Origin of the sequence: Dickeya lacustris (genome assembly GCF_029635795.1) — a bacterium.
Classification (GTDB): domain Bacteria; phylum Pseudomonadota; class Gammaproteobacteria; order Enterobacterales; family Enterobacteriaceae; genus Dickeya; species Dickeya lacustris.
In genome coordinates this window covers 3398540-3513882 of record NZ_CP114280.1, presented here as the reverse complement: position 1 = coordinate 3513882, position 115343 = coordinate 3398540, and the positions used below count along the sequence as shown (strand labels likewise).

The 115343-nt window shown below is 53.6% G+C and carries 85 protein-coding genes, 1 tRNA gene, 3 rRNA genes and 4 pseudogenes; 38 read left to right on the top strand and 55 right to left on the bottom strand.

Annotated elements, in window-relative coordinates; all coding sequences use genetic code 11:
• Positions 1-213: 213 nt before the first annotated feature.
• From O1Q98_RS15830 to O1Q98_RS15795, 8 genes and pseudogenes are all read left to right on the top strand, one after another.
• Positions 214-960 carry an AzlC family ABC transporter permease gene (locus O1Q98_RS15830; protein WP_125260443.1) on the top strand — a complete coding sequence of 249 codons (747 nt, stop codon included), beginning with the start codon at positions 214-216 and terminating at the stop codon, positions 958-960.
• Positions 957-1310, top strand: a complete 354-nt coding sequence (gene ygaH, locus O1Q98_RS15825) for an L-valine transporter subunit YgaH (RefSeq protein ID WP_125260444.1) — start codon at positions 957-959, stop codon at positions 1308-1310. The genes O1Q98_RS15830 and ygaH overlap by 4 nt, the downstream gene beginning before the upstream one ends.
• Positions 1311-1461: 151 nt before the next feature.
• Positions 1462-1974, top strand: coding sequence for a transcriptional repressor MprA (mprA, locus tag O1Q98_RS15820; protein WP_125260445.1), 513 nt, complete (start codon positions 1462-1464; stop codon positions 1972-1974).
• 167 nt (positions 1975-2141) lie between these two features.
• A complete protein-coding gene (gene emrA / locus O1Q98_RS15815) occupies positions 2142-3317 on the top strand; it encodes a multidrug efflux MFS transporter periplasmic adaptor subunit EmrA (protein ID WP_125260446.1) in 1176 nt (391 codons plus the stop codon).
• Positions 3318-3334: 17 nt separating this feature from the next.
• The gene (gene emrB, locus O1Q98_RS15810; RefSeq protein ID WP_125260447.1) at positions 3335-4867 is read left to right on the top strand and encodes a multidrug efflux MFS transporter permease subunit EmrB; all 1533 of its coding nucleotides are present in this window, start codon (positions 3335-3337) and stop codon (positions 4865-4867) included.
• A gap of 147 nt (positions 4868-5014) precedes the next feature.
• A pseudogene (locus O1Q98_RS15805) lies at positions 5015-5416 on the top strand (transposase domain-containing protein); the annotation flags it as partial.
• Positions 5417-5971: 555 nt separating this feature from the next.
• A complete protein-coding gene (locus O1Q98_RS15800; protein WP_125260449.1) occupies positions 5972-8692 on the top strand; it encodes an ankyrin repeat domain-containing protein in 2721 nt (906 codons plus the stop codon).
• 243 nt (positions 8693-8935) lie between these two features.
• Positions 8936-10086, top strand: a pseudogene (locus O1Q98_RS15795) (IS256 family transposase).
• 113 nt (positions 10087-10199) lie between these two features.
• Here O1Q98_RS15795 and O1Q98_RS15790 read toward each other — a convergent pair.
• Positions 10200-11285 (bottom strand): tRNA/rRNA methyltransferase, encoded by a 1086-nt coding sequence (locus tag O1Q98_RS15790; RefSeq protein WP_125260450.1) that lies wholly within the window; start codon positions 11283-11285, stop codon positions 10200-10202.
• 240 nt (positions 11286-11525) lie between these two features.
• Between O1Q98_RS15790 and trxC the strand changes: the two genes are divergently transcribed.
• The 4 genes from trxC to pssA all read left to right on the top strand — a co-directional run bounded on the left by trxC (position 11526) and on the right by pssA (position 17006).
• Complete coding sequence (gene trxC / locus O1Q98_RS15785; RefSeq protein WP_125260451.1) at positions 11526-11951, top strand: thioredoxin TrxC; 426 nt, start codon at positions 11526-11528, stop codon at positions 11949-11951.
• A gap of 90 nt (positions 11952-12041) precedes the next feature.
• A complete protein-coding gene (locus tag O1Q98_RS15780; protein ID WP_125260452.1) occupies positions 12042-12758 on the top strand; it encodes a tRNA-uridine aminocarboxypropyltransferase in 717 nt (238 codons plus the stop codon).
• A gap of 71 nt (positions 12759-12829) precedes the next feature.
• Complete coding sequence (locus O1Q98_RS15775; RefSeq protein ID WP_125260453.1) at positions 12830-15487, top strand: bifunctional acetate--CoA ligase family protein/GNAT family N-acetyltransferase; 2658 nt, start codon at positions 12830-12832, stop codon at positions 15485-15487.
• A gap of 163 nt (positions 15488-15650) precedes the next feature.
• Positions 15651-17006 carry a CDP-diacylglycerol--serine O-phosphatidyltransferase gene (pssA, locus tag O1Q98_RS15770; RefSeq protein WP_125260460.1) on the top strand — a complete coding sequence of 452 codons (1356 nt, stop codon included), beginning with the start codon at positions 15651-15653 and terminating at the stop codon, positions 17004-17006.
• 657 nt (positions 17007-17663) lie between these two features.
• Here pssA and rrf read toward each other — a convergent pair.
• The 5 genes from rrf to gmhB form a co-directional block, all read right to left on the bottom strand.
• Positions 17664-17779: ribosomal RNA gene (rrf, locus tag O1Q98_RS15765) — 5S ribosomal RNA — on the bottom strand.
• Positions 17780-17899: 120 nt separating this feature from the next.
• Positions 17900-20808, bottom strand: a 23S ribosomal RNA gene (locus O1Q98_RS15760).
• Positions 20809-21011: 203 nt separating this feature from the next.
• A tRNA-Glu gene (locus tag O1Q98_RS15755) sits at positions 21012-21087 on the bottom strand.
• 85 nt (positions 21088-21172) lie between these two features.
• Positions 21173-22712, bottom strand: a 16S ribosomal RNA gene (locus tag O1Q98_RS15750).
• The 16S, 23S and 5S rRNA genes sit together here with 1 tRNA gene alongside, the layout of an rRNA operon.
• Before the next feature lie 360 nt (positions 22713-23072).
• On the bottom strand, positions 23073-23648 hold the full coding sequence (gmhB, locus tag O1Q98_RS15745; RefSeq protein WP_125260461.1) for a D-glycero-beta-D-manno-heptose 1,7-bisphosphate 7-phosphatase: 576 nt from the start codon (positions 23646-23648) through the stop codon (positions 23073-23075).
• Positions 23649-23827: 179 nt separating this feature from the next.
• On the opposite strand from gmhB, the gene metN reads away from it, so the two are divergent.
• The 6 genes from metN (at position 23828) to proS (ending at position 29445) form a co-directional block, all read left to right on the top strand.
• Complete coding sequence (metN, locus tag O1Q98_RS15740) at positions 23828-24859, top strand: methionine ABC transporter ATP-binding protein MetN (RefSeq protein WP_125260462.1); 1032 nt, start codon at positions 23828-23830, stop codon at positions 24857-24859.
• On the top strand, positions 24852-25505 hold the full coding sequence (locus O1Q98_RS15735; RefSeq protein ID WP_125260463.1) for a methionine ABC transporter permease MetI: 654 nt from the start codon (positions 24852-24854) through the stop codon (positions 25503-25505). The genes metN and O1Q98_RS15735 overlap by 8 nt, the downstream gene beginning before the upstream one ends.
• A 61-nt stretch (positions 25506-25566) precedes the next feature.
• Complete coding sequence (locus O1Q98_RS15730) at positions 25567-26382, top strand: MetQ/NlpA family lipoprotein (protein ID WP_125260464.1); 816 nt, start codon at positions 25567-25569, stop codon at positions 26380-26382.
• Between the two features lie 112 nt (positions 26383-26494).
• Positions 26495-26905 (top strand): Rcs stress response system protein RcsF, encoded by a 411-nt coding sequence (rcsF, locus tag O1Q98_RS15725; protein ID WP_125260465.1) that lies wholly within the window; start codon positions 26495-26497, stop codon positions 26903-26905.
• On the top strand, positions 26902-27609 hold the full coding sequence (tsaA, locus tag O1Q98_RS15720) for a tRNA (N6-threonylcarbamoyladenosine(37)-N6)-methyltransferase TrmO (RefSeq protein ID WP_125260466.1): 708 nt from the start codon (positions 26902-26904) through the stop codon (positions 27607-27609). Before rcsF ends, tsaA begins: the two co-directional genes overlap by 4 nt.
• Before the next feature lie 117 nt (positions 27610-27726).
• Positions 27727-29445: a proline--tRNA ligase gene (gene proS, locus O1Q98_RS15715; RefSeq protein WP_125260467.1), complete on the top strand. Its 1719-nt coding sequence runs from the start codon at positions 27727-27729 to the stop codon at positions 29443-29445.
• A 108-nt stretch (positions 29446-29553) separates the two neighbouring features.
• On the opposite strand, the gene rpoS is transcribed toward proS, so the two are convergent.
• From rpoS to cysJ, 15 genes and pseudogenes are all read right to left on the bottom strand, one after another.
• Entirely contained in the window at positions 29554-30546 is a 993-nt protein-coding gene (gene rpoS / locus O1Q98_RS15710) for an RNA polymerase sigma factor RpoS (protein ID WP_125260468.1), read from the bottom strand.
• A 53-nt stretch (positions 30547-30599) separates the two neighbouring features.
• On the bottom strand, positions 30600-31850 hold the full coding sequence (gene nlpD / locus O1Q98_RS15705; RefSeq protein ID WP_125260469.1) for a murein hydrolase activator NlpD: 1251 nt from the start codon (positions 31848-31850) through the stop codon (positions 30600-30602).
• Positions 31851-32152: 302 nt separating this feature from the next.
• Positions 32153-32779, bottom strand: a complete 627-nt coding sequence (locus O1Q98_RS15700) for a protein-L-isoaspartate(D-aspartate) O-methyltransferase (protein WP_125260802.1) — start codon at positions 32777-32779, stop codon at positions 32153-32155.
• Between the two features lie 147 nt (positions 32780-32926).
• Positions 32927-33973, bottom strand: coding sequence for a tRNA pseudouridine(13) synthase TruD (truD, locus tag O1Q98_RS15695; RefSeq protein WP_164513035.1), 1047 nt, complete (start codon positions 33971-33973; stop codon positions 32927-32929).
• Positions 33973-34470, bottom strand: coding sequence for a 2-C-methyl-D-erythritol 2,4-cyclodiphosphate synthase (gene ispF / locus O1Q98_RS15690; protein ID WP_125260471.1), 498 nt, complete (start codon positions 34468-34470; stop codon positions 33973-33975). Before ispF ends, truD begins: the two co-directional genes overlap by 1 nt.
• Positions 34471-34511: 41 nt before the next feature.
• A pseudogene (ispD, locus tag O1Q98_RS15685) lies at positions 34512-35204 on the bottom strand (2-C-methyl-D-erythritol 4-phosphate cytidylyltransferase); the annotation flags it as partial.
• Positions 35205-35206: 2 nt separating this feature from the next.
• The gene (gene ftsB, locus O1Q98_RS15680) at positions 35207-35560 is read right to left on the bottom strand and encodes a cell division protein FtsB (protein ID WP_125260473.1); all 354 of its coding nucleotides are present in this window, start codon (positions 35558-35560) and stop codon (positions 35207-35209) included.
• A gap of 171 nt (positions 35561-35731) precedes the next feature.
• Positions 35732-36073 (bottom strand): DUF3561 family protein, encoded by a 342-nt coding sequence (locus O1Q98_RS15675; RefSeq protein ID WP_333482125.1) that lies wholly within the window; start codon positions 36071-36073, stop codon positions 35732-35734.
• 38 nt (positions 36074-36111) lie between these two features.
• On the bottom strand, positions 36112-36735 hold the full coding sequence (cysC, locus tag O1Q98_RS15670) for an adenylyl-sulfate kinase (RefSeq protein WP_240632819.1): 624 nt from the start codon (positions 36733-36735) through the stop codon (positions 36112-36114).
• Between the two features lies 1 nt (position 36736).
• Positions 36737-38167, bottom strand: coding sequence for a sulfate adenylyltransferase subunit CysN (gene cysN / locus O1Q98_RS15665; protein WP_125260475.1), 1431 nt, complete (start codon positions 38165-38167; stop codon positions 36737-36739).
• A gap of 11 nt (positions 38168-38178) precedes the next feature.
• On the bottom strand, positions 38179-39087 hold the full coding sequence (cysD, locus tag O1Q98_RS15660; protein ID WP_125260476.1) for a sulfate adenylyltransferase subunit CysD: 909 nt from the start codon (positions 39085-39087) through the stop codon (positions 38179-38181).
• A 10-nt stretch (positions 39088-39097) separates the two neighbouring features.
• Positions 39098-40519 (bottom strand): siroheme synthase CysG, encoded by a 1422-nt coding sequence (cysG, locus tag O1Q98_RS15655; protein WP_125260477.1) that lies wholly within the window; start codon positions 40517-40519, stop codon positions 39098-39100.
• Between the two features lie 271 nt (positions 40520-40790).
• A complete protein-coding gene (locus tag O1Q98_RS15650) occupies positions 40791-41525 on the bottom strand; it encodes a phosphoadenylyl-sulfate reductase (protein WP_125260478.1) in 735 nt (244 codons plus the stop codon).
• Positions 41526-41553: 28 nt separating this feature from the next.
• A complete protein-coding gene (gene cysI, locus O1Q98_RS15645) occupies positions 41554-43269 on the bottom strand; it encodes an assimilatory sulfite reductase (NADPH) hemoprotein subunit (RefSeq protein ID WP_125260479.1) in 1716 nt (571 codons plus the stop codon).
• Positions 43269-45095, bottom strand: a complete 1827-nt coding sequence (gene cysJ, locus O1Q98_RS15640) for an NADPH-dependent assimilatory sulfite reductase flavoprotein subunit (protein WP_125260480.1) — start codon at positions 45093-45095, stop codon at positions 43269-43271. Before cysJ ends, cysI begins: the two co-directional genes overlap by 1 nt.
• Before the next feature lie 291 nt (positions 45096-45386).
• On the opposite strand from cysJ, the gene O1Q98_RS15635 reads away from it, so the two are divergent.
• Positions 45387-47063, top strand: coding sequence for a hypothetical protein (locus O1Q98_RS15635; RefSeq protein WP_125260481.1), 1677 nt, complete (start codon positions 45387-45389; stop codon positions 47061-47063).
• 137 nt (positions 47064-47200) lie between these two features.
• Here O1Q98_RS15635 and O1Q98_RS15630 read toward each other — a convergent pair whose 3' ends face one another.
• Positions 47201-48487 carry an ABC transporter substrate-binding protein gene (locus tag O1Q98_RS15630; protein WP_164513036.1) on the bottom strand — a complete coding sequence of 429 codons (1287 nt, stop codon included), beginning with the start codon at positions 48485-48487 and terminating at the stop codon, positions 47201-47203.
• A gap of 557 nt (positions 48488-49044) precedes the next feature.
• On the opposite strand from O1Q98_RS15630, the gene O1Q98_RS15625 reads away from it, so the two are divergent.
• Entirely contained in the window at positions 49045-50376 is a 1332-nt protein-coding gene (locus O1Q98_RS15625) for a glycoside hydrolase family 28 protein (protein ID WP_125260483.1), read from the top strand.
• A gap of 116 nt (positions 50377-50492) precedes the next feature.
• Positions 50493-50855, top strand: coding sequence for a 6-carboxytetrahydropterin synthase QueD (gene queD / locus O1Q98_RS15620; RefSeq protein ID WP_125260484.1), 363 nt, complete (start codon positions 50493-50495; stop codon positions 50853-50855).
• Between the two features lie 188 nt (positions 50856-51043).
• On the opposite strand, the gene queE is transcribed toward queD, so the two are convergent.
• The 3 genes from queE to O1Q98_RS15605 form a co-directional block, all read right to left on the bottom strand.
• Positions 51044-51715: a 7-carboxy-7-deazaguanine synthase QueE gene (gene queE, locus O1Q98_RS15615; protein WP_125260485.1), complete on the bottom strand. Its 672-nt coding sequence runs from the start codon at positions 51713-51715 to the stop codon at positions 51044-51046.
• Between the two features lie 220 nt (positions 51716-51935).
• On the bottom strand, positions 51936-53075 hold the full coding sequence (bglB, locus tag O1Q98_RS15610; protein WP_125260486.1) for a beta-galactosidase BglB: 1140 nt from the start codon (positions 53073-53075) through the stop codon (positions 51936-51938).
• Between the two features lie 76 nt (positions 53076-53151).
• On the bottom strand, positions 53152-54726 hold the full coding sequence (locus O1Q98_RS15605; protein WP_125260487.1) for an MFS transporter: 1575 nt from the start codon (positions 54724-54726) through the stop codon (positions 53152-53154).
• A 361-nt stretch (positions 54727-55087) separates the two neighbouring features.
• Between O1Q98_RS15605 and O1Q98_RS15600 the strand changes: the two genes are divergently transcribed.
• On the top strand, positions 55088-55243 hold the full coding sequence (locus tag O1Q98_RS15600; RefSeq protein WP_164513027.1) for a hypothetical protein: 156 nt from the start codon (positions 55088-55090) through the stop codon (positions 55241-55243).
• Here the strand turns inward: O1Q98_RS15600 and eno are convergent.
• The 5 genes from eno to rlmD form a co-directional block, all read right to left on the bottom strand.
• Positions 55240-56538, bottom strand: a complete 1299-nt coding sequence (gene eno, locus O1Q98_RS15595; RefSeq protein WP_125260488.1) for a phosphopyruvate hydratase — start codon at positions 56536-56538, stop codon at positions 55240-55242. The two genes, O1Q98_RS15600 and eno, sit on opposite strands and share 4 nt — an antisense overlap.
• Positions 56539-56636: 98 nt before the next feature.
• Positions 56637-58274, bottom strand: coding sequence for a glutamine hydrolyzing CTP synthase (gene pyrG / locus O1Q98_RS15590; protein WP_125260489.1), 1638 nt, complete (start codon positions 58272-58274; stop codon positions 56637-56639).
• A 226-nt stretch (positions 58275-58500) separates the two neighbouring features.
• Complete coding sequence (gene mazG / locus O1Q98_RS15585; RefSeq protein WP_125260490.1) at positions 58501-59298, bottom strand: nucleoside triphosphate pyrophosphohydrolase; 798 nt, start codon at positions 59296-59298, stop codon at positions 58501-58503.
• Between the two features lie 67 nt (positions 59299-59365).
• Positions 59366-61603: a GTP diphosphokinase gene (gene relA / locus O1Q98_RS15580; RefSeq protein ID WP_125260491.1), complete on the bottom strand. Its 2238-nt coding sequence runs from the start codon at positions 61601-61603 to the stop codon at positions 59366-59368.
• A gap of 9 nt (positions 61604-61612) precedes the next feature.
• Entirely contained in the window at positions 61613-62950 is a 1338-nt protein-coding gene (gene rlmD / locus O1Q98_RS15575) for a 23S rRNA (uracil(1939)-C(5))-methyltransferase RlmD (RefSeq protein WP_125260804.1), read from the bottom strand.
• A 77-nt stretch (positions 62951-63027) separates the two neighbouring features.
• Here rlmD and barA point away from each other — a divergent pair, with 77 nt between their 5' ends.
• Entirely contained in the window at positions 63028-65796 is a 2769-nt protein-coding gene (gene barA, locus O1Q98_RS15570) for a two-component sensor histidine kinase BarA (RefSeq protein ID WP_125260492.1), read from the top strand.
• 211 nt (positions 65797-66007) lie between these two features.
• Here barA and O1Q98_RS15565 read toward each other — a convergent pair whose 3' ends face one another.
• The 6 genes from O1Q98_RS15565 to O1Q98_RS15540 form a co-directional block, all read right to left on the bottom strand.
• The gene (locus O1Q98_RS15565; RefSeq protein WP_125260493.1) at positions 66008-67150 is read right to left on the bottom strand and encodes a glycerate kinase; all 1143 of its coding nucleotides are present in this window, start codon (positions 67148-67150) and stop codon (positions 66008-66010) included.
• A 181-nt stretch (positions 67151-67331) separates the two neighbouring features.
• Complete coding sequence (gene garR / locus O1Q98_RS15560) at positions 67332-68222, bottom strand: 2-hydroxy-3-oxopropionate reductase (RefSeq protein WP_125260494.1); 891 nt, start codon at positions 68220-68222, stop codon at positions 67332-67334.
• Positions 68223-68277: 55 nt separating this feature from the next.
• Positions 68278-69048, bottom strand: coding sequence for a 2-dehydro-3-deoxyglucarate aldolase (gene garL / locus O1Q98_RS15555; RefSeq protein WP_125260495.1), 771 nt, complete (start codon positions 69046-69048; stop codon positions 68278-68280).
• A gap of 66 nt (positions 69049-69114) precedes the next feature.
• Positions 69115-70455 carry a glucarate dehydratase gene (gene gudD / locus O1Q98_RS15550; RefSeq protein WP_125260496.1) on the bottom strand — a complete coding sequence of 447 codons (1341 nt, stop codon included), beginning with the start codon at positions 70453-70455 and terminating at the stop codon, positions 69115-69117.
• A gap of 15 nt (positions 70456-70470) precedes the next feature.
• A complete protein-coding gene (locus O1Q98_RS15545; protein WP_125260497.1) occupies positions 70471-71829 on the bottom strand; it encodes an enolase C-terminal domain-like protein in 1359 nt (452 codons plus the stop codon).
• A 19-nt stretch (positions 71830-71848) separates the two neighbouring features.
• Complete coding sequence (locus O1Q98_RS15540; protein ID WP_125260498.1) at positions 71849-73201, bottom strand: MFS transporter; 1353 nt, start codon at positions 73199-73201, stop codon at positions 71849-71851.
• Between the two features lie 514 nt (positions 73202-73715).
• On the opposite strand from O1Q98_RS15540, the gene O1Q98_RS15535 reads away from it, so the two are divergent.
• The 6 genes from O1Q98_RS15535 to O1Q98_RS15510 all read left to right on the top strand — a co-directional run bounded on the left by O1Q98_RS15535 (position 73716) and on the right by O1Q98_RS15510 (position 79566).
• Positions 73716-73877: a hypothetical protein gene (locus O1Q98_RS15535; RefSeq protein WP_164513029.1), complete on the top strand. Its 162-nt coding sequence runs from the start codon at positions 73716-73718 to the stop codon at positions 73875-73877.
• Positions 73878-73999: 122 nt separating this feature from the next.
• Positions 74000-75574: a galactarate dehydratase gene (garD, locus tag O1Q98_RS15530; RefSeq protein ID WP_125260499.1), complete on the top strand. Its 1575-nt coding sequence runs from the start codon at positions 74000-74002 to the stop codon at positions 75572-75574.
• Positions 75575-76348: 774 nt separating this feature from the next.
• Complete coding sequence (locus O1Q98_RS15525; RefSeq protein WP_125260500.1) at positions 76349-77884, top strand: methyl-accepting chemotaxis protein; 1536 nt, start codon at positions 76349-76351, stop codon at positions 77882-77884.
• Positions 77885-78042: 158 nt separating this feature from the next.
• A complete protein-coding gene (locus O1Q98_RS15520; protein ID WP_125260501.1) occupies positions 78043-78375 on the top strand; it encodes a hypothetical protein in 333 nt (110 codons plus the stop codon).
• 142 nt (positions 78376-78517) lie between these two features.
• Positions 78518-78883 carry a FlxA-like family protein gene (locus tag O1Q98_RS15515; RefSeq protein WP_125260502.1) on the top strand — a complete coding sequence of 122 codons (366 nt, stop codon included), beginning with the start codon at positions 78518-78520 and terminating at the stop codon, positions 78881-78883.
• Between the two features lie 266 nt (positions 78884-79149).
• Positions 79150-79566 (top strand): hypothetical protein, encoded by a 417-nt coding sequence (locus O1Q98_RS15510; protein ID WP_125260503.1) that lies wholly within the window; start codon positions 79150-79152, stop codon positions 79564-79566.
• A 59-nt stretch (positions 79567-79625) separates the two neighbouring features.
• On the opposite strand, the gene O1Q98_RS15505 is transcribed toward O1Q98_RS15510, so the two are convergent.
• The 5 genes and pseudogenes from O1Q98_RS15505 to O1Q98_RS15485 all read right to left on the bottom strand — a co-directional run bounded on the left by O1Q98_RS15505 (position 79626) and on the right by O1Q98_RS15485 (position 87937).
• The gene (locus O1Q98_RS15505) at positions 79626-79850 is read right to left on the bottom strand and encodes a DUF3820 family protein (protein WP_125260504.1); all 225 of its coding nucleotides are present in this window, start codon (positions 79848-79850) and stop codon (positions 79626-79628) included.
• 67 nt (positions 79851-79917) lie between these two features.
• Positions 79918-81976: pseudogene (ligA, locus tag O1Q98_RS15500) on the bottom strand (NAD-dependent DNA ligase LigA).
• Between the two features lie 11 nt (positions 81977-81987).
• On the bottom strand, positions 81988-83415 hold the full coding sequence (gene hldE / locus O1Q98_RS15495; protein ID WP_125260506.1) for a bifunctional D-glycero-beta-D-manno-heptose-7-phosphate kinase/D-glycero-beta-D-manno-heptose 1-phosphate adenylyltransferase HldE: 1428 nt from the start codon (positions 83413-83415) through the stop codon (positions 81988-81990).
• 59 nt (positions 83416-83474) lie between these two features.
• Positions 83475-86339, bottom strand: coding sequence for a bifunctional [glutamate--ammonia ligase]-adenylyl-L-tyrosine phosphorylase/[glutamate--ammonia-ligase] adenylyltransferase (gene glnE / locus O1Q98_RS15490; RefSeq protein WP_125260507.1), 2865 nt, complete (start codon positions 86337-86339; stop codon positions 83475-83477).
• Positions 86340-86605: 266 nt separating this feature from the next.
• Complete coding sequence (locus tag O1Q98_RS15485) at positions 86606-87937, bottom strand: CYTH domain-containing protein (RefSeq protein ID WP_125260508.1); 1332 nt, start codon at positions 87935-87937, stop codon at positions 86606-86608.
• Between the two features lie 236 nt (positions 87938-88173).
• On the opposite strand from O1Q98_RS15485, the gene O1Q98_RS15480 reads away from it, so the two are divergent.
• Positions 88174-88794, top strand: a complete 621-nt coding sequence (locus tag O1Q98_RS15480; RefSeq protein ID WP_125260805.1) for a TIGR04211 family SH3 domain-containing protein — start codon at positions 88174-88176, stop codon at positions 88792-88794.
• A 193-nt stretch (positions 88795-88987) separates the two neighbouring features.
• The gene (locus O1Q98_RS15475) at positions 88988-90229 is read left to right on the top strand and encodes a multifunctional CCA addition/repair protein (protein ID WP_125260509.1); all 1242 of its coding nucleotides are present in this window, start codon (positions 88988-88990) and stop codon (positions 90227-90229) included.
• Between the two features lie 121 nt (positions 90230-90350).
• Here the strand turns inward: O1Q98_RS15475 and bacA are convergent, their stop codons facing one another.
• Together bacA and folB are read right to left on the bottom strand one after the other, a co-directional pair.
• Complete coding sequence (gene bacA, locus O1Q98_RS15470) at positions 90351-91172, bottom strand: undecaprenyl-diphosphate phosphatase (protein ID WP_125260510.1); 822 nt, start codon at positions 91170-91172, stop codon at positions 90351-90353.
• Positions 91173-91464: 292 nt separating this feature from the next.
• On the bottom strand, positions 91465-91827 hold the full coding sequence (gene folB / locus O1Q98_RS15465) for a bifunctional dihydroneopterin aldolase/7,8-dihydroneopterin epimerase (RefSeq protein ID WP_125260806.1): 363 nt from the start codon (positions 91825-91827) through the stop codon (positions 91465-91467).
• Positions 91828-91933: 106 nt separating this feature from the next.
• Here folB and plsY point away from each other — a divergent pair, with 106 nt between their 5' ends.
• Positions 91934-92569, top strand: coding sequence for a glycerol-3-phosphate 1-O-acyltransferase PlsY (gene plsY, locus O1Q98_RS15460; protein ID WP_125260511.1), 636 nt, complete (start codon positions 91934-91936; stop codon positions 92567-92569).
• Between the two features lie 74 nt (positions 92570-92643).
• On the opposite strand, the gene O1Q98_RS15455 is transcribed toward plsY, so the two are convergent.
• Positions 92644-94236, bottom strand: coding sequence for a methyl-accepting chemotaxis protein (locus tag O1Q98_RS15455; RefSeq protein ID WP_125260512.1), 1593 nt, complete (start codon positions 94234-94236; stop codon positions 92644-92646).
• Between the two features lie 310 nt (positions 94237-94546).
• Between O1Q98_RS15455 and ppa the strand changes: the two genes are divergently transcribed.
• Positions 94547-95077, top strand: a complete 531-nt coding sequence (ppa, locus tag O1Q98_RS15450) for an inorganic diphosphatase (RefSeq protein WP_125260513.1) — start codon at positions 94547-94549, stop codon at positions 95075-95077.
• A 187-nt stretch (positions 95078-95264) separates the two neighbouring features.
• Here ppa and O1Q98_RS15445 read toward each other — a convergent pair whose 3' ends face one another.
• The 7 genes from O1Q98_RS15445 to tamA form a co-directional block, all read right to left on the bottom strand.
• Positions 95265-95687, bottom strand: a complete 423-nt coding sequence (locus tag O1Q98_RS15445; protein ID WP_125260514.1) for a nuclear transport factor 2 family protein — start codon at positions 95685-95687, stop codon at positions 95265-95267.
• A 2-nt stretch (positions 95688-95689) separates the two neighbouring features.
• The gene (locus O1Q98_RS15440; protein WP_125260515.1) at positions 95690-97177 is read right to left on the bottom strand and encodes a tRNA ligase subunit PheS family protein; all 1488 of its coding nucleotides are present in this window, start codon (positions 97175-97177) and stop codon (positions 95690-95692) included.
• On the bottom strand, positions 97174-98235 hold the full coding sequence (locus tag O1Q98_RS15435; protein WP_125260516.1) for a cupin domain-containing protein: 1062 nt from the start codon (positions 98233-98235) through the stop codon (positions 97174-97176). Before O1Q98_RS15435 ends, O1Q98_RS15440 begins: the two co-directional genes overlap by 4 nt.
• Positions 98236-98387: 152 nt before the next feature.
• A complete protein-coding gene (locus O1Q98_RS15430) occupies positions 98388-99428 on the bottom strand; it encodes an aminotransferase class I/II-fold pyridoxal phosphate-dependent enzyme (protein WP_240632820.1) in 1041 nt (346 codons plus the stop codon).
• A gap of 510 nt (positions 99429-99938) precedes the next feature.
• Positions 99939-100292, bottom strand: a complete 354-nt coding sequence (locus tag O1Q98_RS15425) for a gamma-glutamylcyclotransferase family protein (RefSeq protein WP_125260517.1) — start codon at positions 100290-100292, stop codon at positions 99939-99941.
• Between the two features lie 2 nt (positions 100293-100294).
• Positions 100295-104035 carry an autotransporter assembly complex protein TamB gene (gene tamB / locus O1Q98_RS15420; protein WP_125260518.1) on the bottom strand — a complete coding sequence of 1247 codons (3741 nt, stop codon included), beginning with the start codon at positions 104033-104035 and terminating at the stop codon, positions 100295-100297.
• On the bottom strand, positions 104032-105789 hold the full coding sequence (gene tamA, locus O1Q98_RS15415) for an autotransporter assembly complex protein TamA (protein ID WP_125260808.1): 1758 nt from the start codon (positions 105787-105789) through the stop codon (positions 104032-104034). The genes tamB and tamA overlap by 4 nt, the downstream gene beginning before the upstream one ends.
• Before the next feature lie 389 nt (positions 105790-106178).
• Between tamA and msrA the strand changes: the two genes are divergently transcribed.
• A complete protein-coding gene (gene msrA, locus O1Q98_RS15410) occupies positions 106179-106820 on the top strand; it encodes a peptide-methionine (S)-S-oxide reductase MsrA (protein ID WP_125260809.1) in 642 nt (213 codons plus the stop codon).
• A gap of 200 nt (positions 106821-107020) precedes the next feature.
• The gene (gene paeA / locus O1Q98_RS15405; protein WP_125260519.1) at positions 107021-108343 is read left to right on the top strand and encodes a polyamine export protein PaeA; all 1323 of its coding nucleotides are present in this window, start codon (positions 107021-107023) and stop codon (positions 108341-108343) included.
• Between the two features lie 66 nt (positions 108344-108409).
• Here paeA and O1Q98_RS15400 read toward each other — a convergent pair whose 3' ends face one another.
• Complete coding sequence (locus O1Q98_RS15400) at positions 108410-108616, bottom strand: DUF1107 domain-containing protein (protein ID WP_125260520.1); 207 nt, start codon at positions 108614-108616, stop codon at positions 108410-108412.
• A gap of 438 nt (positions 108617-109054) precedes the next feature.
• Positions 109055-109795: a 3'(2'),5'-bisphosphate nucleotidase CysQ gene (gene cysQ, locus O1Q98_RS15395; RefSeq protein WP_164513038.1), complete on the bottom strand. Its 741-nt coding sequence runs from the start codon at positions 109793-109795 to the stop codon at positions 109055-109057.
• 237 nt (positions 109796-110032) lie between these two features.
• Here cysQ and O1Q98_RS15390 point away from each other — a divergent pair, with 237 nt between their 5' ends.
• Together O1Q98_RS15390 and ytfE are read left to right on the top strand one after the other, a co-directional pair.
• Entirely contained in the window at positions 110033-111982 is a 1950-nt protein-coding gene (locus O1Q98_RS15390) for a bifunctional 2',3'-cyclic-nucleotide 2'-phosphodiesterase/3'-nucleotidase (RefSeq protein ID WP_125260522.1), read from the top strand.
• Between the two features lie 161 nt (positions 111983-112143).
• On the top strand, positions 112144-112809 hold the full coding sequence (gene ytfE / locus O1Q98_RS15385; protein WP_125260523.1) for an iron-sulfur cluster repair protein YtfE: 666 nt from the start codon (positions 112144-112146) through the stop codon (positions 112807-112809).
• Between the two features lie 268 nt (positions 112810-113077).
• On the opposite strand, the gene O1Q98_RS15380 is transcribed toward ytfE, so the two are convergent.
• Together O1Q98_RS15380 and bamJ are read right to left on the bottom strand one after the other, a co-directional pair.
• On the bottom strand, positions 113078-113413 hold the full coding sequence (locus O1Q98_RS15380) for a DUF2502 domain-containing protein (protein WP_125260524.1): 336 nt from the start codon (positions 113411-113413) through the stop codon (positions 113078-113080).
• 299 nt (positions 113414-113712) lie between these two features.
• Positions 113713-114333 carry a BamJ family beta-barrel-assembly machinery protein gene (gene bamJ, locus O1Q98_RS15375; protein ID WP_125260525.1) on the bottom strand — a complete coding sequence of 207 codons (621 nt, stop codon included), beginning with the start codon at positions 114331-114333 and terminating at the stop codon, positions 113713-113715.
• A 246-nt stretch (positions 114334-114579) separates the two neighbouring features.
• Between bamJ and O1Q98_RS15370 the strand changes: the two genes are divergently transcribed.
• Positions 114580-115314, top strand: coding sequence for a LysM-like peptidoglycan-binding domain-containing protein (locus O1Q98_RS15370; RefSeq protein WP_125260526.1), 735 nt, complete (start codon positions 114580-114582; stop codon positions 115312-115314).
• Positions 115315-115343 lie beyond the last annotated feature (29 nt).

Here is a 115343-nt window from a genome sequence, read left to right as displayed (position 1 = left end):
CCGATACATTTTTCAGATGGACTGATAAAATAACTGATTATTTTTAAGTGAATTTATAAGATAAATTGCTGGATTCTGTGGCGTGACTGTTCAATACTAAACTACTTAGCCAGCTTTAACAGTAAGTTAACACTGTCATCATGCCGTTTCGCCCTCATCGCCCGCGAAACAGGTCATGATGATGTTTTCATGTGAAGGACAGACCCAGATACCGTGAAATCGCCCTCTTCCAACCCGGCATCCCCAGCGTCAGCGACTGAAGCCTCATTTGCCGGTGGTGTGTTTGACAGTCTCCCCATCGTCATTGGCTACGTTCCCGTTGCCTTTGCGTTCGGGCTCAATGCGGTGAAGCTCGGTTTCACACCGCTGGAGGCGATTTTTCTTTCCTGCATTATTTATGCCGGAGCCAGCCAGTTCGTCATTACCGCGCTTCTGAGCGCCGGTGCTTCGCTGTGGGTTGCTGCGCTTACGGTTATGGCGATGGATATACGTCACGTACTCTACGGCCCCTCGCTGCGCCAGCGCATCACCCAGCGTCTGCCAACCGGCAAAACGCCGTGGTGGGCCTTCGGTTTGACGGATGAAGTTTTTGCCGCCGCCACCGCTAAACTCTCACGCCGTCACTCTGGCTGGAGCGAAGCGTGGATGCTGGGCGTGGCCCTTTGCGCCTGGCTATCCTGGGTGGTGGGAACCGTACTGGGCGCACACTTCGGTAATGGCCCGCTGGCCGCGTTTCCCGCCGTCGAGTCGGCGCTGGCATTTATGTTGCCCGCCCTGTTTCTGAGCTTTCTGCTGTCCTCCTTTCGTCGTCACCAACGCCTGGTTGTTGCCGCCGCACTCGGCGGAGCTTTGCTGGGATTGCTGGCATCATCCATTCCGGCAGCCATCCTGACAGGTATTGGCTGCGGTTGTTTGGCGTCATTAATGCCGCAACGCACAGAAAGGGAAGCGTCATCATGAATACTTCAGTGATATTGATTGGTTTGCTGGTAGGTGCCGCTAATTTTTTATTTCGCTACCTGCCGCTGCACGTCGCTGGCCATCGGGCATCGGGCCGACTGCGCCGAGGGAAAACCGCCTTATTACTCGACAGCATCGGTATTGCCTCTATTTGCGCCTTGCTGGTTGTATCAACCGTGCCGGAAGTATTACGTCATGCAGAACGATTACTGCCAACGCTTGCGGGCTTTGTTCTGCTGACACTGTGTTTTTATAAAACCCGCAGCATCGTGCTCTCAACTCTGTTGGGGGCGTTGTGCTATGGGTTGGTATTCAAGGTGCTGCACATGCTGCTTGCCACAGGCGTTTAAACGGCAAGAGGTTAACGTCACGCTGACGAAAACCAGAGCCGGAGGCGTTTTTTGCCAGCAGTAAATTAAGCACTAATCGACAAGTTTCTCGCATTTACCTAATTAGTAACATTCGTTACTATACTGGTCGTGATTAATGAGGTTGACATCTATGGAAAGTTCCTTCGCCCCAATTGAAGATATGCTACGTATGCGGGCTTCACGCCGCCCTGACTTCCCACTCAAGGAAGTGATGCTGCTGCGTTTGTTTTTACATATGCAAACCAAAATTCTGGAACACCGTAACCAGATGCTCAAAGAACAGGATATTAATGAAACGCTGTTCATGGCACTGATTACGCTTGAGTCACAGGAAAACTATTGTATCCAACCATCAGAATTGAGCGCCGCGTTAGGGTCTTCACGTACCAATGCCACCCGTATTGCCGATGAGCTGGAAAAACGCGGCTGGATTGAGCGGCGGGAAAGCGACAGTGACCGCCGCTGCCTGTATCTGTACATGACCGATAAAGGTAAGGCGTTTCTCGATGAGCTGTTGCCGCCTCAACACCGCAGCCTGCATATTCTTTGCTCGGCGCTTGAAGACAGCGAGCGCGAACAACTGGACGGACTGATGCGTAAACTGTTACTGCGTCTTGACGAAATGGAGCAAAACGGCGTGTAACGCCTGTAGCCGTACCGACAGAAAGCGCTTTATTCACTAACCTGCAAGCCATCATGGTTTGCAGGTTTCGTTGTGTTGGTCACTCGTACCCTCACAACGATTTCGCCATGAACGGCAATCAAAGGCTAAGAAAGGCCGCAAAAAAGAAATGTAATCAGGAGAGTATTATGAGTGCCAACGTGGAAAGTCAGACGCCTTCCGCCACGCCGACGAAAGCCAAAAAGTCGCGTAAAGGGATGCTAACGCTATTAATGATCGTATTTATTTTTATCGGCTGTATCTGGTTTGCGTATTGGTATTTGGTGTTGCAGCACCATCAGGAAACCGACGATGCCTACGTCGCCGGCAATCAGGTGCAGATTATGTCGCAGGTCAGCGGCAGCGTGATTCGCGTCAATGTCGATAACACCGATGTGGTTAAAAAAGGCGATGTGTTGGTCGAACTTGACCCAACTGATGCCGAGCAAGCCTTCGCCCGCGCTCAAACCACGCTCGCCAATAGCGTGCGTCAGGTACATCAACAGATGATCAACGTGCGCCAGTACAAGGCGAATATCGAGCTACAACAAATTGCGCTCGATAAAGCGGTCAATGACCTGAATCGTCGTGAAGTGCTGGGCCGTGCCAATGCGATAGGCCGTGAAGACCTGCAACACGCCCGCGATCAGGTTGCCAGCGCCAGAGCCTCGCTGGAGGCCGCCAAACAGCAATACGCCGCAACACAGGCGTTAGTGTTAAACACGCCGCTGGAACAACAACCGGCTATCGCTCAGGCGGCAACGGATTTACGTAATGCCTGGCTGGCGCTCAAACGCACGCATATCGTCAGCCCGGTCGATGGTTATGTCTCACGTCGCAGCGTGCAGGTGGGTGCCAGAATTGGCAGCACTTCCGCACTGATGGCGGTGGTGCCCGCTGCCCCGTTGTGGGTGGACGCCAATTTTAAAGAAACCCAGTTAGCGAATATGCGTATCGGCCAACCTGTCAGCGTCACCAGCGATTTATATGGCGACACCGTCGTGTATAAAGGCAAAGTGGTCGGGCTCGACATGGGAACCGGCAGTGCGTTCTCTCTGCTTCCGGCACAAAACGCCACGGGCAACTGGATTAAGGTGGTACAGCGCCTGCCGGTGCGCATTGAGCTTGATGCGCGACAATTGGCTGATAACCCGCTGCGTATCGGCTTATCAATGCTGGTTAAGGTTGATACCGCCAACCGTGAAGGCAAAGTGCTGGCCGATACCCCGCGCAATGCGCCTGCTTATCAAAGCGACGCGCTGGAGCTGGATATGACGCCGGTTGATCGGTTGATTAGCAACATCATCAGTGACAATGCGGGCTGAATGCCAGGGAGAGCTGTGTGATAAGAAAACCGCTCGAAGGCATGACGCTGGCGCTGATGACCATCGCGCTATCGTTGGCCACGTTTATGCAGGTGCTAGACTCCACCATCGCTAACGTGGCAATCCCCACAATTGCCGGGAATCTGGGGGCCTCCAACTCACAGGGCACCTGGGTCATCACCTCATTTGGCGTCGCGAATGCCATTTCCATTCCGATAACTGGCTGGCTGGCGAAGCGTTTTGGCGAGATACGGCTGTTTGTCTGGGCTACGGCGCTTTTTACCCTCACCTCCTGGCTGTGCGGTATGTCTACCAGCCTGGAAATGCTTATCGTCTCAAGGATGCTGCAAGGGCTGGTCGCCGGGCCCATCATCCCGTTGTCGCAAAGTTTACTGCTCAACAACTATCCGCCCGCCAAACGCGGCATCGCGCTGGCGCTCTGGTCAATGACAGTGGTTGTCGCGCCGATTTTCGGCCCGATCCTGGGTGGTTTTATCAGCGACAACTATCACTGGGGATGGATTTTCTTCATCAACGTGCCGCTCGGCATTCTGGTGGTGTTGGTCACGCTGCAAACCTTGCGAGGGCGCGAAACGAAAACCGAAATCCGCCCGATTGATAGCATGGGACTGGTGTTGCTGGCCGCCGGTATCGGCAGCCTGCAAATGATGCTGGATAGGGGCAAAGAGCTGGACTGGTTCAACTCCACCGAAATCACGGTGCTGGCTGCCGTGGCGGTGGTGTCGCTGTCGGTGCTGGTGGTGTGGGAGTTGACGGATGACCACCCGGTGGTGGATTTGTCGCTGTTTAAGCTGCGCAATTTCACCATTGGCTGCCTTTGTACCAGTCTCGCGTTCATGCTCTACTTTGGCGCGATAGTCTTGTTGCCGCAGTTGCTTCAGGTGGTGTTTGGCTACACCGCGACCTGGGCGGGCCTCGCCTCCGCTCCCGTCGGCCTGATGCCGGTAATCCTCTCGCCCATCATCGGCAAATTCATGCATAAACTGGATATGCGCCGTCTGGTGACATTCAGCTTTATCATGTATGCCGTCTGTTTCTACTGGCGCGCGTATACCTTTGAACCGGCAATGCATTTCGGCGCATCGGCCTGGCCGCAATTCGTTCAGGGATTTGCTGTCGCCTGCTTCTTTATGCCGCTGACCACCATTACCCTCTCCGGCCTGCCGCCTGAGCGCATGGCCGCAGCGTCAAGCTTGTTTAATTTCGCCCGAACATTAGCCGGTTCGATTGGGACATCAATCACCACCACGCTATGGGAAAGGCGAGAGGCGCTGCATCATGAGCATTTAAGCGAGGTTATCAACCCGTATAATCCGGCAGCCCAGCAAACCTATCAGCAACTTGAAGCGATGGGGATGAGCCAGCAACAGGTGTCCGGCTATCTGGCGCAGCAGGTAACGGCACAGGGGCTGATTATTGGCGCAAATGAGATATTCTGGCTCTCTGCCGGAGTTTTTGTGGTGCTTATCGTGTTGGTCTGGTTTGCCAAACCACCTTTTGGCAGCCATTCTGCCGGTGGCGCACACTGAGTATTTGCCGGGGTTAAGGTGAGTCAACGCTGACAAAAAAATAAGATGGCATACGCCTAATGCCGATCAGTTAAGACAAAAATGATCGGTTGAACGATCCGGCAGCTCTGCAAGAATCCGTAATCTCTCAAGGATTACGGATTTTTTATGCTTCTCAGCCAGGCTTTGGACACCATTCACCAATTTACTCCTCAGGAGTTCGCTGCCCTTTCAGACCTCTTGTCTCCTGAACTTATTGATGAGTGCCTTGCCGATACCGGCGTGGTCACATTACGTAAACGTCGACTTTCTATGGAAATGATGGTCTGGGCAGTGATGGGAATGTCACTTTTTCGTTCCCATTCAATGAACCAGCTCGTGTCTCATCTGGATATTCTGCTGCCGGGGAAGCGACCCTTTGTCGCGCCCAGTGCTGTTGTTCAAGCTCGCTAGCAACTCGGTGAAGACGCCGTCCGGTTAATGTTTGAGAAAACTCAGCGTCTGTGGTTTGAGAAAACGCCCCTGTCTCACTGGAACGAGCTGACGCAGATAGCGGTGGATAGCACGCTATAGCGAACGCCCAGCACCCCATATGAAGAAAGGGCGGAAAGCGTCTCTGCTACGGCCTTCACCCACCCACAGCATCTGCTCTGTGTACATCCGCCACGACAGTGGCGTAACGGTGCTCTTAAACAGGGCAAATTCACCCACTATTAGACAGTACAGTGTATGCCGTTGCGGTTCACGAACATCCCTACGAAGCCAAGGGCTGGGGGATAAGGGGGTATCGTGCGCAATTTTAGTGCTGGAAGAGACACGGGATCCTTTCCAGAAAAGGGAAATCAGGTTTATTAGACCACTACAGGTCAGCATTTTATGCCGAGGAAGTGATCAATACATTTCACACTTATCGGCCACGTAGCGTTTTGATCCGGTTCAGTTGCATGATGCGACCTACACGATTTTTACCGCAGGCTTCATCGATTTCGCTCAGGTCACTATGAACCCGACGACACGCCTCCTTTACAGTCGGACAGCGGGGGGATACGAGCGTTTTCAGAGACTCAATTACTCGATATAGCCAGAATAACCGTGATATCAAACCACTATGGGGATAAGCACAACATGAGCACCTTGCCACGAACCGAAGCACTCTTGCTGGAAATTCATCAAAGCCTTGGCTGTCGGGGTTATCAGACAACCAGGAAAACTAAATTCGCGACCGGACAGATGAGCCTTAAAGCTTATGAGGAAATGGGTAAAGAAATCCTTCACGACATTTTAGACGCGCTGAATCTGGATCCACTGGCGCAGAAAGATGCCATTAACAACCTGATGGAATTTGCGAACGCCCACAAGTACCTCCAGCAGAACACATGGACCTTCGCCGCCGACCAACGCCAGATTCTCTGGATGATGCTGACACATTTCTACGTGCCAAGCCTGGCACGCCGTGTCGGCTTCTGGAGCCTTGAAGAAGTGCTTGATACAGGCATGCCGGGTGGGCATTTCTGGTATTTGCCGGAGCCTTGCGAAATGGATGGCAAGACATGCGTGTCTATGCCGGTAACTCAGGTTATAGATTGGTTGTTGGATCTGCTGGGTATGCCGCTAGAGACGTTTGCGGATCAGCAAAGTGAAGCAAGAGTGAACAGCGATGACAGTCTGCGTCGCTCCTTATATTACTGGCGTAGTGGAACCACCATTCGCCCTGAAACCATCAACAAGCACTTCTCTGACGAGGCAAACCTGCGTTTTGACGGAGCAATATCGCTCTGCCACAATTCTCCACCTTCTGAGCAGTTCCTCAAAGTTCGGGATTTTGTCGAAAAGAAGGGACTGACTGCTGATAAATTGCGACTGGAAATCCCAATGACTCACCCCGGAAGGATAGAGGCCATTTTGGCCGGGCAGGCAGATGAGGACGAGCAGATGACCTTCGTCAAGCACATCGCAGCTCGTTATGCGCCACCGCAAGCCAAAACTATCCGCCAGCGCTTGTTACTCGCCCGGATGGTACAGGATGGTTATGTCCGTCTACTCAAGTTTCTCTGCCCCGGGGTTGACCGGCTGAGTGCAGACCCTCAGCAAAACAAATTACTGCAACTGTGCGCCCTCTATAAGTCTGTTTACAACTTGACGATCGCTGCATGGCGAAACTGTGCAGAACAGGGGGAAAACGCTGAAAATGCCTGGTTTGAGGCACATCTGCCAGCATTGGGGAACCTTGACGTCTTCCTTTCAATCCTTCCTTCTCGTCGTGAAATTGCAAACCATGTACTGGCGGAGTTACTGACCGATCACTTCTGCCGTCTAGAACCTGAAGCGATGCTTGAAGATCACTGGGGAGTCGATGAGACGTCCACTGCTTCTATTCTTCAAAGAGAAATGGAGCGCACCAAAACCGAGGTTGACGAGATAAAAGCCATCGGCTTTCTGATTGATAGGATGAGCACTTCATCCCCCTGGCGCATCTTGCAAACTGAGCATCGGTATTCGGTCGTCAATAAGGTCGTGCAGCGTTCAACCCTTAGCCTGCCTGCCAGAGAAGCAGCCATCAAACGTTTACGGGAACTGGCGACGACTCCCTCTGAAATGGTTCAGGCTATTTTGTGGGAAATTGACAGTTATCTGAATGGTGAGAACAAACAAAGGCCAAAAGACACGATGGCCAGAGTTAACGCTTTACTCAATGAAGCACAGAGCAACTCAGGTTATGCGTTATGGCAAGCGCCTCTTTTGCAATACAAAGCCAAGCACCTGTTGGCCAGTAATGATTTTGACGGTGCGGCCAGGCTGTTCAGAGAGGCGATGAATGCAACTATGGTGCGGAATTATGGCCCTTTGCGGGGTGAAATTGCACGGGATATTCTGGCCGTAGAGCTTGCCAACCAGAAATTAATTCCTAATAACCATGAAACATACTATCGGGCGATGATGAACGCAGGAATGATGGCCAAGTGCGATGTAATACCCTCTATCGAGGAAACCGCACGCTGGGCATCAAATTACTTTTGGCATGACCTGTACAAACCCTACCCCGGCATTAAGGCTGAAGTACCGCGTGTGAAAAGTACGATAGCGCAGTTGTTTAAACAGCTATGGCCCCTGTTTCAGGCTGGCGATCACCTCGGTTTGCAACAGTGGATCAAAGCCAATCGTCCATTACTAAAATCTAACCTACCAGATGTAGACGGGAATTCGGTCTTGATGATGCTTATCAAAATACATTCTCAGTTTGTGCAGAATATCCCCATGATGAAGGAAAGGGTTTCGCGCGAGCAGCAAAGCGAAATAGACCGGTTCGAAGCCATGCTGGAGAATTGGCGAGTATTTATTGGGCAACTGGCCAAGGAGAGCCCTAAGCAACTCAACATCCCTGATATTAAAGGGCAAACCCCGTTGATGCTGATAGCAGAAGAAGGAAATACCAGGCTGGTCGCCCTCATGCTGGAAGCAGGAGCCAATCCAGAAATACAAAGTAATAAAGGCATGACTGCGCTACATTCGGCTATCAAATCAGGGGTCGATAGTTGTGTCGATGCACTCCTTGATAACCCCTGTCGCCTCGACCATGTTACCGATGATGGGCGTTCACCACTGCATACCGCAGGCTGGTCTGCCAATTTACATGCGGTCAAACGCTTGTTACAGCTCGCCCCAGGCCTTGTATGGCTACGAGATGCAAAAGGAATGACCCCGCTGGAATTGGTTGAGAACATGATAGAAAAGCCGGAGGTGATACGTCAGCTCAATAATAAGCAGACTCAACATGGACGACGCGGTGTAACCCGGCAAGCGTTGGTGGTGATAGCGAATTTACTTGCACAAGCAGCACTGCTATAGAAACAGAGCAAACCCCACATAGATCGCAGGTCAATCCGCCAATAAAAGCATTTCTTGTCTGATTATGCCTACGACATGAAAATATAAATCAATAAGAAACTACAGCGACCCCTTGATGTGCTTTGCCAGCCAAGGGGCTGCGCCCGCTAGGTTGATAATAAGGTGGCCTTACGAGACTGTAATTAAAATTATGTAATTGCCTATTTTTGATATGTTCACTCCAACAACGGAGACAGGCAAATGATGGGCGAACAGAAACTCAAAGCACTAGCTGCTGAACTGGCTAAAGATCTTAAAAACGAAGCCAACTTCAATACGTTTTGCCGCATGCTGCCGAAGTTAACCATAGAAACCGCGCTCAATGCAGAACTGATCGAGTATCTCGGGTACGAGAAAAATGCCCCGAAATCAGGCTCTAATACCCGAAATGGTTACTCGTCTAAAACCATGTTATGCGACGATGGTGAAATTGAACTGAGCACACCACGTGACCGTGAAAACACCTTCGAACCGCAACGGATAAAGAAACATCAGACCCGCATCACGCAGATGGGTAGCCAGATTTTATCCCTGTACGCCAAAGGCATGACCACGCGGGAAATCGTTGCTACATTCAAAGAAATGTACGATGCCGATGTGTCGCCCACGCTGATATCTAAAGTCACCGATGTGGTTAAAAGCAGGTGACAGAATGGCAAAACCGTCCGTTAGACTCACTGTATCCCATTGTTTATCTTGATTGTATCGTGGTAAAAGTCCGTCATGGCGGCAACATCATCAACAAAGCGGTGTTCCTCGCTCTGGGTATTAACACCGAAGGCCAGAAAGCGCTGCTGGGTATGTGGCTGGCCGAAAACGAAGGTGCGAAGTTCTGGCTAACTGTACTGACGAAGCTTAAAATCGGGGACTTCAGGACATCCTGATTGCCTGCATGGACGGATTGAAGGGCTTCCCGGAGACTATCAACAGCGTCTATCCACAGACACATATCCAGCAGTTCATCATCCACATGGTGTACAACAGCCTGAAATATGTTTCGTGGAAGGATTACAAGGGCGTCACCAGCGTGCTGAAAGCCGTGTATCAGGCCACAACCTAGGAAGCAGCGCTGATGACGCTGGACACGTTCGCGAGCATTACGTTCTTTGGCTACCCGCCGGATATCCGCAAGGCTATCTACACCACCAATACAATCCATCGAGTTGCTGAACAGTGTGATTCGCCAGGCGATAAAGAAACGTAAGGTGTTCCCGATAGATGATTCGGTACGTAAAGTGATTTATCTGACAATATAGTCGGCCTCGACAAAATAAAGTATGCCGATCCAGAATTGGCGGCTGGCAATGAGCCATTTTATTATCGAGTTCGGTGATCGCCTGAGCGATCACCTTTGATGCGGTGACAATTACACAGAATTATGGAGAGGCTCTGTTCAACCGATCATTTTTGTCTTAACTGATCGGTATTAGGCTTATGCCACCTTATTTTTTGATGCAGACATTCACACTTAATCGTGATTCTGTCGCCACCACTGCGCCAGCAGAATACCGGTCGCAACCGAAATGTTCAGGCTTTCCACCTTGCCGGTGCCGTCAATCGAGATCTTCATATCGCCCTGTTGCCAGGCGCTATCTGACAAGCCATCCCCTTCCTGACCAAGCACTATCACCGTTTTGGCCGGTAAGTCAGCTTGAGATAAAGACGTTCCTTTATGGCTGGACGTAGTCACAATGGTGTAACCGGCAGCACGAAACTGCGCCAGCGCTTCAATCAGATTATCTGAATTGATGGCTTTAACATGTTCCGCCCCGCCTTCCGCCGTGCGCACCGCTGCACCGGACTCCAGCATCGCGGCATCACGCACCATCACGCCATTGACGCCAAAATGTGCGCAGCTACGCACAATGCCGCCGAGATTATGCGGGTTGCCAACATCTTCCAGCGCCAGCACGCAATCTGTCTCGCCAGCCGTTTTCAGGTATGTCGCGACATCCAGACCACGGCGTTTTTTGATGATAAAACAGACGCCGCCATGATGCTCCGTCCCAGAGGCTTTCGTCAGTTCAGCATCATCAACCACATGGTATGCTTTGCGATTCGCCGCCATCCAACGCAGCGTTTCACGAAAACGGGGGGTCACTTCCTGTAAAAACCAGCCGCGCACGATCGACTCCGGGCGGCTTAAAAACAGCGCCTGACACGCATTCTCGCCGTACACGCGGGTTTCTTCCGTGCGCTGACGGCGCAACTGCTCAGGGTCTATCTGGCTTTTACCGCTGATGCCGCCGTGATCCGGGATGTCATCCACGGTGCGGGATACGGTCTTCCACGGCGAGTCCATGCGTTCAGACGTCTCACGACGCGCCGGACGCTCACGCCGCTCAGATTCACCGCGCCATTTCGCGCCGCCGCCGCTATTGTCTCGCCCGCCACGTGCGCCGCCATCGCGCCCTTTATGGTGGGAACGGTTATCGCCATCACCTCGGCGTTTATCCGCAGGCCGCTTTGATTTACTGCTTTTATCGTCCCCATCATCACTGCGGACATACATAACACGGACCTTGCCGCCTTTCCCACCTAATGTATCGCTCATCTCGTTCTCCCCCTGGACGCAGGGCGCGAAGATTACCCTATGTCCACTCGGTTAGCTACCGGCCCGATCATAAAAGTTCCACACTATTATAACCATTGGGTAAAACACGTTGTCGCAAGAGCCTGGCCTCACCATACTGACGCTGATTCGCAGCCTGCATTGCTGCTGATGGCTCTATTTGCAGCGCTCAGGCATTCACTGTACCGGTTTTGTTCCGCTTTTGTTATTCGAGGTTTGTTTATGAATACGGTATGTTCGTCTTGCCATGCCACTAACCGCCTGCCGGAAAACGCCGCGCCAAACTATTCACATGCCAAATGCGGGCGCTGTGGCGAGGCGCTCTTTAGCGGCGAAGTCATCAACGCGACAGAAAAAACATTGGATAAACTGCTGCAAGACTCCTTGCCGGTGGTGGTCGATTTTTGGGCGCCCTGGTGCGGGCCCTGCGTAAATTTCGCACCGATTTTTGAAGACGTCGCCCTCGATAACGGCGAAAAAATCCGTTTTATCAAAGTCAATACAGAAGATGAGCCGGAACTCAGCGCGCGCTTTCGGATTCGTAGCATTCCAACCATTATGCTGTTCCGCCAGGGGCAACTTGTCGATATGCTCAGTGGCGCATTACCTAAACCGCAGTTTGAAAGCTGGCTGGCCGAATCACTGTAACGCCGTCAGTAATAAGAAGGGTCGCCGCATCACACGGGGCTTCTGCCGGGCAGTGCTGTCGTTTAGAATACCGCTTTTTGGCGGAATATCATGACCGGTAACGCTGTCCTGCGTCTGCGCCAGCAGCGCCTTGCTCTCTCTACCCGACCCTTTCGCGCCCGAGGCAGCCGCGTTATCCGCTGCCAGCGCTGCCTGCTTCCGCATGTTCATTGCCTGTGCGAAACACTCTCGCCAAGCGCCGCTCGCAGCCGTTTTTGTCTGGTGATGTTTGATACCGAGCCGATGAAACCGAGCAACACCGGCAGGCTGATTGCCGATATCCTGCCGGATACCGATGCGTTTTTATGGTCACGCACCGCGCCCGATGCCGCGTTATTGCAGCTATTACAAAACGAAGATTATCAGCCCTGGCTGGTTTTTCTGGCCGATGGCGATGAACCGGGCCGAGAGGTTCATCACCATCTGCCCGCAGGCGGCAAACCACCACTATTTGTCATGCTGGATGGCACCTGGCCGGAAGCCCGCAAAATGTTTCGCAAAAGCCCCTATCTTGATGCGCTTCCTATTCTGTCTCTGAGCGTTGAGGCGCTCTCTTGCTACCAGTTGCGTGAAGCGAGCATGGCCGGGCAGCACTGTACTGCCGAAATCGCCATCGCACTGCTGCAACAAGCCGGGGATGAAAACGCCGCCAGTGCACTGGCCGGTCATTTTGACCGCTTTCGTCAACACTATCTGGCAGGCAAGGCCCATCACGCAAAAAAGAAAATTTCACCGACGGTCACAGCGCAAACGCCAACAGACGTCTAACATCCATCTGATCTCTTTTTTCAGTATCAGATAACGACAGGGCATAAAGCGCCGCCCAACAGGAGTCGCGGATGAGTCAGCGTGGATTAGAAGCATTGTTACGCCCCCGTACTATTGCCGTTGTCGGCGCGTCGGAAAAACCGGGGCGCGCAGGATTCCTGATGATGCGTAACCTGCTTGATGGCGGTTTCAACGGCCCGGTGCTGCCCGTCACGCCCAAGTATCGCGCGGTGTGCGGCGTACTGGCTTATGCCAATGTCGCCAGCCTGCCGATGACACCGGATCTCGCCGTCATTTGTACTCGCGCTGAACGCAATCTGGTGCTGCTTGAAGAGTTGGGCAAGCGCGGCTGCAAAACCGTCATCGTGCTCTCTGCACCACCGTCGCAATTTCAGGCGTTAAAAACCTGTGCCGCCGGTTATGCAATGCGACTGCTCGGGCCAAACAGTCTCGGCCTGCTGGCTCCCTGGCAGGGGCTGAACGCCAGTTTTTCACCGGTGCCGATTCTCAAAGGCAAGCTGGCCTTTATCTCCCAGTCGGCTGCGGTGTCAAATACCGTACTGGACTGGGCACAGCAGCGCGGTATCGGTTTTTCCTATTTTATTGCCCTTGGCGACAGCATCGATATCGATGTCGATGACCTGCTCGACTTTCTGGCGCGCGATGGTAAAACCAGCGCGATTTTGCTGCATCTTGAACACATCAGCGATGCAAGACGCTTTTTATCGTCCTCACGTAGCGCATCACGCAATAAACCGATACTGGTTATCAAAAGCGGTCGCAGCCAACAGGCGCAACAACTGCTGCACGGCGGAGAGCATGGGATGGATGCCGCTTACGATGCGGCCATTCAGCGCGCCGGGCTACTGCGTGTGCAGGATACCCACGAACTGTTCTCTGCGGTAGAGACCCTAAGCCACCTGCGTCCATTACGCGGAGAACGGCTGCTGATAGTCAGTAATGGCGCATCGCCAGCCGCACAGTCACTTGACCAGCTCATCGCCAGACAAGGCAAACTTGCCACCTTGAGCGAAGAGACCCGTCAGGCGCTTCGCGCGGTATTACCCGAGACCGTCACTATCAGTAACCCGCTGGATTTATGCGATGATGCAACGCCCGCACGCTATCAGGCCGCATTTTCTGCCCTGCTCGACAGCGACGATTATGATGCGCTGCTGCTGATTCACGCCCCCAGCGCCGCTGCACCCGGCACAGAGAGCGCACAGAGCATCATTCAACTTCTGCACCAGCACCCGCGTGGTAAGCGCATCACGTTGCTGACGAACTGGTGCGGCGAATTCTCCTCGCTTGAGGCGAGGCGGCTATTTAACGACGCAGGCATCCCGACCTACCGCACTCCAGAAGGCGCGGTAACGGCGTTTATGCACATCGTCGAGTATCGTCGTAACCAGAAACAGCTCAAAGAAACCCCTGCGCTGCCGCCAGATTTGAGCGCCAATGCCACACAGGCTCATCAGTTAATCAGCCTGGCATTGCAAGAAGGCGCAACCCAGCTCGACACCCATGAAGTACAGCCTATTTTGCACGCCTATGGCTTGAATACCTTGCCCACCTGGATTGCCAGCGACAGCACGGAGGCGGTGTATATTGCAGAAAAAATTGGCTACCCCGTCGCGCTGAAGCTGCGTTCACCGGATATTGCGCATAAATCGGAAATTCAAGGGGTGATGCTTTATCTGCAAAACGCCAAGGAGGTGCAACTGGCGGCGGAGGCGATTCTCGAACGAGTACGACAGAGCCACCCGCAGGCACGCATTGATGGGTTATTAGTGCAAGGTATGGCAAACCGAACCGGCGCACTGGAACTGCGCATTGCCGTCGAGCAAGATGCCATTTTCGGCCCCATCATCTTACTCGGAGAAGGGGGGACACAGTGGCACCGGGAAACACAGGCCGCAGTAGCGCTGCCACCGCTCAATATGGCGCTCGCGCGTTACCTGATAGTCCAGGCGCTGAAAAGCGGCAAGATACGCAGCCGCAACGCGCTAAAGCCACTCGATATAGCCGCATTCAGTCGCCTGCTGGTACAGGTTTCCAACCTGATTCTGGATTGCCCGGAAATTACGCGATTGGATATTCACCCACTGCTGGCAAATGGGGCTGAGTTCACGCTGCTGGACGTCACACTGCATCTGGCCGCCTTTCAGGGCGACCCGCAATCTCGCCTCTCCATTCGTCCTTACCCGCAAGAGCTTGAAGAACGCGTGCAGTTAAAAGACGAAACAACCTGCCTGTTTCGCCCCATCCTGCCTGAAGACGAACCATTGCTGGAGCGCTTTATCAGCAAAGTCACCCGAGAAGATCTCTACTATCGTTATTTCAGCGAAATCAGTGAATTTACCCACGAAGATTTGGCAAATATGACGCAGATTGACTATGACCGCGAAATGGCGTTTATCGCCCTGCGGCCAGATGCCGAAGGCAACCATGAAATCCTCGGCGTGACTCGTGCCATTGCCGACCCGGATAACACCAGCGCAGAATTCGCCGTATTGGTTCGCTCGGACTTAAAAGGGTTAGGGCTTGGTAGAAAATTACTCACCAAGCTGATTGATTACGCCCGGACACACGGGCTTCATCGGCTCAACGGCATCACCATGCCGCACAATCAGGGCATGATTACACTGGCGAAAAAGTTGGGGTTTCATGTAGATGTTCAACTGGAAGACGGAATTGTCACTCTGGAATTGCCGCTCTTCACACCATAAAACACCAAATAAAAGCGTCTGGATGCGGGCAAGATCTCGTCACAAGCAGCAAAACCTGCTCACAACGCCCGCCAAGTAATGGTATTATCACCCGATTCGGCTATGCCTTAACGTTTATCATGACCCGTTGGTCATCCTACGATGAGAGAAGAATCGCACTGTGATGTTGTCAAAACTCAAGCGAATCAAATATCAACAACACCTTGCACAACTGCCTAAGATCCCTCAGTCTGCCGATGACGTACAGACGTTGCACAGCCCGGCGCTTTTCCGTACCACGCTGACAGAACGGATTCTTCAGGCCAAAAAACGTGTCTACGTGGTGGCGTTGTATTTAGAACATGATGATGGCGGCGAAGCTATCTTATCTGCACTGTATCAGGCTAAACGTCTGTGCCCATCGCTGGACATTGCGGTGCTGGTTGACTGGCATCGCGCGCAGCGCGGGCGTATCGGAGCCGCCGCCGCGAGCACGAATGCAGACTGGTATCATGAAATGGCCCAACGGCATAATGACGCGGTGGTGCCGGTCTATGGCATTCCGGTCAATACCCGTGAAGCTCTCGGTGTGCTGCACCTGAAAGGGTTCATCATTGACGATACCGTGCTCTATAGTGGTGCCAGCCTGAATGATGTTTATCTACATCAACATGATAAATACCGTTATGACCGCTATCAGCTCATCACCAATGCGACGCTGACTGATGTGATGGCGCGCTATGTACAAGACTTATTAACCGCACCCGCCGTACAGCGACTGGATAACCCACACCGCCCTAAAACGGTGGAAATTAAAAATGCTATCCGCCAGTTTCGCCATGCACTGAGGACAACAACCTATTTACCGCCAGACCTCGGTAATAATAATCATCAACTGACGGTCACACCGCTGGTTGGGTTGGGTAAACAGAGCCCGCTTAATCAAACAATTCATCATCTGATGTATTGCACAGAGCAGCGTCTGGTGATGTGTACGCCGTATTTCAATCTCCCCGCGTTGCTGGTGCGTAACGTGATTCGCCTGCTGAGAAACGGCAAACAGATTGAAATTATTATTGGCGATAAAACGGCAAATGACTTTTTTATTCCAGAAGATCAACCTTTTAGAATTATTGGTGTATTACCTTATCTGTATGAAACCAATTTACGCCGCTTCATGAGTCGGTTGCAAAAATATATTGATAGCGACCAACTAACGATACGTTTATGGAAAGATGGCGATAATAGCTTCCATTTAAAAGGGATATGGATTGATGAAGAGTGGCAACTGCTGACGGGTAATAACCTTAATCCGCGAGCCTGGCGTCTCGATCTGGAAAATGCCATTCTGATTCACGATCCAGAACAAAAATTGCATAGCCAGCGCCAGCAAGAACTCGAATATATTCGCACTCATACGCAAGTGATGTCACATTATCAGCAATTGCAAAGTATTGCTGATTATCCGATAAAAGTCAGAAAACTGATTCGCCGGTTACGCCGCATTCGTATAGATCGCCTCATCAGCCGAATACTGTAATCATTCGCTGAGAATATATAGCCGGTGTATTAACCGGCTATATTGTTCAACGGCACTAATCGGCTGAAAATAGAGAATAGTCAGATTGATTGCCCCCAACATGCCGCTTTATCACATCCTCAGATACATCACAGAAATACCCATTTCCGCCGTCTGAGCCTGCACAGAATTATTGAAACTCCGCGTATCCATACGCTGATAACCGATGATGCTTTACCGACAGAGATTCTCAATGGTTTGAGGCACGCAGGTATTGAGGTTTTACTGGTTCCCGCTGACGCCGACTGAAGGGCATTCAGCCCAACGCAAACTGACGTATTGATAAGGTTTCTGCAAGGGTGACACAAAAGCCGGTCTGAAACCCAATAGACCGGCTTTAACAAACGGTAGATGGTTCAGGCACAGGTCAGGGGCGGCTCTGGCAAGCTTTGCGTCCCCCAACCATCTGCTTCTGAGCAATGATGGGTTGGTGTTTCGATAGCACCGGGCGAGACAAGCGAGCGGGGTGTCAGCACAGGGCGCGTGGTTTCATGCCTGACCGTGTGTTACGGTGCAGCATACATACAGCGTGCCGGGCCCCCATTGCCCCACCCCCGCATAAACCGCACCCAAAACAAAAGGCCCGGTCTTTCGACCGGGCCCTTCGCCTTATTTAATGCCTGGCAGTTCCCTACTCTCGCATGGGGAGACCCCACACTACCATCGGCGCTACGGCGTTTCACTTCTGAGTTCGGCATGGGGTCAGGTGGGACCACCGCGCTGTCGCCGCCAGGCAAATTCTTTTTATTCCGGCCGTTATGCTCCGCTCTCACTTCCACATAACCACCCGAACCAATCTCTGAACAAGCTGAATCTATTCTCTGCGTCTCTCACCAAAACACCTTCGGTGTTGTAAGGTTAAGCCTCTCGGGTCATTAGTACTGGTTAGCTCAACGCATCGCTGCGCTTACACACCCAGCCTATCAACGTCTTCGTCTTAAACGTCCCTTCAGGGGCCTCAAGGGCCCAGGGAAGACTCATCTCGGGGCAAGTTTCCCGCTTAGATGCTTTCAGCGGTTATCTCTTCCGCACGTAGCTACCGGGCAATGCCATTGGCATGACAACCCGAACACCAGTGGTGCGTTCACTCCGGTCCTCTCGTACTAGGAGCAACCCCCCTCAATCTTCCAACGCCCACGGCAGATAGGGACCGAACTGTCTCACGACGTTCTAAACCCAGCTCGCGTACCACTTTAAATGGCGAACAGCCATACCCTTGGGACCTACTTCAGCCCCAGGATGTGATGAGCCGACATCGAGGTGCCAAACACCGCCGTCGATATGAACTCTTGGGCGGTATCAGCCTGTTATCCCCGGAGTACCTTTATCCGTTGAGCGATGGCCCCTTCCATTCAGAACCACCGGATCACTAAGACCTGCTTTCGCACCTGCTCGAGCCGTCACTCTCGCAGTCAAGCTAGCTTATGCCTTTGCACTAACCTCCTGATGTCCGACCAGGATTAGCTAACCTTCGTGCTCCTCCGTTACTCTTTGGGAGGAGACCGCCCCAGTCAAACTACCCACCAGACACTGTCCGCAACCCCGATTAGGGGCCCACGTTAGAACATCAAACATTAAAGGGTGGTATTTCAAGGTTGGCTCCATGCAGACTGGCGTCCACACTTCAAAGCCTCCCACCTATCCTACACATCAAGGCTCAAGGTTCAGTGTCAAGCTATAGTAAAGGTTCACGGGGTCTTTCCGTCTTGCCGCGGGTACACTGCATCTTCACAGCGAGTTCAATTTCACTGAGTCTCGGGTGGAGACAGCCTGGCCATCATTACGCCATTCGTGCAGGTCGGAACTTACCCGACAAGGAATTTCGCTACCTTAGGACCGTTATAGTTACGGCCGCCGTTTACCGGGGCTTCGATCAAGAGCTTCGCCTTGCGGCTGACCCCATCAATTAACCTTCCGGCACCGGGCAGGCGTCACACCGTATACGTCCACTTTCGTGTTTGCACAGTGCTGTGTTTTTATTAAACAGTTGCAGCCAGCTGGTATCTGCGACTCCCGTCAGCTCCGTCCGCAAGGGACTTCACCAACAGGAGCGTGCCTTCTCCCGAAGTTACGGCACCATTTTGCCTAGTTCCTTCACCCGAGTTCTCTCAAGCGCCTGAGTATTCTCTACCTGACCACCTGTGTCGGTTTGGGGTACGATTCAATGTTACCTGATGCTTAGAGGCTTTTCCTGGAAGCAGGGCATCTGTCACTTCAGTACCGTAGTACCTCGTCATTACGCCTCAGTGTTAACAGCAGACCGGATTTGCCTGGTCCACCCACCTGCACGCTTAAACCGGGACAACCGTCGCCCGGATGACATAGCCTTCTCCGTCCCCCCTTCGCAGTAACACCAAGTACAGGAATATTAACCTGTTTCCCATCGACTACGCTTTTCAGCCTCGCCTTAGGGGTCGACTCACCCTGCCCCGATTAACGTTGGAACAGGAACCCTTGGTCTTCCGGCGTGCGGGTTTTTCACCCGCATTATCGTTACTTATGTCAGCATTCGCACTTCTGATACCTCCAGCAGCCCTTACAGGCCACCTTCACAGGCTTACAGAACGCTCCCCTACCCAACAACACATAGTGTCGCTGCCGCAGCTTCGGTGCATGGTTTTAGCCCCGTTACATCTTCCGCGCAGGCCGACTCGACCAGTGAGCTATTACGCTTTCTTTAAATGATGGCTGCTTCTAAGCCAACATCCTGGCTGTCTGGGCCTTCCCACATCGTTTCCCACTTAACCATGACTTTGGGACCTTAGCTGGCGGTCTGGGTTGTTTCCCTCTTCACGACGGACGTTAGCACCCGCCGTGTGTCTCCCGTGATAACATTCTTCGGTATTCGCAGTTTGCATCGGGTTGGTAAGCCGGGATGGCCCCCTAGCCGAAACAGTGCTCTACCCCCGAAGATGAATTCACGAGGCGCTACCTAAATAGCTTTCGGGGAGAACCAGCTATCTCCCGGTTTGATTGGCCTTTCACCCCCAGCCACAAGTCATCCGCTAATTTTTCAACATTAGTCGGTTCGGTCCTCCAGTTAGTGTTACCCAACCTTCAACCTGCCCATGGCTAGATCACCGGGTTTCGGGTCTATACCCTGCAACTTAACGCCCAGTTAAGACTCGGTTTCCCTGCGGCTCCCCTATTCGGTTAACCTTGCTACAGAATATAAGTCGCTGACCCATTATACAAAAGGTACGCAGTCACCCTGATAAATCAAGGCTCCCACTGCTTGTACGTACACGGTTTCAGGTTCTATTTCACTCCCCTCGCCGGGGTTCTTTTCGCCTTTCCCTCACGGTACTGGTTCACTATCGGTCAGTCAGGAGTATTTAGCCTTGGAGGATGGTCCCCCCCCATATTCAGACAGGATACCACGTGTCCCGCCCTACTCATCGAACTCACGACCTGTGCATCTTCGTGTACGGGACTGTCACCCTGTATCGTGCGCCTTTCCAGACGCTTCCACTGACACACAAGCCGATTCAGGTTCTGGGCTCTTCCCCGTTCGCTCGCCGCTACTGGGGGACTCGGTTGATTTCTTTTCCTCGGGGTACTGAGATGTTTCAGTTCCCCGGTTCGCCTCACACACCTATGAATTCAGTGTGTGATAGTGTGTCGAAACACACTGGGTTTCCCCATTCGGGTATCGTCGGGTATAACGGTTCATATCACCTTGCCGACGCTTATCGCAGATTAGCACGCCCTTCATCGCCTCTGACTGCCTAGGCATCCACCGTGTACGCTTAGTCGCTTAACCTCACAACCCGAAAGTGTTTCGGGGTGCAAGTTTTTGAGAGACTCGAACAACACATGCATTCGCATACACATGCTGTCGTTTCAATTTTAAGCTTGTTCCCGATTGTTAAAGAGCAAGATAACGTAAACCTGACTATCTCTAATCAGCTTTAGGTTATCTTCGGGATATCCCTGACCGTGACTTTCACTCACCTGTCTTGTCATTGGCGTCCCCTAGGGGATTCGAACCCCTGTTACCGCCGTGAAAGGGCGGTGTCCTGGGCCTCTAGACGAAGGGGACATCTCTTGTCAGCTTCGCAAGACGCTTTTGACTCTTTTACTTCATCAGACAATCTGTGTGGACACCACGCAGGCTCTTCACTCGGTAAGGAGGTGATCCAACCGCAGGTTCCCCTACGGTTACCTTGTTACGACTTCACCCCAGTCATGAATCACAAAGTGGTAAGCGCCCTCCCGAAGGTTAAGCTACCTACTTCTTTTGCAACCCACTCCCATGGTGTGACGGGCGGTGTGTACAAGGCCCGGGAACGTATTCACCGTAGCATTCTGATCTACGATTACTAGCGATTCCGACTTCATGGAGTCGAGTTGCAGACTCCAATCCGGACTACGACGTACTTTATGAGGTCCGCTTGCTCTCGCGAGGTTGCTTCTCTTTGTATACGCCATTGTAGCACGTGTGTAGCCCTACTCGTAAGGGCCATGATGACTTGACGTCATCCCCACCTTCCTCCGGTTTATCACCGGCAGTCTCCCCTGAGTTCCCACCCGAAGTGCTGGCAACAGAGGATAAGGGTTGCGCTCGTTGCGGGACTTAACCCAACATTTCACAACACGAGCTGACGACAGCCATGCAGCACCTGTCTCAGAGCTCCCGAAGGCACACCCGCATCTCTGCAGGTTTCTCTGGATGTCAAGAGTAGGTAAGGTTCTTCGCGTTGCATCGAATTAAACCACATGCTCCACCGCTTGTGCGGGCCCCCGTCAATTCATTTGAGTTTTAACCTTGCGGCCGTACTCCCCAGGCGGTCGATTTAACGCGTTAGCTCCGGAAGCCACGCCTCAAGGGCACAACCTCCAAATCGACATCGTTTACAGCGTGGACTACCAGGGTATCTAATCCTGTTCGCTCCCCATGCTTTCGCTCCTCAGCGTCAGTTACGGCCCAGAGATCTGCCTTCGCCATCGGTGTTCCTCCTGATCTCTACGCATTTCACCGCTACACCTGGAATTCTACCCCCCTCTACGAGACTCTAGCCTGTCAGTTTTGAATGCAGTTCCCAGGTTAAGCCCGGGGATTTCACATCCAACTTAACAGACCGCCTGCGTGCGCTTTACGCCCAGTCATTCCGATTAACGCTTGCACCCTCCGTATTACCGCGGCTGCTGGCACGGAGTTAGCCGGTGCTTCTTCTGCGGGTAACGTCAATCGACAAGGTTATTAGCCTTATCGCCTTCCTCCCCGCTGAAAGTGCTTTACAACCCGAAGGCCTTCTTCACACACGCGGCATGGCTGCATCAGGCTTGCGCCCATTGTGCAATATTCCCCACTGCTGCCTCCCGTAGGAGTCTGGACCGTGTCTCAGTTCCAGTGTGGCTGGTCATCCTCTCAGACCAGCTAGGGATCGTCGCCTAGGTGAGCCATTACCTCACCTACTAGCTAATCCCATCTGGGCACATCTGATGGCAAGAGGCCGAAGGTCCCCCTCTTGGTCCGAAGACGTTATGCGGTATTAGCTACCGTTTCCAGTAGTTATCCCCCTCCATCAGGCAGTTTCCCAGACATTACTCACCCGTCCGCCGCTCGTCACCCAAGGAGCAAGCTCCTTTGTGCTACCGCTCGACTTGCATGTGTTAGGCCTGCCGCCAGCGTTCAATCTGAGCCATGATCAAACTCTTCAATTTAAGTTTGATTGTGTTTTCCGAAGAAAACGTGCTCAAAGAATTTACTGTTTATTCGTAATGAATTAACTGTTGTCACACTCTTCAAGACTTTCACAAAAGTTTTTGCGAAGTGTCCTGCGAGTGCCCACACAGATTGTCTGATTAATTGTTAAAGAGCAGTGCGACCGGCCTGAGCCTGCTGTCGCGAGGTGGCGTATACTACGCTTTCCTCATGAAGAGTCAACGTTTATTTTCGTTTCTTCTTCGCTGACACCGCATTGCGTTGCCGCTGTTGCCGTGTCAGTGGAGGCGCATTATAGGGACTTCCTGCGGCCTGACAAGCCCTAATTGCAAAAAAATTACCGACCGCACATTTTTGCATCACATTGATTGCTTATCACGCTTTTTTATCAGTTCTGGTAGCATTGTCAGGCTATCAATCACCCAGTCAGCCACTTTCTCACCCTCTTCTGTCACCGGTTTTCCAGTTCTGACCAATACTTTCGTGCCCACTCCCGCAGCTTTTGCAGCCTGCATATCTTCGGCTTTATCACCCACCATATAAGATGAAGCCATATCTATATGTAGATAACGTTCAGCATCGAGTAGCATGCCAGGCTCGGGTTTACGGCAATTGCACTGCTGGCGATAGTCATCATTAACCGCTTCAGGGTGATGTGGACAATAATAGATACCGTCTAAATCCACACCCCGGTCAGCCAGCGACCAGTCCATCCACTCAGTCAAGGTTTCGAACTGCGCCTCGCTAAACTTACCGCGCGCAATACCAGACTGGTTCGTTACCACCACTAAGGCATAGCCCATTTTCTTTAATTCGATCAGTGCATCAATAACGCCATCAATAAACTGAAAACGATCGATTTCATGGACATAACCATGATCGACATTAATTGTACCGTCACGGTCGAGAAATACTGCTGGAACAAGACTTGTCACAACCTTCTACTCCTGATGCCTAAATTTGCCCTAGTATCGCATGTTTTATTTCACAGAGAGAATGTTACACCCGACGGGTTCTTGATTGACTTAGACGTCTAGACGCCTTAACATCCCTACATAATCAGGCCTAAGTATCATACTTTCTTATACGGCCACGGCTATTTTCGATAAAACTTATGATTGAACTCATTAATATTACAAAGATTTTTCAACAAAAAGGGCGCATTGTCACCGCTCTGGATGATGTCACCCTTCGTGTTCCCGCAGGCCAAATCTATGGTGTGATTGGCGCATCGGGCGCAGGTAAAAGCACACTGATTCGCTGTGTGAACCTGCTGGAAAGGCCGACGAAAGGTAAAGTGCTGATTGATGGGCAAGACCTGATGAGCTTATCTGAAAGGCAACTCACTCGGACACGCCGTCAAATGGGTATGATTTTCCAGCACTTCAACTTACTTGCTTCACGCACGGTTTTTGGCAATGTGGCGCTGCCACTGGAGCTTGACAATACGCCGCGCGAGGAGTTGACCAGACGTGTTCAGGAATTGCTGGCGCTGGTCGGGCTGTCAGAAAAACATGATGCTTATCCGGCAAATTTGTCCGGTGGGCAAAAACAGCGCGTTGCAATAGCACGTGCTCTGGCGAGTAATCCGAAAGTGTTGCTGTGTGATGAGGCCACCAGCGCGCTTGACCCTGCCACAACCCGCTCGATTCTGGAGTTGTTAAAGGACATCAACCGCCGCCTTGGGTTGACTATCCTACTCATCACCCATGAAATGGATGTGGTAAAGCGCATTTGCGATCAGGTAGCGGTTATCAGTGATGGCAAATTGATTGAGCAAGACACGGTCAGCGAAGTGTTCTCTCACCCGAAAACGCCATTAGCACAAAAATTTATTCAATCTACGCTGCATTTGGATATTCCTGACGACTACCAGCAACGCCTGTCCGCCACGCGACGCGACGGCAGCGTACCGCTGTTACGTCTGGAATTTACCGGTCAGTCAGTCGATGCGCCGCTATTATCTGAGGTGGCCAGAAACTTTAACGTCAATAACAACATTATCAGTGCGCAGATGGATTACGCAGGTGGCGTAAAATTCGGCATCATGCTGGCGGAGATGCACGGTCAGGAGCCAGACATTCAAGCTGCGATCGCGTTTTTGCAGCAACATCATGTGAATATTGAGGTACTAGGTTATGTCTGAAGCCATGATGTGGTTAATGGCACGCGGCGTTTGGGAAACCGTTGTGATGACGTTAGTGTCCGGCTTTTTTGGTTTTGTACTGGGTTTGCCGATTGGCGTGATGCTCTACGTTACCCGTCCAGGGCAGATTATCGAGAACCCGAAGCTTTATCGCAGCATCTCTGCGCTGGTGAATATTTTCCGGTCGATACCGTTCATTATCTTATTGGTATGGATGATTCCATTTACCCGCATCATCGTCGGTACTGCAATTGGCTTGCAGGCTGCCATTGTGCCGTTAACCGTAGGCGCTGCACCGTTTATTGCGCGCATGGTAGAAAATGCCCTGCTGGAAATTCCATCTGGCCTGATAGAAGCCGCACGCGCGATGGGCGCGACCCCGCTGCAAATCGTTCTCAAAATCCTTCTGCCAGAAGCGCTCCCCGGGCTGATTAATGCCGCCACCATCACATTGATTACGCTGGTCGGTTATTCCGCGATGGGGGGAGCCGTCGGTGCTGGTGGCCTTGGCCAAATTGGTTATCAGTACGGGTATGTTGGCTATAACGCGGTAGTTATGAATACCGTGTTGATTTTACTGGTTTTATTGGTTTATCTGATTCAATTGATTGGTGACAGAGCGGTACGTGCCGTCACGCATAAATGATGTCGTGATAACGTATCTATTTTCTCAGTGCAGGTTAAAACGTTTAAAAAGAGGTAGGAAAATGGCAATTAAACTGAAATCTCTTGCGGCAGTAGGTGCGCTGATTGGTGCACTGGCATTGGCTGGCTGCGGTCAGGAACAGAAGAACCCGAATCACATCAAAGTTGGTGTGATTGTCGGCGCAGAACAGCAGGTCGCCGAAGCAGCCCAGAAAGTGGCTAAAGAGAAATATGGTCTGGATGTTGAACTGGTGACGTTTAATGACTACGTTCTGCCCAACGAAGCGTTGAGCAAAGGCGATATCGACCTGAACGCCTTCCAGCATAAACCTTATCTTGATCAGCAAATTAAAGATCGTGGCTATAAACTGGTCTCTGTTGGCAACACTTTTGTCTACCCTATCGCGGGCTATTCAAAAAAAATCAAATCCCTTGATGCCTTGCAAAATGGCGCTCAGATAGCGTTACCGAACGATCCGACCAACCTGGGCCGTTCGCTGTTACTGCTGCAAAAAGTAGGGCTGATTAAACTGAAAGACAATGTTGGCCTGCTGCCTACTGCACTGGATATCACCGAAAACCCGAAAGGCCTGAAGCTGGTTGAGCTGGAAGCACCGCAGTTGCCGCGCTCACTGGATGATGACCAGATAGCACTGGCGATTATCAACACCACCTATGCCAGCCAGATTAACCTCACGCCTGCCAAAGACGGCCTGTTTGTTGAAAATAAAGAATCGCCGTATGTGAACCTGCTGGTTGCTCGCGAAGATAATAAAGATGCGGAAAACGTGAAGAAATTCGTGAAAGCGTATCAATCCGACGAAGTGAACCAGGCTGCACAGAAAGTGTTTAATGGCGGTGCAGTCAAAGGCTGGTAAAGCCACTGGCTGGTGTTGCAAAAACAACGACAAGACGGGTATCTGCCCGTCTTGTTATTTTTTGTATTGCTTGATTCAATAACCGCACTTTATCCAAGCCAGAGGAAAATTTATGCGTGCTGTACCTGTTCTGCTATTGGCTGCATCACTAACAGGATGTTCTTTGATGCATAAACCCGTCGAGCCCGTACCGCAACCACAGCCACCGATAACCGTGGAACCTGCGCCAAAACCGGTAAAACCGGTTACGCATCCGGCACCGGCTGTTTTGTATAAAAGTGCAGAAGAGTTGGTGGGTAAACCGTTTCGCGATTTAGGGGAAGTGTCCGGCTCATCATGCCAGTCCAGTGCACAAGATACGCCGCCCAGTATTCCGTCTGCCCGTCGGAAAATGCAAACCCGCGCCACAACGATGAAAGCCAATGCGGTGTTATTACACGATTGCCAGATTGTCAGTAACGTTGCCGGATGCTATCGCCAGGCGGTTTGCCAAGGCACTGCGCTAAAAGTTTCAGCACAATGACCTCTTTTTGTTTTCAGCAGATAGGCATTATTCGATCACCCTACAAAGAAAAATTTGCCGTTCCTCGGCAACCTGGGTTGATTCAGGATGGCGGTGGTGAGCTACACCTTCTCCCGCCATTCAACCAGCCAGATGCGTTGCGCGGTATTGAGGCATTCAGCCACCTTTGGCTGCTGTTTATTTTCCACCAAACCGCAGACGGTGGATGGCGGCCAACCGTCAGGCCCCCACGGTTAGGTGGTAACGCCCGTATGGGTGTGTTTGCTACCCGTTCGACATTTCGCCCCAACCCGATTGGCATGTCGCTGGTCGAGTTGCACGCCGTTGAGATAACCCGAGAAAGCGTCATCCTGAAGCTGGGCAGTCTGGATTTGGTTGACGGCACCCCTGTGGTTGATATCAAACCCTATCTTCCCTTCGCCGAAAGTCACCCACAGGCGAGCGCCGGTTTCGCACAACACGCACCCGATGCGGATATGCCGGTTATGTTCTCCCCACTGGCAGAACAGCAATTAGCGCAGTACCAGCACCACTACCCGAATTTACGGCGTTTTATTACCCAGGTGTTAGCCCAAGACCCGCGTCCGGCTTATCGTAAAAATAACGATGACGACAAAATTTATGCCGCGCGCCTGCTGGAATTCAATGTGCGCTGGCAAGTGATAGCAGGGTGTACGAACGTCATCAGCCTGAATCCGGGCTAAAAAATGTGGCGGCAGCTTTTGAGGAGCCGCCAGCACTGGTAAACTAAACCACTTTTTTCTGCCTTAGCCACTGACGTGGCAAATGCGATTTCTTTGTTCTGACGGAACTCAATCACCATGCGTACAAGTCAATATATGCTCTCCACGCTCAAGGAGACGCCTGCCGATGCCGAAGTCATCAGTCATCAACTGATGTTACGCGCCGGGATGATTCGTAAACTGGCCTCCGGCCTTTATACCTGGCTCCCTACCGGATTACGGGTACTGAAGAAAGTCGAAAACATCGTGCGTGAAGAAATGAATAACGCCGGTGCCATCGAAATTTCGATGCCGGTTGTCCAGCCTGCTGATCTGTGGCAGGAAAGCGGCCGCTGGGAGCAGTACGGCCCGGAGTTGCTGCGCTTTGTTGACCGTGGCGAACGTCCGTTCGTGCTCGGCCCAACGCATGAAGAAGTCATCACCGACCTTATCCGTAATGAAATCAGCTCTTATAAACAGCTGCCGCTGAATTTCTACCAGATTCAAACCAAATTCCGTGATGAAGTACGCCCGCGTTTCGGCGTCATGCGCGCCCGTGAATTCCTGATGAAAGATGCTTATTCATTCCATACCTCTCAGGAATCGTTGCAGGTGACGTACGAGGCCATGTATGCCGCCTACAGCAAAATCTTCAGCCGAATGGATCTCGATTTCCGCCCGGTACAGGCAGATACCGGCTCTATCGGCGGCAATGCGTCACACGAATTCCAGGTACTGGCAAGCAGTGGTGAAGATGATATCGTTTTCTCTACCGAGTCAGATTACGCCGCCAACATTGAGCTGGCCGAAGCTGTCGCTCCGGCGCATGAACGAGCGCCAGCCACACAGGCGATGACGCTGGTGGATACACCGAATGCCAAAACCATCGCCGAGTTGGTTGAGCAATTCAACGTGCCGGTGGAAAAAACCGTCAAGACACTGCTGGTTAAAGCCACCGAAGAGAGCGGCCATGCGCTGGTTGCTCTGCTGGTACGCGGCGATCATGAACTGAACGAAGTGAAAGCAGAAAAACTGGAACAGGTTGCCAGCCCGCTCACGTTCGCCAGCGAAGAAGACATTCGCGCCGTGGTAAACGCAGGCCCTGGCTCTCTGGGGCCGGTCAACCTGCCGATTCCCGTTATCATTGACCGTACTGTCGCAGTAATGAGCGATTTCAGCGCCGGTGCTAATATCGATGGTAAGCATTACTTTGGTATTAACTGGGAGCGTGATGTCGCGCTGCCGCAGGTGGCAGATATTCGCAATGTGGTCGAAGGCGACCGCAGCCCGGATGGCAAAGGCACCTTGCTGATTAAACGCGGCATTGAAGTGGGTCATATCTTCCAGTTGGGTAAGAAATACTCCGAAGCGCTGAAAGCCACCGTTCAGGGCGAAGATGGCCGCAATCAGGTGATCACCATGGGATGTTACGGCATTGGGGTGACGCGTGTCATTGCCGCTGCGATTGAACAAAACTATGACGATCGCGGCATTATCTGGCCTGACGCTATCGCACCATTCCAGGTCGCCATTCTGCCGATGAATATGCACAAGTCATTCCGCGTGCAGGAAGCCGCTGAAAACATTTATCAGCAGTTAAGAGCCAAAGGGATTGATGTGCTGTTGGATGACCGTAAAGAGCGCCCTGGCGTGATGTTTGCCGACATGGAACTTATCGGTATTCCGCATACCATCGTGATTGGCGACAGAAACCTTGATAACGATGAAATTGAATATAAACATCGTCGCAAAGGTGAAAAAGAGATGATTAAGGCAAGCGAGATCATCGAGTTTTTATCATCTCAGTGCGTACGCTAAACTCGCCTTCTGAATAAAGCGTTAGACATAAAAAATGGTGGGATATCCCACCATTTTTACGCTTGTGCTACCCGACATCAGAAACCGGGTTTGGTTTACACTCACGCATTATTCACGGAACAACTCTTCGATATCCAGGCCCTGCATTTGTAATATCTCGCGCAGGCGGCGCAATCCTTCTACCTGAATCTGACGTACCCGCTCACGGGTCAAACCAATTTCACGCCCCACATCCTCAAGCGTTGCCGCTTCATAACCTAACAGACCGAACCGACGCGCCAGCACTTCCCGCTGCTTGGCATTTAACTCAAACAGCCATTTCACGATATTCTGCTTCATATCGTTATTTTGCGTGGTGTCTTCCGGGCCGTTATCCTTTTCGTCGGCCAGAATATCCAGTAGCGCTTTTTCCGAATCGCCACCCAGCGGTGTATCTACCGAGGTGATGCGCTCATTCAGGCGCAGCATACGGTTCACATCATCGACCGGTTTATCCAGCCTTTCCGCTATCTCTTCCGCACTCGGCTCGTGGTCAAGCTTATGCGACAGCTCACGAGCGGTACGCAGATAGACATTGAGCTCTTTTACAATATGGATAGGCAAACGGATGGTGCGAGTCTGATTCATGATGGCCCGTTCAATGGTCTGACGAATCCACCAGGTCGCATACGTCGAGAAGCGAAACCCACGCTCAGGGTCAAACTTCTCAACCGCGCGGATAAGACCGAGATTCCCTTCCTCAATCAAGTCCAGCAATGCCAGACCGCGATTGTTGTAGCGGCGGGCAATTTTAACCACCAGCCGCAGGTTACTCTCGATCATGCGGCGACGAGAGGAAACGTCACCGCGCAGTGCTCGACGGGCGAAATAAACTTCTTCTTCAGCAGTCAGTAGAGGCGAATAACCGATTTCTCCCAGATAGAGCTGAGTAGCATCCAGCACTCGCTGGGCAGTTCCTTGCGACAGTAGCTCATCATCGAGTAAGTCACCTTCGTTGGTTTCTTCCTCTGCTAGCGCTTTGTCGTCAAAAACCTCAACTCCATTCTCATCGAATTCAGCATCTTCATGTAACTCGTTAACTTTCAGCGTATTTTGGCTCATAAGCGGCTCCTACCCGTGATCCCTTGGCAGAATACCGAAATACTCTGCCCGATTTATCGCTGCGGAAGAAAACGCAGCGGGTTTACGGATTTCCCCTTGTAACGAATTTCAAAATGCAAGCGTACTGAACTGGTTCCGGTGCTACCCATGGTAGCGATTTGTTGACCCGCCTTTACCTCTTGTTGTTCCCGGACCAGCATGGTTTCGTTATGGGCATAGGCGCTCAGGTAATCATCATTATGTTTGATGATAATCAGATTCCCGTAACCGCGTAACGCGTTACCCGAATACACAACACGCCCTGAGGCCGTAGCGATAACGGATTGCCCACGTGAGCCGGCGATATCAATCCCTTTATTTCCCCCCTCTGAGGCTGAGAAACTATCTATGACTTTCCCGTCTGTAGGCCAACGCCAACCGGCAATCGCCGTGTTTGTCTGCGTCGGTTCGGTAGCAGAAGCCGCTGTCGCCGCGCCTGCCGCAGGTAGCATTTTGCCACCCGAATTCTGTTTACCCGAATCTCCAGAATACGCATTAGTTGGTTGAGAATCAACCTGCGCCGTCTGCATTTGTGTGGTGCCCGACGCGGTGGCCGCTGCTGCATTGGCAGGCAACATATGACCGCTGCCTGAACTGGTATTAGCCGACAACATACGCCCATTTGCTGACGCTTTCGCGGCATTTTCCGGCAACATATGTCCGCTAGAGGCACTGGTATCCGTGGTGGGCGCAGGCGTAATCACAGGGGTTGACGGCGTGATAATCGGTGTTGAAGGCGTAGAGGCTATCGCCATACCTTGCGTTGCGCCACTACCATTAGCGTTCATGTTATTGCCAAGCGCCAGCGTCTGCCCGACATTCAAACTGTAAGGTTCCGCAATGTTATTGCGCTGGGCCAATTCGCGGTAATCATTACCCGAAATCCAGGCAATATAGAACAGCGTGTCGCCGCGTTTTACCGTATAGCTATTACCGGTATAACTGCCTTTGGGAATGCTGTTGTAGCTGCGATTGTAAACTATCTTGCCTTCATGGCTGGTGATCGAGGCATCCGTAGCGGGAGAGCTGGTCACAGTTGAAGGCATGGGTAATGGCGCGCTACGGCTAACGCCGCTGCTGACATTATTCGTCGAGGAAATACGCGGTGGCGGTGAATAGGCACCGGTATTGGCAGTACGTTTTGTTCCGCCGTTATCACCAATGCTGCTGATCGGAGCATTATTATCATTTGCACAACCGGCCAGACTCAATGTCACAACCGAACACACAGCGATTTGACGCCAGTTCACAATTTGGCTTCCCATGCGCCAAACTCCCCCTATTACTCAAAATGACGAAAAACTACCCGGCCTCAGACCTGTCTCAGAAAAAGCAGGTTCATTGCAGACCACGATACGAAGCGAGGAAATGACGCGGCTATTTATTATCTTTAATGATAGTGATTCATTAGCGACAACTTATAGCGCCTCGCAAATGCGTATACGACACGGATAATGACGAATACAGCCTATCAATATCAATCCGTTACCACCATAAGACAGTTGTATTGAAATTTTAAAGGCAGACGTTTACCGATAAATCCGAATGAATCGGCGACGAGACGGTATCAGGCTAATTCGCCTTTGACCAGCGGAACAAACCGAACTGTTTCTACCGTTTGAATGACAAACTCGCCATGACGGCGTAATACCAGTTGTAAAAGTTGTTGTTGCTCTCCCACAGGCAGCACCATGATGCCGCCTTCATCGAGTTGAGCCATCAACGCAGGCGGAATTTCCGGTGGCGCAGCCGTTACGATAATCGCGTCAAACGGCCCTTTTGAAGCCCACCCTTGCCAGCCATCGCCATGACGGGTAGAGACATTGTGCAAATCGAGTTGCTTGAGACGACGTTTCGCCTGCCACTGTAACCCCTTAATGCGCTCCACCGAAAAAACATGCTGTACCAGATGCGCCAGAATCGCCGTTTGATAACCGGAGCCTGTGCCTATTTCCAACACGCGTGATTGTGGGGTCAGGCGCAGTAATTCCGTCATCCGGGCCACGGTATAAGGCTGAGAGATGGTTTGGCTGGAGCCTATCGGTAACGCCACGTTGTCGTAGGCTTTGTGCTCGAAAGCCTCGTCAACAAAACGCTCGCGGGGGACAGCAGCCATCGCCTGTAGCAGGCGTTCATCCTGAATGCCTAATTGGCGAAGCAATGCCAACAATGTCTGCACACGTTTGCTCACCATCGCCTGCCAACTCCGGCCTTCATCAACCCCATCCATTCACTCCGCTCTCTGAAAATAAAGAAAACGCCGTTAACCGCCCAAAGGCTATCAATCTTATTACCGTGTTTTTGCAACAGTAGCAGAAATATTCCTGATTCAGGTGCCAGTTTACTCCGCCGTCATCGCATCTGGCTCGCTGGCGACGAGCAATTCACGTACCACGCTGGTGGCGAAGCTGCCAGACGGCAACCAAAAATTCAGCTCAAGCGTTGCCTCATCCAGCCATGCACTGCGCATATCACGCGGATACAGCATCATAGCGCGACGCGCGCTTTCTACCCGCTCACGCGCCAGTAACGACAATAACAGCGCCTGATCGCCCAGACAGTGCTGCTCAAAAGCCAGCGCATCCGCCTGCGCCCCGGCATCATTCTGGCCAGGCAAGGGCCCGGTAATCAGCAACTCCCTCGCACTGACTCGCGCTTGTAGCTCGGCTAACTCTTCAGAAGTGGCGACAAACCAGCTCCCTCGCCCAGCCAGTTGCAACGCATCTCCGATTAATACCTGAGTCGTACCATAGTTTTCAAGACGCGTACTGGTAACACGATTAAACAATTCGCTACGCGCCGCAGATAAATAAAAGCTGCGCTTGCTGCGCTCTTTCACGCGGATTTCATTATTGGCCCAGCGCCTGGCCTGTTCGAGATTGTTACCCGCTCGCCCAAAACGCTGGCTGCCAAAATAGTTAGGAACGCCACCGTGGGTTATCTTTTCCAGACGTTCACAGACATCGGCCCGGTCACTGATGTCGCGTAGCACCACGCGAAAGGAATTACCCCGCAGCGCGCCAATCCGCAGCTTACGACGATGGCGTCGGGCTTCAAGAATCTCACATCCTTCCAGCGCAAACTCAGACCATACCGGATCGGTTTTGCCCGGCAGATGCAGACAAAACCACTGTTCGCTAACCGCATGACGATCTTTCAGGCCCGCATAACTCACCGCCCGCACAGGGATACCCGCAAATTTAGCCAAGGCTTCTGCGACAAACAGCGTATTACAACCGCGTTTGCGCAAACGGACTAACACATGCTCGCCATCGCCGTCTGGCGCGAAGCCCAGATCTTCGATAACGACAAAATCATCGTCAGACGCGCGTAATACCCCGGTTGACTGCGGCTTACCATACAACCAAAACAGCGAATCTACTGCTATCACCATGCCACCACTTCCGTCATATCACTTTTTACCAGCAACACCACCGTCTCACAGGCAATGCCTTCTCCTCGCCCCGTGAACCCAAGTTGCTCGGTGGTGGTCGCTTTCACATTCACATCATCCATATGGGATTGCAGATCTTCAGCAATATTGACGCGCATCTGCGGGATATGTGGCGCCATTTTCGGAGCCTGAGCGATGATGGTGACATCCAGATTACCAAGCTGATACCCTTTGGCGCGGATGCGGCGCCAGGCTTCGCGCAGTAACTCACGGCTATCAATGCCGCGATATGCCGGGTCTGTATCGGGAAACAGCTTCCCAATATCACCCAATGCCGCCGCCCCCAACAGAGCGTCCGTCACTGCGTGCAGCACCACATCGCCATCGGAATGGGCCAGCAACCCACGCTCATAGGGGATTCGTACCCCACCGATGACCAGCGGGCCTTCTCCGCCAAATTTGTGTACATCAAAACCGTGGCCGATACGCATCGATAGCGCTCCTTCATTGTTATATTGATGACATATTCAGGCAATTGTGTCAGATAAAATTCAGCCAACGCCAAATCTTCCGGGCGAGTGACTTTAATGTTATCCGCGCGCCCAGGCACAAGCTGTGGCTGATAACCGGCATATTCCAGCGCTGAAGCTTCATCTGTGATGTTCGCCCCTTCTCTCAGCGCACGTTCGAGACTTTCACGTAACAACATCAGGGGAAACAGTTGCGGCGTTAAAGCATGCCACAGCGCCTCGCGCTCTACCGTATGGTCAATACGTCCGTTGTAGCCGCGCTTCATGGTATCACGCACGGGTGCGGCCAAAATGCCGCCGACTTCACTCTCACCGGTTAACGCCAGCAAGCGCGATAAATCATCCGGGTGCAGGCAAGGGCGAGCGGCATCATGCACCAGTACCCAGCACGCACGCTGGATATGACGCAAGCCCGCCAGTACCGAATCCGCACGCTGCGCGCCGCCTATCACCACATCAATACGCGGGTCATTTGCCAGAGGCAGCGTGGCAAAATAGCGATCATCGGCGCTGATGGCGATAACAAGCCGCTGAATACGCGGGTGGCGCAACAGCGCGGCGACGGTATGTTCCAGAATGGTTTTATTGCCAATAGAAAGGTACTGCTTAGGGCGATCGCTGTGCATACGACTGCCGTTACCGGCGGCGGGCAAAATAGCGACCACTTCACTGAGAGAAGCGTATTGATTAGACATACCTAGCGAGACAGTGATGAGGTTGATGACGGGGCAGAAGAGACGGATTTAGCTGATGATGACGCAGCGTTGCGATTTTGTGACTGATCCACCACCAGGCGATAAAAACTTTCGCCGGGCCTGGTCATGCCGAGCTCATTACGCGCCCGTTCCTCAATCGCTTCCTGACCACCATTCAGATCGTCAATTTCAGCAAACAGCTGTTCGTTACGGGATTTCAGTTTGACGTTATTGGCCTGTTGCACCGCCACGTCATCCTTCACCCGCACATAATCATGAATACCGTTTTTACCCAGCCAGAGCGAATATTGCAGCCAACCGAGCAGAATTAACAATAACAGTGAAAGTTTTCCCATCCAGCCCCCTGAAAAGCCGCCTAATCATCCCATAACTTTTGTCAGGACTCCACCTTCGCCAGACAGCCAGTATCACTGGTGATGAAAAACAATACGTCGGCAATGGGAGACGGCCTTCACTTCACTGCTATCTAAGCTGTCAAAACGCCGTTGAAGATTCTCGCGAACGGATTACCACGTGGTAATCAATAACAGCATCAGCCAGAACACGCCTGACACGCTAACAGCGCAGCACAATACCATCAATGCGGTACTGCGCTGGCAAAAAACGCGTAGCAGCATACCGATTAATAACGACAGCGGCATCAGGGCCAGAAAGAAAGGCCATGTGTATAACATCAGAAAGACGGTGGAGTTAAAGCCCCAACAGGCGAAAGGCAGGGCAAAGGCGAGCCAGTAACAGCAAAAACCCACCACAGCACCAGAAAATGTGCCCGATGACGAGGAGGCAGGTTCCTCGTCATCAGAACATGATGATTCACTGTCAGGCAAGGACGTTGCGCGTTGCATCATGGTTTCTGCATTACCCATTGTCAGGGACTGGCTAAGGGTTAGATGATAGCGCGACCATGCAGCATATCTAATAATTCAGTGACTAAATTTGTTACCAATTGTTGGCCGTCAAGGTGCAGTTCTGGCTGCTCTGGCGCTTCATAAACGGCATCAATACCGGTGAAATTCGGTAGTTGTCCTGCGCGGGCTTTTTTATACAACCCTTTCGGGTCGCGGGCTTCGCACACCGCCAATGGCGTATCGACAAACACCTCAATAAATTGCCCATTATCAAGCCGCTCTCTAACCATCTGGCGCTCTGCGCGATGGGGAGAAATAAAAGCCGTTAACACCACCAGCCCGGCATCCACCATCAGACGCGCGACTTCCCCGACGCGGCGAATGTTCTCACGCCGGTCATCGTCGCTAAACCCCAGGTCGCGGCACAGCCCATGGCGGACATTATCGCCATCGAGCAAATAGGTGCTAATGCCGCGCGCAGACAACGCCTGTTCGAGCGCACCGGCAAGCGTTGATTTGCCGGAGCCGGATAATCCGGTAAACCAGATAACCGCGCCACGATGCCCATGCTGCCGCTCGCGATCCTCTCGTGTGATGGCATGATCGTGCCATATCACATTCTCATCGCGCTCATCGCGAACATGATTCTGATGCGACGTCACGTTATTTGTCCCCCAGCAAGTCTCGCGCACCCCAGTGTGGAAAGTGGCGGCGGATCAACGCGTTCAATTCCAGCTCAAATGCACTATAGGGCCCAGCCTGCAACGAATCCGATACACCAAGCGCCTCTTTCACTAACCCGGCACCCACCGTCACGTTACTCAGGCGATCGATAAAGATCATGCCGCCGGTGACATGATTCTGCGCATACGCATCCAGCACCAGCGGTTCATCAAATGTCAGTTCCACCAGGCCAATACCATTCAGCGGCAGGCTTTGCGCCTCATGCTGCGCGAGCGTATTGACATCGACCTGATAGTCGATGCGCTCGACAAGGGCGCGGGTTTTCTTACCGGCGACCTTAATATCGTAGCGCTGTCCGGCCAGCAACGGCTGTTCCGCCATCCAGACCACATCGACCTTCGCGCTGCGCACCGCTGCCAGATTTTCATCGCCATCAACCAGCAAATCGCCCCGGCTGATATCGATTTCGCTCGACAGTACCAGCGTCACCGCTTCACCCGCCTGAGCCTGCGGCAGGTCGCCATCGAACGTGACAATACGGCTAATGGTTGAGGTCACGCCGGAAGGCAGCACTTTCACCCGCTGGCCAACCTGTACCACGCCGGATGAAAGCGTCCCCGCATAGCTGCGAAAATCGAGATTCGGGCGGTTAACGTACTGCACAGGAAAGCGCATTGGCTGGTGGATAGTGTGTGACGCAACATTCACGTTCTCTAAGACGTCGAGCAACGAAGGCCCCTGATACCAAGGCATATTGCCGCCCGCTGTCACCACATTATCGCCGTCCAGTGCAGAAATCGGCACAAACGTAATATGCAGATCGACCGGTAACTGGCGGGCAAAATCCAGATAATCCTGCTTAAACTGCTCGAAGACCGATTGCTGGTACTCCACCAAGTCCATTTTATTCACGGCCACCACCAGATGGCGAATGCCAAGCAGCGTCGTGATAAAACTGTGGCGACGGGTTTGGTCAAGTACGCCTTTACGGGCGTCGATCAACAAAATAGCCAACTCGCAGGTGGATGCGCCGGTCGCCATGTTACGCGTGTACTGCTCATGCCCCGGTGTATCGGCAATAATAAACTTGCGCTTCTCGGTAGAAAAATAGCGGTAGGCCACATCAATGGTAATGCCCTGCTCGCGTTCGGCCTGCAAGCCATCAACCAGTAACGCCAAATCGAGCTTTTCCCCCTGAGTCCCGAGACGCTTGCTGTCATTGTGCAGCGTAGAGAGCTGATCTTCGTAAATCTGGCGAGTATCGTGCAGCAATCGGCCAATCAGGGTACTCTTGCCGTCGTCAACGCTGCCGCAGGTGAGAAAACGCAGCAGACTTTTGTTCTGCTGTGCATGGAGATACGCTTCAACCCCGCCCTGCTCGGCAATCTGTTTTGCAATGCTATGATTCATTTGACGATTCCTCAGAAATACCCTTGACGCTTTTTCAGCTCCATTGAGCCTGCCTGATCGCGGTCAATCACCCGTCCCTGACGCTCGCTGGTGGTCGAAACCAACATCTCTTCGATGATTTCCGGCAACGTGCTGGCGTGCGAGTCAACCGCACCGGTCAACGGCCAGCAACCGAGCGTACGAAAGCGCACCATCCGCTGCGTGATGACTTCACCGGGCTGCAAATCAATACGGTCGTCATCCACCATCAGCAACATGCCATCACGCTCTAACACCGGACGTTCAGCCGCCAGATAGAGCGGCACAATATCGATATTTTCCAGATAGATATATTGCCAGATATCCAGCTCAGTCCAGTTAGACAGCGGGAACACGCGAATACTCTCGCCTTTGTTGATTTGACCGTTGTAGTTATTCCACAGCTCAGGCCGCTGATTTTTCGGGTCCCAACGGTGAGCGCGATCGCGGAAAGAGTAGATACGCTCTTTCGCACGGGATTTTTCCTCGTCACGGCGAGCACCGCCAAACGCGGCGTCAAAACCGTATTTATCCAGCGCCTGTTTTAGCCCTTCGGTTTTCATGATGTCGGTGTGCTTGGCGCTGCCATGTACAAAGGGGTTCATCCCCATCGCCACCCCTTCCGGGTTGCGGTGTACCAACAGTTCACAACCGTAAGCCTTGGCGGTGCGATCGCGAAATTCGTACATTTCACGGAATTTCCAGCCGGTATCGACATGCAATAACGGAAATGGCAGCGTACCGGGAAAGAACGCTTTGCGGGCCAAATGCAGCATCACCGAAGAGTCTTTACCAATCGAGTACAACATCACCGGGTTGCTAAATTCCGCCGCCACTTCACGAATGATATGAATACTTTCCGCTTCAAGCTGTTTTAAATGCGTGAGTCTTTTCTCGTCCATACCTTTAACCTTAAGCCAGATTTACCACGGCCGGACGCCCGTCAGTCGGCGTCATCCGCGCTTGTTCGCCAAACCAGGCAAGATGCTGGTGTAAATTCACGACTTCGCCAATAACCAGCAAGGCTGGCGAGGGCGCCTGTTGTGCCAATTGTTCGAGCTCGGCTAGCGCCCCTGTCAGCACGGATTGATCCTGGCGCGTGCCGCGTCCTATCACCGCAACCGGAGTCTCGGGCGCACGCCCATGTGCAATCAATTGCTGGCTGATGTGTGCCGCCTTGACTGACCCCATATAAATCGCCAGCGTCTGGCGGCCACGCGCCAGCGTTGACCAATCCAGCTCATCGCCCTGCGCCCGGCAATGCCCGGTAATAAACGTGACGCTCTGGGCATAGTCGCGGTGAGTCAGCGGGATACCGGCATACGCCGTGGCACCGGCGGCGGCGGTAATGCCCGGCACCACCTGAAAAGAAATGCCGGCCTGCGCCAGTTGTTGTAACTCCTCACCGCCCCTGCCAAACATAAATGGGTCGCCGCCTTTCAGACGCACCACTTTTTTTCCTTCCTGCGCCAGTTTCACTAACAACGCGTTGATTTCGTCTTGCGGTAAGAGATGCGCGCTGGCGCGTTTACCAACGCAGATTCGCTCGGCATCACGGCGCACCAGCTCCAGCACCTCATCGCTGACCAGATGGTCATACAGCACCACATCAGCCTGCTGGATAACCTGTAAACCGCGCAGCGTCAGCAAGCCTGCATCACCGGGCCCGGCACCGACCAGCGCCACTTCCCCTTGTGCGATATCAGGCTGTGCCAATTGCGCGGCCAGCTCCTGTTCAGCCTGCGTCAGTTGCCCTGCGGCAACCAGACTGGCAAAACGCCCGCCAAAAGCGCGCTCCCAGAAGCGGCGACGTTCCGTAACCGATGCGAGCCGCTGTTTAATGCGACCACGCCAACGCCCGGCAATCTCAGCCATGGTGCCCAAACGTGCCGGTAGCAGGGCTTCGAGCTTTTCACGCAACAGACGCGCTAATACCGGAGCCTGACCACCGGATGACACCGCCACAACCAGCGGAGAGCGGTCGATAAGCGAGGGAAAAATAAAAGAGCACAGCGGCTGATCGTCCACCACATTCACCAGCCGCTGGCGGCGGTTTGCCTCGGTAAAAACCCGCGCATTTAGCGCAGCGTCATCCGTTGCGGCAATCACCAGAAAAACATCATCCAGCAGTTCTGGGGTAAATTCGTGCGCCACCCACTCAAGCGCCTGCGCCTGATGCTGGGCGGCCAGCGCTTCACTCAGCGTATGCGCGGCCACGCGCACGCTGGCACCGGCTCGTTGCAACAGTGCTATCTTGCGGCTTGCCACCTCACCGCCGCCAACCACCAACACCGTGCGCTGCCGGAGATCGGCAAATATAGGGAGATAGTTCACAGATGCCTTTACTAAGTGAATAAATTGATAAGCGACTATAAAACGTGAACAGAAGGGTTATGAAATGCCGAATTGGTATGATTAGTTCCGTAATGGAATAACAAACTCTTCGTTAAAGAATAAAAACGTTTAATAGCCGTGCGTTCCTTTCTTCTAAGGCGATAAAATTTCTAAGGCGATAAAAAAGCGGCCGCCTGTCACACAACAGGAAGCCGCCATCATACGAGGCGAACCGCCGGGATGCCAGCAATGCCGGTGCCAGCGCTAAGGCTTATTCTTCATGCAAGCCGCATTCGCGCTTCAGGCCAAAAAAGCGGGTCTCTTCTTCGCTCATGCCCGGCTCCCATTTACGGGTGGTGTGCGTATCGCCAACGGACAAATAGCCCTGCTCCCATAGCGGGTGATAGCTCAGGCCATTGGCTTTCAAATACTGGTATACAGTCCGGTTATCCCAGTCGATGATCGGCAGAAATTTAAACACGCCGCGCTGAAGCGACAAGACCGGTAAATGCTCACGACTATCAGACTGCTCACGGCGCAGACCGGCAAACCAGGTGCCTGCGCCCAGCTCGTCCAGCGCCCGGTTCATCGGCTCGACTTTATTGAGCTGATTGTACTGCTCAATCCCTTCCAGGCCCTGCTCCCACAGTTTGCCGTAACGCGCTTCCTGCCAGGCAGGCGACAGCGCGCTGCGGTATACCTGCAAATTAAGCGACAGCTGTTCGGTTAACTGGTCGATGAATTGATAGGTTTGCGCAAACAGATACCCGGTATCCGTCAGCACCACCGGAATAGCCGGATACTGCCGCGTGACCAGATGTAGACACACGGCGGCCTGAATACCAAAACTGGAGGACAACACAAACTCGCCCGGCAGATTCTCCAGCGCCCAGGCGACTCGCGCTTGCGCACTTAGCGCTTCCAATTGAGCATTGACCTCTGCCAACGCAGCGCCCTGCTCCGGTTTAGATAAGGCGCGTAGCGCCTCCAGATTCAGCATGGACATCAGGCTCTCCTGTTAACCATAAAATCAATTAGTCATAAAAATCAATCGCCGGATCAAGCACCGGTTTGATAATGCCGGTACGAACGGTGAAGTCACCGAAGCCTTCATCCTGCTGGCGTTCTGCCGCCCAACGCGCCACCAGATTATCTATCTCGGCGATAATCTCTTTTTCGGTAATATTTTCCCGATACATACGGGGAATGCGTGTTCCCTCACGATTACCGCCCAAATGCAGGTTGTAACGCCCGATAGCCTTACCAACCAGGCCGATTTCCGCCAGCATCGCGCGGCCACAACCATTGGGACAACCGGTGACACGCAACACAATATGCTCATGCCCAACGCCATGCTTTTGCATCACGCCTTCGACCTGAGTGACAAACTCCGGCAGAAAACGCTCGGCTTCTGCCATCGCCAGCGGGCAGGTCGGCAGCGACACGCACGCCATTGAGTTATGGCGCTGCTCGGTCACGCTGTCATCTATCAGGCCATGCTGACGCGCCAGCGCGTCGATTTTGGCTTTATCCCGGCTTGAAACCCCGGCCACAATCAGGTTCTGATTCGCGGTCAGCCGGAAATCACCTTTGTGGATTTTGGCAATTTCCGCCATCCCGGTTTTTAACGGTTTCCCCGGATAATCCAGCAGGCGGCCATTTTCAATAAACAGCGTCAGGTGCCATTTGTTGTCCACCCCTTTCACCCAGCCGATACGATCGCCGCGACTGGTAAAAACATAAGGGCGCACCGACTCAAAGGCGATACCGGCACGGTTTTCCACTTCCTGCTTAAAGCGCTCAACGCCAACCCGCTCCAGCGTATATTTGGTTTTGGCGTTTTTACGGTTGGTGCGATTGCCCCAGTCGCGCTGTGTGGTGACAACCGCTTCGGCCACCGCCAGCGTATGTGACAACGGCACAAACCCAAGCTCACTGGCGGTACGTGGATAAGTTGTCTTATCACCGTGGGCGATAGACAGACCGCCGCCGACCAGTACGTTAAAGCCAACCAGTTGTCCCGCTTCGGCGATAGCGACGAAATTCAGATCGTTGGCATGCAAATCGACATCATTCTGCGGCGGAATCACTACCGTCGTTTTGAATTTACGCGGCAGGTAAGTCGGCCCGAGGATCGGCTCTTCATCCGTGGTCGCCACCTTCTCTTTATCCAGCCATACCTCGGCATAAGCACGGGTACGCGGCAGCAAGTGTTCGGAGATTTTCTTCGCCCACTCATACGCCTGCTGATGTAACACGGATTCGACCGGGTTTGAGGTACACAACACGTTGCGGTTAACGTCATTGGCGGTCGCCAGCGCATCCAGCCCTACCTCGTGCAGCAACTGATGAGCCGATTTCAAATCCGATTTCAAAATGCCGTGGAACTGAAACGTCTGCCGATTGGTGATACGAATGCTGCCATAAAGCGTTTTCTCCTCGGCAAACTTGTCAATAGCCAGCCATTGCTGTGGCGTCATCACCCCACCGGGCAAACGACAGCGCAGCATCATGGCGTGGCGCGGCTCCAGTTTTTGTTCCGCGCGTTCGGCACGAATGTCGCGGTCATCCTGCTGGTACATGCCGTGAAAGCGGATTAGCAGAAAGTTGTCGCCATTAAAACCGCCGGTCAAACCGTCGCTTAAATCTTCCGTAATCGTACCGCGCAGATAGTTGCTCTCAAGCTTCAGGCGTTCAGCATCAGCAAGCTTGCCTTCAACCACCAGCGGGCCAGAATATCTTTCGCTCATTAGTACACATCTCTCTGATAACGCCGCTCAAGACGCAGCTCGCTTAAAAACTCATCGGCCTGTTCGCCATCCATGCCGCCATATTGCGACACCACATCGATCAACGCTTTTTCGACATCTTTCGCCATACGGTTGGCATCGCCGCAGACATAAATGTGTGCGCCTTCCTGAAGCCAGCGCCAGACTTCCGCACCGTTTTCGCGGATTTTGTCTTGCACGTAGACTTTGTGCACCTGATCGCGTGACCAGGCGAGATCGATTTTGGTCAGCAGGCCATCTTTGACGTAACGCTGCCACTCCACCTGATAGAGAAAATCTTCGGTAAAATGCGGGTTGCCGAAAAACAGCCAGTTTTTCCCTTCTGCGCTCTGCGCTTCACGCTGCTGCATGAAGGCGCGGAAAGGCGCAATGCCGGTGCCGGGGCCAATCATGATGACCGGTGTCTGCGGGTTGGCAGGCAGGCGGAAATTATCGTTATGTTCAATGAACACCCGCACAGCGCCCTCTTCTTGCAGCCTGTCGGCCAGATAGCCGGATGCGCCGCCGCTACGGGCGCGGCCATCATAGTCATAACGCACCACGCCCACCGTAATGTGTACTTCGCTACCCACATCATCTTGTGACGACGCAATCGAGTACAGGCGAGGTGTGAGCGGGCGCAGCAGGCCAAGTAGCTGTTCCGGCGTTAACTCCACCGGCGCTTCACGCACCATATCAACCAGCGGGGTGCGCTGGGCGTATTGCAACAGCGCCGTTTTGTCGGCCAGCAGCGCCAGCAGCGGTTCATGACGAGACAAACCGGCATACTGTTCCACAATCGGGGCGGTGTTTTGCGTCAGCTCAAAACGGTGCGCTAACGCCTGAGCCAGCGGCAGCGACTCACCGGCTACCGTTACCGGCTCATCGCCTTTCAACCACAGCAGCGACAGCAGTTCCTGCACTAATGCCGGATCATTTTCATACCAGACGCCGAGCGCATCGCCCGGCTGATACTGCAAACCGGAGTCGCCCAGGTCGATTTCGATATGACGAACATCTTTCTCGGAATCACGACCGGTAATTTTCTGATTGGTCAATAACGACGCGGTATAGGGCGCATCTTTATGGTACGACGACGAGGCGGCGGCATTCGCCTGAACACCCGCCGTAGAAGGCACTACCGCCGTGCGCTGGCTGGTCACTCGCGCTGCCAATGCCGCCACCACCTCGCTACGCCATTGTTCGGCCAGCGGCTGGAAGTTGACATCAGCATCGACGCGCGCCAACAGGCGTTGTGCGCCTAACTCAGCCAGACGGCTGTCAAAGTCCTTACCGGCTTTGCTAAAGAATTCATAAGACGTATCGCCCAGGCCAAATACAGCGAAGGACACCCCTGCCAGCGATGGCGCTTTCTTTGAGAACAGGAATTTGTGTAACGCTACCGCCTCTTCCGGCGGCTCGCCTTCGCCCTGCGTCGAGGTGACAATCAACAGCAGCTTTTCCTGCGCTATCTGTTTGAATTTGTAGTCACCGGCATTCACCAGCGTCACCGACAAACCGGCTGCCTGTAAATCATCACGCACCTGCTCGGCCACGCGGCGGGCATTGCCGGTCTGCGAGGCGCTAATCAGGGTAATCGACGGCGGCGGGATGACCTCGGCGGCAGGCGACAGCTCCGCTGCGACAGGTGGCGCAACCGCAAGAGGCTGCTGCTGAATTACCCCCCAAAAATAGCCGGACAACCAGGCAAGTTGCGTCGGTGAAAGATCACCGGTCGCGGCCTGAAGACGCGAAAGTTGCTCCGCGCTCAACGGAAGCAGCGGAGTCGGAGAAACCGAAGTTGTCATTATGGTGTCTATATCCTTGTACTGGTCGCGGGCGCTAATGCCGGTTGCGTGCAATAGCCAAATTTATGAAATAAAAAGTCAGATGAGACATAAGGTACTCATCCTCATCTTAACAATTAAAGACATGATGGAAATATTTAATAACCAAAACGACTAAATGGTTTTTTTGATAATACTTATTGCTTTAAGTGTTATTGATCACAAGTTAGCGGGACAGCGGCGGTTAATACTGCCATCCCGATTTCATGCAACGTTATACTCGCCGTTCGATCATCAACAGAGTGGACCGGTATGTGGCAACATCGTGCCCTGGAGCTAAACACACGGGATATCTGGCACTGGCCGCAGATTCGCGTACTGGTGGATTATGCGCGCAGTCACGGGTTCGACACCCTGGTGCTGGGGCAGGCGGATCTGCTGGATATTCTGGTGACGCCACCGGCTTACCAGACCACCCATTTTGACGACCTCATCAGTAACCAAAAGCGCTCACGCTGCATCTATCTCAATCGTGTGGCGACGTATTGCCGTGAATGCGGCATCACGCTGTATTTACAATGCAAAGCCCTCTCTTTTCCCACTGATTTATTGCTGGCCCACCCACATTTGCTGGACGATGCCCAAGAGCGCCATATCGACATCCCTTTCTGGCGAGATTATCTCGCCGCGAAAGTTGAACAGTTGATGCAGCATATTCCTCGTCTTGGCGGTTTGATGTTGGCTATCTCCAACAGTGACAGCCTGGTGCGCTTCGCCCCCTCGCCTGACGAGACGTGTTTTGGCAAAGAGCCGGTCAAAACGCCGGATAGCACCCCCATCTATCGCGAGTTATTTGCCGCTATCGCACGGGTGATGCAGGCTCATCAGCGGCAATTGGTGCTGCGGGTTTTTCCTGCCAACCACCACGATATTCCCTATGTCCTTGATGCGATTCGCTCGCTCCCTGCCTCGGTCGCCGCTGCCATTAAAATAACCCCCGAGCGTTTCTGGCCTGAGTTTCCGAACAATCCGGCGCTGCTGGAGCTCACCGACCGGGACATCTGGGTGGAGCTGGATTTGGCGGGCGAAGAAGTGGGCTGGGGGAATTTGCCCTTCTTGCGTTATACCGAAGTACAAGGGCGCTTACTGTGGTGCCAGGAGAAAAACCCCCGCATCGTGAATGCGCTTTGTCGCCTGAGCTGGGACGGTGTGGATAATCACACGGTGCTGGGTTCACTGAGCGAATTCACGCTGTTCGCCAGTAGCCGATTACTGAATGCCCGCACGCCGCCCGACACCGAGCAGGTGTTATTTCGCCAATGGCTCACCGAGCGCTGGCAGTGGCAGGCCGATGAATGGGTATGCAAGGACATGCGCGCCCAATTAGAGCAGGCGCAACAGGCGCTCTCACTGTCACTCTACGCACGCCAGCACGTGTTTCACCGCCACAGCCTGCTACCGGCCAGTTACGCTCAGGCCGTCTGGAGCCTCTACGGGCAACTTAACCGTAACCACTGGCTGCCGGGCTCCGGGCGTGACCTCACCTTTTCACGCGATAACATCGAGCTTTCCTCCCACAATCTCTATCAATTGGTGCGAGAAAAGGACTCCGCCTTGCAACTGGCCGAACAGAGCCAACAGGCTGCCAACCAGTTCGTGCGCGATCACTCGCTACCAGAACCATTACGTCAGCGCTGGCAACAAGAGTGGCGAGGGTTAACGCTCTACTGCCGCACATTTGTCCATGCGCAAAAGGCGTTTTTTACCCTGCATTACTGCCAGCAGGTAGAAAACAACTGGACTCTTCGGGAAATTGCCAAAACCAATATTCAGGCATTACAAGGGATCGCACAGGAAATGGATGATTTCTGCCTGCAACACCGCGATTATCCATTCGGCATCCACGTGATGTTTGATGCAGAGCGCGTGCGCAGCTTTGCCAGCAGCCTGCAACAACAGTTAACGCAGTTAAGCCAGCCCGCCGCGTAGTTTAGCGATATTTGTATAGCAGAAGGCCACACCGTTATGGCGTGGCCTTCTCTTCTTCATCTCGCACTCTTATCTCACACGCTACACCCGCCTGCCGCCAGTGACGGAATCAACGGCATCAGCAGGCTTGTTCGCGATTAGCGAATGACGCGTTTCAGGATACGGTTGCCCATGTCACTAAAGCCTTTGGCTGACATTTCTACCGTTCTATTGCCGTAGTCCAACTGTTCAATGGTTTGCAGCATCAGGCTTGAGAGCTGCGGGTCTTCAATATAGGTGGAGACCGGCGTTTGCATTGGGTATTGCAGCGCCAGCATCAGGCCTTTTACCGACAGGTCTTTCTCATCGAGTTTCTGATTATCCTGCAATGCCTGACGAGCAACGCGACTCAACGGTACGCCACGCTCTGTTCCCATCAGCAGGCTGCCTTGCGCGTCATTCATCAAGAAGTTGAGTAACATGGCCGCTTCTTTCGGGTGTTTGCTGTTTTTGCTGATGGCAATCAGCATTGACGGCTTGAAGAACTGCCCAGGGTTGTCTGAACCGGGGGTCATAATATAAGGCCCTAATTCCAGTTTGGCGGGCGGAGCCAGCGGGTCTGCGTATTTTTTCACAATGGAAGCCCACAGCATCGCGCCACCGTACTCGCCGTTTATCCACGGGCGAGTTTCAAACACGCCTGACTTACCGAAGGCGTTGTAATACTTGGCTGACGGCATGACATGTTCATCCACCAGTCGTTTGTAGAATCGGAACGCCTCCAGCCATTGTTCATCGGTGTAATTAAAGCTCTTGGTTTGCTCGTTAATCATGCCCACTTTAAATTTCTGGGTCATGTAAGTATTGATAAGCTCCAGCACCCCTTCGCCGTTATCCTGTGCCGGTGAAGCCAGAGGGAAATAGTTGTCCCCCAGTTTTTCTTTAAATACCTTGCCGGCCTGAAATAACTCATCCCAGGTTTTGGGGTACGCTATCCCGGCTTTTTTCCAGGTATCGACGTTGTAGTACATCACCAGGCCATTGAGCGAAGCCGAAATCGCATTCACTTTGCCATTCACGGTTGTCAGCGCGTCTATCGGGAAATCCTGTAATTTCAGCGCTTCTTTTTGATTATTCAGATCATAGAAGCCCGTCCCCTCACGGGAGAAAATAGGGATCCAGTTCCAGTTTAACTGCATGACATCCGGCTCTTCGCCACTGGCCATTTGGGTCGTCAGGCGCGAAAGATAGCCTTCCCAACCGGTATATTCCGCTTTAACTGTTATCTCTGGGTATTTTTTCTGAAATGCATCAATTGCTGCAAGTGTCGCCTGATGACGACTATTTCCGCCCCACCAGGACATCCGTAGCGTCACCTGTTCTGCGGCCTGAACCTGGCTTACCAGTGTCGCAGCCAATAACACGCCTCCAACCAGTCCTTTCATCATTCCCCGATCCTCTTAATGTTGTTATTTCAGGTTTATTTCCAGCGGAAAATCATTAAGCAGGTATGAATACATTCAGATAAATCAGACTTTCCGCCATGACAAAATAGACTGATTGCATTTCGCTTCACCAGAGTAACCATACCGCAGGTTGCGCATTATGCGGCGCAGGCTAGAAAAATAGCGTTACGTAGCCAAGAGATGCTCCGTTTTATTGCGCTCCCGGTCGCACGCTGGCCATTCTGCTACGTTTGACTCACACCCGACGGCGACCGCACAGCCAATCACGTGATAGCCATCACATTTATTCAGCCTAACGTCGCCGTCACACGCTGAATCGGCATCAAGACGCCGCCGATGCATCCATAAACATGATGATTATCACAGTTAGAAATTTCCCTTATTCAATGGATGCGAGCTACCTCACATTGCATTCTGGCCCGACACTCAGGCTGTGAAGAGGCTCTAACCCCGCGCGTTTTTCCAGGCGTCATGGCTGCCTGCGGCAAAAAAGCGTGCTGAAATAGCACCATATTGAACTGACGGGTTCATTCATCATGCAATGTACTATTCGATCCTACGGCCCCACGGCAGATGGCATCACGCCGGATACGGCTATCTTTCAACACGCGATTGATGAAATTGCGGCACAAGGCGGCGGTACTCTGGTCGTAGAGGCGGGGCGCTACCTGCTGGGCGGCTTAATGCTGCCTTCCAATTTTTGTCTGCAACTGGATGCCGGTGCCGAACTGATTGCCAGTGCGAACTATCACGACTTCGCGCAGGCCACCACCCTCAGCCAGGCTGAACTGTCCGATAGGGCTTTTCTGTACGCCCGTGGGCAGCGCAATATTACGCTGTGCGGTACGGGGAAAATTATCGGCAATGCCAATGCCTATTTTTGTGCCGAGCCGGATGCACAGGGATATCGACTGCCTGCACAGCATCGTCCGCGCATCATTGTTCTGGAGGGCTGCGAACAGCTTTGCCTGCAAGACATCACCCTTGAACACGCGCCGATGTGGACGGTGCATCTGGTCAGTTGCCGACACGTCAATATCGAGCGTCTGACGGTAGACAACGACATGACGATGGCCAACACCGATGGCCTGAATATCGACAGCTGTCAGGATGTACGCATATCCCACTGCCACCTGAGTGCCGCCGATGATGCCCTTTGCATCAAAACCACAGCGAAACCGGCCACCATACAATACCCGGTACAACGCATCACCATTAGCCACTGCACATTGCGCTCACGCAGTTGTGCGCTAAAAATCGGCACGGAAACGTTTGCCGATATCGAGGACGTACAGGTCAGCCACTGTACTGTTTATGATTCGAATCGGGCTATCGGGCTCCTGTCGCGCGATGGCGGCGTGTTTCGCCGTTTGCGCTTTAGCGATATTACCTTTGAGTGCGTTGCCGCACCGCCTTGTCACTGGGGAAAAGCCGACCCGGTATGTATATCGGTTCGCCACCGCGACCCGGCAATAACGCCGGGCGTGATTGACGATGTGCAGTTTATCCGCCTCAGCGGTATCAGTGAGGGGGCCATCAATCTGCACAGTACGCCTGCCGGTTACGTGCGCCATGTGCATTTTGATCAACTGACCCTCGAACAGCGCGACAGCGGTTCACCGGAACAAGGCGTTTATGATATTCGCCCGCCCTGCAATCCGCAGCGCCCAACCGGGATGGGGCTGGACAATGCTTATCTGGTGAACCCTGAGACTGGCCGTGCTTACGGTGTGGAAACTTATCCCGATGGGCTACCCGCCTTATTTGCACAAGGCGTCAGCGGGTTGACGCTGCACAACATCACCATACGACGCCCGCAACCGCTTCCTGCGGGCTGGAACCCTGAGGCGATTATCGAGCGCGGCTGATGGTTATCGCGCGCAGCGCAACCGGATTAGCCACACAGTGCGGTGTCAGGAAACGTGCGTCATAGTGCAGTTTCCGGTAGTATGCGACGGTTTTTGAATCATACGAGAGCATCACCATGTCAACCACACTGTTTAAAGACTTCCAGTTTGAAGCCGCGCATCGTCTGCCGCATGTACCGGCCGGTCATAAGTGTGGCCGTTTGCACGGCCACTCTTTCACGGTGCGCCTGGAAATTACGGGTGAGGTCGATCCGCATACAGGCTGGGTGATGGATTTCGCCGAACTGAAAGCCAGATTCAAACCCATCTGGGAACAGTTAGATCACTACTACCTTAACGACATTCCCGGGCTGGAAAACCCGACCAGCGAAGTGCTGGCCCACTGGATTTGGCAGCAGTTGAAACCCACCTTGCCGCTATTAAGCGCAGTGACGGTGAAAGAAACCTGTACGGCGGGCTGTGTCTACCGGGGAGAATAAGCGCGCCAGCCCGGTCTCGTGTTTATGCTCCCATTAGCCAGCCCCCGGCCCTTCGCCCGCTGCGCTATCACCTGTGAACCGCCTCTGCCACAACGCCCGTAGCCAAACCAACCTCCCGGCTGCGGCAGGCAACTGTCATGGATAACAACATCAGGCATGAGGTTAGGCGATGAAGTTAGGCGATAAGGTTAGGCGATATTGAGGTATTTGTGTGTTTGCATCGACAAACGCCAATTGCGAGCAATACAGGTTTCGATGCAGAGCCGGGTCGCCTCTTCTTTTTGGCTTATCGGCTGTAGTGCCACCACCCGCGTTTTATCATCCGTCAGGCGCGCTAATAGCGCGTCCAGCGCCTCAATATCCCGCTCACGCGCTACCGGATGTTTGATTTCATCAGCGCGTTGCAAGGCTTGATCCAGCACCGACAGGCCGCCGCGCATATTGACCTTGGGCGACACCGTCACCCAGCAATCAGCGGCACAGCGCACCTCATGTGTGCCACTGGTCTCAATTTGGGTGCTGAACCCCTGAGCGGCCAACGCCTGTGTCAACGGCGTCAAATCATACAAGCAGGGTTCACCGCCTGTTATCACCACATGTCTGGCCCGATAACCTTGTTGCGCTATCTGCTGTAGCAGCGCGTCCACATCAGAGGCGCTCCAGGCATCGCTTTCCCCGCGTTTTGCCAGCACCTCATCCAGCGAGACCTGCCGCGCCGGGAGTTTATCCCAGGTATGTTTGGTGTCGCACCAGCTACATCCCACCGGGCAGCCTTGCAGACGGATAAACACTGCGGGCACGCCGGTGAAAAAACCTTCACCTTGCAGGGTCTGGAACATTTCGTTTATCGGGTAAAGCATCGTGTTTACGGATTCCTTCGAACTAAACCGCCATTATCGCCGATAGCCCATGCCGTGCCAAACGGTCATCCGGTTTTCTCTTTCGCACAAGATGTCTGGCCTGATGAGAAGCCTTCAACACAAGGAATGAGGGGGGTGAAAAAACGCGAAGCGGGGGCCTGTTACATAGTAAATCGGGCCCGCAAAGGCCCGATTTACCACTCAGACACAGGATTGAGTATTACAGATACACGCGCAAATATTCAGACAAACATAAAATGGCCATGGCCTGGCCGTATGGCATCGAGGTCAGCGGGATCTGGCGATAGTAATCCAGATCTTTGCCCATCGCCGTACCAAAGGACACATTCAACAATTCCCCCTGATCGTTGATGTTGGCGATGACGCCACGCATCGCTTTTTCTGCCACATCCGCATAACGGCGATCGATATAACGTTTACGAACGGCTTTCAAAATACCGTAAGCAAAACCGGCGGTGGCTGAACTTTCCAGATAAGAGTTCGGGTCATCCAGCAGCGTATGCCATAAGCCGCTGTCATCCTGATATTTCGCCAACGCTTCTACCTGACTTTCCAGCACCTGAATCAGGAAACGGCGGGTCGCGTTCTGTTCAGGTAAATCTAACAGCTCGATAAACTCAGGGATCACAATCGTCAGCCAGCTGTTGCCACGCGCCCAACGCGCCTGAGCAAAGCTGTGGTTGCCATCAAATGTCCAGCCGTGGAACCATAACCCGCTTTGACGATCCATCAGGTACTGCACATGCAGCAGGAACTGGTAAGTGGCTTCTTCAACGAATTCCGGGCGGTTTAGCAGTTTGCCGATTTTCGCCAGCGGCAACACGCTCATCATCAGGGTATCGTCCCACAGTTGATCGGTGTTTTCGCTGTTATAAACAATATGCTGCAACCCGTTTTTATGGGTACGCGGCATGTCATACATCACCCACTCAGCCCAGCGTTCCAGATACGGCACCCAGCGGCTGTCGCCGGTTTCTTCATAACGGTAGGCAAGCGTCAGGAACGGACAAACCGTATTGACGTTTTTCGTCGGCGTCCCTTCGGCAAGGCGGGCGGTAAACCAGTCATCAATGATGGCGCGCATTTGCTCATCACCCGTCTGACGGTAGTACTGATAGATACCGTAAAGGCCGATGCCATGCGTCCATTCCCAGCCAGCCCAGCCTTTCGTATCGATGACCCTTCCATCATCCAGTCGCAGCAGAAACTCGCCGGTTTTATCCTCGATATTGACAAGATTGTCAGTCACCCGGCAGATCAAGGCTTTCAGTTCATCACGGGAGATGAAGTATTCGGGCTGACGCAGCAGCGCGCTATGTTTTACAGGAAAAATGGTCATAACAGATATCCGGTTTCAGTTTTATTACACATCAATCAGTGGCATCGCAAACGCCATGACAACCAGCCAGCACGGTTTAATGCACGCCGTGGTGAGGCGTAGTACCGTGTACCGCTTTAGGCGGCGCTTTGTGGCGATTAAGGTAGCCGATATTATTGTTCCCCCACAGTGACTCGTAAGGCATACCCGCCAGCATCTCCACCGTGGCACGCGCTTGCGGCGTAATTTTCTCTGGCACGATACGGCCCGCCTCACGCATTTTCGCCGTTTCCTGACGCAGCACCTCATGGGTTTGCAGGTTCAGTTTAAAGCGCAGAGACACCAGGAAACCTAACGTCAGCACGCAGACCGTCCCCAAACACAACACCGTCAGGATGGTATGGCTTACCCCAGGGGCCTGCACACTCTGACCCGAAACAAAGCCCGATAATTGCAGCACCACGCCAACCAACATCACCGCGCCAGCCTGAGACGCTTTACGCGTCAGTGTCATGATGCCAGCGAAAATCCCTTCGCGACGCTGGGCGGTTATCACCTCATCCACATCAGCGATATAGGTATAGGTGTTCCAGGGAACATAGTTGATACCACCACGTCCCAGTCCCGCCAGGCCAGAGACCAACAGCATCAGCGAGAACACCGAATGCATGCCGCTGTAGTAGAGGAAGCCATAAGAGAGTGCGCTAACACCAAACAGGCACACCACCATACGGTAAGAAGGAGCCGGGCCAAATTTGATACACAGCGGAATCATCGCAATCACAGCAATAAACTGGAGTATTGCCATGGTACCCATCAGGTTAGAAGCAACCGTCGGGCTCTGCATCAACACAAATACGACGTAGTAAGTAAAGACGGCGTTAAACACATCCTGTGCGATATAACCGCCCAGATACATTCCCAGGTGTTGGCGAAAAATACGAATGCGTAATGTAGACAGCAGTTCCACATTCAGGCGTTTGAGGCTCTGCCCCAGCGTCAGTGACTGACGTTCTTTTTCAGCCCGTAAAGAGGCTTCAGACATCTGATCACGTGGCCGTTCCCAGGTAAAGAGATAGACAAATGTCAGCACACAGGCACAAATTACCGAGAACACCAGGCTTGCATAGAAGAACGATACCGCATTATCTTTGCCGAAATGCCCCAACAGAATACCGGGTAAGAAGGCCGCCAGAATCGCTGATAACTGCGCCAGCGCGATACGAGCACCCGAGAACTTGGTTTTCTGTTTAAAATCATCCGTCATTTCCGGCACCAGCGTTTCATACGGCACCAGTACCATGGTGTAGATGACATCAAAAATCAGATACGTCACCAGATAGTACCAGTAGCTCATATGGCCAACCCACATCAGGCTGTAGCTGAACACACAGGGAATGCCGAGCAGAATAAAGAATTTACGACGCCCGAAACGTTTTCCGAGCCAGGTCGAGCCGAAGTTATCGGTCAAGAAGCCCATCAATGGGCTGACTACCGCATCCAGAACCCTGGCCATCGCAAAAATAAAGGTCGCCTCGATAGGCGTCAGACCGCAAAACGTGGTGTAGAAATACAGTAACCAGCCAGCGGTGAGCGCCGTGGTCCCCGCGCCAAGAAAATCGCCAGAACCGTAGGCCAGATAGTTAGCCAGCCCAATCTTACGTGTTTTCATCGCCATCCTTCCTCGTGATTGTATTTATGAAGGTGTTGCGGCGGACAAAAAAAATCGCTGCCGCCGTAGCGTTAAGGTAACGGGGCGGCAAGGTAAAAACCTTTGCGCGTTTGCCACCCCATCGTCGCTACTGGCATCTGCGGGAAGAACCAACCGATCGGCTTCAAATTTCTGCCCGAAAGTCATTTTCAGGGTCAAAATGCCATTTTGAATCAGTAGAACCCGTAGTCCGAAGTTACTGTAACGACAGGAAAAGCAGAGCGCATGCGGGAAGAGAAGAATTTGGGAGCAGGCTCATTATTTGTCGGCATATCACCGTGTTAAGGGCGGTGGAGAGCGGAACAATGAGCGTAAGAAGTTGATGAATCACAGCCTCATGAGCCGCGAGTCGAGAGGGCACACCCTCACCGCGCGCGTGCGCACCGGTTATTTGACAAAAAAAATCCAGAAGCGTTTTCGCTTCTGGATGGCAGAGGTGATTTCCGGCGAGTTAACTCGCCGGATGGCAGGCGATTAAGCCTGGCCTTTCACTTCTTTCAGGCCGTTGAACGGTGCAGCGTCGCCCAGCGCTTCTTCGATACGAATCAGCTGGTTGTACTTAGCAACACGATCAGAACGGCTCATAGAACCGGTTTTGATCTGGCCTGCAGCAGTACCTACCGCCAGGTCAGCGATGGTCGCATCTTCGGTTTCGCCAGAACGGTGAGAGATAACGGCAGTGTAGCCCGCATCTTTCGCCATTTTGATAGCTGCCAGCGTTTCGGTCAGAGAACCGATCTGGTTGAATTTGATAAGGATAGAGTTGGCGATGCCTTTCTCGATACCTTCTTTCAGGATCTTGGTGTTGGTTACGAACAGGTCGTCGCCCACCAGCTGAATTTTGTCGCCCAGCACTTTGGTCTGGTAAGCGAAGCCCGCCCAGTCAGACTCATCCAGACCGTCTTCGATGGAAACGATCGGGTACTGTTTGGTCAGCTCTTCCAGGAAGTGAGTGAATTCTTCAGAGGTGAACGCTTTGTTGCCTTCGCCAGCCAGAACGTATTTACCGTCTTTGTAGAATTCAGATGCCGCACAGTCCATCGCCAGGGTGATGTCTTTGCCCAGCACGTAACCGGCTGCTTTTACCGCTTCAGCGATAACAGCCAGCGCTTCGGCGTTGGAACCCAGGTTCGGTGCATAGCCGCCTTCGTCGCCCACAGCGGTGTTCATGCCTTTGGATTTCAGCACTTTCGCCAGGTTGTGGAAGACTTCAGAACCCATACGGATAGCTTCTTTGATGCTTGAAGCGCCAACCGGCTGAATCATGAATTCCTGGATATCGACGTTGTTGTCGGCGTGCTCACCACCATTGATGATGTTCATCATCGGCAGCGGCATGGAGTATTTGCCCGGGGTGCCGTTCAGTTCAGCGATGTGCGCATACAGCGGCAGGCCTTTAGAGGCAGCGGCAGCTTTAGCGGCAGCCAGAGAAACCGCCAGAATGGCGTTAGCACCAAAGTTGGATTTGTTCTCAGTACCGTCCAGATCGATCATGATCTTGTCGATAGCAGCCTGATCTTTCGCGTCTTTACCCAGGATAGCCTGAGCGATCGGGCCATTTACCGCGCCAACCGCTTTGGTGACGCCTTTGCCCAGAAAACGGGATTTATCGCCGTCACGCAGTTCCAGCGCTTCACGAGAACCGGTAGATGCGCCTGACGGTGCCGCAGCCAGACCAACGAAACCACCTTCCAAATGCACTTCCGCTTCAACAGTCGGGTTTCCGCGAGAGTCGATGATTTCACGGCCAATGACTTTAACGATTTTGGACATCAGATTTTCCTCTAGTCACAAGTTTAACTAAAACCTCAGACAGCATCGCACGCTCAAAAGACCGTGCGCCGCTGCAAAACTCCTGTACCAGCAAAACCTTACTTCACCTGACTCTTCTGGTATGCACCGGCGGCTTTGACAAAGCCGGCAAACAGCGGGTGCCCGTCACGCGGTGTGGAGGTAAATTCCGGGTGGAACTGACACGCCACAAACCATGGATGCTCAGGGAGCTCAATAATTTCTACCAGTTTGCGATCGGCAGACAGCCCTGCTACACGTAACCCTGCCGCTTCAATTTGTTTCAACAACATGTTGTTGACTTCATAGCGATGACGATGACGTTCAATGATCGTCGGCTCGCCGTACATCTGGCGTACCAGGCTGCCTTCGGTCAGATGGCACTGCTGACCACCAACGCGCATAGTACCGCCGAGATCGCCATCTTCGCTGCGCACTTCCAGGTTGCCATCGGCATCGCGCCATTCGGTAATCAACGCCACGACCGGGTATTTACACTCCGGCATAAATTCGGTGGAGTTGGCGCCTTCCATACCCGCTACATTACGGGCGAACTCCATCAGTGCAACCTGCATCCCCAGACAAATGCCCAGATAAGGGATTTTGTTCTCGCGGGCATAGCGGACGGCCATGATTTTGCCTTCGACACCGCGATAGCCAAAACCGCCAGGCACCAGAATCGCATCCAGCCCTTTGAGCATATCGACGCCACGGGTTTCCACATCCTGCGAATCAATCAGCTTGATGTTCACCGTTAACCGGTTTTTCAGCCCACCGTGTTTGAGCGCCTCGATAACCGATTTGTAGGCATCCGGCAATTCGACGTACTTGCCCACCATACCGATGGTGACTTCACCACCCGGATTGGCTTCTTCGTAAACCACCTGTTCCCATTCTGACAGATCGGCCGGCGCACAGTTCAAGCTGAATCGTTTACAAATATAATCGTCCAGACCCTGAGATTTCAATAGCGCTGGGATTTTATAAATGGAATCAATATCCTTCAGCGAGATGACCGCTTTTTCCGGCACATTACAGAAGAGTGCAATTTTTGCACGCTCGTTAGCCGGTACGGTGCGATCGGAACGGCAGATCAACACATCAGGCTGAATACCAATCGACAGCAGCTCTTTTACCGAGTGCTGAGTCGGTTTGGTTTTCACTTCACCCGCCGCTGCCATATACGGCACCAGCGTCAGGTGCATAAACAGAGTATGTTCACGGCCGACTTCAACCGCCATCTGGCGAATCGCTTCAAGGAACGGCAGAGATTCAATATCGCCGACCGTACCGCCGATTTCTACCAGCACCACATCGTGGCCTTCACCGCCCTCGATGATGCGCTCTTTAATCGCGTTGGTGATATGCGGGATGACCTGAATGGTCGCGCCCAGATAGTCGCCACGGCGCTCTTTACGCAGAACGTCAGAATAAATGCGTCCGGTGGTGAAGTTATTGCGGCGCGTCATCTTTGTGCGAATAAAACGCTCATAGTGACCCAGGTCAAGATCGGTTTCAGCCCCATCTTCGGTGACAAACACTTCGCCGTGCTGTGTCGGGCTCATCGTGCCCGGATCCACATTGATATACGGGTCCAGTTTCATGATGGTCACGTTGAGGCCACGGGCTTCAAGAATAGCCGCGAGGGAGGCTGCGGCAATGCCTTTACCCAGAGAGGATACGACCCCGCCGGTCACAAAAATATAATTAGTTGTCATGCTGAACCTGAGTGTTTAGGTTTAAGGACGATGGAAAGACCAAGACGGGAAAGTAGTATACCCGAACCTGTGAGACGCCACAAATGATCGTTTTCAACGCTGTGGCATAGACTGGCTCCGGCTGGCACGGCGTTAACCGTGAAAATGCATGGGCAATACCGTTTTTCTAATCAGCCGGATAGCATCAAAAATGATGTAAAATCCGGCTTTTATACAAAAAATAGCGTTAAGCTTTTTTTTCTGTGGCTTTTACCTGCTGCCAGGCCGCTTCCATTTCGGTGAGCGTCGCCTCAGAGAGCGTTTTCCCTTGGGCGCTAATGCGTTGTTCCACTTCCTGGAAACGGCGCGTAAATTTACGATTCGCCTGTTGCAGCACACTTTCGGCCTTATGCCCAAGATGGCGCGACAGATTCACCGCAGCAAACAGCATGTCACCAAGCTCTTCGGCCAGTTTTTCCTGGTCGATAACCGCTTGTTTCGCCTCAAACATCACCTCGTCGATTTCTTCATACAGCTTATCGACAACCGGCCCGAGCGTGTCCCAGTCAAAACCGACCGCCGCACAGCGTTGCTGAATTTTATGCGCCTGCATCAGCGCAGGCAGCGCCTGTGGAATGTCATCCAACTGCGAATGACGTGACTTTTCCGCCCGCTCTTGTGCTTTGGTTTGCTCCCAGTTAGCCAGCACGGCGGCGCTGTCGGTCAGTTCGGCATCACCGAAAATGTGCGGATGACGCCGCTCAAGCTTATCGCTGATGGCGTTACACACGTCAGAAAAATCAAATAACCCCTGCTCCTGCGCCATGCGCGCATAGAACACCACCTGAAACAGCAAGTCACCCAGCTCACTGCGCAGATCATCGAAATCCTTGCGGCTGATGGCATCAAGCACCTCATAGGTTTCTTCCAGCGTGTACGGGGCGATGGTGTCAAACGTCTGCTCGCAATCCCATGGGCAACCGTTTTCCGGGTCACGCAGTTGCTGCATGATGCGCAGTAAGCGTTCAATGGCAGATGAATTCATGGTAATCCTGATAATAAAATGGCAAAGGCGGGACCGGCCCGCCTTACGGTAGTAAAAACAGTATCAATCAATTGCCCTGTAAACGACGGGCGTCAATCACATCCGGCAGTTGATTGAGTTTGGCCAGCACCCGACCCAGCACCTGAAGGTTGTAGATTTCCATATCCATATCAATGGTTGCCAGTTGCTGTTTCACATCGCTGCGGCTCGATACCCCCAGCACGTTGACCTTCTCATTGGCCAAAATGGTCGTGATATCGCGCAGCAGGCCGCTGCGATCGTTGGCCGTTACCCGCACCACCAGCGAATAGCCGCTGGAGTAGCTCTCACCCCAGACCGCTTCGACAATGCGCTCCGGCGCGTGGCCGCGCAGGTCGTCGAGTTGCTCGCAGTCGGCCCGGTGGATGGAAATCCCGCGCCCTCGGGTAATAAAGCCAATGATGTCATCGCCCGGAATGGGCTGGCAGCAGCGGGCAATGTGATGCATCAGATTGCCGACCCCTTCGACCACCACCCGGCCATTGTCTTTGGCGCTGGCACGCGAGGCCGGTTGCTGGGATTTCTGGGTCAGCTGACGCAGCGCTTCGCGGTCTTGCTCCTCGGCGCTCGGCTGATTCACCTTCGATTGCAGGAAATTCACCATCTGATTCAGGCGAACATCACCGCCGCCGATGCCAGCCAGCAACTCATCCATCGAGTTCATGTTATAGCGCGGCAGTAACAGCTTTTCTGCCATTTTCAGGCTGATGCCCAGATGTTCGAGCTCATCATCCAGAATCTGTTTACCCGCCAGAATGTTTTTGTCCCTGTCTTGCTTGCGGAACCAGTTATGGATTTTGGAACGGCCACGGCTGGTGGTGATATAGCCAAGGTTCGGGTTCAGCCAGTCGCGGCTCGGGTTAGGCTGTTTTTGCGTGATAACTTCAATTTGGTCGCCCATCTGCAACTGGTAGGTAAACGGCACGATACGCCCGCCCACCTTGGCACCGATGCAACGATGGCCGATGTCGCTGTGAATGTGATAGGCAAAATCGAGCGGCGTTGAACCCGCCGGTAAATCCACCACATCCCCTTTTGGCGTAAACACATAGACGCGGTCATCAAACACCTGGCTGCGCACTTCGTCGAGCATTTCGTCCGAGTCGGCCATCTCTTCTTGCCAGGCCAGCAGTTTACGCAGCCAGGCAATGCGCTCTTCATAACCAGAACGCACGCCGGTGGCGGTGCCTTCTTTGTACTTCCAGTGCGCCGCGACGCCGAGTTCAGCATCCTCATGCATTTGTCGGGTGCGGATTTGAATCTCCAGCGTTTTGCCGCCCGGCCCCAACACCACGGTATGAATCGACTGATAGCCGTTCGGTTTGGGGTTGGCAACATAGTCATCGAACTCATCCGGCAGATGGCGATAGTGGGTGTGTACAATCCCGAGCGCGGCATAGCAATCTTGCAAACGCTCAACCACGATACGCACCGCGCGCACATCGAATAACTCATCAAATGACAGCGCTTTTTTCTGCATTTTGCGCCAAATGCTGTAGATGTGCTTGGGGCGACCGTAGACTTCCGCCTTTACGCCCTCCTGCACCATCGACGTGCGCAGATTTTTAACAAAATCATCAATGTATTGCTCACGGTCGATACGCCGCTCGTGCAGCAGTTTGGCAATACGCTTGTATTCATCCGGGTGCAGATAGCGGAAACAGAAATCCTCCAGTTCCCACTTAAGCTGGCCGATACCCAGCCGGTTCGCCAGCGGGGCATAGATATTGGTACACTCTTTGGCCGCCAGTACGCGCTCTTCTTCCGGCGCATCCTTGACTTCACGCAGGTGGGCGATACGTTCCGCCAGCTTTATCACCACGCAACGGAAATCTTCCACCATGGCCAGCAACATGCGGCGAATATTATCCACCTGCTCAGAGGCCATCGAATCATGCTGGGTGGCTTTAAGCTGGCGGATCGCATCCATATCGCGCACACCGTGCACCAGATTGACAATATTCTTGCCAAAGGTTTCCCGCAGCGTCTCTTCATCCACCACATTGGCGTTCGCCAACGGAAACAGCATCGCCGCGCGCATGCTGTCGTTATCCATGCTCAGTGTTGAGAGAATTTCCACCATTTCGATACCCCGCCACAGCAGTAGCATCGCATCCGGGTGTCCCTCTGTTTTCTCTTCACAATAGCGCCAGGTTTCCGCCAGGCGCTCACAGGCCAGCTTACTGGCGATGCCCAGCGAGGCAATCCACGCATCCGGTACGAACTTGCCTTCGGTATTTAAATGCGCACTTCTTACCGCAACCATAATTTCTCCCTACTTTACCGAGCTATCGGAATCAAGCAAAAACAGTGCCATAGACTCAAGATGCCCTGTATGTGGAAACATATCCAGCATGGCCAACCGGGCCAGACGATAACCTGCGGCCATGAGCACCTTGCTGTCCCGCGCGAGCGTAGTGGGGTTACAGGATATATACACGACCCGGCGTGGCGCGAGCTTCACAAGCTGCGGCATCACCGCCGACGCACCTGCGCGAGCCGGGTCAAGCAATACTTTATCAAATCCCATCGATGCCCACGGCTGGCGTGTCACATCCTCTTCCAGATTATGCAGATAAAATGTGGTGTGCGACGCCACTCCATTACGGCTGGCATTCTCACGCCCTTTCTCAACCAGCGCCGCCACGCCTTCAACCCCGACGACGCTACCTGCGCGTTGGGCGAGCGGCAGCGTAAAATTGCCCATCCCACAGAACAGATCCAGCACCCGGTCTTGCGCCTGAGGGTCAAGCCAGGTCAACGCCTGCTCCACCATTCGCTGGTTAATCTCATCATTAACCTGAATAAAATCGCGCGGGCTAAATGTCAGCGACAGGCCATGAATACGATAAGACGGCGGTTCACCGTGCAGGCACGTTAAAGTATCGGCTTGCGCGGCGCTAAACATCCCCACGGCGTGGTGCTGTGCAAATGCGCTTAACGCAAGCTGGTCTGCGTCACATAACGGGTCAAGATGGCGCAAAATCACCAACGGGCTCTGCTCTGCCAGCACCAGCTCAACATGCCCCAGCCGACGCACGGCTTTTAAGCCTGCCAGACACGCTCGTAACGGTGCGAGCAGCGCCTCCAGCTCCGGGCGCAGTATCGGACAGGCGGCAATATCCACCAACTCATGCGATCCCGCCTGCCGATAGCCCATCAACAGACGTTGGCTTTTGGCGTGATAGTATATCGCAAGGCGTGCGCGACGGCGGTAGGCGTATGAGGCTCCCGAAATCACCTCGGGTTCAGGCACATCGCTGGCCGTTTCACGCATCATCAAATGGCGCAGCGCCGCCGCTTTACTACGCTGCTGTAGCGATGCGCTGGCATGTTGTTGTTGGCAACCGCCGCAAACCGCCGCATGAGCGCACCGGGGAGCGACGCGCTCATCGCTGGTGGTCAACAATCGGCAGAGCCGGGCATGGGCGTATTGGCGTTTGTCCTGAGTGATTTGGACTTCCGCCTGCTCGCCCGGTAATACGCCAGGGATAAATAGCGTCTTCCCTTGATGGCGAGCTACCCCCTGTCCGAAAGAGTCCAGATCATTCACCGTCACGGTAAGTGTTTGCCGGGTCGTCACGCGCCGGTTTGGAGAGTAGAATTGCGCCATAAGTGTGCTGTCAGTGATGTAATGAAATTGTCGATTGAATGGAATAGTCGTCTTTAATTGTCCCACATTGGAACCCCATGACCAAATACAGTCTTCGCGCACGCATGATGATTCTGATACTGGCACCGACAATGCTTATCGGACTGTTGCTCAGTAGCTTCTTTGTCATTCATCGCTACAACCAGTTACAGGATCAACTGGCTGACGCCGGGGCCAGCATTATCAAGCCACTGGCGGTGAACAGCGCCTATGCATTAAGCCAGCGTCAACCCGAATCGCTGCGTGAACTGGTGAGTATGTTGCACCGCCATCACTCCGATATGGTGCGGGCGATTAGCGTGTTTGATGCACGTAACCAATTGATCGTCACCAGTAACGCCAGCAACCCACACAGTCAGTGGTTACAGGTGCCAGCGGGGAATCCCTTACCAACCGTCATGCGCGTGCAGAACGAAGAAGGCTGCCTGATCCTGCAAATGCCTATCGACAATGAAAACGGCATCAGCACTAGCACGCCGGTCAGCCGTCAGGCTCCGATGGGGTATGTCGCCGTCGAGCTGGATCTCAACTCCATCCGACTCCAGCAATATCGCGAAATGTTCATGGCGGCCATGTTACTCCTGTTCTGCATGGGCATTGCGATGTTGCTGGCGTATCGGTTAATGCGCGATGTGACGATTCCCATCCGCAACATGGTCGAAACGGTTGATCGTATTCGCCGAGGCCAGTTGGACAGCCGGGTGGAAGGGCACATGCTGGGCGAGCTGGATATGCTGAAAAACGGCATCAACTCCATGGCTATGTCGTTGACCGCTTACCATGAGGAAATGCAGCAGAATATCGACCAGGCGACTTATGATTTGCGTGAAACCCTTGAGCAGATGGAGATCCAGAACGTGGAACTGGATCTGGCGAAAAAACGGGCTCAGGAGGCAGCGCGGATCAAATCCGAATTCCTCGCCAATATGTCACATGAATTACGCACGCCGCTCAATGGCGTTATCGGCTTTACCCGCCAGACGCTGAAAACCCAGCTCACCGCCACGCAGAAAGATTATCTGCAAACCATTGAGCGCTCGGCCAACAACTTGCTCAATATCATCAATGACGTGCTGGATTTCTCAAAGCTGGAAGCCGGTAAACTGGTGCTGGAAAATATTCCCTTCTCGCTGCATAACACCCTTGATGAGGTGATTATTCTGCTAACGCATACCGCTCATGAAAAGGGGCTGGAGCTAACGCTAAACATTCAGCACGATGTGCCTGAACAATTCGTCGGCGACCCGCTGCGCTTACAGCAAATCATCACCAACCTGCTGGGTAATGCGATTAAATTTACCGAGCACGGCAACATTGATATCCGTATCGAAAAACGTCGTCAGGAAAACCAGCAGGTATTGCTGGAAGTGCAAATCAAAGATACCGGCATTGGCATTGCTGAAGCGCAACAGGCACAGCTATTTCAGGCATTTCGTCAGGCGGATACCAGCATTTCACGCCAGCACGGTGGCACCGGGCTCGGTCTGGTGATTACGCAGCGGCTGGTGCGGGAAATGGGCGGAGACATCAGCTTTCACAGTAAACTTAACCATGGCACGACGTTCTGGTGCACGATTACGTTGCAATTGAACCCGCACATGCCGGGGCCCGGCTATCACTTTGACAATTTGCACGGTAAACACCTGGCGTATGTCGAGTCCAACCCGGCGGCTGCACAGGCGACATTGGATATTCTGGTACACACGCCGCTGACGGTCAGCTATAGCCCGACGCTTGAGCAGTTGCCTGAGCGTACCTTTGATATCCTGCTCATTGGCGTTCCCATTCGCTATCGCAACACCTTGCTGGATTTTACCCCGCTTATTCGCGATTTTTGCCGCCTGTCGCCCTGTGTGATGCTGGCGTTGCCCAGCATGGCCGAAATGGAAGCCGAGCAGCTAAAATCATTCGGCGTTCATGCCTGCCTGAGCAAGCCGGTTAGCGCGCCTCGTCTGCTCCCGCTGCTGCAAAGCAGTTACCAACACCATCAGGACGACAGCAATGCCGCCGCCTCGCCTGCGGTGCCGGTTTTACCCAACCGTCTGCCGCTGAGTGTCATGGCCGTGGATGACAACCCGGCTAACCTGAAACTTATCGGCGCGCTGTTGGAGGAGCAGGTTGAGCACATCACACTGTGTGAAAGCGGCGCAGATGCGATTGCCAGAGCGCAGCAACAAACGCTGGATATCATCCTGATGGATATCCAAATGCCGTTGATGGACGGCCTGCAAACCAGCGAACGTATTCGTCGATTACCGCATCATGCCCAAACACCTATCGTGGCGGTCACGGCGCATACCATGAGTGGGGAGCGCGAGTTGCTGCTGCAATCGGGCATGGATGATTATCTCTCAAAGCCAATTGACGAGCAGATGCTGCGCCAGACCCTATTGCGCCACGCTCATTATCCACAGCGCGGCGCCGTTACGCTCCCGCCGCCCCCGCCAACGCCGGTCTCCCCGCTGTCGCTGGACTGGGATTTGGCGTTGCGTCAGGCGGCCAGTAAACCCGATCTGGCACGCGACCTGTTAGGTATGTTGCTCGACTCGCTGCCCGATATTCGGGTACAGGTCGAGGCGACGCTCGCAGGCTCTCCGCCTGATAATCTGCTGGATATCATTCACAAACTGCACGGCAGTTGCAGTTACAGCGGCGTGCCGCGCTTAAAACAGATCTGTTATTGCCTTGAGCAAGCGCTGCGTAAAGGCACGGCTATTGACGAACTTGAACCGGAGTGGCTGGAACTGATGGATGAAATGACTAACGTAGACAATGCTGCGCGCAAGCGTCTGGCCGTTGCGGGTTAAGGCGGCAACCGGCAGGCACGCCAATCAGCGCTGCGCCTGCCGAAGGGTTACAGAATACGGTTCGCACCAAGGGCAAAGGCGGCGCGACCGTGACAATGCATGTCGCAGTCGCAGTCGCAGATAGCGTCATCCTGTATACGCTATCAAACGATATGCGCCATCAAACGGTATACCCAATTAAACGGTATATTCGATCAAACGGTATATTCGATCAAACGATCGTACGCGCCAGTTTTAGGGTAGCGGCAATATTGCGCGCCGTCATACGCACATTGTCAGCGGCATTATCCAGCGCCTCTTCCAGCGAGCAAATGGAGTAAAGCACGCTGAATACCGCATCGAGGCCGTGATCATGAACAACGCCGACATCCGCCGTCAGGCTACCCGCAATACCAATGACCGGCTTTTGATAACGTTTGGCAACACGCGCAACGCCAATCGGTACTTTACCGTGAATCGTCTGGCTGTCGATGCGGCCTTCACCGGTAATGACCAGCGAAGCATCGCGCACCAGCTCATCAAGCCCCAGCGCTTCTGTCACAATCTCAATACCCCGACGCAGCTCAGCTCCGCAAAACGCCAGCAATGCAGCGCCCATTCCCCCGGCAGCTCCCGAACCGGGCACCTGTTCGACATCGATATCAAGACACTGGCGAATCACCGCCGCATAATGTTGCAACGCCTGATCCAGCTGTTCAACCATCGGCCCGGTCGCCCCTTTTTGCGGCCCGAACACGGCTGATGCGCCCTGCGGCCCGGTCAACGGGTTGGTGACATCGCAGGCAACCTCAAAACGGCACTGACGAATGCGGGGGTCGAGCGACTGGGTATCAATGTGAACAAGCCGCGATAATTCCGCACCGCCGAACGCCAGCGGTTGCTGCTGCTCATCCAGCAAACGAACCCCTAGCGCCTGCATCATGCCTGCGCCGCCATCATTGGTGGCGCTGCCGCCGATGCCGATAATGCAGTGCCTGACGCCATGATCCAGAGCACAACGAATCAACTCACCGGTACCGTAACTGGTGGTGAGCAGTGGGTTACGCTGGTGTGAGGGCACGCGCTCCAGCCCGCTCGCTGCCGCCATTTCAATAAAGGCGGTTTTTTCATCACCCGACAGGCCGAAAAACGCCTCGATAGTATCCCCCAGCGGGCCGGTGACATTAACCTTCACGATTTTACCGTGGGTGGCCGCCACCATAGCTTCCACGGTACCTTCTCCGCCATCGGCGACAGGCAGCTTCACATAGTTTGCATCGGGAAACACTTCCCGAAAACCAGCTTCAATCTGTGTAGCCACTTCCTGAGCGGATAGGCTCTCTTTATAAGAATCCGGTGCGATCACTATTTTCATAAACGACTCGCGTCATCAACTCCCCGCGCACAGGCCGTGACGCCGCCTGAAACCGGCACGGGTCAAAATATTGTGTCAATCGGGCGGCAGCGCCGCCCTGTCAACTACCGAGTGGCTTCCACGTAACCGGGTGACGTGTATTGATTGGCCGGCGACTCTGCGTTGACCGGCCAATACCCACTTAGCGGGTCACTTCCACTTTCGCCAGCTTCTCGTAGTAACGCGCCAGCGCACTGTGGTCAGCGGCTCCCAGGTCATCGGCCTTGAGCGCCTGCATCATTTCCATCACCGCCGCCGTCAGTGGCAGTTGCGCGCCAACGCCGTGCGAGGTATCCAGCGCATTCGCCAGATCTTTAATATGCAGATCGATACGGAAACCCGGCTTAAAATTGCGATCCATCACCATCGGCGCTTTGGCATCCAGCACAGTGCTGCCAGCCAGACCGCCGCGAATCGCCTGGTATACCAAGTCAGGATTGACACCCGCTTTGGTTGCCAGCACCAATGCTTCTGACATGGCCGCAATATTCAGCGCCACGATAACCTGGTTCGCAAGCTTAGTGACGTTACCCGCGCCAATATCACCGGTATGCACCACGGAACCCGCCATCGCTTTCATGACGTCATAGCAGCGCTCAAACACCGCTTTGTCGCCGCCCACCATGACCGACAGCGTACCGTCGATGGCTTTCGGCTCACCGCCGCTGACCGGCGCATCCAGCATCTCGACGCCTTTCTCCGCCAGTGCCGTCGCAATTTCGCGGCTGGCCAGCGGCGCAATAGAACTCATATCAATGACGATGGTGCCTTTACGCGCGCCGTCAATCACGCCGTTCTCACCCAAGACCACCTCTTTCACATGCGGTGAGTTGGGCAGCATGGTGATAACGATATCGCTCTGTTCTGCTACGGCTTTCGGCGTGGCAACAGAGGTTGCACCGGCAGCAACAACATCAGCAACCGCTTCACTATTTCTGTCCAGCACTACCAATGAGTAACCTGCTTTAATCAGGTTTTTACTCATTGGTTTGCCCATAATACCCAGCCCAATAAAACCAATTTTCATTGCGATAACCTCAGTGTCTATTCAATGTAAGCAGTCGGCCGCTGCGGCCCTGACATGCCGGTCACGATTTAAATTTGTCGCACAGCGCCTGTGTCGATGCGCGAAATACGCCCAGATCGCTGCCCACGGCGACAAAGCTGGCTCCCCACTCAAGATAGCGGCGGGCATCCGCTTCAACCGGCGCCAGAATGCCGCTCGGTTTACCGTGCGCCGCTGCGCGATCGAAAATATGGCGAATCACTTTTTGCACTTCAGGGTGATTGGGCTGGCCCAGATAGCCTAATGCCGCCGACAAATCACCGGGGCCGACAAAAATGCCATCGACGCCGTCAACGGCGGCAATCGCATCCAGGTTGTCCACCCCTTCTTGCGTTTCTATCTGCACCAGCACCGTAATGTTGTCGTTAATGGTGGCAAAATAGTTCGGCTCCGTGCCGTAAGCGTTGCTGCGATGCCCGACGGAAACACCACGGATACCTTCAGGCGGGTAACGGGTAGACGCCACTGCACGTACCGCATCCTCCTCGGTCTCAACAAACGGGATCAGCAGGTTATAAAAACCGATATCCAACAGGCGCTTAATCACGACCGGCTCATTGCAAGGCGGGCGCACCACCGGCGCGCTACGGCTGCCTTTTAACGCCATGAGCTGTGGAATAAAGGTGGTGATATCATTCGGCGCGTGTTCGCCATCCAGTACCAGCCAGTCAAACCCTGCCAGCCCCAGTACCTCGGTAGAAATCGGATTAGCCAGCGCACACCAGCAGCCGATCAGGGTTTTTCCCTGACGTAAATCCTGGCGAAACAGATTAGGTAACAGTGGCGTTTTCATCTTTTATCCTTACTCGCTTACCGCGCCGCCCACATGGACGGCGCTGTCATGAATGAATCAGGTCGATTAACGAACCAAACACGGGCGTTTGTTATCAAACGTCCAGCCGGGGATCAGGTATTGCATGCCAACGGCATCGTTACGCGCGCCTAATCCCATGTTTTTATAGCGCTCATGAGCCTGCATCACCTGTTCCATATCCAGTTCGATACCCAGACCCGGGCGCTTCGGTACTTCGACTTTACCGCCCACAATTTGCAGCGGCTCTTTGGTCAGGCGCTGATTGCCTTCTTGCCAAATCCAATGGGTGTCGATAGCGGTTATCTGCCCCGGCGCGGCGGCCGCGACATGGGTAAACATCGCCAGTGAAATATCAAAATGGTTGTTGGAGTGAGAACCCCAGGTCAGGCCCCATTCGTGGCACATCTGAGCGACGCGCACGGAACCCTGCATCGTCCAGAAATGCGGGTCAGCCAATGGGATATCGACAGATTGCAGGGAGAGAGTGTGGCCCATTTGCCGCCAGTCAGTGGCAATCATGTTAGTGGCGGTAGGCAGCCCGGTCGCACGGCGGAACTCCGCCATTACTTCACGCCCGGAGAAGCCCTGTTCTGCGCCGCACGGGTCTTCTGCATAGGCCAGTACGCCACGCAGTTGTTTACCGAGACGAATCGCCTCCTCCAGTGACCAGGCACCGTTCGGGTCAAGCGTAATGCGCGCCTGCGGGAAGCGTTTTGCCAGCGCCGTTACCGCTTCAGCCTCTTCGCTGCCCGCCAACACGCCGCCTTTGAGTTTGAAATCATTAAAGCCGTATTTTTCATATGCGGCTTCCGCCAGCCTGACCACCGCTTCTGGCGTCAACGCCACGTCATGGCGCAGGCGATACCAATCGCACGGGTCATTCGGCTGGCTTTGATACGGCAGATCGGTCTTGTTGCGATCGCCGATATAAAACAGATAGCCCAGCATTTCCACCGCATCGCGCTGCTGACCATCGCCCAGCAAGGCGGCAACCGGCACGTTCAGGAACTGCCCCAGCAAATCAAGCATTGCGGCTTCAATACCGGTGACGACGTGAATGGTGGTGCGCAGGTCGAAGGTTTGCAGACCACGGCCCGACGCATCGCGTTCAGCGAACTGATTGCGCACCTGATTCATGACATTTTTGTATTCGCCAAGCGCCTTGCCCACCACCAACACCGACGCATCTTCCAGCGTCTGGCGAATCGCTTCACCACCGGGGATCTCGCCCACGCCGGTGTGCCCGGCATTGTCTTTGAGGATAACGATATTACGGGTGAAATAAGGCGCATGCGCCCCGCTAAGATTAAGCAACATGCTGTCGTGCCCGGCGACAGGAATAACCTGCATCTGAGTAATAACCGGAGTAGAACTTTGCGACGTCATGAGGATTTCCTTCTATTAAAACGTTGAATGCTTAGGTAGTTCACGTCCGAATACCGGGCGCTTACGATCAAATGTCCAGCCGGGGATCAGGTACTGCATTGCCGTTGCGTCATTACGCGCACCAGCAGGCAATGCTTTGTAGAGCGCATGGGCTTTCATCACTTGCTCCATGTCCAGCTCGACGCCCAGCCCCGGTTTTTCTGGCACCTTGATTTTGCCGTTAACAATTTGCAGCGGTTCACGCGTCAGGTGCTGACCCTCCTGCCAGATCCAGTGAGTATCAATGGCGGTCGGGTTGCCCGGCACGGCTGCGCCGACGTGGGTGAACATCGCCAGTGAAATGTCGAAATGGTTATTGGAGTGGCAGCCCCAGGTCAGTCCCCACTCGTCGCACAGTTGCGCCACGCGCACCGCGCCGTGCATCGTCCAGAAATGCGGGTCAGCCAGCGGAATATCCACCGATTGCAGCATCACCGAGTGGTGCAGCTCACGCCAGTTGGTGGCAATCATGTTAGTGGCGACCGGCAGCCCGGTGGCGCGGCGGAACTCCGCCATCACTTCACGCCCGGAGAACCCCTGCTCTGCGCCACACGGGTCTTCCGCGTAGGTCAGCACGCCATTTAAGCCCTTGCACAGGCGAATCGCTTCATCAAGCAGCCAGGCACCGTTCGGGTCTACCGTGATACGTGCATCCGGGAAGCGGGCTTTCAGCGCTTTAGCGGTGTCGATTTCCATCTCTCCCGGCAGCACGCCGCCTTTGAGTTTGAAATCTTTAAACCCGTAACGATCGGCGGCAGCCTGCGCCAGGTTCACCACCGCGTCACTGCTCATCGCCTTCTGGTGACGTAAGTGATACCACTCATGTTTACCTGTCTCACCGGCCTGATACGGCAAATCCGTTCTGGTGCGATCGCCGATATAGAACAGATACCCCAGCACCGTGACTTCATCGCGCTGTTTGCCTGGCCCCAGTAATTCGGCGACTGGTACGTTCAGGTGCTTGCCGAGCAAGTCCAGCAACGCCGCCTCAAGCGCCGCCACAGCGTTGACGCGCAGCTCAAACGTCCAGGCTCCTTTACCGAAGGAGTCAAAATCGGATGACTGGTTGCCTTTGTGGATCTGATGCACCAGATGGTTCATGCGCGCCACCTGCGCCCCGACAACCTGCGGGATCGCCGCCGTCAGCGTTTGGTAGATAACTTCGCCGCCGGGCGCTTCACCGACGCCGGTATGCCCGGCGTTATCTTTCAGAATGACAATATTGCGGGTAAAAAATGCATTATGCGCGCCACCGATATTCATCAACATGCTGTCATACCCGGCAACCGGTATAACCTGCATCTCGGTAATAATTGGCGTGTCTTGTGTGCTCATCTTTTCATCCTCACCCGGATCACTGGGGTTTATACGGTTTCAGTTCGATACGTTTGATGTCTTGTACGATAAACAAGAAACTCAGAATCGCGACAAACGCATGGATACCGACATACACCAGGCCGCCGTTAAACGAGCCGGTCGCGCCAACGATATAACCAATCGCAATCGGTGTGACGATGCCGGAAATGTTACCGAACATATTGAACAGGCCGCCGCTCAAGCCGCTGATTTCCTTCGGTGCCGTATCCGCCATCACCGCCCAACCCAGCGCGCCGATGCCTTTACCGAAGAAGGCGGCAGCCATCACCGCAATCACCACCCACTCGGTGGTGACGTAGTTACAAATCACCATCGACATCGAGAGCAACATGCCCAGCACAATCGGTGTTTTACGAGCCAGCGTCAGCGACTGGGTGCGACGCATCAGGTAATCGGAAATGACCCCGCCAAGCACCCCGCCGACGAATCCGCAAATCGCCGGAATCGATGCCACAAACCCGGCTTTAAGAATCGACATGCCGCGAGCCTGCACCAGATAAACCGGGAACCAGGTAATGAAGAAGTAGGTCAGCGCATTGATGCAGTATTGACCGAGATACACCCCCATCATCATGCGGGAGGTCAGCAATTGCTTAATTTGATGCCATTTTTCACCGCGAGCGACCTCTTTCTTGGCCGCAGCGGCATCCATGTTCACCAATGCGCCACCGGCTTCGATGTACTCCAGTTCGGCTTTATTGACACCGGGGTGATCTTTCGGGTCGTGAATCATCTTAAGCCACAAGAAGCTGATGATGATGCCAAGGCCGCCCATGAACCAGAACACATGCGACCAACCCACTTCGTGAGTCAGCCAGCCCATGATGGGAGCGAAGATAACCGTTGCGAAGTATTGCGCGGAGTTAAAAATAGCCACTGCTGTACCGCGCTCCTGAGCCGGGAACCAGGCCGCCACAATGCGACTGTTGCCGGGGAAAGAGGGGGATTCGCACAACCCCACCATAAAACGCAGCATAAACAAGGAAACGACAATCGCTGAACCGTGGAAAAGATCCACAAACCCTTGCAACAGGGTAAACAGCGACCAGCTGAAGATACTCCAGAAGTAAACGCGCTTGGAGCCGAAGCGGTCAAGCAACCAGCCGCCTGGAATCTGCCCGATGACATAGGCCCAGGAGAATGCGGAGAAGATATACCCCATGCCGACCGCATCGAGTCCGATTTCTTTGGACATCGCCGAGCCGGCAATAGAGATGGTGGCACGATCGCCATAATTGAATGACGTGACAATAAACAGCATCACGACAATCCAGTAACGGGCGTTGGTTTTCTTTTGTAATACGCCTGTCGCTGTGCTGACAGTATTCATATGATGAACTCCTATTTTAAGCGTTTCCTGCTTCAACTGCGCAGGAGAGCCTGGATAACAGTTAGCTCATTCATTCCGAATAACAAAACGGTGTAGGGTTGGGTTATCAGAATGAAATCAAGAGTCGGTAATGGTTCAAAACGTGTACGACCGAGCAAGGTCACGAACAGAACAGCGAAAAGAAACCACAACACCTCTTCGACTTCTGGGAAAGATTATACGGGGCGTCACCGGGCGGCTCACTGGACAAGAACCCAACAATAAACACCATTAACGAATCAAATTATGGCAATCGCCCAAATCACTGGGAGTCATTTCACGAAAACCCGCAATATGCCCCTCCTTGCCCGATGCCCCGCCCCATCATCTGCGCCACGAGTAGGCCACAGGTGGGATGACGAGGCATGAGCATAAAAGTGTTGAAATAAAGCTAAGGCCTTGAAATAAACGTATTGGAATAAAGGTATTGGAATGACGCTGTTGGAATAAGAGAAGAGCAAATGGCTAAAAGTCTATGGGTACGCCGTTGATTCCGCTGCCACAAGAACAGGGCAGCGCCCGCCATAGCCCGGTAATCCCGTCATTGCCCGGTAATAATGTGACAGGATTCACTGCACCTTGTTTCTTCGCCAGAGAAATTAAACGCCATGCCAAAGGATGTCAGTCAATTGCATAATGTCAGGCGGTAATGCGCTCACCTATACTGATGCCGAGCAATGTCATCACGACAGCAACAGTGAAAATAAACCGCATGTTATCCGTCCCATCATTGTTATCACATTCATGAAGGTCAGTACCATGTCAGCACATTCATCACATGGAGTGGCTAACGAACGGCCGCTTTATATCAAGGTTCATGACTCTGACAATGTCGCTATTGTCGTGAACAATCATGGACTGAAAGCCGGTACGCAATTCCCTTGTGGGTTGGAATTACAAGAACATGTGCCGCAAGGCCATAAAGTCGCGCTGGTGGATATTGCCAATGCCGGCCCCATCATCCGTTATGGCGAAATTATCGGTTATGCGCTGCGAGAGATTAAGCGCGGCTGTTGGATAGATGAATCGCTGGTGGCGCTACCGAGCGCGCCAGCCCTGGAGAGCCTGCCGCTGGCCACCAAAGTGCCTGCGCCTCTGCCGCCGCTGGAGGGGTATACCTTTGCAGGCTACCGCAATCCAGACGGCAGCGTCGGTACGAAAAACCTGCTGGGCATTACCACCAGCGTGCATTGTGTGGCGGGCGTCGTCGATTATGTGGTGAACCTGATAGAGCGGGATTTACTGCCGCGTTATCCAAACGTCGATGGCGTGGTTGCACTGAATCATCTCTATGGTTGTGGAGTGGCGATTAACGCACCGGCGGCGGTTGTCCCCATTCGTACTATTCACAATCTGGCGCTTAACCCGAATTTTGGTGGCGAAGTGCTGGTGGTTGGCCTTGGGTGTGAAAAACTTCAGCCTGAACGCTTGCTGCAAGGTACGCCGGATGTACAAGCCATCTCACTGGACGACACCAGCATTGTGCGTTTGCAAGATGAGCACCACATTGGCTTCAAATCCATGGTGGATGACATTCTGGCAATGGCCGATAAACACCTGCAACGGCTGAATGCGCGCCAGCGGGAAACCGTTCCGGCCAGTGAATTGGTCGTCGGGATGCAGTGTGGCGGCAGCGATGCCTTTTCCGGCGTCACGGCAAACCCGGCGGTTGGATTTGCGTCTGACCTGCTGGTGCGCTGCGGTGCCACGGTGATGTTTTCTGAAGTCACCGAAGTGCGGGACGCGATTCATTTGCTCACGCCGCGCGCTATCAATGAAGACGTGGGCAAACGGCTGCTCGAAGAGATGGCCTGGTATGACGACTATCTGGATAGCGGCAAGACGGATCGCAGCGCGAACCCCTCGCCCGGCAATAAAAAAGGCGGGCTGGCGAACGTGGTAGAAAAAGCGCTGGGGTCGATTGCCAAATCCGGCACCAGTGCCATTGTCGAAGTTCTCTCCCCCGGCCAACGCCCGAGCAAACGTGGTTTGATTTACGCCGCCACGCCAGCCAGCGATTTTGTTTGCGGAACCCAGCAACTGGCCTCCGGCATCACCGTACAGGTATTTACCACCGGTCGCGGCACCCCTTACGGGCTCAAAGCTGTCCCCGTGATCAAAATGGCGACTCGCACCGATCTGGCGCAACGCTGGCATGACCTGATGGATATCAACGCTGGCACCATTGCAACCGGTGACGCCACCATTGAAGACGTCGGCTGGCAGTTGTTTGAGTTTATTCTGGACATCGCCAGCGGCAGGAAAACCACCTGGTCAGATCAATGGGGATTACATAACGCGCTGTCGGTTTTCAACCCAGCGCCTGTGACCTAAGTCGCGACAGAAGTGGTGACATCATAAGTGGTGACATAAGTAGTGACATAAATAGCGCGCACCACATCCCGGCAAGCGCCGTCGCACATCTTTCGTCGTACACCCGCTGACGCGACAGCGCCCGGCAACATTAACGCCCGATTTTTTCATCTAAAAAATCGGGCGTTGTTATTCTATTTCCAACCCTGATAGCGCACTCACTATATATTATGCTGGCTATCCTTCCTCCCCTGACATTTCACGCGCTGACAATTAAAACAACCATCTTGATAACGTATTTACCTGCCTCGATTGTCATAAAAATATCACTTTCGTCATTAGTGTTAATAAAAGGTTTTTATTGTGATGCAGCAATTAATAAAAAATCGATCAATATTTAATAAAATAAAGAAACAAAGATAAAATCGGCGTCATGAAAATGATTTCTATTGACAACGTAAAGATGCAAAGCATAAATTCCCGGTAACAAAAAAAAGGATGAATTTATTCGTGGATGCTTTAAAAATAGAGCATCCTGTTTCGCATATCTGACAGTTGGCAAGGTTTGTATTCAGCATGAATGCCCGCCTGAAAAATAAAAAACGAAACCGCAACAATAACCTAAACCATTCGGGGTGCAGAAACACTCAAGCAAAGCGCTGAATAACACTCTGGCGTAAGCCAGGTTGAGCGCAGCTTGCGGATAAACTCTGTCAACATAACGATAAATAACATCAACATTTCTGTAACCTGCAAGATAACAGGTATCGCTGACACACAACATTCGGGGTCCCCATGAGGGTTAATACACCAATTACGCAGCAAGAATATCGACTCGATAGCAACACGACATTAATGTCTACCACCGACATTCACAGTCACATTACTTACGCCAATTCGGCATTTATTCGCGTAAGTGGTTTTGAAGAACATGAATTGGTCGGCACGCCACATAATATTGTTCGGCACCCGGATATGCCCGTCGAAGCATTTGCAGATATGTGGTACACACTACAGCAAGGTGAAAGCTGGACGGGGTTAGTTAAAAACCGTCGTAAGAATGGCGATCACTACTGGGTGCGTGCCAATGTGACGCCGGTTTATCACCATAATCAACTCACCGGTTATATTTCCGTACGCAACACCCCAAGCGTGGAAGAAATCAAAGCCGCAGAGCCACTGTATGAAGCCGTCCAGAGCAAACAGGCGCGCAATATCCGTTTTTATAAAGGCCTGGTCGTGCGTACCGGCGCATTCGCCGTATTATCCCTGTTTCAAAAAATGTCAGTGCGCTGGCGGCTGCGGGCGGCCGTGCTCGCAGGCGGCCTGATTCCGTTAATCTTAAGTCTGTTAGGTGCCAATCCCGCGACGTTCGTTATCGCCTCGCTGCTGCTGATGGTGCTCATGGACACCTATCTACAACAGCAGATAGCCCGCCCGCTACGACTGATTTTACGTCAGGCACAGCAGGTTGTTTCCGGGCGCAAAGCAGACAATCATCGTTTTAACCGGGTTGACGATATCGGGCTACTGCTCAGGGTCGTTAACCAGTTTGGCTTAAATCTGCACTCACTGGTTGATGACGTCGGCGCTCAGGTTGCTGGCATTAACCAGGTCAGCCAGCAGTTGACTGACAGTAACCGCGATCTCAGCGCTCGTACCGAAGAAACCTCCGCCAACCTGCAACAAACGGCCGCAGCCATCGAGCAGATAACGGTAGCCGTGCAGCAAAGCGCAGAAACCGCCATTCAGGCAACACAAATGGCCCAAAGCGCCAGTCACTCCGCCAGTCAAGGTGGCACCATCATGGCTGATGCCGTCGGCATGATGGAAGCGATTTCACAGGCCAGCCGCAAAATGGTGGATATCATCGGCGTGATAGACAGCATTGCCTTTCAAACCAATATTCTGGCGCTGAATGCCGCTGTTGAAGCCGCCAGAGCAGGCACTCAGGGGCGCGGCTTTGCCGTCGTCGCCGCTGAAGTGCGCAGCCTGGCACAACATTCCGCCTCCGCCGCGCAAGAAATTAAAGCGCTGATTGATGCAAACATGAACAGTGTAGAGAACGGCAGCGCCCTGGTCGATAAAGCCGGCCTGCATATTCAGGATATCGTCAACGAAGTTCAGCAGGTCGCAACGATGATTAGCGAAATCAGCAACGCCACCCGAGAACAAACCGCAGCGCTCTCACTGATCAATGACTCCATCTCTCAAATTGAGACCATGACGTCAGGTAATACCGATATGGTGGAACAATCATCAGAATTTGCCGCCGCACTCGGTAATCAGGCTTTGCGTTTAACGGATGCTATCAACGTCTATGGCAAGTGAAGGCCAGCCACAGCAATACGATTCTTTACATCTTGATGAGGAATAGGAATAGATAGCGCGCTCTTTTTGGTTAATAATCACTCATGATATGGCGCAGTATGCCGATAACAGAGATAGCAGGGACATTCTCCCTGCACTAACGACATAAAGGAGGATGTATGCTGAGTCCAATTACCACCTCCAGCTTTGCGGTGATGCCGGTGCCAGCATCCACCAGTGTCGAAACCAATACAGAGCAAAAGGTTTCAGATCGTAACCTACAAACCCTGAAAGCTGCTGAAACATCGGGTGAAAACACCAAAAAACAGCAGGAGACAACGGTTAATGGGCAGCAACAATCGATGCAGGCACAGATTGTTGTGATGCAGGGCCAGATAGCACAAATGCAAAATCAGCAGCTACCGCCACCACAAGAAAGTAAGCCGCTGATAAAACCTGTTGAGGGCGTCAATCGCCCATCAGCAGAACATGCGATTGATATCTATATCTGATGCTCGCACGCAACATCCCCGCCTTGCTAAAGCCTACTTCCAGTAGGCTTTTTCTTTGTCAATAAAGCGAAAAGACGGTAACGTCCATCAGAATAGTGCCGATAATAGCATCGTCACTATTCATAATTTTAAGGAGGAATTTATGGCAGGCTCCATCGGCTCGGCAACATCCGCCCCCTCTGCGTCATCGGCAAGTAGCAGCGCCAGCGTTGATCAGCAAATCGCAGCGTTAAACAAGCAGATTCAAACGCTAACCAAGCAAGCGACCAAACTGTTAACTCAGGTATCGGAAGCAAAAACAGATGAGGAGCGCAGATTACTCGCTCAACAGCAGAAGATGCTCCAGGCGCAAATCCAGCAATTACAGGCGCAGATTCAGCAGTTGCAACAGCAAAAAGCACAAGCCCAACAATTAACTCAAGCTGATACCTCATCAGCTAAGTCAACGAGCAAACCAGAGGGTGTAAACGTACCCACTGACAGCAATAACGTTGATATCTATATTTAATCTTTCAAAAAATACTATATATAGATAACAGCGCTGAAAAGCATGGCCGATTTACCGTATAGGGCCGTGCTTTTCTTTCCGTGTTTCCACCTGACACGCCCTCATCACCGTTCAAACATCATCTTCCCTATTACTTACAGATACATCGCTCAATTAGCCGTAAAAACCGCCGATAACTCAATATAGGTATTTTTTTATGACGATAACGAGTCATCGTCATGACTGACTTCTGGGCAATGTTCAGCGACATAGGGCAGGTAATATTTATGGCAGGCAGCATTAGTCGTGTTAGTAGCAATAGTAGTGTCAGTAGCAATTTAAATACCGGTGGTGGTATATCGGGAAATAGCACCGTTCGAATCATCGATGAACAGATAAAGATGCTGAATACACAGCTACAAAGCCTCTTTAAGCAAAGCAGCGCATTACAGGAGCAGATAAAAGAAACGCCGGATGCAGAAACACAGCAAAAATTACAACAGCAACTCAATATGTTGGCTATGCAGATAAAGCAGGTACAGGCGCAAATTCTGAAATTACGACAGATGCGTGAACAGGCGCAGAGTGAAAGCGGCCAGCTCGCAGGAGCGAGCGACAGCCTGGCCCAGCAACTCGAAGCCATCAAACCCGCTATCGAGGGAAACGCCAGCAATAGCACATCCGGCGTTGATGTGTTCGTATAACCGACTACCGGGTGGTAAGACATGGCAAGGGAGGTTCCCTGCCATGTCTGCATAGCCCGTCAGTCGCCAGCGGGGCGACGCAGCGGATGAATCAACCCCTGTAGTCCTTCTATTTTAATCGCCAGCGTCATCTGCATTAGCGCGCCCAGCTTTCCGTCGGGAAACGCCTCTTTACGGGCAAACCACAGCAGATACTCTTCAGGCAGCTCTATCAGCATCCGGCCTTTGTATTTGCCAAACGGCATCGGGGTATTTGCAATTAGCAGCAGATCCGCTTTTTCCATCCGCCTGCTCCATTTATACGCATGTTATACGCGGGCGGCGGGCAAGCGACTGTGCCCGCTTGCCATCCTACGCTTCTCCCAGCAAACGCAGCATTTCCGCTTCATCAATAACCGAAATACCCAGCTCCTGAGCTTTAACGAGTTTTGAACCCCGCCGCTTCACCTGCTATCACCAAATCGGTTTTCTTCGACACGCTACCGCTAACTTTCGCGCCCAACGCCGTCAAACGGTCTTTGGCTTCATCACGAGAGAGCACACTGAGTGAACCGGTTAACACCACGGTTTTACCGGCAAAGGGGCTATCAGAAGCGGCGACATCCACCACCACCGGATCAGGCCAGTGAATGCCGATATCCGCGCCGAGTAACTCCTCAATGACCTGCTGGTTATGCACTTCATCAAGGAAGTGACGCACATGGGTTGCCACCACAATGCCGACATCAGGCACCTGCTGCAATGCGTCAATGTCCGCGCTCATCAGCGCCGGTAGCGAACCCAAATGAGAGGCCAGCCCTGCGGCCGTTGCCTCACCCACATCGCGAATCCCCAACGCATAGAGAAAGCGGGCAAAGGTTGTGGACTTCGCTTTCGTCAGGGCATTCACCAGATTCTGTGCCGACTTCGGCCCCATACGATCTAAGCCGGTGAGGATGCCTGGCGTCAGCCGAAACAGATCGGCAGGCGTTTTGACATACTCCTTCTCCACCAACTGGTCGATTATCTTATCTCCCATGCCTTCTACGTCCAGCGCACGGCGGGAAACAAAATGCTTCAGCGCTTCTTTGCGCTGTGCCCGGCAAAACAGTCCACCAGTACACCGGGCCACCGCCTCACCTTCAACCCGTTCAACCTCGGAGTCACACTCCGGGCAGCGGGTGGGAAAGTCGATTTCTCGTGCATCTGACGGGCGCTCAGACAAGACCACGCTGACGATTTGCGGAATCACATCCCCCGCCCGGCGTACGGCAACCCGGTCGCCGATTTTGATCCCTAAGCGAGCTATCTCATCGGCGTTATGCAAGGTCGCATTGCTGACGACCACGCCCGCGACCGCGACCGGTTCAAGCCTGGCCACTGGGGTTATCGCCCCGGTACGCCCTACCTGAAACTCGACATCACGCAACCAGGTTAATTGCTCTTGCGCCGGAAACTTGAACGCAATGGCCCAGCGCGGCGCGCGGGCAACAAAACCTAATCGCTCTTGTAACGTCAGCGCATTGACTTTAATCACCACACCGTCGATATCAAACCCTAGCGTCTCACGTTCACGTTCGACCTGACGGTAAAAATCGAGCACGGCATCACTGCCGGTACACAAGCGAATCCGTTCACTGACCGGTAAACCCCACTCTCGCAATTGCATCAGGCGCTGCCAGTGCGTTTCGGGCAACGCACCGCCCTCGACGACACCGATGCCGTAGCACAGAAACGTAAGAGGACGTTTAGCCGTAATACGTGGGTCAAGCTGTCGCAGCGAGCCTGCCGCCGCATTACGCGGATTGGCAAACACCTTGCCGCCGGTACGACGCGCGTCGTCATTGAGCGACTCAAACCCTTGGTGCGTCATAAACACTTCGCCGCGCACTTCAAGCCGCGCGGGGATGTTATCGCCGAACAAACGCAGCGGAATAGCGCCGATAGTGCGAATATTCGCCGTAATGTTTTCGCCGGTGGTGCCATCGCCACGAGTGGCGGCTCGCACCAACAGCCCCTCTTCATACAGCAGGCTCACCGCTAATCCATCAAGCTTCAGTTCACAACAAAACGCCAAGGCCTCATCACTTTTGAGCCGGTCATGAAGACGCTTATCAAAGGCCAAAAAGCTGGCCTCATCAAAGGCGTTATCAAGCGATAGCATCGGAACGTCATGCAATACCGGCTCGAAAGCCTCAAGCGGCGTAGCGCCAACGCGTTGTGTCGGCGAATCCGGCGTGATTAACTCCGGGTGTGCCTGCTCCAACGCTTTCAGCGCATTCATCAGCTTGTCGTATTCTGCATCAGGGATCTCTGGCGCATCATCAACATGGTATTTACGTTCGTGATAGCGCAGTTGGGCACGCAGCCCCTCAACCAGTACGGTAACAGCCGCGATATCGTTGGCCGTTTTCGACTCTTTTTCCAGCATAAGCGTGCCCGTCAGTCTCTGGCCTTGATGGTGTTGATGATATGGGTTGTCGAACAGCCATCCTCAAAGTTCAGCACCTTCACTTCACCGCCATTGGCCCACACGTCTTTGCTGCCAGCAATTTCATCGGGTTTGTAGTCTCCGCCTTTGACCAGAATATCCGGCAGCACTTCGCTGATAAGGCGCTGAGGCGTATCTTCTTCAAACGCGACGACCCAATCGACCGCCTCCAGCGCACCGAGGACTATCATGCGCTGCGTCAGCGGGTTAACCGGGCGACTTGGCCCTTTCAGCCTGCGGGTCGAATCATCGCTGTTCACCGCGACAATCAGCCGGTCGCCAAGGCGACGCGCATTCGCCAGATACGAAACATGCCCGGCATGCAAAATATCGAAACAACCGTTGGTCATCACCACTTTTTCGCCGCGTTGACGCGCTAATGCGACGGCTTGTTTCAGTTGCGCCTCGCTCATGACGCCAAAACCGGTATCTGCACGACCACGAATCGCATTTTCCAGCTCGACGGGGGTGACGGTTGAGGTGCCGAGTTTACCGACCACGACACCTGCTGCCGCGTTAGCCAAAAAGCAAGCTTCCTCGAGTGATTTTCCAGCCGCCAGCGCCGCCGCCAGCACCCCGATCACCGTATCCCCTGCACCGGTAACGTCATACACTTCCTGAGCCTGTGTCGGCAGATGCAACGGCGCTTTACCGGGTTGCAACAGCGTCATGCCCTGCTCTGAACGGGTCACTAACAACGCCGACAAATCCAGTTCGCCCAGCAGCGACATCCCCCGCGTGACCAAATCATGTTCATCTTTGCAACGCCCGACCACTGCCTCAAACTCGGACAGGTTCGGCGTCAGCAGCGTAGCGCCGCGATAGCGGGCGAAATCTGTGCCTTTCGGGTCAATAAGCACCGGAACACCGCAATCACGCGCGGTTTTTATCATCACCTGAACGTGCGCCAGCGCGCCTTTCGCATAATCAGACAGAACCAGCGCGCCGGTTGTCGGCAGCGCGTGCTGGATACGCTCAATCATCGGCTGAGGGTCTACATTGTCAAACCCCTCTTCGAAATCCAGGCGAATCAGTTGCTGATTGCGCGACAGCACCCGCAATTTGGTGATAGTGGGATGGGTCGGCACCGAGACAAAATCACACTTTACGTTAACTTCGTCCAATTTAGCGCCGAGCGCACGAGCGGCGTCATCAACGCCGGTCAGTCCCACCAAACGGGAACCTGCGCCCAGTGCCGCGATGTTCATGGCGACGTTGGCCGCGCCGCCAGGCCGCTCTTCGATGGTATCCACCTTGACCACCGGCACCGGCGCTTCCGGTGAAATGCGGCTGGTTGGGCCGTACCAATAGCGGTCTAGCATCACGTCTCCCACGACCAATACACCGGCGTGGCGAAAATCAGGTAGTGTTACTTTCATTCCCTGGCTCCAGAAAACAGGTTCATTTTAACGTGCGCATGGTATCACACTCGCCGTCACTACACTTCACCACCACGGCTATCCAGGCCAAGCCATTTCTGCCAGCTTTGCTGCACCTGTCGGCGTTCGGCAACAAACGTTTCCAGACTGACCCGGCCCGGCAACTCCTGTAGCGCCAGATGGTGAATCTCATCACGCAGGGTAATGTAAGCCAGACGCAGCGCCTGCGCTTCCTCTTCATCCATCACGCCATAACGGGCCAGCAGTTCGAAAATGCGCACATTGTCTGACCAGCGCGTCAGCGCCGGTTGCTGCGCCGCATGGCGTAACACCAGGTATTGCGTAATAAATTCAATGTCGGTGATACCGCCAGCATCGGCCTTAATATCAAACAAAGCGTGATCTTTACCGGCATGGTGCTGGCGCATTTTTTCGCGCATTTCACGCACTTCGGTACGTAACGCCTCCCCCTGGCGCTCGCGGCACAAAATACGCGCCCGGATCTGCTCAAACTGCTGCTGAATCGCAGGCTCGCCATACACGACGCGGGCGCGCACCAGCGCCTGATGCTCCCATGTCCAGGCTTCGTGACACTGGTAATCTTCAAACGCCGCCACGGTGCTGACAAGCATCCCGGCCGCACCGGACGGACGTAACCGAGCATCAACGTCGTACAAAATGCCGGACGAGGTACGGGTGCTAAACAGGTGCATGACACGCTGGGCGAGGCGCAGATAAAACTGCCGGCCATCAATACTGCGCTCGCCATCGGTCATCACGTTATCAGGGCAGTCAATCAGAAAGACCAAATCCAGATCCGAGCTATACCCAAGCTCCCAACCGCCCAGCTTGCCATACCCGACGACGGCAAATCCGCGTCCTGCACCGGCATGGAGATGGGCGGGTTGACCATAGCGCACCACCATTTGGTGCCATGCCTGCTGCACCACCGCCGCGATAATCGCCTCAGCCAGATAAGTTAAGTGATCGCTCACTTTCATCACCGGCAGCGCACCAACTATGTCGGCTGCCGCAATACGCAAGTGCTGGGCCTGTTTGAACTGACGTAGCGCTTCAAGTTGCTGCTCTTCATCCTCCTCCGGCACCCGCATCAGGTACTGGCGCAATTCATCACGGTATGCCTCCAGCGCAGTCGGTTGATACAGCGTCGCCGGGTCAAGCAGTTCATCAAGCAGGAGCGGATAACGCGCCAATTGACTGGCAATCATCGGCGAGACGGCACATAAACGGATTAATTGCGTCAGTGCCGAACGGGATTCCAGCAACAGTTCCAGATAGGTCGTGCGGGTGACAATGCCCAAAAGTAACGGCGTTAAGCGGGCAACAATGACATCGGCATTTGCATGGGTGCAAGCCTGCGCCAGTAACGTCGGCATCAGTTGATCGAGCACATCGCGCCCACGGGGGCCGATAGTGCGTCGCGACAAATCGGCACGAAAATCGGCCACGCGCGTCAGCAAACGTTCGCCTACGTCTGCGGCTAATTGCGGAGCCAGCGTGCTTAAATCCGCCTCTTCCAGTCCATCCTGCCACAAACTGCTGTAATGGCCGTGCTCAGGCGTTTCACCGCCATCGGGGGCATCGTCACCGATGAGCTCATGGAAAACATCCCTCACAGCCTGCATATGGCAATGTAAGCGCTCACTTAGCTGCGGCCAGTTATCACAGTGCATACCCCAGGCAAGCCTCGCCTGATTAAGCGCATCATCGGGCAGGGTTTGCGTCTGTTCATCGGCAATGGATTGCAGCAGGTTTTCCAGCCGCCGTAAAAATAGGTATGCCTCGTGTAGCGCTTCAACCTGAGTGGCCGAGAGTAACCCCAACGCGCCGACCTGATTCAGCGTCGGCAGCAGCGATCGCCCCTGCAACAAAGGCTCGCGGCCACCGCGAATCAACTGGAACACCTGAGTAATAAACTCCACCTCACGGATCCCGCCAGCCCCCAGTTTGATGTTATTACGCAGGTCGCGACGCCGCACTTCGCGGGCTATCATGCTTTTCATGTTGCGCAGCGATTGAATAACGCTGAAATCGATATAACGGCGAAAGACGAATGGCCGCAGCATGCGAATCAGCTCCTGACTGTAATGGTCATCATCACCGCCCATCAGTCGGGCTTTGACCATGGCGTAGCGCTCCCAGTCACGCCCTTGCTCCTGATAATAATCTTCCAGCGCGGCAAAGCTCATCACCAGCGGGCCGCTATCGCCAAAGGGCCGCAGGCGCATATCCACCCGATACACAAAGCCATCCACCGTCGGTTGATCCAGCACCTTAATCAGCCGCTGGCCAAGTCGGGTAAAAAACTGGGCATTATCCAGCTCGCGCCGCCCGCCATGGGTGTGCCCATTTTCCGGGTAGGCAAAAATCAAATCGATATCGGAGGAAAAATTCAGCTCCCCGCCACCCAGTTTGCCCATCCCCAAAATCAGCAGCGGCTGCGGCTCTCCTGCTGCATTACACGGCGTACCCCATTCACGGCAACACTGGTCGTAAAGCCACTGACGCGCAGCCACAATCAGTGATTCTGCCAATGTACTGAGTTGCTGCAACGTCTGCTCGGTGGTGCTCAGGCGTAGCCATTGCCCGCAGGCGATTCTTACCAGCAGGCGGCGGCGAAACACCCTTAAGGCCTGCATCAACGAGGGCTCGTCATGCACATCCGACAACGCCTGCGCCAGCCAGCCGCCGTATTGCTGCCATTCATCGGCCTGTGGTGGATGCTGGCATAACTCCTGATACCAGTCAGGGTGGCGCACGAAGGCATCACTGACAAACTCACTGCATGCCGAGACCGCTATCGGTGCGACAAACGCAGCGGTATCCGCCGTCGGCAGGCGAGCCGCCTCACGCTGATATTGGCTAAGAAGAGATTCGGAGAGAGGAAACGGGTGACTCGTCATGGCGATATCCTTGCAACGCTGCCGCCTGGCAGTCTTAGTAACAATTGCGTGAACCGACGGCAATGCTTCACGTTACAGGCGAGCATCCACCAGACATGAGCCCTTAACCTTTTCGCGCGCCTGCGGCAGCAACATGCGTTCTCATCGACATGTCAGCGCATAGCGCGCGCGGCGCTTTATGAGGTTTTCAGCAGCTCGCCATCGGCAATCCATCCGCTTGCGCGTCAACGCGAGCAAGCGGCAGGGGTATTGATTAGCCCATTTCTTTACTGGCCGCTGTGCAACCAAAACGGCGACAGCGCCGCTGCTTGCTTCCGGTATTGCTCTAGTACCTGCGGCACTGATTGCCCGGCAGACAAGGACTCTATTTGCTGCATTAATTGACGCCAGGGTTGCAGATAATCGCGGGCTTCCTGCTCAGGGTAAGCGCCGCCTAACAGCAAAAAGGCATAAATACCGCGCTGTAAACGCGGCAACTGCTGAAGATAATGCAGCGCATCCAGCGCGTGACTAAACACGGCGCGTAACTCAGCCTGACAGCGGCTCATCATGATATCGGCAAAGCGTTTCCAGGCACTCTGCAAGCGCATCAGCTCACGGTTATCCAGATAACTGCGCCAGCCGTGACCGACAAGCCATGACGTCAAAATCAGCTTCCCTTGCAGGAATTCAGCCTCATAGCACAGCTCATCGGCTTGCTGCGTCCGCTCGATACGCTCTTCCAGGTGCCCCAGCGCTGCACGGAATTCCGACGTCACCTTACGCGGAACCACACCGCCAACCAGTAGCAGCAGCTCACGCATCATGGCACTGGCCTCCAGTAACTGCACCCGCGCCTCACCATCGCCGCGCGCCCACAGTTCCTCATGGTATTGCCAGTGCCCCAGCGCATACTCAAGGGCAGCGGCAATACCTTGATCCAGCGTCATTTTCGGTTCAACCGGCAGAAAACCAAGCTCGCGACACTGGCGTGGCAGATTCCCTTTCGCCAGATGATAGCCCCGCGCCGCTTTGCTCAGGCTGCCCTGGCGCAAACCGCCGATATCCGCCAGTTCACGGGCAAACGCCAGCAGATCCTCGATGCGGCCATTTTTTAACTCCAGCTCCAGTTCGCATAGCGGCTCAACACCGTCACCGGCGCGTATCTCTCCGCGATCAAACGCAACCTCAATCAGGCTTTGGTGCCAGGAAACCACCCAGGCCTCACGCTGAAAATCGGTGCTAAACAGGGGGTGCAACGCCTGCGCCAGCGCGTCGATATCACAGCCTTCAGGCCAGATTTCGCCCGGCAGTTGGCGAATGTCTAGCTGTGCGCTGGAGAGCGCGACATTATATTCGGGGTGCTGGTGCAGCCCGCCGACCACTCTTCCGGCTGTTTTTACCGTCATTTCATAGCGGCCGTTTTCACCGCGCACACGCAGCCCAATCTCGTGCTGACGCAGGTAGCCGTCTGGCGTTTCATAATAAATATTAGCCAGTTGACGGGAGTGCAGTGCATTACTGTGCCCGGCCTCATTACGCCACGCCTTCAGGCGCTCTCTGACCTCATCCACCGCGTTAGGGTGAACAATAAATTTCAACTCAATCTCTTCACTCATGCTCTTGCGCTACCGAATACGACAAAAATGGAAATGCCGCCAGTAAATAACATTTTTCCCTCGCGTGCCACTTTTCCGCTACGGTGACTTACGGCCTTGCGAGCGTTCTCACAACGCCTGATTGCAACACGGAACCTTGACCAGAGTAAGACTGTTCTCATTCAGGTTTCCAGGTGGCCTCGTCAGACTGGGGACGCAAACAACCGAACGCCAATAAATGTAATCGATTGAATATGATGAATAAAATATCCGTTTTACTGGGTGCATTGCTGGGGCTGACCTCCGCCTTTCCTCTGCACGCCCAACAGACCCGCTACATCTCCGATGAACAGGTTACTTACACCCACAGCGGCCCTGGCGAACAATACCGTATCGTCGGCACACTCAACGCGGGTGATTCCGTCACGGTGTTAAGCGTTAATACGGCAGCGGGATATGCACAAGTTCGTGATGAAAAAGGCAAAACCGGCTGGCTTTCGCAAAACCAGTTAAGCCAAACGCCCAGCCTGAAAACCCGTGTGCCGGAGCTGGAAAATCAGGTCAGCACGCTGACGGAGAAACTAAATAGCCTCGACCAGCAGTGGAGCCAGCGCACGGCGGCGCTGCGGGAGAAAGTCGCCAGCGCGGATACCAGCCTGACCGCATTGCAACAGGAAAATCAGACGCTAAAAAACCAACTGACGACGGCGCAGAAGCAATTGGATGCCGCTAACTTACAGCTCGACGAGAAGCAGCGCACACTCATTATGCAGTGGTTTATGTATGGTGGCGGTGTCGCCGGTGGCGGTTTGTTTCTTGGGCTGGCATTACCCTACTTCATGCCACGGCGCAGGAAAAACGAGCGCTGGATGGGCTAACGTCCGCTACGGCTTTCCCTGCCTGCAACGGCGACATGACGGACTCTGCGCCGATAAACAGCCATTTTTATCGGCAACTGATTGTGATAACAGGTATTCTCGTCAACAATAGCAACCGAAGTAACAAGCAAAGTAACAGGCAAAGTAACAACCGAAATAGCAACCAGATTCGTTAGCGAGACAGGAGCCGGGTTTGAAGATTTACCTTGTAGGCGGTGCCGTGCGTGACAACCTGCTTGGCAGGCCAGTCACAGAACGTGATTGGGTTGTGGTTGGCGCTACCCCGGAAATACTGCTGCAACACGGTTTTCAGCAGGTCGGGCGGGATTTTCCGGTGTTCTTGCATCCTGACACAAAAGAAGAGTACGCACTGGCGCGGACTGAGCGCAAATCTGGCAACGGTTATACCGGCTTTCATTGTCAGGCAACGCCTGACATTACGCTGGAGGAAGATTTACAGCGGCGCGACCTGACGGTTAACGCCATCGCTCAGGACGAGCATGGCCAGTTATTCGACCCGTATGACGGCCAGCGCGATTTACAAAACCGCCTTCTGCGCCATGTCAGCGCTGCGTTTAGCGAAGATCCGCTGCGGGTGTTACGGGTGGCACGCTTTGCCGCTCGCTATGCCCATCTCGGTTTCCAGATTGCCGAAGAGACGCTTTACTTAATGCAAGCGATGACGCAAGCCGGAGAGCTGAATTTCCTGACGCCCGAACGGGTGTGGAAAGAAACGGAAAAGGCGCTTGGCAGCGAAAACCCGCAGGTCTATTTTCAGGTGTTGCGTGATTGCGGCGCGCTGGCCGTGTTATTTCCCGAAATTGACCGATTGTATGGCGTACCGGCACCGGCCCAATGGCACCCGGAAATTGATACCGGCATCCATGTCATGATGAGCCTTGCCATGGCCGCCAGATTGAGCGACGCAGTCGAAGTCCGGTTTGCCACGCTCTGTCACGATCTCGGCAAAGGCCTGACCCCACCTGAACTCTGGCCGCGCCACCACGGCCACGGCGCGAATGGCGTGCCGTTGGTACAGGCACTCTGCCAGCGCCTGCGCGTGCCTAACACGTTGCGCGATCTGGCTTGTCTGGTGGCCGAATACCATGACCTGATCCACACCGTACAGATACTCAGCGCCCATACGCTGCTCAAGCTGTTTGACGCCATCGATGTCTGGCGCAAGCCCCAGCGCCTTGAACAGTTGATTACCGCAAGCGAAGCCGATGCACGCGGGCGGGCCGGTCTTGAACAGCAGCCCTACCCGCAAGGCGAGTATCTGCGCGATGCTTTCGCCATAGCAAGCCAGGTCAGCAGTGCCGATGTCGTGGCCGCAGGCTTTCAGCACAGTGCTATCAAAGAAGAATTGCAGCGCCGTCGGCTACAGAGACTGGAAGAGTGGCGGGCCCGCCAGCAGCATGCGCCAACGGCATAACGGCATAACGGCATAACGGCATAAAAGTGCATAGCGTGTTATACCGCAGGCCAGGCAGCCATGTTGTCATGACGAACGTTGCCATGACTGACATTGCTGCCGGAACCGCTGCCTGCGTCGATTATGCCAGCACGCCCCAGACCAACGCGGCGATAATAAAGCGATAAATCGCAAACGGCACAAACGAGACGCGCTTGATAACCTGAAGGAAGGTTTTAATCGCTATCATGGCCACCACGAACGCAGTAATAAAGCCGGTGGCAAACATCGGCACATCCGACAGCGACAGGAAATGCCAGCTTTTGTAGAGATCCAGTATGCTGGCACCCAGCATGATAGGCACCGCCAGAATGAAAGAGAACTCTGAAGCAGCGTAACGATCGACCCCAAGCAGCATTCCCCCGGAGATTGTCGCCCCGGCGCGGGAAAACCCCGGCCACAGCGCCAGACACTGGAAACAGCCGATAAGAAATGCCTGTGTATAGCTGATGTCATCAAGCTCACGCGCTTTTGGCCGTTTAGGTTTCAGCCATTCAGCCAGCAACAGCAATACCCCGCCGGCTATCAACGCATAGCTTACCGTCAGCGGGTTAAACAGCGATTTGATGGCATCATGCAACACCAGCCCCAGCACCACCGCCGGCAGCATCGCCAACACGATGTGCAATAGCGTCAAACGGCCTCGACTAAACAGATTACGCTGCGGCGGCCGGCCAAAATGCAGCCCGATAAGGCCAAACATACGGCGCCAGAACACCACCACAACAGCCAAAATCGAGCCTAGCTGAATAATCACCTCGAACGTTTTTGCCGTATCGCCCTCAAACCCCAGCCAGTGCGCCACAATAATCATATGTCCGGTAGAGGACACCGGCAGAAACTCCGTCAGCCCTTCTACAACACCCAATATCAACGCCACCCACAATGAATGCAGATCCGCCATCACCCGTAAACTCCCTTCCTGCCACATAAAAAAGCGGCCCTGCCGATGGCAAGCCGCAACATCATATTCGCCCGTCGCCTTTCATACCGGCTCCCGGCGCTGTACCACACCGATTGTTGCCGACATTGCAGTCTGACACTATCGTTTGAAATTACCGTCTGAAATTACCGTCCGAAACTGCCGTCTGACACGACAAGTCCGGCACGGCGGTAAAGCGGTTATCGTTGATTACCTTAAGAAAGTCCGGCGTTGCCTGCACCATAAATAATGTAACATTGCATACGCTGCCGGCTTAGGCCGTCGGGCGCACGCCGCGCTCTAGTATCACGCCAACGTTACGCGCCTGAGCCACTGCCCCAGGTTTACTGACTTTTATCCGCAACCAGGCGATGGCAAAGCGTTGCATCAGCATCGACGCCACCTCTTGCGCTACGCGCTCTACCAATGCAAAACGCCCGTCTTCCACCAGAGCGATAACCGCGTCACAGACATCGGCATAACTGAGGCAATGGGCAACGTCATCGCTGGCCGCTGCCGCCTGGTTATCCCACGCCATTTCGATATCGAACACCAGTTTTTGCTGGATGGTCTGTTCCCAGTCATAAACCCCGATAGTGGTAATGACACTCAGTTCTTCAATAAACACGATATCCATCACGCCATCCCCTGTTTTTACTGCCGCCGGATACCACTTCCGGCAGAAAGTGCGTATTATCCACAGATGCTGAACTAAAACGACCCTTATTGGACGGAAGCCGTTTATGAGTGTTATCGCGCCCGGAATGATTATCGTCGCGTATCTGTGTGGCTCAATCTCCAGTGCGATTCTGATCTGCCGTCTGGCTGGCTTGCCAGACCCCCGCACTCACGGTTCCGGCAATCCCGGCGCGACCAATGTATTGCGCGTTGGCGGCAAAATCGCAGCGGCAGCGGTGCTTATTTTTGACGTGCTAAAAGGCATGCTGCCGGTGTGGGGAGCCTATACGCTGGGCAGTTCACCACTCTATCTCGGTTTAACCGCCATTGCCGCTTGTCTTGGGCATATTTATCCCGTGTTTTTCCAGTTCCGTGGCGGCAAGGGCGTCGCTACGGCATTTGGCGCCATCGCCCCTATTGGCTGGGACTTAACCGGGCTGATGACAGGCACCTGGTTGTTAAGCGTACTACTTAGCGGCTACTCGTCGCTTGGCGCAATCATCAGCGCGCTGATTGCACCGTTCTATGTCTGGTGGTTTAAACCTCAGTTTACCTTTCCCGTCGCCATGCTCTCTTGCCTGATTCTGATGCGCCACCACGATAATATTCAGCGGCTCTGGCGCGGTCAGGAAAGTAAAATCTGGAAGAAACTACGTCGCTCTCGCGCTTCAGACGACGCCTCGCATCAGGATAATCCTTAACGCTGGTATCACAACGCTAGCCTCATAACCAGAAGCGGCTGGCGGCGGCCGTTATGACGCCGCCGCACTCACCCTTACTTTAATAATGCCTGAACAACGTTGTCTGTCTGGGACGACAGCCGGAATTGCGCCATACTGACTGCCAGTTCCTGAGCCTGCTCCTCAAGCGATCGGGTTGCCGCCGCCGATTGTTCTACCAGCGAGGCATTTTGCTGGGCCACGGCATCCATCTGCGACACGGCCTGATTGACCTGTTCAATACCATTACTTTGCTCGCGGGTGGCTCCCGATATTTCCCGCATCAGTGCCGTAACCCGAACCACGGCGGAGGAGACATCATTCATGGTTTCCCCTGCGACGCGGGCAATGCCTGCCCCTTCATTGACCTGGGTTTGCGAGTCTTGCATTAACGCCTTGATCTCTTTGGCGGACTGCGCACTACGCTGGGCAAGGTTACGCACTTCCCCGGCAACCACGGCAAAACCGCGCCCCTGTTCGCCAGCGCGCGCGGCCTCAACCGCCGCATTAAGCGCCAGAATATTGGTTTGAAAGGCGATGCCGTCAATCATGGTCAGAATGTCTGCAACCCGTGCTGCGGTGGCCGAGATCATCTGCATTTTCTCAAGCATCTGCTCTGAGGCTTCACTGCCTTTAGCCGCAATATCCGATACCTGTTGCGCCAGTAGATAGGCTTGGTCGGCATTATCCGCATTGAGCTTCACGGTCGATGCTAACTGCTCCATGCTCGATGCCGTTTGCTCCAAAGAAGCGGCTGACTCCTCCGTACGCTGGGCAAGATGACTATTACCGGACGCCAGTTCACGGGCGCCCACATCGATTTGCCCACCGGCATCGCGCACTCGCCCTACGGCAACGGACAGCGAGCCCTGCATCTGTTTCATTGCCCGCAGCAGACGGCCAATTTCATTGTGACGCCCCTCTTCTATCTGGCTAGACAAGTCACCTTGTGCAATAATTTCAAGCTGTTGCACTGCGCCATCCAATGGTTGCAAGACCCATTGGCGGATAGCCCACCAGGCTAATGCCGATAACAGCAGCGCAATCGCCAATGCACCGCCCATGCTCCATAACCGGCTGGATGCCAGGGTATCGGCTTGCTGCAACAAGGTTTCGCCCACTTGCAGAGCAAAATCGCGGAAATCGTTAATCGCCGCATCAACGCCAATCGTCAACGCGGGCAAGCTGTCTTGCATCAGCGTGTAGTAATCATCGAGATTCTCATTTCGCAACGCCGTTAACAGAGGCTGAACGCCTTTGCTGTCATAGGCGTCGTAGGCCGACTTGATATGCTCCGCCAATTCCTCACCGCGTTTCGTGACCGTGCCATAGGCGAAAAATCGCGCCATTTCACGGCGAGAGATCTCGGTATATTGCGCAGCTCGCCCGGTACTCTCACGCGCTTTATCCACCAGGCCGACCTCGTACAGGCGCACCGCCTGTGCCGCTGCCATTCTGGCGCGTAGCGTCGCGGTATAACTTGCCGACAGCGCACTCAGTTCCTTGCCCTGAATTTTGTCTATCGACTGTAATGAGCGATTTCCCTGACTAATCGCACTCGTCCCTATTCCTACCACCACTGCCAGCAGCACCAGCATCATGACAAGCAGGGCCAACAACCCTTGCTTGACCGTCATACGCTTTAGCATCCGTACGCTCCCTTTGTGATATAACATCATAAAAAATAAAAACAATGTTCTGTTTCATTCATCAGGCTGAAGCCCTTTCTTCATCATCGGCTTTTGCAAGATGAAACGATTCAGGATGAGAGATTATCGGAATGCAAGCGGCATTTCTTTAGCTTGATTAATTATTTACATATTACTAATTATCAAGATGTTTATTTTTTATCCTGACACCTGCCGATACGCGCAGCCCCCCTAAAAACTCACGACTTTCGCCCTTAGTTGGCTATAATGACCGCCACTCCATTCTGGTTTGAAGAAGAAGGAAACCGACATGAGTTTGAATACCGTACCGGCGGGCAAAGATCTCCCGGAAGACGTTTATGTAGTGATCGAAATCCCGGCTAATTCTGATCCCATCAAATATGAAGTGGATAAAGAAACCGGCGCACTGTTTGTAGACCGTTTCATGTCTACCGCGATGTTCTATCCATGCAACTACGGCTATATCAATAACACCCTGTCACTGGATGGCGATCCGGTTGATGTGCTGGTACCGACTCCGTATCCGTTGCAGCCGGGCTCAGTGATTCGCTGCCGTCCGGTTGGCGTACTGAAAATGACTGACGAATCTGGCGAAGATGCGAAAGTTGTTGCGGTGCCGCACACCAAACTGAGCAAAGAGTACGACCATATCAAAGACGTGAACGACCTGCCGGAGCTGCTGCGCGCCCAGATTAGTCATTTCTTCGAGCACTACAAAGATCTGGAAAAAGGCAAGTGGGTAAAAGTGGATGGCTGGGCTGATGCCGCCGCTGCAAAAGCTGAAATCCTGTCTTCTTTCGAGCGCGCCAAGAATAAATAAGGCGTTGCGAGTAAAACAGGCCATGCCGCCTTTGCCGTAACCTCACGGCAACTGCGCAAAACGCGCAGAGGCGCATGCACAACAACACCGCCATTGGCGGTGTTGTTGTTTACATACAGCGCTGGTTTACAGACAACGCTGGTTTACATATAACGATAGCTTACCCATCCCATCGCGCAGTAAACCATTACTCCTCTTCAAATGTCGCTCGCCAGGAGCTGCCTGCGCCGAACTCGGCTTCATAAGCTGGTCGCGCCGTCACCGTGTCATAAATAATGTGCAGTTTTTCTATCAAGCCTGCGCTATTCATTTCCAGCACATCCACACACTCAAAATGGGCAGGCTCGCCCGACGGCAGCGTCCATTTAAATTTAAACCAAATGGTTATCAATGGCCGACCATCAACCTGAGACCCCTTCGTGACACCTTTGAGATTAATTTTGGCCCGCCCGGTATCTTTAAATAATGCGGTATAAAAATCCTGTGCCTTTCTTGGGCCATACAGTGGCGAAAACACAACGCCATCAGGCGTATACAAGTCGAGAATCGCGCGAAGGTCACTCTTTTCGAGTGATTCAAGGTAGGTTTTAGCTATCTGATCCGGTGTCATTCCTATTCCTCCTGAAGAGTGATATCCATTGTTATTTCACACGCTGCCAGCGGCGTGGAGAGCTGCCAGGCAGCTAATATATGAGGGGCAAGCTGTCCAACATGACCAACTACCGTACCGCTGTCAGTCACCAGCGTGGTTACTCCTGATGACGCCCAGGGAACGCCCCCATCGCGCTGGCGGTGAACGGTAACGCCTCGGGCAAGCAACACTGCCTGTACCGCTGCCAGCAACCGCTCGCCGTCCTCACTTAGCGCCGCCAAATGAAATGGCTGCCGGGGAATGGCCGCATACAGTTGTGACAACTGCGGGTCAGATGGCGCACGACCCGCCGCTATCGTCGGAGCAACGGACAACCGGCCCGGCAAAAACACCCGCGCGCGTTCAAAAATACCGTGGCTGTACGCCGGTAATGCCGCGCGTTGCTGCTGCCAGAGGCGCAATAACCCCGGTAACAGCAAAGGCCTCAGCACAGGGGCAAGACCGGCAATTGGGTTACTGAGTTGCCAATAATCCGGCGTATCGCTCTGCGCTGCGTCAGGTTGCAGCAGCGCCAGCTCCTGCTCGGTGATGAAAGGAAAGGTCGAGACCTGCACCCAGCCCTGCGTCGCCATCGTCCAGTCCGTCAGGCTGTCGCGCCCGGTTGCAAAGCGCTGCGCCACCTCGGTGCGGGTTAAATCCAGCGCCGCTGTGTGGGCATAAGCCACGTCGCCATTAACAATCGGCTGTAAGTCTTGCAGCCCTTCTCGCAGCATCAGCGTGCGCTCGACACCGATACCGAATGAAAATGCGCGCAGCGCTTGCGGGTCGATGCCGCAGTTCGCCAGCACATTGTGATGCACCATGCCGCAGCCACCCCATTCAATCCACCCCTCGCCCTGACAAGTCGGGCACGTTGTGGATTGCCCATAGCACCGGTGACACTGAATATCGATTTCTGCCGCAGGCTGTGCGTAAGCGAACTCGTAAGGGCGTAATCGCGTCACCACGCCCGGCCCAAACAGCGAATGCGCCAGTTCATCCAGCAGGCGCTTCAGGTCATCCATCGTCAGATTGCGGTCTACCGCCAGCCCTTCCAATTGATTAAAAACCGGGCTGTGCGTGGCATCCAGCGCATCAGGGCGATAGGTTCGCCCAATATGAAAACGGTATAACGGCGGCGCTTGTGTCAGCAACGTGCGGGCTTGTACCGGTGAAGTATGAGCGCGCAATACCAGGCCCGATCGTAAATCGGGCTGTTTGGATTGTTCGGGCTGTGGCGCGGCATCAACCTGCCGCTGCAATCGCGGCGTGAGATAAAAGGTATTGTCCGGGGCGCGGGCAAAATGGTCATCCGCCATATTAAGTACATCAAAATTGAACCATTCGGCTTCAATTTCCGGCCCTTCCATCGGCGTGTAGCCGCGCGCCTGAAAAAAATCGGCGATCTGTTGGCACAGCAGTGTCAACGGATGCAATGAGCCCTGCGGAGGCTGACCATAGGATGTCATGATGAAGCACCTTGCAGCGTCCAGGCGGCGATGCGCTCGTGCACCAAGTCCATCATGTCCCACGCCTGGCGGCACAACGGCAGCAGCGCCTGTATTTTTTCCGCTGGCAAACTCTGCAAATAGCGCTGACCGATAGCACGATGATCGTCGTCAGCCTCGGCATGGACATCAAAATAGTCCCCCTCGACTTCCGGTTTATGGAAGATTTCAGACGTCGCCAGACCAAACACATGGCCGCTCGACTCAACCACCAGATGCACAATCACCAGTTTGCCCGCCTCATCTTGCTGATACATCTGGGAGACAAACCAGTTACCTGCGGCGTCCAAAATCGGATCGTAGACACTGTCATTAATCTGATAGCGCACCCGCAATAACTCATCATGCCCCACCTCTTCCATGAAATGACGCTGATACTCCTCCTGCAACGCAGGGGTTACACACAGCGCCTGACGCGCGAGCACCATTTTCTGGAAATAGCATGACCACACATAGAGCGCGGAAACAAAACGTTGACGCAATTGCGCATCTTTCTGTAACCGGCCAGATGAAAATAACCGAAACAGCGCATTTTGCTGATGACGACCCAATAGGGTTTCATTAACCTGATGTAAATGATTTAACGCATCACTGAATGTTACGCGAGCCTGCGTTTCATCTTCATATAATCCTTTACCTTCAAATTGAATCGACAACCCATGAAACGTTTGCCCTTCTCGGGTGGTAAAGCCATGATTTTGGAACGGCTCAACGCAAACAATATCCCCTTCATATAACTGACGAGGGCTGTCACCGGTTAATTGAACTGAACCACTGGTCACAATAATCATGGACTTTGTCGGGTGCTGGTGAACATCCAGTGTTTCACCGTCTCTTAAGCGTACCCAGGCAAATGATAGCCGACCACTTTCCGGTATAAAATGCGCCAGGTTTTCATTGCGACGAAAATCACGATGCTGACCCAATAAATGTTTTTCGCCATCAATATCAACATGCGTAATTGCACGAATCTGCTCACGCGCAATAACATTTACAACGGCTTGCTGTTCCTTATTCATCTCCAACGACTCCTTGTAATACCTCTATTATGTTTAACGTCATCAATAGGGCAATACAGCCCACCAAACGCCTCATATAATTTTTTTAAAAAATTCATACCACCCATCATAAAATGGGCAATCATCATGGTTGTTTTTATTACACGAGATAATTACTGACTCAGGATACCGACTAATTCATCCATGACATGTGGTTCAGCCAGTGAAATACGAATATATCCGATAAGCCCCATGGGATTGGGCAATACATCAAATCCAGCATTGATCAGACGCGTGGAAAAATGTTCCGGTGCTTTAATTGTGATAAAACCAGCGTGAGCAAAGACTTTTTCAACACCGGGAATATTTTCTAATTTTTGAGCTACGCGCGACCGCTCCTGAATAAAGCGCGATATTTGGCATTTTAATTGCGTAATATCGGATAATGCGGCTTCGGCCTGTTCAAGCACCGGTTGCGGCAGCGCAAAAGGGAGCCGCACTTTCATCATGGCGCGAATCAGTTCAGGCTGCGCCAGCACCGCGCCGACACGCAAGCCAGCCAACGCCATACCTTTTGATAAGGAGCGCACCACGATTAACTGCGGATAATCATGAATAAGGTGGCGAAATGAGCGCCGGTCAGCATACTCAACGTAAGCTTCGTCAACCACGACCAGCCCGGAAAACGTGGTAAGCACCTCGATGACTTCATCGAGTATCAGGCTGCTGCCAATCGGATTATTAGGATCACACAGCAAAATACCTTTCGCCTGGCTCTCTTTTATCTTCACCAGATCGAGATGATTAAATGATTCGCCTAAAAGAGGAATACGCTCTACCGGAACGGCATACACTGTGGCAAGTTCGTCAAATAAACGAAAATTAGGTGGCGTGACAATCACGCTGTCTTTCACGGGTTCGAAGAAGGCGCGAAATATTAAGTCCAACCCATCTGAAGCACCGCGTGTCATAAGCACCATATCCTGATGCAATACACGCTCGCCATCATAATTTTCTATTTCATTCAATGCATGAAGATAGCGATGACTGAGTGAAGGATAAACGTTCGCAGGATAGCGATTCTGCTGACCACCGAAAGGGTTTTCATTATCGCGCAGGTTAATCATGCCTCTCTCTTCTGAACGAGAAGAAAAACTGAAGGCAGGTGTCATGTTATTTACAGCATCTCTTATTAATGACTTTTTCATTTTCATCCTTGTACGATGGAGCCAAAATCACCTGCTGCGCGTTTCTTCACCCTGCTATTTATTAAATAACAGATATCACGCCCTATTTTCATCACTGAAGATGAAAATCAAGGCATAAATAAAAAGGCGAAAAACATGAAAGCGGGCAACAAGCCTGCATTCTTCCCTGAACACACATGATGTCATTAGAGTCCGGTCAAATTCCTTAACCAGAAAAACTTATAATAACTGACTTATCGTTAATAATTTTCATTATTAAATCAAAACAACCCCACTGTCAAGCGACATAAAAAACAAAAAACTAACAAAAATTAACAGCAAAAAATTTCTTCAAAAAGAAAAAACAGAATTAAAAAATATCAATAACATGACTTCATGCAAAAGCAATATTAAAAAAACAGCGCAAGGAAAAGTAAAACAGAGAACAAATAAAAACAGTGACTATTCGATAAAATAATTAATCCCGACTGCTGTTATCAGCAGCCGGGATTATTTAGGGTGTGGCGTAATGTAAGGTTATGGCTCTTCGTAACGCTGTAACCAGTCTCCGCTGGTAATGCGCCGCAAGCCCGTAACTGGCCGCTGATACAAGTAAATCCAGGCGCTGCCATAAGGTGTTGCAATCAGCTCACGCTTATAAGCCCCTACACTGCCTGCTCGTTTCAACTCATCCAATTCCGCCAGAATAGATGAACTGATCCGATAGACCTCGCAGTGAATCTCTCCTTCGCCTGCTACTGCCGCAGGGTAGTGACCCAAATCATACAGCTCATACCCCTCAAGCTGGTGGTCGCCTAACCACTGCGCATTGGTCATCCAATGACTGTTTCCCTGTTTGCGCCGTAAACTGCCGTAGACAATAACTCGCATGGCTAAAACTCAAACTGATAGAGCACATCGAGCGCCTGGCTAACGCCAGACACCGCTTCCAGGTATAGTTTTGGCATTAAACGATAACGTAAGGTTAGCGTTGCCAGTGAATCAAACAGGCCAACCCCGTATTTGACCTGTAGGCCCGGTAGAACGTAGCCGCTGACGACAACCTGTGATTTATCGCCAACCCCCTGTGTGTCCAGAGCTAAATTGCTTACGCCAAAGGCCTCGCCGATTTTACCCACAACTTGACCACTTTGTGCAACCCCTAAACCAATCAGGGCGGAGGTCATCATGGCGCTATCGGTGCCTGTGCTGTTCAACCCCTGCCCGCGCAGCAGATACGATAACGCCTCTTGCTGCGACAAGGTAGGTTCAGAGAACACTTCAAGTTTTGGCGTGGTGGCCGGCCCGGTAATTCTGACACCGACTGTGACGCTGTCGGCGGTGTTATCCGGGTTACGAATCGCTTCGATATTAAGCAGAGGCTGAGTCGGCGGCCCGGCAAATAGCAACTGGCCTTTCCGCACCCGTAAGTCTTGGCCATATGCCTTAAAACGGCCTTCCGGCATCGTTATCTGCCCATTCAGGCCCAACCCCTGAATATCCTGCGTGACCTTCAGATCTCCGCGCAGGCGGGCTCGCAGGCCATAAGCCTCCAGCCACACATCATCACCGACGCGAACAATCAGGTTGCTGACAATCGGAATAGACGCTCCCGTGCGCGTTGCGGGTCGGTGCGCGTCCACTATCACCTCATCGTCCGACACCCCGACCGTACTGGCCGGCAGGTCATGGGCGACCACGCGCGCCCAGGGAATCGTCACCGTACCATTAAGGGTCAGTTGCTGCGGTGTGGCGTCAAACACCATGTCCGGTGATATATCAAGCCGCGCCATTGGGGGAAGAGTCACACGCATTCGTTCGCCATTTACCGCCACGCGTGCGCGCCACGCCTGCGCTTGCGACCAATCGGCACTCCCCGCCAGATTAATTTGCCCCTGCGTTGTGCCTAACACGCCCTGCAACGAAGAGGACATGCCATTGAAAACCAGCGCCAGATTGCCATGGGTTAAATCGACGGGTAACGCCTGACTTTGTGCAGATAAACCGGTTAGCGCCAGCTGGCCAAACACCGTTGGATGCGCGACGCTGCCGCCAAAGCGCAGATCGGCATTGATAATACCGCTGGCATTTTCATTCTGACGTAGCATCGGCTTTAACAGCGCCAGCGACAACCCATTGATAGACACGGTGCCGCCAAGCCCCCGCCGCTGCTGCGGGTCGGTAATGTCGAGCTCGCCCCGCATTCTGCCATTCCCGTCAATACCCGCTAGCCACGCCAGCCGTGCCTGGCCGCGTTGCAGCGCCGCATCTAGCGTTAACGTATTGAACACCACAGGCAGCGCACCGCCGCTTTGCAGCGTCTGGCGCACACTCACCCCGCTGCCATTGAGCTTCAGTTGGGCGTCCGGCAGGCCGCCGCCGCGCTGCCAGCTTACCTGTGCATTACCGGTAATAGTGCCGCTTACGGCGGTCTGCGCGTCGAGAAACGGCTTCATTATCGATACGTTAAAGCGGTTAAGCGCCAGACTGGCTTTGCCGCTGGCCCCCGCCTCTATCGGCTGCGGCACGCACAGTTCCGCATCAGAATGACGCCAGCAATGCGCCCCCAGCGTTAGCGTTTGTGTGGCCGCCTGATACGCCAGAGACAGCGAAGGTGAAAGACGCCACTCGCCTACCGGGGTGCTCAAACGGGTATCCGTCAGTTCGCCCTGCCAGCGTTGGGTTGCTCTATCAACATGACCGCGCAGTAATCCCTGCCCGCCCAACGGCTCGCCGTTCACCATCACCCGCAGCTGATGCTGATTTTCATCTCCCGCCGCCCGCACACTCACCGACGCCAGTCGCCATTCATCCTGTATCAGTTGCTGCACCTGCAAGTCCAGCGTGCCGCGCACCTGCTGGTCAGCCTGTACATCGCTATTCAGCGTGAGTTGCCCGACACTCAGTTGCTGCCAGCGCAAACCGCTGGCCTTTAACTCAGTTTGCATATGCGGCTGCTCACGTTTACCAAACAGCCGCACCTTACCGGTTATTTTGCCAGCCAATCCCGGCAGTAACCCGTTAAGCGCCGGAGCATCTACCTTACCGTCCAGTTGCCATTGCTCGCCAATGCCGCCCTGCAACGAGAGTTGGTTGCGCCCCCACGTTGCCACGACCTCGGGTATCGACCACTGGCCGCTATCATCACCACGTAGCGCCCCTTTTAGCGCCACGCGCTGTTGCCGCAACTGCCCATGCAGGTTTAACTGCGGTACGTCCAGTTGCCAGTGCGTGGCCGACAGGCTGCCGCGTGCGCTTAATGCGCCATCCAGCCGTATCGGCCATTGTGGCCATTGCTGTGCACTATTAATGCCGTTGAGAGCCCACTCCGTTCGCCAGTGCAACGCATCGGGCCACTCCAGTTGTCCGCTGATGTTTGCCGTGCCTTGCAGCGCCGACAGTTGCAGTTGCCTGAGGGTAAATTGTTGTTCGCTGCCGTTGCCATCTAGCGTCAGCGTTGCCGGGGGTAACGCTTGCCCGGCGATATCGGTACGCAACGAGAGCGCATAGTCCGTCGCCCGGCCACCCAACGTGAGTTGCAGTTGTTTTAGCTGATATAACGCGTCACCGGTTAGCGGCCAACGTAACTGCGGGCTACTGAGGTTAAGAGTAAATGGCAATCCGGCCTCGGCTAAAGAGGTCTCAAGGCTCAGTTGCGCCTGCTGCGGGCCTGAAACATTCATCATCACCCGTAACTGCTGGCGCAGACTGCCTGATGCCGTCAACCGTATGCGCTCACCGTTAAGGGCTTCATCGCTCAGAGTGGCGTTGGCATTTAACGAGAGCGGCCAGTCATCGGCAAAACGCATTTCGCCTTGCGCATAAAGCGCGCCCTGAGGGAGCACAACTTTCAATTGCGCAATCACCAGTGACTGCTTGCGCGCCTGAGCCTGTAGCTGCACGTTCGATATCCGCAGCGGCGACGCTCCCTGAATCCGCCAGTCTTCGCCGCGAAAGTCATCAATGGTGAGATCCAGCGGCAGTGAAAATTCAGGCATAGCAGGCAGCAACGGCGCGGAAAACAGCGTGCGCAATTGCTGTGCCAACGCAACGGCCGCCTCGCCCGTTGGCGGCGCAGAGGGCGGTGTCGGTGGCAGGGTGATGGTCAATCCGTTCAATTGGGTCGGCGACAGCGTCAATGCTCTCCCCTGCCAGCGTATGCCGCTTTGCAGCTCGCTCAGGGCCAGAGTGGTGCCATCAATCTCTATCTGGCTGTCGGTCAGGCTAAGATGGCGCAGCGCTATCGCTACCGGCGCGCGGCGGTCCTCCTCGACTGACGCCGCTGTATCGGCAGGTTCGGGCGGCAACTGGCGACTGTCCAGGCGCACATTAAGGCGCTGTAGCGATAGCTCATCCAGACACACCTGGCTGCGCCACAGGCAAGCGGGCTGCAAGGCCAGATGTAGCTTTTGCGCCTGCACCGAAACCCCGGCGCTCTGATAACCGACGTCATGTAATGTCAGCGCGGTTAAGTCGCCCTCTATCTGGGCAATGGTTAAGCCCGGCACCCAGCGCGTCGCCGTCGTCAGCAAAATGCGCAGCCCCGTCGCCGTACTGAGCAGTAACGCCAGCGCCAGCAGCACCGTTACGAATAATACGCTCAGGCCAAGCGCAATGGCTTTTGTTTTGCTCATAGCTCCGGCCCCAGCCCAATATAAAATTGCACACCGCGTTTATCGCTATCGCCAACAGGCCGCGCGATATCCAATTTGACCGGCCCCACCGGTGACGCCCAGCGCACACCGACGCCTGCGCCTGTTTTGACATGGGTTTGCATCAGGTCATTAATCGCTTCGCCGCTATCGACAAATACCGCGCCCCACCACTTACCGCTCAGATTGTATTGGTACTCCAGCGAGCCGGTGGCAAGCTTGGTGGCTCCGGTCAGTTTGCCGTCACTGTCACGCGGTGAGATGGATTTGTATTTATAACCGCGAATGCTGCGATCGCCACCGGCAAAAAAGCGCAGTGACGGCGGCACGCGGGAAAACTGGCTGGTTTCAATCCAGCCCAGATTGGCGCGCGCGACGAATCGGTGTTTCTGCTCGATGGTGCGAATCCAGGCGTTTTGCGCCTGAAATACCGCAAAATCGATATCCGAGCCCCACAGGGTATTCGACACATCTATCGAATAGCGTTGGGTGTCTCCCCAGTCAGGCATCAGCCCGCCCCGTTGACGGGTGCGATTCACACTGATGCCAGGGTAGAGCAACATCGTGGTATGGGTGACATTGGCCTGAGTAAAGTGATCCAGCGCCCAGCGCAGCTTCAGCGCCCGCTGCCAGCCGCTGGAAAGCTCCCAGTAGCGGGCCAGCGTGAAGGAGGTGGAGTCGGATTGGGTGTCGTTAAGGTCTTCACGCTTGAATCCCCCCTGCACCAGATAGTAGTGCTCCAGCGGGTTTTTCAGCAGCGGGATTTTATAGCTCCAGTCCAGTTGTTGCTCGGGCGCTGACACGCTAAGGCTACTGGTCAGGCTGTGCCCATAGCTATTGACCCACGGTTTATTCCAGGTGGTTTTCAGGCGAGGCCCGACATCCGTCGCATAACCGACGCCGGTTTCCACATTATTACGGGTGCGCGGCGTGACCACCGCATCCAGCGCCAGTTGATGGTGCTGACGACCCGAAGCCAAATCCGGCGCAACCACCACCGAGTTGAACCAGCCGGTCGCAGATAAACGCCGGTTAAACTCTCCCAGCCGCTCCGCAGAGTAGGCATCGCCTTCCTGAAATGGCACCAGATTTTGCAAGTAATCCGCGCGAATTTGGCTCCCCTGAAATGCAACGCGCCCGAAGCGGTAACGCTCGCCGCTGTCGTAATCGATATCCCACCAGGCCTGCCGGGTGGACTGCATCAGGCTTAACCGGTGTTGCTTGAAGTGGCCGTCAAAATAGCCTTTACGCATGGAAAGCGTATTGAGCTCGGTTTTGAAATCTTCATACTCGCCGTGGTTCAACACGCTGCCAACCACCGGGCGACGAGTCCTGATTAGCGCCTGATAATCATCATCCTGCTGCGCCTGCCCGCGCAGGGCGATGCGGGAACCGGCTATTTTTACCGGCTCGCCAGGGTTCACGGTGACGTTTAGCACCGGGCTGCCACGGCCTTCGGCGGGAATTAACTCAAAATCGATGAGCGGTTCGTAGTAGCCCAGCGCACGCAGCCCTTGACGAATCGACTCATCAACACGGGCGCGAAAACGGCTGTCCGTATTGACTTCATCCGGCGAGATGGTTGAAAGCCGTGCCTGCACGTTTTTTTGCAACTCGCCCTCAAGCCCGATGAGCTGTAAGCGAACCGCTGCCGCACCCGCCGTGGAGGAGAGCAGCAGCCACATCAGGCCGCATAACGCACCTCGGCGCAGTTGATGTGGCAATAACGCTCGCATCCGGCAGGCCGCACCGTCATACCGTTGACCTAATACGTTGTTCTTTATTCTGATGAGTACCTTCACTTAACGTCCCGTTAGCGTCAGCAGAATCGACGTGATTTTGTATCAACAACAGACAAATCTCGCTGTCAGATTGTTAACTATAGTCATATTGTTAAATATAGTCAGATAGTTAACTATAGATAGTGATAGGCATACAGACAACGCCGCTCGTATCGCCGCTGCCACAGGTTTGTCATGTTGCCGGGTTATTACTGTGCTATTGCACCGTGTTACCGAATTATTGCACCATACGGCTGTGCTATTGCACCACAAAGGCCGTACACATTAACTCGGTTATGCTCTGAAAACGTCAGATGCAGGGTGAAATTCAGGAGCCAAACGTGATAAGCAACGTGGATAAAACGCAACAAATAAGTCAGGCGGATGCCTTGGCTGGCCGGACTACACCCATGCCGGTTGCCCGCCTGCATGCCGTCAACCACCACTCCATGACCCATGTCCCAGAAAACATGGACGTGGCGTTTTTTGCGATGGGCTGCTTTTGGGGCGTTGAGCGTCTCTTTTGGCAGCAAGCGGGGGTGTACAGCACCGCCAGCGGATACTGCGGCGGCTACACGCCGAACCCCACTTATCGTGAAGTATGCAGCGGGAAAACCGGCCATGCCGAAGCGGTACGAGTGGTGTTTGACCCGGCGGTTATCCGCTATACGCAGCTCTTGCAGCTATTCTGGGAACATCATGACCCGGCGCAGGGAATGCGGCAGGGTAATGATATCGGCACCCAATATCGTTCAGCGATTTATGTCGTCAACGCGCAACAAGATGCGGCAGCCACAGAGAGTTACCAACGCTTTCAGCAGGCGATGCGCGCCGCCGGTGACACGCGCGCGATTACCACCGAAATCGCCCAGGCCGGGCCGTTTTATTATGCCGAGGATGAGCATCAGCAATATCTGCATAAGAATCCGCATGGCTACTGTGGTCTTGGCGGTATTGGCGTCTGCCTGCCGCCGCAGGAAGCCTGACGGCGGCCATTACCCAGGTGGGTTTACCGTGTCTATTATTTAATGCCTGTTATACTGGAGTACGCGATGGGCCGACTAACGGCCCTTTTTTTGTGTTCAATCGGGTGCGTGACCAGGCCTGCCCGGTCGTCGCATCTTGTAAGCTTAATTGTTATTTCCTTTCAGAGGTTCGCCGTCCGTGACGACTGTGCGAAAAAACTATGTTAAACAGTCTGTTAATTATTTTATGTCTTATCGCCATCAGTGCGTTTTTCTCACTATCTGAAATTTCTTTGGCTGCATCACGCAAGATAAAGCTCAAATTGATGGCTGACGAGGGCGATTTGAACGCCGCGCTGGTGCTGAAATTTCAGGAAACGCCGGGCATTTTCTTCACCGTTATTCAAATCGGGCTGAATGCCGTGGCGATTTTGGCCGGTATCATCGGCGATGCCGCCTTTTCACCCTATTTCGAGATGCTATTCTCCCGCTTTCTGCCTGAAGACATGCTGGCTCGAGCCAGTTTTATCTGCTCGTTTGTGCTTGTTACCAGCCTGTTCATTCTGTTCGGCGATCTGACGCCGAAGCGCATGGGTATGATTGCTCCAGAAGCGATCGCCGTTCGGATTATCAACCCCATGCGTTTCTGTCTGCTGGTGTTTCGCCCGTTGGTCTGGTTCTTTAATGGCCTGGCCAACCTGATTTTCCGTCTGTTGAAACTGCCGATGGTGCGTAAAGAGGACATCACGTCAGACGACATTTACGCCGTGGTGGAAGCCGGTGCCTTGGCTGGTGTGCTGCGCAAGCAAGAGCATGAGCTTATCGAAAACGTGTTTGAACTCGAATCACGTACCGTGCCATCGTCCATGACGTCGCGTGAAAGTGTGGTCTACTTTGATCTCAAGGAAAATGAAAGCAGCATCAAAGAGAAAATCGCCCACCAGCCGCACTCTAAGTTTCTGGTCTGTAATGGCACTATCGACCAGATAGTCGGTTATGTTGACTCGAAAGACCTGCTCAACCGGGTGCTGGGTAATCAAAGCCTTGAGTTGACCAGCGGCGTGCAAATCCGCCCGGCGTTGATAGTGCCGGATACCCTGACGCTTTCTGAAGCGCTGGAGAGTTTCAAGACCGCCGGTGAAGACTTTGCCGTTATCCTGAACGAATATGCGTTGGTCGTCGGGATTATCACGTTAAACGACGTGATGACCACATTGATGGGCGACCTGGTTGGCCAGGGGCTGGAAGAGCAAATTGTCGCCCGCGATGAAAACTCATGGTTGATTGAAGGCGGCACGCCGATTGACGATGTGATGCGCGCGCTGGGCATTGATGAGTTTCCGCATTCAGATAATTACGAAACCATTGGCGGCTTTATGATGTACACACTGCGTAAAATCCCCAAGCGTACCGATTTCGTGCGCTATGCCGGGTATAAATTCGAAGTGGTGGATATCGACAGCTATAAAATCGATCAGTTACTGGTCACTCGGCTGGAAGAAAAGACGACCGCCAACGCAGAAGCCCATCCCGAACAGCCGTAATATGCCCGACATCATAACGGCCCGCACGCGGGCCGTTATGGTCATCCTGGCTGCCGGGTGGAGACATTACCCCCAGTCAGCCTGCAATTTTAACACCTGACGGTTCACCTCTGACATCACCACCAGATGCTGTTTATCCTGCGTTTTCGGTAACAGGATTCGCCCCTGATCAAACTCAAAAGCGCCAACCCCTTTAATATAGAGCCTGCCACGAAACAAAATCTTCACGTATTTGGCAACCTTCAGGGGATTATAGCGTTCGAAGATCCTCATCTTCTTTCCTCTCCTCCCGTTATTTCTCACCACATACCACCTGAGAAAAACGTTCCATCAGGTGTGTAGCGAGTATTAGATTAGTCCACCGAACCGGGAATAGGTTCCCTCCCCGGCAGAACTTTTCATGGTTTTTACACATTTTTACGGAATAGATTAATGCCACACAAATTAAATCAGTATAAACATCCAGCTTATGCGGCTGGCGAGCACGCCACTGAATACAACGGGCACCGGTGTGCCTCTCAACGGCGGCTAATCTAGCGTGCGAATGTGACCAAAAAACGACAATGTCACAGCGGCGCTGAAAAAGTCAGAAAAGCCAGAAAAGTCAGAAAAGAAAATAGAACCCGAGTCCACAACATCAAAAAACCACAGGGGAGAAGAGCAACCGGCTGGCGGCACAAACCGCGCACCAGCCGATTGGAGGGGAAAAACCTAGAATAGCGACACGCGGAAACCAGGGTTCAGGAAGGATTCGCGCGGCAGATAAGAGAGCGTATTGCCTTGCCAGTCACGCACCTGAGCGCCTGCGGCCAGCGCGACAGCATGACCGGCAGCGGTGTCCCACACATTGGTCGGCCCAAAACGTGGGTAGAGCTGCGCTTTGCCTTCCGCGACCAGACAAAACTTCAGGGATGAACCAATCGACACCGTTTGATGCTCACCCAATTGGCGCAAATAATCCTCAAGCTCGGCGTCTGCGTGTGAACGGCTCACCACCACCAGCGGCGGCCTGGCATCGCAGACTCGAATCTGCTGGCGCGTGCCGTGCTCTTCTTTCCACGCCTGCCCTTGCGCGGCGGCATATAGCACGCCAGTCACGGGCACATACACCACACCCAGCACCGGTTTACCGTCCTCAATCAGCGCGATATTGACGGTGAATTCGCCATTACGACTCAGGAACTCCTTGGTGCCGTCAAGCGGGTCAACCAGCCAATAACGCTGCCAGTGCTGACGCTCGTCCCAGGCTTGCGGATCTTCTTCCGATAACATCGGCACATCGGGAAAATGGCTTGCCAGACCGCGCGCAATAACGCGATGGGCAGCCAAATCAGCGGCCGTCACCGGCGAAGCATCTTTTTTATGCGCCACCTCCAGCGGCTGCAAGCCGTTATACACATGCATGATGGCATCACCGGCTTCACGCGCCAATTGACAGATCTGTTCTAACATCATTTCACCTCGGTTATACCTGCAAGCCCGATTTCAGATGCGATGACGGGCGAGATTTATTTTTACTAATGGAATTTCATGCTGCGCCTCACATTTTTTGCTGATATTTAACACCATATTCATCAAAATCTGCGATACACATTCAGGTTACACCGCCAGCCTTCCCATGGTTTGAAGGGAGGCGGCGCTTTACATCGACTCGTCGTTACACAATACCTCGTCACAGGAGCGACTTTTATGAAGCATAAGCTGGCGTTAAGCCTGCTGGCGATAGCCACCGCTAGCGCCGTTCAGGCTGCCACCGTTGATCTACGTGTGCTGGAAACCACCGACCTGCACAGCAACATGATGGACTACGACTACTATAAAGACAGTCCAACCGATAAATTCGGCCTGGTTCGTACCGCCAGCCTGATTCAGGCCGCTCGTCAGCAGGTGGTAAACAGTGTACTGGTCGATAATGGCGACATTATTCAAGGCAGCCCGCTGGGTGATTATGTCGCCGCGAAAGGGTTACAGAAAGGGGAAACTCACCCGGTCTATCTGGCGATGAACACGCTGGATTATGCCGTCGGCAATATCGGCAACCATGAATTCAACTACGGGCTCGATTACCTGCATAACGCGCTGGCGGGCGCTCATTTCCCGTATATCAACGCCAACGTGCTGGATGTAAAAACCGGCAAACCGTTGTTTAAACCCTATCTCATCGAAAAGAAAACGGTCAAAGACCGCGACGGTAAATCCCACGAGCTGCGTATAGGTTATATCGGCTTCGTTCCGCCACAAATCATGGTGTGGGACAAAGCTAACCTGAGCGGTAAAGTCACCGTAGCAGATATTACCGAAACGGCCAAAAAATGGGTGCCGGAACTGCGAAAACAGGGAGCGGATGTGGTGATAGCCATCGCGCACTCTGGGCTGTCGGCCGAGCCTTATAAAGCAATGGCGGAAAACTCGGTGTATTACTTAAGCCAGGTTCCCGGTATTGACGCCATCATGTTCGGCCATGCTCACGCCGTTTTCCCCAGCAAAGATTTTGCCGCCATTAAAGGCGCGGATATTGAACAGGGGACGCTGAATGGTATTGCGGCTGTAATGCCCGGGCAGTGGGGCGATCACCTTGGTGTGGTCGATCTGGTGGTGGATAACGCCAGCGGCTCGTGGCAAGTGACGCACGGCAGCGCGCAAGCCCGCCCTATCTACGACAAGGCACAAAAAAAATCGCTGGCGGCAGAAGACGCGCAATTAACCCATGTGCTGTCTGATGCGCATCAGAAAACCCGTGAATTTGTCAGCAAACCGATCGGCCAGGCGACCGACAATATGTACAGCTACCTGTCGTTGATTCAGGATGACCCAACGGTACAAATCGTCAATAACGCACAGAAAGCCTACGTCGAACACTTTATTCAGGGCGACCCGGATTTGGCCAATTTGCCGGTGCTGTCAGCCGCTGCGCCGTTTAAAGCCGGTGGCCGTAAAAACGACCCGGCCAGTTATGTGGAAGTCGAAAAAGGCCAACTGACGTTTCGAAACGCCGCCGACCTCTATCTCTACCCGAATACGCTGGTGGTCGTGAAGGTAAAAGGCGAGCAGGTACGGGAATGGCTGGAATGTTCTGCCGGGCAGTTCAATCAAATAGACCCGCATAAACGTGAAGCGCAATCACTGATCAACTGGGACGGCTTCCGCACCTATAATTTTGACGTGATTGATGGCGTCAATTACCAAATCGATGTGACGCAACCGGCGCGTTATGACGGCGAATGTCAGTTAATCAACCGTGACGCACACCGCATCAACGCGTTGACGTTTAACGGCAAACCGATTGACCCTAACGCCACATTCCTGATTGCGACCAACAATTACCGCGCCTATGGCGAAAAATTTGCCGGTACAGGTGAAAAGCAGATAGCGTTCGCGTCACCGGATGAGAACCGCGCCGTATTAGCCGCTTACATCAGTGCTGAAACGAAAAAAGCCGGTGCGGTGAAACCGTCTGCGGATAACAACTGGCGGCTGGCGGCTATCACCAGCGACACCCCGCTGGATATCCGGGTAGAAACCTCGCCGTCACCCAAAGCGGCAGCGTTCATCAAAGAAAAAGCGCAATATCCACTCACGTTAGTGGGTAACGACGACATCGGTTTTGCCCTCTATCGCCTTGATTTACAGCAGCACTAAACGGCATTGATTGACAGCCGTGCTAACGTCGCCACACCGCGCCTAACCCGCGCGGTTTTTCTTTCCGCTTCCTGATTTTTAATCCTTTCGGGGGATGGCTAATTTTTAAAGATGCATTTAAAATGCATTTTATAAACGATACTGTTCAGAGGACGCCCATCATGCAATACCGTGACCAATCGCTAGGCGAACTGGCTATTACCCTTCCGCGCGCCACCGCGCTGTTCCGTGAGTTTAATCTTGATTTTTGCTGCGCAGGCAAACAAACGCTGCAATACGCCGCCAACAAGCAGGAACTGGATATCGAGATGCTCGAAACCCGGCTGGCCGAACTCGCCAGCGCCCCGTCAACCGGGAAAAACTGGCAGCAAGCGCCACTGGGCGAGATGATTTCGCATATCATCAGCCGCTTTCATGACCGCCACCGTGAACAGTTGCCGGAATTGATCCAGATGGCCGAAAAAGTCGAGCGGGTTCATCATGATAAACCCGGTTGCCCACGCGGGTTGGCCTCTCACCTGATGCTGATTCACGATGAGCTGAGTCAACATATGATGAAAGAGGAACGCATTCTGTTCCCGATGATTCAGTCCGGTATGGGCGCACAAGCCGGCGGCCCTATCTCGGTGATGGAACATGAGCATGATGATGCGGGTCAGCAGTTGGAAGTGATCAAGCGATTAACCGATAACGTTACGCCGCCGGAAAAAGCCTGTACGACCTGGCGCGCCTTGTATACCGGTATTAATGAATTCATTGATGACCTGATGGAACACATTCATCTGGAAAATAACCAGCTCTTCCCTCGCGCGCTACGGGGCGAATAGCCAACGAGTTCCCCTGCGCCGTCAAGAGAACCAGAGAATCAGAGAACAGGTAAGCTGCAGGAGCGGGATGATAACGACGTGGGGGTAATTGCCGTGTAAAAACGCCGCTCGACACCATGCGAGCGGCGTTTTCCTGTCATCAAAAGAGGTGAATCAGTAAAGTCGGTTCGTCAGTAAAGCACGTTGCTACATAAAGCACGTCGCGACATAGAGTAGGTTGCGACATACAGCACGCGGCTAAATAAAACGCGCGGCCAAATAAAGTACGTTACCAGCGCGGCCCGCCGTGATGATGCCCCCAGCCAGGGCCGGGGCCGCGTGGGCCACCGGGTACGATATAGACTGGCGGCGGCGGCTCAACAACCACAACGCGAGGCGGTGGTGGGGAGTAATAATACACCGGGCGAGCATGGTGCCGACGCCCATACCAGCTCTCTGGGTCACACCAGCGGTTGCCGTCCCAAACATAGCCACGCTCATCACGATCGCCGATGTGCAAATACACCCCCGGCAAAGCCAGACTCAGGCTATTCGCCTGCGCCGCAGGTATGGCTGATAGCAACATCCCTGACATGATGGCACCGAATAAAAGTGGCTTAATCATACTGTTAACCTCGGCTTTACCGCGATGCGGCTGATGGCTCATTTATACGGCGCGCCCATCTTATCGGCTATCAGAAAATGGCTAAATTTTGTAACGCTTATCGCCATGAGCTGGCGGTACGTCAACAACGCAGGCTTCTTATCACCAGTAGACGATGTCTTAGTCAAAAAACAGGCCAGACATCTCTGCCTGGCCTGCTCTCAAAGCGCGGTCACTTCTCATGTAACCATCGCCGCGATACGCTAATCATACGGACACAACCATTGCTGCTGATACCGTAGCGCATCGTGTCGCGATAATTACAGAATTTCCAGCAATTCCACTTCAAAAACCAGCGTACTGAATGGCGGAATCGAGGCACCGGCGCCACGTTCGCCGTAAGCCAGATTGTGCGGAATATACAGCTCCCACTTAGAGCCAACCGGCATAAGCGTCAACGCCTCAATCCAGCCTGGGATCACGCCGCTGACCGGGAACTCCGCAGGCTGACCGCGCTCTACTGAACTGTCAAATACGCTGCCATCAATCAAACGGCCCGTATAGTGGACACGCACCCGATCCTGACGCGCCGGGATAGCACCATCGCCCTGAGTCAGCACACGGAACTGTAAACCGGACTCCGTGCTATTAACGCCTTCTTTGTCTGCATTCGCTTCAAGAAAACGCAGCCCTTCCTGAGCCTGCTCACGCTGACGTTCACGGCGCACGACATCCGCACGCTCATGTACTTCACGTAACGCACGGTGTACAACATCCACCGGCACCGCAGGCGAATTACCACTGAGTGCATCGGTCAACCCAGTCACCAGCGCCTCGGGGATCAACCCCTGCAAACCGGATTCCTGCAATTGCTGGCCAATCTGGAGCCCGATGCCATAGCTTGCCTGCGCTTCGATGCTGTCATAAGAAGGGGTTGTCATGTATGTTCCTTTAATCTGTCGAATTCGAGCAGGCAGCATAACAGCGAGCGGGTTGAGGGTAAAACGTTCTGTTATTCGTGGTGTTAAGCCATACGGAATTGCCGCAGACAGTGCGTTTCCGCGCCCTTAGCGTCGTCTGTACCACGACATATACCGCAATGGTCGTGCGGCAAACTGGTTATCTGCTATCGATTGCCGATATAATCAGGCTGTTTTTACATTGATACGGTTCTAAGAGAGGTCACCATGGGCAGAATCGCGCCCAGGAGAAAGCAATCCCGCTGGAATCCTCACAGTCTCTGGCTCACCTGCCAACACAGGTGGGGACAATGGCGCCAGCGAAGACAGATTCCCGGTGAATCGCAAGGCGGTACTGATGAGGGCAATATCGACAATGACCATGGCAGCGCGCAGGAGAGACTGACGGCCACGCCCCCGGCATCCCACCACCGAGTGCAATCACTGTCATCCTGGCTGCACACACTGTGGCACATGCCAGATAGTTTCAGTTGGATGGCCCCTCTGCCTTATCTCCACCGCCGTTGTATTTTCATTGTTTTAGGGCTGCTACTCATCGTGCTGCTCTGGCCGGGCCCGGCACCTCAGCCCGCTATCCCCCAGCAGGTGGATGTCCCCTTATCACAGCATGCGCCGATTCAGGCGCAACTGGTCTCCCCGCTGGACACCCCTTCCCAGACGCCGCCGCCGGCGTCTGAGGCGAACTGGCGCACTTATCAGGTTGCCTCAGGGCAAACACTGGCGCAGCTTTTTCGTGATAACAACCTTCCGCTCAACGATGTCTTCGCGATGGCGCAAGTCGAAGGCACGGGGAAACCCCTCAGTAACTTACGCACCGGGCAGAGTATCCGGCTACAGCGTAACGCACAGGGTGCCATCACGCAGTTATCGACCGAGACATCGAGTGGCCAGCAAGTGTTATTCGCCCGCCAGCAAGACGGCTCTTTTATCCGCGTCAACTAACCCGCCCCCGCCGTTGGTGCTGAAAGCTC

What these genes read in the sequence shown, in the direction of transcription:
- ygaH (WP_125260444.1), top strand. Translation starts at nt 957, where the DNA reads ATGAATACTTCAGTGATATTGATTGGTTTGCTGGTAGGTGCCGCTAAT.
- mprA (WP_125260445.1), top strand. Translation starts at nt 1,462, where the DNA reads ATGGAAAGTTCCTTCGCCCCAATTGAAGATATGCTACGTATGCGGGCT.
- emrA (WP_125260446.1), top strand. Translation starts at nt 2,142, where the DNA reads ATGAGTGCCAACGTGGAAAGTCAGACGCCTTCCGCCACGCCGACGAAA.
- O1Q98_RS15800 (WP_125260449.1), top strand. Translation starts at nt 5,972, where the DNA reads ATGAGCACCTTGCCACGAACCGAAGCACTCTTGCTGGAAATTCATCAA.
- O1Q98_RS15790 (WP_125260450.1), bottom strand. Translation starts at nt 11,285, where the DNA reads ATGAGCGATACATTAGGTGGGAAAGGCGGCAAGGTCCGTGTTATGTAT.
- trxC (WP_125260451.1), top strand. Translation starts at nt 11,526, where the DNA reads ATGAATACGGTATGTTCGTCTTGCCATGCCACTAACCGCCTGCCGGAA.
- O1Q98_RS15780 (WP_125260452.1), top strand. Translation starts at nt 12,042, where the DNA reads ATGACCGGTAACGCTGTCCTGCGTCTGCGCCAGCAGCGCCTTGCTCTC.
- O1Q98_RS15775 (WP_125260453.1), top strand. Translation starts at nt 12,830, where the DNA reads ATGAGTCAGCGTGGATTAGAAGCATTGTTACGCCCCCGTACTATTGCC.
- pssA (WP_125260460.1), top strand. Translation starts at nt 15,651, where the DNA reads ATGTTGTCAAAACTCAAGCGAATCAAATATCAACAACACCTTGCACAA.
- metN (WP_125260462.1), top strand. Translation starts at nt 23,828, where the DNA reads ATGATTGAACTCATTAATATTACAAAGATTTTTCAACAAAAAGGGCGC.
- O1Q98_RS15735 (WP_125260463.1), top strand. Translation starts at nt 24,852, where the DNA reads ATGTCTGAAGCCATGATGTGGTTAATGGCACGCGGCGTTTGGGAAACC.
- O1Q98_RS15730 (WP_125260464.1), top strand. Translation starts at nt 25,567, where the DNA reads ATGGCAATTAAACTGAAATCTCTTGCGGCAGTAGGTGCGCTGATTGGT.
- rcsF (WP_125260465.1), top strand. Translation starts at nt 26,495, where the DNA reads ATGCGTGCTGTACCTGTTCTGCTATTGGCTGCATCACTAACAGGATGT.
- tsaA (WP_125260466.1), top strand. Translation starts at nt 26,902, where the DNA reads ATGACCTCTTTTTGTTTTCAGCAGATAGGCATTATTCGATCACCCTAC.
- proS (WP_125260467.1), top strand. Translation starts at nt 27,727, where the DNA reads ATGCGTACAAGTCAATATATGCTCTCCACGCTCAAGGAGACGCCTGCC.
- rpoS (WP_125260468.1), bottom strand. Translation starts at nt 30,546, where the DNA reads ATGAGCCAAAATACGCTGAAAGTTAACGAGTTACATGAAGATGCTGAA.
- nlpD (WP_125260469.1), bottom strand. Translation starts at nt 31,850, where the DNA reads ATGGGAAGCCAAATTGTGAACTGGCGTCAAATCGCTGTGTGTTCGGTT.
- O1Q98_RS15700 (WP_125260802.1), bottom strand. Translation starts at nt 32,779, where the DNA reads ATGGTGAGCAAACGTGTGCAGACATTGTTGGCATTGCTTCGCCAATTA.
- ispF (WP_125260471.1), bottom strand. Translation starts at nt 34,470, where the DNA reads ATGCGTATCGGCCACGGTTTTGATGTACACAAATTTGGCGGAGAAGGC.
- ftsB (WP_125260473.1), bottom strand. Translation starts at nt 35,560, where the DNA reads ATGGGAAAACTTTCACTGTTATTGTTAATTCTGCTCGGTTGGCTGCAA.
- O1Q98_RS15675 (WP_333482125.1), bottom strand. Translation starts at nt 36,073, where the DNA reads ATGATGCAACGCGCAACGTCCTTGCCTGACAGTGAATCATCATGTTCT.
- cysN (WP_125260475.1), bottom strand. Translation starts at nt 38,167, where the DNA reads ATGAATCATAGCATTGCAAAACAGATTGCCGAGCAGGGCGGGGTTGAA.
- cysD (WP_125260476.1), bottom strand. Translation starts at nt 39,087, where the DNA reads ATGGACGAGAAAAGACTCACGCATTTAAAACAGCTTGAAGCGGAAAGT.
- O1Q98_RS15650 (WP_125260478.1), bottom strand. Translation starts at nt 41,525, where the DNA reads ATGTCCATGCTGAATCTGGAGGCGCTACGCGCCTTATCTAAACCGGAG.
- cysI (WP_125260479.1), bottom strand. Translation starts at nt 43,269, where the DNA reads ATGAGCGAAAGATATTCTGGCCCGCTGGTGGTTGAAGGCAAGCTTGCT.
- cysJ (WP_125260480.1), bottom strand. Translation starts at nt 45,095, where the DNA reads ATGACAACTTCGGTTTCTCCGACTCCGCTGCTTCCGTTGAGCGCGGAG.
- O1Q98_RS15635 (WP_125260481.1), top strand. Translation starts at nt 45,387, where the DNA reads ATGTGGCAACATCGTGCCCTGGAGCTAAACACACGGGATATCTGGCAC.
- O1Q98_RS15630 (WP_164513036.1), bottom strand. Translation starts at nt 48,487, where the DNA reads ATGAAAGGACTGGTTGGAGGCGTGTTATTGGCTGCGACACTGGTAAGC.
- O1Q98_RS15625 (WP_125260483.1), top strand. Translation starts at nt 49,045, where the DNA reads ATGCAATGTACTATTCGATCCTACGGCCCCACGGCAGATGGCATCACG.
- queD (WP_125260484.1), top strand. Translation starts at nt 50,493, where the DNA reads ATGTCAACCACACTGTTTAAAGACTTCCAGTTTGAAGCCGCGCATCGT.
- queE (WP_125260485.1), bottom strand. Translation starts at nt 51,715, where the DNA reads ATGCTTTACCCGATAAACGAAATGTTCCAGACCCTGCAAGGTGAAGGT.
- bglB (WP_125260486.1), bottom strand. Translation starts at nt 53,075, where the DNA reads ATGACCATTTTTCCTGTAAAACATAGCGCGCTGCTGCGTCAGCCCGAA.
- O1Q98_RS15605 (WP_125260487.1), bottom strand. Translation starts at nt 54,726, where the DNA reads ATGAAAACACGTAAGATTGGGCTGGCTAACTATCTGGCCTACGGTTCT.
- O1Q98_RS15600 (WP_164513027.1), top strand. Translation starts at nt 55,088, where the DNA reads ATGAATCACAGCCTCATGAGCCGCGAGTCGAGAGGGCACACCCTCACC.
- eno (WP_125260488.1), bottom strand. Translation starts at nt 56,538, where the DNA reads ATGTCCAAAATCGTTAAAGTCATTGGCCGTGAAATCATCGACTCTCGC.
- pyrG (WP_125260489.1), bottom strand. Translation starts at nt 58,274, where the DNA reads ATGACAACTAATTATATTTTTGTGACCGGCGGGGTCGTATCCTCTCTG.
- mazG (WP_125260490.1), bottom strand. Translation starts at nt 59,298, where the DNA reads ATGAATTCATCTGCCATTGAACGCTTACTGCGCATCATGCAGCAACTG.
- relA (WP_125260491.1), bottom strand. Translation starts at nt 61,603, where the DNA reads ATGGTTGCGGTAAGAAGTGCGCATTTAAATACCGAAGGCAAGTTCGTA.
- rlmD (WP_125260804.1), bottom strand. Translation starts at nt 62,950, where the DNA reads ATGGCGCAATTCTACTCTCCAAACCGGCGCGTGACGACCCGGCAAACA.
- barA (WP_125260492.1), top strand. Translation starts at nt 63,028, where the DNA reads ATGACCAAATACAGTCTTCGCGCACGCATGATGATTCTGATACTGGCA.
- O1Q98_RS15565 (WP_125260493.1), bottom strand. Translation starts at nt 67,150, where the DNA reads ATGAAAATAGTGATCGCACCGGATTCTTATAAAGAGAGCCTATCCGCT.
- garL (WP_125260495.1), bottom strand. Translation starts at nt 69,048, where the DNA reads ATGAAAACGCCACTGTTACCTAATCTGTTTCGCCAGGATTTACGTCAG.
- gudD (WP_125260496.1), bottom strand. Translation starts at nt 70,455, where the DNA reads ATGACGTCGCAAAGTTCTACTCCGGTTATTACTCAGATGCAGGTTATT.
- O1Q98_RS15545 (WP_125260497.1), bottom strand. Translation starts at nt 71,829, where the DNA reads ATGAGCACACAAGACACGCCAATTATTACCGAGATGCAGGTTATACCG.
- O1Q98_RS15540 (WP_125260498.1), bottom strand. Translation starts at nt 73,201, where the DNA reads ATGAATACTGTCAGCACAGCGACAGGCGTATTACAAAAGAAAACCAAC.
- O1Q98_RS15535 (WP_164513029.1), top strand. Translation starts at nt 73,716, where the DNA reads ATGGGTACGCCGTTGATTCCGCTGCCACAAGAACAGGGCAGCGCCCGC.
- garD (WP_125260499.1), top strand. Translation starts at nt 74,000, where the DNA reads ATGTCAGCACATTCATCACATGGAGTGGCTAACGAACGGCCGCTTTAT.
- O1Q98_RS15525 (WP_125260500.1), top strand. Translation starts at nt 76,349, where the DNA reads ATGAGGGTTAATACACCAATTACGCAGCAAGAATATCGACTCGATAGC.
- O1Q98_RS15520 (WP_125260501.1), top strand. Translation starts at nt 78,043, where the DNA reads ATGCTGAGTCCAATTACCACCTCCAGCTTTGCGGTGATGCCGGTGCCA.
- O1Q98_RS15515 (WP_125260502.1), top strand. Translation starts at nt 78,518, where the DNA reads ATGGCAGGCTCCATCGGCTCGGCAACATCCGCCCCCTCTGCGTCATCG.
- O1Q98_RS15510 (WP_125260503.1), top strand. Translation starts at nt 79,150, where the DNA reads ATGGCAGGCAGCATTAGTCGTGTTAGTAGCAATAGTAGTGTCAGTAGC.
- O1Q98_RS15505 (WP_125260504.1), bottom strand. Translation starts at nt 79,850, where the DNA reads ATGGAAAAAGCGGATCTGCTGCTAATTGCAAATACCCCGATGCCGTTT.
- hldE (WP_125260506.1), bottom strand. Translation starts at nt 83,415, where the DNA reads ATGAAAGTAACACTACCTGATTTTCGCCACGCCGGTGTATTGGTCGTG.
- glnE (WP_125260507.1), bottom strand. Translation starts at nt 86,339, where the DNA reads ATGACGAGTCACCCGTTTCCTCTCTCCGAATCTCTTCTTAGCCAATAT.
- O1Q98_RS15485 (WP_125260508.1), bottom strand. Translation starts at nt 87,937, where the DNA reads ATGAGTGAAGAGATTGAGTTGAAATTTATTGTTCACCCTAACGCGGTG.
- O1Q98_RS15480 (WP_125260805.1), top strand. Translation starts at nt 88,174, where the DNA reads ATGAATAAAATATCCGTTTTACTGGGTGCATTGCTGGGGCTGACCTCC.
- bacA (WP_125260510.1), bottom strand. Translation starts at nt 91,172, where the DNA reads ATGGCGGATCTGCATTCATTGTGGGTGGCGTTGATATTGGGTGTTGTA.
- folB (WP_125260806.1), bottom strand. Translation starts at nt 91,827, where the DNA reads ATGGATATCGTGTTTATTGAAGAACTGAGTGTCATTACCACTATCGGG.
- plsY (WP_125260511.1), top strand. Translation starts at nt 91,934, where the DNA reads ATGAGTGTTATCGCGCCCGGAATGATTATCGTCGCGTATCTGTGTGGC.
- O1Q98_RS15455 (WP_125260512.1), bottom strand. Translation starts at nt 94,236, where the DNA reads ATGCTAAAGCGTATGACGGTCAAGCAAGGGTTGTTGGCCCTGCTTGTC.
- ppa (WP_125260513.1), top strand. Translation starts at nt 94,547, where the DNA reads ATGAGTTTGAATACCGTACCGGCGGGCAAAGATCTCCCGGAAGACGTT.
- O1Q98_RS15445 (WP_125260514.1), bottom strand. Translation starts at nt 95,687, where the DNA reads ATGACACCGGATCAGATAGCTAAAACCTACCTTGAATCACTCGAAAAG.
- O1Q98_RS15440 (WP_125260515.1), bottom strand. Translation starts at nt 97,177, where the DNA reads ATGACATCCTATGGTCAGCCTCCGCAGGGCTCATTGCATCCGTTGACA.
- O1Q98_RS15435 (WP_125260516.1), bottom strand. Translation starts at nt 98,235, where the DNA reads ATGAATAAGGAACAGCAAGCCGTTGTAAATGTTATTGCGCGTGAGCAG.
- O1Q98_RS15430 (WP_240632820.1), bottom strand. Translation starts at nt 99,428, where the DNA reads ATGAAAATGAAAAAGTCATTAATAAGAGATGCTGTAAATAACATGACA.
- O1Q98_RS15425 (WP_125260517.1), bottom strand. Translation starts at nt 100,292, where the DNA reads ATGCGAGTTATTGTCTACGGCAGTTTACGGCGCAAACAGGGAAACAGT.
- tamB (WP_125260518.1), bottom strand. Translation starts at nt 104,035, where the DNA reads ATGAGCAAAACAAAAGCCATTGCGCTTGGCCTGAGCGTATTATTCGTA.
- tamA (WP_125260808.1), bottom strand. Translation starts at nt 105,789, where the DNA reads ATGCGAGCGTTATTGCCACATCAACTGCGCCGAGGTGCGTTATGCGGC.
- paeA (WP_125260519.1), top strand. Translation starts at nt 107,021, where the DNA reads ATGTTAAACAGTCTGTTAATTATTTTATGTCTTATCGCCATCAGTGCG.
- O1Q98_RS15400 (WP_125260520.1), bottom strand. Translation starts at nt 108,616, where the DNA reads ATGAGGATCTTCGAACGCTATAATCCCCTGAAGGTTGCCAAATACGTG.
- cysQ (WP_164513038.1), bottom strand. Translation starts at nt 109,795, where the DNA reads ATGTTAGAACAGATCTGTCAATTGGCGCGTGAAGCCGGTGATGCCATC.
- O1Q98_RS15390 (WP_125260522.1), top strand. Translation starts at nt 110,033, where the DNA reads ATGAAGCATAAGCTGGCGTTAAGCCTGCTGGCGATAGCCACCGCTAGC.
- ytfE (WP_125260523.1), top strand. Translation starts at nt 112,144, where the DNA reads ATGCAATACCGTGACCAATCGCTAGGCGAACTGGCTATTACCCTTCCG.
- O1Q98_RS15380 (WP_125260524.1), bottom strand. Translation starts at nt 113,413, where the DNA reads ATGATTAAGCCACTTTTATTCGGTGCCATCATGTCAGGGATGTTGCTA.
- bamJ (WP_125260525.1), bottom strand. Translation starts at nt 114,333, where the DNA reads ATGACAACCCCTTCTTATGACAGCATCGAAGCGCAGGCAAGCTATGGC.
- O1Q98_RS15370 (WP_125260526.1), top strand. Translation starts at nt 114,580, where the DNA reads ATGGGCAGAATCGCGCCCAGGAGAAAGCAATCCCGCTGGAATCCTCAC.